Origin of the sequence: Myxococcus sp. CA033 (genome assembly GCF_013336625.1) — a bacterium.
GTDB classification, from domain to species: Bacteria; Myxococcota; Myxococcia; order Myxococcales; family Myxococcaceae; genus Myxococcus; species Myxococcus llanfairpwllgwyngyllgogerychwyrndrobwllllantysiliogogogochensis.
The window spans coordinates 377,001-492,343 of record NZ_JABUMU010000005.1 but is presented as its reverse complement, the minus strand read 5'-3'; the positions used below and the strand labels follow the sequence as shown (position 1 = coordinate 492,343).

Here is a 115,343-nt window from a genome sequence, read left to right as displayed (position 1 = left end):
TTCACCAGCGGCACGCCGCGGTTCAGGTTGAAGAAGTAGCCCAGCCCCATCACCTGCACGAGCAGCGGGTTGAGGATGGAGTTGACGCTGTACGGAGACACGAAGGGGATGGGGAAGATGACGATGTCGCTCTGCCCCTCCACCGGCACCACGTACTGCTTCCAGCTGGTCTCCAGCGTCTTGGCGTGCGCGGGCTCGGTGGCCCCGGCGTACACGCCCGTGACGTCGTAGGGCGCGGGGACGGCGTTGAGAATCTTGCGCGCCGCCGCGCGCGGCAGCTTGGACAACGCGTAGCGCATGGCCTGGAACTTCAGCCGGTCGCCCTCGGTGTAGTCCTCCTCGCGCTTGGCGAGGAAGTCCGTGGGCGCGCCGAACATGCGGTTGTTCAGCGTGGTCTCGATGTGGAAGACCTTCAGGTGCTTGTCGATGTTGCGGCCGATGCGCTCGTTGCTGCGGTACAGCGCGCTCGCCTTCGGCTCCATGTAGCTGTCCGACTCGCGGATGGTCTTCGGATTGTGGTGGTGGCGCAGCGACGCGTAGTTGGACACGCCGGTGCCCATGGACTTGTGCCCGCCATTCATGGGCACGAAGTTCACATTCACATAGACGATGAGGTCGCTCTCCGCGACGCGGCGGTTGACGGAGACTTCCTCGCCGTGGGACGTGCGCTCCAGCGCGACGATGCCGTCCGGGTCTTCCGCGTCGTGGTTGTAGTAGCGGTCCGGGTAGTAGGCGTCGTAGATCTTCTCGCCCACCATCCGCTTCATCTCCGCTTCCGTCATGCGACGGTGCAGCGCGTTGGCGATGACCAGGTGCACGTCATCCACGCCGCTGTCGGCGGCCAGCTCCAGCACCACCTCCAGGATGGACTGGCGCACGTCCGGCGTCACCATGGGCGGCAGGGGCACGCTGATGTCGTCGATGACGCACGTCAGTCGCATGCCCGGCTTGAGCAGCGCGTGCAGCGGGTCCATCCCGTCCGGGTGGTTGATGGCCCAGCGGATGGCGGCCTTGACGTTGGGCACGCCGGCCATGGGGGGGCGGGGGAAGATGACCCGGGTACCCACGGGCAGGTCTTCCTGGAGGAAGCCCTCACCGTAGAAGAGGGCGCGCGGAGGGCTGCCCTTCTCGGTGATGACGACCTGGCTTTCCTCGTCGTACAGCTTCTGGAGCGTCTTGAACGGGCGCATGGCGGGCAAGGGGACTACTTGAGGTCGAGGATGGGCCAGTTGTAGGCGCGCGCGATGGAGCGCAGCCGCAGGTCCGGGTTCACCGCGGTGGGACGACCCACCACCGCGAGCATGGCGTAGTCGGAGGCGCTGTCGGAGTAGCCGTGGCACTTGTCCAGCGTCAGGCCCTCCTTGGCGCAATAGGCACGGATGGAGTTGGCCTTGTTCGCGCCTTCGATGATGGGCGGAATCACCTTGCCGGTGGCCTTGCCGCCCACGAACTGCATCTTGTTGGCGATCAGGTCATCGGCGCCCAGGTGCCGGGCGAGCGGACGCATGGTGAAGTCCAGCGCCCCCGTCACCAGCACGACCTTGCACCCGCTGCGGCGGGCCTGGTCGATGAGGTCCTGGGACTGCTCGAAGAGCGCGGGCTGCAGCACGTCCTCGAACATGTCCTCGGCGATGGTGACGAGGCGGTCCTCGGTCAACCCCGCGTAATAACGGTAGAAGAACTCGTTGAACGTCTTGCGGTCCAGCGTGTCCATGGCACCGAAGAGGGGCACGCTGAGGGCGGTGCTCAAGGTCCGTCCCGCGATGCCCAGCACGGAGCCCCGGTTCATCGCGTAGTACGCGTAGACGTGGACGACGTTCGTCTTCACGAGCGTCCCGTCGACATCGAAAAAGGCGGCTTTCGAGGGCATGTGGCAGCGGGCTTCCTGACACTCCAAGGGGGGTGAGGTCAACGACGCTGGGACGGGGGAAGGCTCCCCCACCCCTGCTAGCATGGCTAGAGCCAGCCTTGCTCGCGGTACCACTCGGCGCTGCGGCGGATGGAGTCCTCCAAATCCCTCCGAGGGTGAAACCCCAGGAGGCGCTCGGCCTTCGCGCTGGAGCAGGTCCAGGCGGGCGCGAGCAGCTGTCGGGCCAGCTTCCGATTCAGGGGGAGCATCTTGCCCGTCACCCGCGACACGCCGTCCGCCGCCGAGGCGAGGGCGCTCAGCGCCCAGGGACTCACGCGCACCGTGCGGGGTTGAAGCCCCAGCGCCTTCGCTCCCAGGTCCTGCACGGCTTCCAGGGAAAGAGGAGCGCCCGGGCCCGCGCAGAAGAAGGCCTGGCCCACGGCGTTGGGGTGCTCGGCCTGGAGAATCAGCGCGTCCACCACGTCCTCCACGTCCACCATGGTGAGGGGACGGGGGCCGCCCACCAGCTCCAGGCGGATGCCCTTCTTCACCAGCTTGAAGAAGGTGAGGTTCTCGTGGTCGCCGGGGCCGAGGATGCGCGGCGGGCGGGACACCGTCACCGGCAGCCGGTCTCCATAGGAGAAGGCGATGCGCTCCGCCTCCGCCTTGCTCTCGCCGTACCACTCGTGCGGCTGGAAGGCGTCCTCCTCGACGTGCGGGCGGGTGGGGGAGGAGGGCCCCATGGCCGCCAGCGAGCCGACCAGGACCATTCGCGGACGGTGCCCCGCGGCCACCATGGCGTCGCACAACAGGCGCGTGCCCTCCGCGTTGACGCGCATGAAGTCCTCGCGTGTCGCGCCGCGGCGAACTCCGGCGAGGTGGAAGACGACGTCCTGTCCCTCCACGGCGGGGCGCAGCGAGGCCGCGTCCGTCACGTCTCCCTCCACGCGCTTATAGGAGATGGCGGCCAGTCCCGAGGCGTCTCCCCGAGGGCGCAAGAGGCACGTCACGGTGTCGCCGCGTGCCGCCAGGGCACGGGCCAACCAGATTCCAAGGAAGCCACCGGCTCCGGTGATGAGGGCTCGCATGGGTCGTTTCATCCGAAAAAGTACACCTCGTCCGCAAGAGGAATCCCACGTCCCCTGTCGCGAACCCGCGAGGGAGGACCCCGCGCGAGGCCGGATGGTCGGCCTCCGGAGTCGTCCCGCGAGGCTCTTCCCGAGGGAAAAGTGGCGCTGGGGCCGGATTCTCGGGGCGGGACGCGCCGCGAGAGGGGGGCGTCCGAGCGAGAACCGTGTTGCGGAGCCGGTTTCTCGGGCATGAAACGCGTTGCGTAGGGCGTTTCTAGAGGGAAAAACGCAGGAGAGGGCTGTTTTTCGGGCTTGGGCGTGCTACCTACGCCCCACCGGCACTGGCTTAAAATCAAGCGAGGCCGCACAACGTCCCCTTCGGAGGGGAGGAGACTCAAGACGAATGGCCGCCAAGAAAGCTGCTGCGAAGAAGGCTCCCGCCGCCAAGAAGGCCCCTGCTGCCAAGAAGCGTGCGCCCAATGCGTCGTTCATGAAGGAGATGACTCCTTCCGCCGCCCTGGCTGAGATTGTCGGCGCCAAGCCGCTGCCGCGCACCGAGGTCGTCAAGAAGCTCTGGGCCTACATCAAGAAGAACAACCTCCAGGATGCGAAGAACAAGCGGCAGATCAACGCCGACGACAAGCTCAAGCCGATCTTCGGCGGCAAGAAGAACGTCACCATGTTCGAGATGACCTCGCTGGTGAACAAGCAGCTGAGCTGACACCGTCGCCGGGGCCACCCGGCAGTTGCATCCCCGAGGGCTCTCCGGAAGTTTCGGCGAGCCCTCTGCTTTTTGGTGCGCGCGCGTGTGCCGTGCGCACGTCAATCCAGGCTCTTGGAGCGTTGGATAGAGGGCGGAAGTCACACCCCACGCTGGCGTCAGGCGCGCGGGAGCCCTACCTCTGGTCCCCATGTTGCTCGACGGACTGGAAGAAGAGGGAACCGCTCCCACGGGGGCGTCGGGTGCCACCCTGAGCGCGGAGTCCCTGGCGGAGGGACTGTTCGCTCGCGTGAAGCAGGAGCTGGGGCCGCGTCCCCGCACGCCGCTGTCCACCTATCGGGTCCAACTGCACCGAGGGTTCACCTTCCAGCAGGCGCGCGAGGTGGTGCCGTTCCTCGCCCGTCTGGGCGTGAGCGACTTCTACGCCTCGCCCTACCTCAAGGCGACGCCGGGCAGCACCCACGGCTACGACTGCGTGGACCATACGCGGCTCAATCCGGAGGTCGGCTCGCCGGAGGACCACGCGGCCCTGTGCGCCACCTTGCGTGAGCACGGTCTGGGGCAGGTGCTGGACGTGGTGCCCAACCACATGGGCATCGAGCGCGACAACCGCCTGTGGTTCGACGTGCTGGAAAACGGCCCCTCGTCCGTCTACGCCAAGTACTTCGACATCGACTGGTCGCCGGTGAAGGACGAGCTGCACGACAAGGTGCTGCTGCCGATTCTGGGAGACCAGTACGGCATCGTCCTGGAGCGCGGGGAGCTGAAGCTGTCCTTCCGCGAGGGCGCCTTCTTCATCCACTACTACGACCACCTGCTGCCGGTGGCGCCCCGGCAGTACGGCCGCATCCTCCGCCACGGCCTGGAGCGACTGGAGGCCCGGCTGGGCACCGAGGCCGCGCCCATGGTGGAGCTGCTCTCCATCCTCACCGCGATAGACCACCTGCCGCTGCGCACGGAGGTCGAACGCGCCCGCGTCGTGGAGAGGCACCGCGAGAAGGAGGTCATCAAGCGGCGCCTGGCCGCGGTGGCGGCGTCCAGCGAAGAGGCGCTCTTGTACATCGAGGACAACGTCCGCGTGTTCAACGGGGAGCCGGGCAACCCGCGCTCGTTCGACCTGCTGGACGCGGTGCTGTCCTCGTGCAGTTTCCGGCTGGCGCACTGGCGGGTGGCGGGCGAGGAGATCAACTACCGGCGCTTCTTCGACATCAACGGGCTGGCCGCCATCCGCGTGGAGGACCCGGAGGTCTTCCAGGAGGCGCACGCGCTCATCTTCCGCTGGCTGCGCGAGGGCTGCGTCACGGGGCTGCGCATCGACCATCCGGACGGCCTGTTCGACCCCACCGCGTACTTCCTGGACTTGCAGGAGCGCTACTTCGTGGAGCGCGCGCACGCGCTGTTCCTCCAGGAGCAGGCGGGGGACGACACGCGCTGGCCCGGCGTGGAGGCCGCGCTGCGCGAGCGCTGGCGGGCGGAGGTGACGGAGAACCCGTCCAGTCCCCTGCGCAAGGCGCTGTACGTGGTGGTGGAGAAGATACAAGGCGGTCGCGAGCGGATTCCCGAGGCGTGGGCGGTGCACGGCACCACCGGCTACCGCTTCGCCAACGCGGTGAGCGGCCTCTTCGTGCACCCGGCGGCGGAGACACACCTGACGGAGACGTACGAGCGGCTCACCGGGGAGAAGGGCGACTTCGCGGAGCTCGTCTACCAGAAGAAGCTCCTCATCATGCGCGTGTCCATGGCCAGTGAAATCAACGTGCTGGCCCACGAGCTCAACCGCATCTCCGAGATGAGCCGGCGCACGCGCGACTTCACGCTCAACTCGCTGCGGCGCGCGCTGGTGGAGTTCGTCGCGCTGTTTCCCGTGTACCGGACCTACGTGGATGGCTGGCGGCCGGGGCTGGACGCGCGCGACGTGCAGTACGTGGAGTGGACGATTCAGCGCGCCAAGGAGCGCAACGCCACCACCAACGCCTCCATCTTCGACTTCCTGCGCGACATCATCCTGGGTCGCTACCCGGAGCAGTCCGACGAGCGCGAGCGCGCCGTCATGCTCCGCTTCGCGATGAAGCTCCAGCAGGTGACGGGGCCCGTCATGGCCAAGGGCCTGGAGGACACCGTCTTCTACATCTACAACCGGCTGGTCAGCCTCAACGAGGTGGGCGGCGAGCCGGAGCGCTTCGGGGTGCGCGCCAACACCTTCCACCTGCGCAACCAGGAGCGCGCGGAGCACTGGCCCGCGAGCCAGCTCACGTCCAGCACCCACGACACCAAGCGCAGCGAGGACGTGCGCGCCCGCATCAACGTCGTGACGGAGGTGCCCGAGGACTGGCGCAAGCTGGCGCGGCGGTGGATGCGCCTCACCGAGAAGTTCGTGACGCCGCTGCCCTCCGGACCCGCGCCCAGCCCCAATGACGTCTACCTCTTCCTCCAGACGGTGGTGGGCGCATGGCCCATGGGCGAGTCCCAGTCACCGGAGGCGATGGCGGACTTCCACCGCCGGGTGCGCGAGTACATGGCCAAGGCCATCAAGGAGGCCAAGGTCCGCACCTCGTGGACCAACCCGGACAGCGCCTATGACGACGCGGTGGCCGGCTTCGTGGACGCCTGCTTCGACGGGGACAAGGGCGCCACCTTCCTGGAGGAAGTGCGCCGCTTCAAGCGCCGCATCGAGCGCGCGGGACAGCACAACGCCCTGGGCCAGCTGCTCTTGAAGCTGGCCTCGCCCGGCGTGGTGGACACCTACCAGGGCTGCGAGCTGTGGGACTTGTCGCTGGTGGACCCGGACAACCGCCGGCCGGTGGACTTCGCCGTGCGCGCTCAGTTGCTGGATGCGCTGGACGCGCGGGCGAAGGAGGACCGGGTGGGGCTGTGCGCGCGACTGGTGGAGACCCTGGACGACGGCCAGGCGAAGCTCTTCTTGTTGTCGCGCGTGCTGCGGCTGCGGCAGCGTCACGCGGAGTTGTTCCGCAACGGGGGCTACAAGGCCCTGGAGCTGTCCGGGCCCCGGGCCCAGGCGGCGGTGGCCTTCGTGCGCGAGCTGGAGGACTCCGTCATCCTGGTGTGCTCGCCGCGCTACACCCTGTCCGCGCTGGAGTCTTCCGAGGGGCTGGCCGGTGCGTATGAGAACACGTTCCTCGACCTTCCGGAGGCATATGCGGGCATGATGTTCCGCGATGTCTTCACCGGGCGACAGGTACGGCCCGAGCGTGGGTCGGGTGGCGTGGTGCTGCCTCTCGCGCCGCTCCTGTCGGGGTTCCCGGTGGTGCTGCTGGAGAGGAGCACTGGATGAGGAGGGCCGAGGTGCTTCCAGGGAAGCCGTTCCCCCTGGGCGCCACGTACGACGGGCATGGGGTCAACTTCGCGGTCTTCAGTGAGCATGCGAAGAAGGTGGAGATCTGCCTCTACGACGCGGATGAGCCGTCGAAGGAGACGCGCCGCTTCCCGCTCCTGGAGAACACGCACCAGGTGTGGCACGGCTATGTGCCGGACCTGACGCCGGGGACGCTCTACGGCCTCAGGGTCCACGGGCCCTTCGAGCCCAAGAAGGGCCTGCGCTTCAACCCGCACAAGCTGCTGGTGGACCCGTACGCCCGCGCCATCCACGGCGGCGTGGACTACCGCGGCGCCATCTACGGGTACGTGGCCGGCGGCAAGGAAGAGGACCTGGTCCAGGACAAGCAGGACGACGCCGCGGCCGTGCCCAAGGGCGTGGTGCTGGCGGACTCGTTCGACTGGGGGGGCGACACCCATCCCCGCGTGCCCTGGCACCAGACGGTCATCTACGAACTGCACGTCAAGGGCTTCACCAAGCTGCACCCGCGCGTGCCGGAGGACCTCCGGGGCACCTACGCGGGGCTGGGCCACCCGGCCGTCATCGAACACCTGAAGAAGGTGGGCGTCACCGCGGTGGAGCTCCTGCCCATCCACCACATCGTCGACGAGCCCTTCCTCGCCGAGCGGAAGCTGACGAACTACTGGGGCTACAGCACGCTGGGCTACTTCGCGCCGGACTCGCGCTACAGCGCCGCGGGCTCCCGGGGCGGCCAGGTGGACGAGTTCAAGGCCATGGTGAAGGCGCTTCACCGCGCCGGCATCGAGGTCATCCTCGACGTCGTCTACAACCACACCTGCGAGGGCAACCACCTGGGCCCCACGCTGTCCTTCAAGGGCGTGGACAACGGCGCGTACTACCGCCTCACGGAGAAGGACCCGCGCTACTACCTGGACGTCACGGGCACGGGCAACTCGTGGAACGCCACGCACCCGTACGCGCTGAAGCTCGTCGCCGACTCGCTCCGCTATTGGGTGGAGGAGATGCACGTGGACGGCTTCCGCTTCGACCTGGCCACCACGCTGGGCCGCGACAGGCACGGCTACGACACGCGCGCGGCCTTCTTCCAGATTCTCCACCAGGACCCGGTGCTCAGTCAGGTGAAGCTCATCTCCGAGCCCTGGGACGTGGGCGACTTCGGCTACCAGGTGGGCAACTTCCCGGTGCTGTGGAGCGAGTGGAACGGCAAGTACCGCGACACCATCCGCCGCTACTGGAAGGGTGACGACCGGCAGGCGGCGGAGATTGGCTACCGGCTCACCGGCAGCTCGGACCTGTATGCGCTGTCCGGCCGCAAGCCCACCGCGAGCGTCAACTTCGTCACCGCGCACGACGGCTTCACGCTGCACGACCTTGTCACGTACAACGACAAGCACAACGAGGCCAACGGCGAGGAGAACCGCGACGGCGCCAACGACAACCACTCCTGGAACTGCGGGGTGGAGGGCGAGACGACCGACGCGAAGGTCAACGCCCTGCGCGAGCAGCAGAAGCGCAACTTCCTGGCCACGCTCTTCGTGTCCCAGGGCGTGCCCATGCTGGTGGCCGGCGATGAGATGGGCCGCACCCAGAAGGGCAACAACAACGCCTACTGCCAGGACAACGCCCTGTCGTGGGTGGACTGGGAGCTGACCGACACGCAGCGCTCCCTGCTGGAGTTCACCAGCCGCCTCACCCGCCTGCGCCGCGAGCAGCCCGTGTTGCGCAAGCGCCGCTTCTTCCGCGGCGCGCACATGTGGGACAGCGAGCTGAAGGACCTGGCGTGGTTCCGCCCCGACGGCAAGGAGATGAAGAAGGACGACTGGGAGAAGCCCTACGTCCGCTCCCTCGCCTTCCTTCTGGGCGGCGACGCCATCGCCACGCCGGATGACGAGGGCAACCGGATTGTCGGCGACACCGTGCTCGTCCTGATGAACGCGCACCACGAGCCCATCTCCTTCCTCCTGCCCGCCCTGGAGTGGGGCGCCGACTGGGAGCAGGTGGTGGACACCTCGACGGCGGCGGAGTCCCAGCACACACACACACCCGCTGGCGGCAAGGTGCAGGTGGCGGGGCGCTCGCTGATGGTGCTGCGCCGACCCGCGACGGAGTGATGGGGTGGTCGGGCCCCTGAAGGTGGGAGGGGCCCTGGTTGTACGGAAGTGTCGACGCCCGGACGCGCCACCGCTAGGGTGCGCCGGCTGTTTCTGAAACAGGATTCATACGTGAATACGCAAGTCGCGCTTTGGGTGGGCTTCAACCTCTTCGTCCTGGCGATGCTCGCCGTGGACCTTGGTCTGTTCCACCGCAAGGACCACGCGGTGACGCCCAAGGAAGCGGGCATCTGGACGCTGGTGTGGATTTCCATCAGCCTCGCGTTCTGCGGGGGCATCTGGCACTTCTCGGGGAGCACCCCGGCGCTCCAGTGGCTGACGGCGTATGTCGTGGAGTACTCGCTCTCCGTCGACAACCTGTTCGTCTTCCTGATGGTGTTCAGCTACTTCCGGGTGGCGGCGGAGCACCAGCACCGGGTGCTGTTCTGGGGCATCATCGGCGCGTTCATCATGCGCGCGGTGCTCATCATCGCCGGCGCCGCGCTGGTGCAGCGCTTCCACTGGCTCATCTACCTGTTCGGCGCCTTCCTCGTCTTCACCGCGGTGAAGATGCTCGTCTCCAAGGACGAGGAGATGGACCCGGAGCAGAAGGGCATCGTCAAGCTGGCGCGCCGGGTGCTGCCGGTGGCCCGGCTGGGCGAGGGCAGCCGCTTCTTCCTCACCGAGGATGGCCGCCGCAAGGTGACGCCGCTGTTCATCGTCCTCCTGGTGGTGGAGGCGACGGACCTGCTGTTCGCCCTGGACTCCATCCCCGCGGTGCTGGGCATCAGCCAGGACGCGTTCATCATCTACACGTCCAACGTGTGCGCGATTCTGGGCCTGCGCTCGCTGTTCTTCGTGGTGGCCAGCCTGATGGACAAGTTCCACTTCCTGAAGCTGGGGCTGAGCGGCATCCTGGCCTTCGTGGGCGTGAAGATGTTGATTACGTACTTTGACATCCACCTCCCCATCGCCCTGTCGCTGGGTGTGATTGGCGGCATCCTCCTGGCCGCCATCGTCGCGTCGCTCATCTGGCCCAAGAGCCCGGAGCCCGGTCATGACCGGGAGAGCGCGAAAACCTGAACCCAGACGGACGGCCTCCGGGGTTTTCCTTGCAACCCGGGGGCCTTGCCTTCAAATGTGGAGGCATGTCTTCCAGCGCCACCACTGATGGCCTCCGCATCACCGTGAAGCCGGCCTACTGGCCGGAGCGAAGCTCGCCCGAGTCGGGGCAGTACGCCTTCATGTACACGGTGGAAATCGTCAACGAGAGCGAGGCGCCCGCGCAGCTGAAGTCGCGGCACTGGGTCATCACCGATGCCACCGGGAAGGTGGAAGAGGTGAAGGGGGAGGGCGTGGTCGGCCGTCAGCCCCGCGTGGCCCCGGGCGAGCGCTTCGAGTACACGAGCTGGGCCATGCTGCGCACGCCGTTCGGCACCATGCGCGGCAGCTATGAGATGGAGCGGCCGGACGGCACGCACTTCGAGGCGCGCATCGCGGAGTTCGCCCTCACCCTGCCCAACGCCCTGCACTGATGATGACTCCGGACCCGAAGCGGGGGCTGCTCCTCATCAACCTGGGCACGCCGGACGCGCCCGAGTCCGGGCCGGTGCGGCGCTACCTGCGCGAGTTCCTGAGTGACGCGCGCGTGGTGGACATCCACCCGGTGGGGCGCTGGCTGCTGCTCAACCTCTTCATCCTCCCGACGCGGCCCGCGAAGAGCGCGGAGGCGTACCGCAAGGTGTGGATGAAGGAGGGCTCGCCCCTGCTGGTGTACAGCCGGGAGCTGGAGGCGGCGGTGCGCGAGAAGCTGGCGGGGGAGTACGACGTGGAACTCGCCATGCGCTACGGCAGCCCGTCCATCCCCGACACGGTGGCTCGGATGCGCGCGCGCGGCGTGACGGACTTCACCGTGCTGCCGCTGTACCCGCAGGAGGCCACGTCGTCCTCGGCCTCGTCGCTGGCCCGGGTGTACGAGGTGATGACGGAGGGCTGGGACGTGCCCAACGTGCGCGCGGTGCCCGCGTTTCATGGGCACCCGTCCTTCCTGGACGCGTTCTCCGTGGTGGCCCGGCCGGTGATTGCCGAGGCGCGCGCGGACCATGTCCTGTTCAGCTTCCACGGCGTGCCGGAGCGGCACGTGCGCAAGACGGACACGTCGGGCCAGCACTGCTTTGCTTCCGCGGGCTGCTGTGACGCGCTCACGGACGCCAACCGGCACTGCTACCGGGCCCAGTGCTTCGCCACCGCGCGAGGGCTGGCCGAGCGCCTGGGGTTGCCCGCGAGCGGGTGGACGGTGTCCTTCCAGTCGCGGCTTGGGCGCACGCCGTGGGTGAAGCCCTACACGGACCTGGTGCTGCCGGAGCTGGCGAAGCAGGGCGTGAAGCGACTGGCGGTGATGTGCCCGTCGTTCGTCGCGGACTGCCTGGAGACGCTGGAGGAAGTGGGCCTGCGGGCCCGCGAGCAGTTCGTCGAGGCGGGGGGCGAGTCGTTGACGCTCGTCCCCTCGCTCAACGCCCACCCGGCCTGGGTGGACGCCGTGGTGCGGCTGGTGCGCGAGTCCGACGGCGCGCCTACTGCTGCGGCTTCGCCGTCGGCTGGGGCGCGGCCGGAGCGGGAGCCGACTCCAGCGCGGTGAGCTTCAGCTTCACCGTGCCGGGCGGCACCTGGAGCGCGGTGGGGGAGACGGTGCCTCGCGTCGACGAGGTGATGCTGCCCTCCCACGAGCGCCACTTGCCGGCCTTCACCAGGAACTCGCCACGGCCGACGATGCGCACCTCCGCGCTGGCGTCCGTCGCGGTGGGCGGGGCGCCCTCCGGTTCGTCTCCGCCTTCTTCCGGGATGGCGGCGCGCGCGGGCACGGCGGGCATCGCGCGACGGGTGGCGACCTTGCCCGCGAGCTGGTCCAGCAGGTCGTACTCCAGCGTGGCCACCTGCTCGCCGCCGTCCGCGGGGGTGAGGGCGGTGAGCTTCACGCGGTTGCGGCGCTCCGTCTTGACGATGGTGAACGTGGGGCCCAGGGCGTCGTGCGTCAGCAGCTCCGTGCCCAGCGCCCAGGTGTCGTTGGGGCCCACCGCCGACAGGGGCAGCTCCAGCACCAGCGAGGCCGTGTTGCGGGTGATGCCCTGGAGGCCGTCGAGCACGAAGCCGCGCTCGCTGACGGTGCCGGTGTCCTCGGCGGCGTTGGTGCCCTCCGGGATGACGCGCAGCCGGAAGTCACCCGAGTCGCCGTGCTCCAGTACATAGGTGAAGGCGCTGGGGAACGCGGGGGAGGGGGCGGCGGCGCGCTCGGGCTTCGGCGCTTCCTTGTCGCGGCCCTTCTTGCCCTTGGCGGGCTTGGCTTCCTCCACCTCCTCGACGGCGGCGGGCGCGGAGCCCGCTCGGTCCAGGGTGAGGCGGTAGGCCACGGGCGCACCGGCGGCGGGCTTCCAGCGCAACACCACCTTGGACGGGTCCGCCGCGGGCGCGGCCGAGGGCTGGGCGGCGCCCGCCTCCTTGGGAGTGTCCTTCAGGCCCGGAGGCCGGGGAATGGGCTCGAGCTGCCCTCGGGGCTCTTCCTTGCAGGCGAACAAAGACAGGGCAACGACCAGGCCGAACAGGCTTCGCATCACGCGGGGACGCTCCTCTGCGAGGACATGCGGGATACCGGAGCCCAGGAGGGCATTTCAAGTCCGTCACCCGGCCGCGTCTGTCGAATGCTTGCGTGAGTTTCCTCCACGGGCTCGCTTGACGCGCCCGATGAAGTCGGGGTTGCGGTGCCCGGCCTCAACCCTTGCAGCCCCAACTCCTTGCATCGCGTGCTGTGGCCGGGTGCGTCATGCGAGGTGGCTGGCGCCCCGGGGCTCCTTGGGGTCGCGGAGTCGAGGGGCGCGCCGGCGCACTCAGGTCCGTCGCGCCCGGGTGCTCACTGGGGCGCGTGCGCCACGTAGAAGTCGACCTGCTCCTTCACGCGTCCGGCGAACTCCGGGTTGAGGCGCTCGAGGATGTTCCACTCCAGCTCCAGGAGCCTGCGGATGTTGGGGCGGGCGGAGCGCGTCTGCATCTCCGGCTCCGTCCCCACCAGGGCGGCGGGAGTGGCGTTGGGGGTGTTGTGCACGGTGTCGTAGCCCGTGTGGACGAGGCCGGGGAGGGCCTGGGTCCGGCCGAAGGTCGTGGCGGCCATCTCATAGGCGCGCACGGAGAAGCGGCCATCGGCGCGGATGTGCCCCTCGACGTACAGGCGGGACCAGCGCGTGCCGATGTCGAAGCTGCCCGTCACCTTCCAGGGAGTCTGCAGGAAGTAGGGGTCGGTGCTGGGCAGCAGGTCATAGCCACGGTCCGCGATGACCTTCTCCGCAGCCTTCATGACCTCCATGGCCGGCAGGTCATACACGACGAGGCTGCTGGTCCGCTCCAACAGCACCTTCTGGGGGGCGGCGCATCCCGCGAAGCACAACGCCGCCACGATGCTCGTCATTGCCGCGAGCCATTGCTTCCGCACCATCATCGTCGCCTCGTCCGCTGGAGTGGGCCGCGCGACGCAAGGGGAGTCGTGCGCGCGGTGCAGCGAAAACAACGAGGGATGTTTCGGGGCATATCGCCTTGGGCGAGCACTCGTTGCCGCGTGGTGCCTGGAGTCGCGAGGTAACTCCACTTCGGTGCATGCCAGCCGGCGACTGGCGTCGCGACACCTCCACCGCGCATGTCGCTCAAGCGTTGGGCGCGCGAGAAGGACCCAACTCGAGCCGATTGCTCGGCGGCCGTTGCTGCTCGGTGATGGGGGCGCGCGAGACTCCGTGTTCGCGTGGAGGCTCGGGAGGCGGGCCCCTCGACGCGATACCTCGCCTTCCGTTGCTGTTCAGGGCTGAGGGTCGCGAGGCGCGGCGGCGCGGGAGAGTCTGTCTCGCACCGCGATGCCCAGCCCGCTGGCGGCGGGGAGACAGACGACGAGCACGTCATGTCCCCGCTCGTCCGCTTCACGCAGCCTCGCGTAGAGCACACGCGCGGCTCCGGCCGGGTCCTCGGGCACGTCGAAGCGAGGCACGTCCGGCGGCAGCTCCAGGCTCTCCGGTCCCAGCACGCCCACGCGCAAGCCCTGCTCCCTCAATGCCCGCACGCGTGCTCCGGCCTCTCCCGGCTCGGCGAGCACCACGCCCGCGCGCGGCGCGTAGTGCGACGCGAGCGAGCCCGACACGCGGACCTTGGACGCGGCACGCACGGGCACCGGATGTCCCAGCACGCGCTCGACGTCCTCGGCGGACAGGCCTCCGGGACGCAGGATGGCGGGGGCGCCGGAGCTCAAATCGACGATGGTGGACTCCACGCCCACGGTGCTCGGTCCACCGTCCAGCACCAGGTCCACGTCCGCGCCCAGGTCCGCGCGCACGTGCTCCGCCGTGGTGGGGCTCACCCGGCCAAAGCGATTGGCGCTCGGCGCGGCCACGCCTCCGCCCAGGGCCTTCAGCACCGCGAGCGCCACCGGGTGTCCCGGCACGCGCAGCGCCACCGTGTCCTGGCCGCCTGTCACGGCGTCCGTGGCCCTGGGCGTGCGAGGCAACACGAGCGTGAGCGGTCCGGGCCAGAAGGCCTCGGCGAGACGGTGCGCGGCGTCCGGGATTTCCCGGGCCCAGGAAGACAGGTGCTCGGCGCCAGACAGATGGACGATGAGCGGGTGGGTGGCGGGGCGGCCCTTGATGGCGAAGACACGGCGCACCGCCAGCTCGTCCTCGGCGTTGGCCGCGAGGCCGTACACCGTTTCTGTCGGCAGGGCGATGACACCGCCGTGCCGCAGCAATTCCACCGCGCGCTCGACGAGCTCCGGATTTAGCATGCGTGGCCGCACTGTCGCGCCGGGAGGAAGCATGGGCAAGTCGCACGTCTTCGATGCGCGCAGTCGGATGCCGGTGTCGGCCTCCGAGCTGTTCGCCTGGCATGCCCGGGAAGGGGCGCTCGCACGGCTGACGCCCCCCTGGGAGCGGATGGAGTTGCTGGAGCGCTCGGGCGACGGCATCCACCCCGGCGCCCGCGTCACCATGCGGATGCGCCTGGGCCCCTTCCCTCGCCGCTGGGTGGCCGAGCACACGGCGTACGTGCAGGACTCGCTCTTCCAGGACACGCAGGTGTCCGGCCCGTTCTCGAAGTGGGTCCACACCCACCGGATGTGGCCCGAGCCCGCGACGAACTCCTCCGTCCTGGAGGACGAGGTGGAGTACGTCCTGCCCATGGGCCCGCTGGGCAGCCTCTTCGGTGGAGGCACCGCGCGTCGCACGCTGGAGCGGATGTTCGCCTATCGCCACCGGGTGACACTGGAAGACCTGCGGCGCCACGCCGCCTTCGCGCACGCTGGCCCCCTCACCGTGGCCATCACCGGAGCGTCGGGCTCGATTGGCTCGTCGCTCGTGCCGTTCCTCTCCACCGGTGGCCATCGCGTGAAGCGCCTGGTGCGCGGCCGCGCCGATGCTTCCCGGAACGAAGTGTCCTGGGCTCCCGACAAGGGAGAGGTGGACACCGCCGCGCTGGAAGGCGTGGACGCGGTGGTGCATCTGGCGGGCGCCAATGTCGCGGGCAAGCGCTGGTCCCCCGAATACAAGGACGCCATCCTCAAGAGCCGCACCGAGGGCACGCTCACGTTGTCGGAGGCGCTGGCGCGCATGAAGCGCAAGCCTCGGGTGCTGGTGTGCGCGGCGGGCAGTGGCATCTACGGCGACCGGGGTGACGAGCCGCTTACCGAGGAGAGCGCCCCGGGCACCGGCTTCCTCGCGGACGTGTGCCGCGCCTGGGAGGCCGCCACGGCGCCCGCGGAGGCCGCTGGCATTCGCGTGGTGCACCTGCGCATCGGCCCCGTGCTGGACGCTCGCGATGGCGCGCTGGCGAAGATGCTGCCCGCCTTCCTCGCGGGCGGCGGTGGACCCATCGGCTCCGGTCGCCAGTGGATGAGCTGGGTGTCGATGGAGGACATCCTCGGGCTCTTCCACTTCAGCCTCTTCACGGAGGCGGCGCGTGGCCCCATCAACTCCGTGGCGCCGGGAGCGGTGCGACAGGCGGACTTCGCGAAGACGCTGGGTCGGGTGCTGAGACGGCCTGCCTTCCTGCCGATGCCCGCCGCGGTCATCCGCACCCTCTTCGGGCAGATGGGGCAGGAGGCCCTGCTGGCGGGTGCCCGGGTGCTTCCCTCCACCGCCGAGCGGCTTGGCTACTCCTTCCTCCTGCCGGACCTGGAAGGGGCGCTGCGCTTCACGCTCGGCCGCACCACGGCGGGGCCGGAGTTCCGCCACGACTGAGCGGTTCGGCGCTTGACAATGCCCCCTGGGGGGACTGATGGAATGGCCCCCTATGATTCAGGTCGAAGGGCTGACCAAGTACTACGGTGAGCATGCGGCCATCCGGGACCTGGCTTTCACCATCGGCCAGGGTGAAGTCATCGGCTTCCTCGGCCTCAATGGCGCGGGCAAGTCGACGACGTTGAAGGTCCTCGGCTGCGTGCTCTTGCCGACCGCCGGCCGTGTCGTCATCGACGGCCATGACGTGGTGAGCAACGCCCACGAGGTGCGGCAGCGCATTGGCTACCTCCCGGACGTGCCGCCGCTCTACGAGGAGATGACGGTGGGCGAGTACCTGGCCTACGTCGCGCGCTTGCGCGGCGTGACGGCCCGGGACACCACCGCGCGCGTGGGCGAGGCGGAGGAGAAGACGGGCCTTCGCGAGGTGGACGGCGAGCTCATCTCCACGCTCAGCCACGGCTACCGTCAGCGCGTGGGCGTGGCGCAGGCGCTGGTGCACAAGCCCGCGCTGCTCATCCTCGACGAGCCCACCAGCGGCCTGGACCCTCGGCAGATTGTCGAGATGCGCGACGTCATCCGCGGGCTCAAGGGCACGCACACGGTGCTCGTCTCCAGCCACATCCTTCCGGAAATCTCCCAGACGTGTGACCGGCTCCTCATCATCCACAAGGGGACGCTGGTGGCGCAGGGGACGGAGGAGGAGCTGGGACGGAAGATGGGCGGCGGCGGCTCCATCGAGGTGGAGGTGCGGGGAGACCGGGCGCGTGCGCTCGAGGTGCTCAAGCCGTTTGGCGCGGTGGACGTGGACCGGGCGGCGGACGGCGTGGTGTCGCTGACGCTGCGGGCCTCTCCGGACGAGCGTCCGCGCGTGGCACAGGCGGTGGTGGGCGCGGGGCTGGAGTTGTTGCGGTTGGACCAGGGCGCGGGCCAGTTGGAGTCCATCTTCCTGCGGCTGACGCACGGTCAGGAGGTGCGCGCGTGAAGGCCCTTCTCATCGCCCGTCGCGAGCTGTCCGGCTACCTGCGCACGCTCAGCGGCTACGTCGTCATCGCGGTCATCCTCGCGTTGAACGGCCTGTTCTTCAACGCATACGCCCTGGGCGGCGCGAGCAAGCGCTCCGCCGAGGTGCTGTCGCAGTTCTTCTATTACTCGAGCGGCTTCACCATCGTCGCCTCGGTGTTCATCTCCATGCGGCTGTTGGCGGAGGAGCGGCAGACGGGCACGCTGCCCCTCTTGTACTCGTCGCCACTGCGAGACCGCGACATCGTGCTGGGCAAGTTCCTGGCGGGGCTCGCCTTCCTGTCGCTGTACGTGTTGTGCACGCTGTACATGCCGGTGCTGGTGCTGGTGAACGGCAAGGTGTCCTTCGGCCACGTGGCGGCGGGCTACCTGGGACTGCTGCTGCTGGGCAGTGCTTCTCTCGCCGTCGGCACGTTCGGCTCGGCGCTGGCGCGCAACCAGTTGCTCGCGGCGATTACCTCCGCGGTGATGCTGGTGGCGCTCATCCTCTGCTGGCTGCTGGCGCGAATCACCGAGCAGCCGCTGTCGGATGTCTTCAGCGCGATGTCCCTGTGGAACCAGCACTTCCCGCCGTTCCAATCGGGGCTCATCCACGTGCGTGACGTCGTCTATTACCTGGTCGTCACCTACGTGGCGCTGTTCGCGGCCACCCGGGTGCTCGAAGCGCGGAGGTGGCGATGAGCACCCGTCCGGTGGGCAATGGGCTGGCGGCGACGCTGGTCTTCGTGGCGGGGCTGGTGGCGGTCTTCATCGGCGAGCGCATCCTGGGCGTGGGGACGGGCCGGGCGGCCTTCTCCGGGCTGGGCGCGGTGGCGGCGGTGGGCGCGGTCATCTGGCGCTTCGCGCGCTCCCGTGGCACGGGCGCGGACCGGCGCACGGTGGATGTTTGGGTGCTGGGCCTCTACGGCCTGGGCCTGCTCGCGCTGGCGCTCTACTTCCTCCAGTCCGACGTGGGCACGGCCCTCTTCGGTGGGCCGCTGTCGCAGAAGGCGCCCAAGCTGGCGGTGATGCTGACGGCGCTGTTCCCCGCGCTCTTGACGTGCTGCCTGGTGCCGCTGGCGCTGGTGGAGACGGCGGCGCAGGCGATGACGCGGGCGCCGGTGCTTGAGACGGGCCGCGCTCGCAGCGCGCTGTTCTCCGGCCTGGGCCTGTCCTTCGTGCTCATCTTCGCCTTCGCGACCATGTACGTCGTCACGCAGGCGAACACGACGTGGGACCTGTCGTACTTCCGCACCGCGAAGCCCGGCGACTCCACGCGCAAGGTGGTGCGAGGACTCAACGAGCCGCTGCAGGTGACGCTCTTCTTCCCGCCCGCGAACGAGGTGGGAGAGGCGGTGCGCCAGTACTTCCAGGACCTGTCCTTGGAGAGCCCGGAGCTGCTCAACGTGGAGCGGCTGGACCAGGCGGTGGAGCCCGCTCGCGCGAGGACGCTGGGCGTGCACAACAACGGCACCGTCGTGGTGGCCCGGGGTGAGCGCAAGGAGCCCTTCACGGTGGGGTTGGAGCTGGACCGCGCGCGAGGGCAGCTCCAGCGGCTGGACCAGGAGGTCCAACGGCGGCTCCTGACGGTGGCGAAGCCCCGACGCGTCGTCTACTTCACCGCGGGCCATGGCGAGCGCGCGGAGACGCGTCCGGTGCCCGGTGAGATGCCGCAGCCGTCCGTGGCCCAGTTCAAGGAGCTGCTGCGCGCGCAGAACGTGGACGTGCGGTCGCTGGGGGTCGCGGAGGGATTGGGCCGTGAGGTGCCTCGCGACGCGGGGGCGCTGGTGGTGGTGGGTGCCACGCGCGACTTCCTCCCCGAGGAACTCGCGGCGGTGCGCGAGTACCTGGAGCGTGGCGGCCGGTTGTGGGTGGCGCTGGAGCCGGAGGGCCCTCGCTTCGAGAAGCTGCTGGAGCCCCTGGGCTTGAAGTACGCGGGCACGCCGCTGGCGAATGACCAGGTGTACTTCCGCACCACGCGTCAGCAGAGCGACCGGGGCAACCTGGGCACGGCGACGTTCAGCTCCCATCCGTCCGTCACGTCGCTGTCGGCGATGGGCGGCCAGTCGCCGGTGGCCTTCCTGGGCGCGGGCGCGTTGGACCAGGTGCAGCCGCTGCCCAACGGCGTCATGCACGACATCTCCGTGCGCGCGCATGGCGCGACGTTCGCCGACGCCAACGGGAACTTCACCCCGGACGCCGGAGAGACGCGGCGCACGTGGCCGCTGGTGGTGGCGGTGGAGCAGCCCGCGGCGGCCGGCAAGGAGCCGATGCGCGCCGTCGTCATGGCGGACGCGGACGTGGTGAGCGACGTGGTGTTGTCCAACATGGGCAATGCCTACCTCGCGGTGGACACGCTGCGGTGGTTGACGGGCGAGGAGTCCGTGTCCGGCGCGGTGTCCTCGGAGGAAGACGTGCCCATCCAGCACACGCGGGAGCAGGACGTGGCGTGGTTCTACGCCACCGTGTTCGTGGCCCCGGCGCTGGTGCTGGCGCTGGGCTTCGTGACGACGCGGCGGCGAGGCCGTCGTGCTCCGCGCGCCCCGGTGGCGGCGGGAGGTGAGCAATGAAGGCGCGGGACCTGGCGCTCCAGGGCGCCCTCGCGGTGGTGGCGCTGGTGTCCGCCTATCTCGTGTGGCAGCGGGCGCCCTCGGGTGCTCCCGGTGACGTGACGGTGGTGGAGCTGCCGGCACGCGCCCTGGACAAGGTGCGCTACGAGGACGAGGCGCGCTACGTGGAGCTGTATCGCGACGCGCAGTCGCGGGACACGCTGTGGGTCCGTCTGGGCTACAAGCCCTCGAAGGGCCTCCCCGCGGCGGAGGGCACGGATGCGGGCTCCGCGCCGGGCACGGATGGCGGGGCTTCCGGCACCGTGGCTCAAGGTGGACAGGACGCGGGTACGCCGCCCCTGGCCGCCACGCCGCCACAGCCGCCTCCGCGCGAGCTCCGGGCCAACGAGGTGGCGGCGAAGCTCTTCCCGCGCTTCGCCCCGCTGCGGGCCACGCGGGCGCTCGGCGTGCTCGAGGCGAAGAAGCTGGAAGAGGTGGGGCTGACCACGTCGCAGCGCAAGCTGACGCTGACGCTGGGGGGCAAGGTGGAGACCTTCACGCTCGCCTCGACGACGGGGGGTTGGGGCACGCCCTACCTGCGTCGCGAGTCGGACGGCCAGGTGTTCCTGCTGGGCCCCGCGCTGCTGCCGGATTTGGAGAACGCGACCAGCCGGCTGGTGGACCGGCGGCTGCACACGTTTGATTTGGGTGACTTCGACGCGGTGGTCATCTCCTCCGGGGGCGCGTCGCGGACCTTCACGGCGACCGGCAAGGCGCCCAACCCCGTCGCGTTGGCGCCAGAAGAGGCGCCGGACAAGCCGGACGAGTTCACCCGGAACTGGCATGACCGCGTGTGGCGCCTGATGCCGTTGGACCTGCTGGGCCGCGACGAGCAGCCGACGGGAGGCGAGCCCAAGGAGGCCTTCCGCGTGGAGTACCGGCGCGGCGGCAAGTCCGTGGGCGAGCTGACGGTGGCGCGGGGCACGGACGGCTTCTTCGCGCGCACCGAGCACACCCCCGGCTGGGTCCGCCTCCACGCGGGCGTGGACCCGTTGGCCGCGGAGGCCGCGCGCGTGACGACGCCGGTGTCGTCAGCGGGCGCGCCGTGAATCGGGCGTCTCGGGGCTGTCGTCCAGCCCCAGTCGCACGTCGACGAAGCTGTACGGCGCCCAGGGGCCGGTGAAGCGGAAGGCGTAGAGGTCCGAGCGCGCGGCGAGCATCCGGACCCTCGCCTCGAAGTCGGGCACCGCGTCCCTGGTGACGAGGAAGGCCGCGTTGAGCAGCATCCGCTCGCCCACGGGCGCGTCCGTGCGCGTCGCGTTGGCCAGCGGGTGCAGGCCCTCCAGCATCGCGGCCATGTCCAGCGACGCGCGCAGCTCCACGGCTTGCCCCAGCCGTCGCTCGTGCTCGGTCTCCAGCTCGTTCTCCCGGCGACGCAGGCCCGCGTCCTCGAACTCCATGCGTCGGGCCAGGTGCTCGCGGTGGTAGAGCACCTTGAGCCCCAGCTCCACCTTGCCCTCCAGCGCCACCAGGGTCCGGGTGAGCGCGTCCTGGGCGGAGCGCAGCAACCGCCGCACCTCGGCCTCCGAACCCAGCACCGTCCCGAAGGCCACGGGCAGCAGCGTGTGCTCACGCAGCACCACCTCGGCGGCGCGCTGGTGGGCCAACAGGTTGGCTCGCGTCGGGTCCACCACGCGCGCGGGGGCTGACGACACCAGCGCGACGAGCGCTCCTTCGCGCACCGCGTGGACGTGGGCCGGCGGCATTCCCAGGCCGATGGGGCCGAAGTCCAGCGGGCCCTCGGTGCGCACCACGCCATAGAGGTAGTGCGGACCCGCGAGCTCCTCCTGCGTCCGCGTGACGCGCGCCCGGGGCTTGCCCTTCGGAGTGTTCTTCACCGTGTTGCGCTTGCCGCGTCCCTCCCGGGGCGGGGGCGGGGCGGGGGGACGGGTTTCCTCGGCGGAGGTCGTGCGTCGGGGCGCCTTGCGCGCGGGAGTACTCTTGCGTGCCGGGGCGCCGCGCCGACCGGAGGCCTTGGACTTGTTGGGAGGGCGAGAGGTCCGTGGCATGGGCACGTCTCAGTGGGACACGGCGGCTCCGCGCTGAGCGAGGATGTGCCGGACCTCCGCCACCAGCTCGTCGGGGAGGCACGGCTTGGTGACGAAGGAGTCGCACCCCGCGCCCTTCGCCTCGTCCGACTGGCCCGTCATCGCATGGCCGGTGAGCGCGACGACGGGGATGGTGCGCGTGCGGTCATCGTTCTTCAGCCGCCGCGTCGCCTCCCACCCGTCGATGATGGGCAACGACAGGTCCATCAGGATGATGTCCGGTGTGAGCGCGAAGGCCTGGTCCAGTGCCTCCTGGCCGTTCCTCGCCTGCGCCACGCGGAACCCGGAGAACTCCAGGTACTCGGCGTACATCTCCCGCGCGTCGTCGTAGTCGTCCACGACGAGTACGAGCGGCTTGAGGTTCGGGGAGGGATTCGTCATGTCCGCCTCGGGCGTCGTGGAAAGTGCAACGTGAAGGTCGACCCCTGCCCAGGGGTACTCTGGAGGGAGACGCGTCCCCCCAGCATGTCGGCCAGACGGCGACAGATGGACAATCCCAGCCCGGTGCCGCCATAGGCCCGGGTGGGCGAGCTATCCACCTGCTGGAAGTCCTCGAAAATCTTCTCCTGGTAGGCCGGGTCGATGCCAATCCCGGAGTCCTCCACGGAGATGGTGAGCATGGAGGTCGACGGAACGTACTCCGCCAGGACCTTCACACAGCCCTCGTGCGTGAACTTCAGGGCATTGGACAGCAGGTTGAGGACGACCTGCTTCACCTTCTGTCGGTCGCTGTGCACCGGCGGCAGCTTCGCGCCCAGGTGCGTCGTCACCGTCAGCTTGCTGCGCGCGATGATGGGGTCCATCTCCGCCATGACTTCCTGGAGCAGCTCGGCGATTCCGAAGTCCGACAGATGCAACGGCATCCGCCCCGCCTCGATGCGGGTGATGTCCAGGATTTCGTTGATGACCTCCAGCAGGTGCCGCCCATTGGAGTCGATGCGCGCCAGGTTGCGCTTCTGCGGCGGCGTCAGCTCACCGGACACGCCCTGCAGCAGCATGTTGGTGTAGCCGAGGATGGCGTTGAGCGGCGTGCGGAACTCGTGGGACATGTTGGCCAGGAACTGCGACTTGGCCGCGCTCGCCTGTTCCAACTGGATGGCCTGCCGACGCAGCTTCTCGTTCTGCTCCGCCAGCTCCGCGGTGGCCACCTGCACGCGCGCCTCCAGCAGCGTGGAGACCTCCTTGAGCCGCTCCAACAGCCGCGCCTTCGCCAGGGCCTCGCCCCTGTCGCGGAAGAGGGTGACGATGCCCGTCAATTCGCCGCTCTCACCCAACACCTTGCTGGCCACCGCCTCCACCGGGAGGGTGTCGCCGCTGGCCGGGTCCATCAGGCTGAGCTGCCCGCGCCAGCGCAGGCTGCCCCCGGCGTCCAGCAGGTGCGCGAGGAACGAGGCGAACGTCGCGTGGTTGGAGCGCACGCGGCGCTGCGCGGCGCGGCCTCCATCCAAAGGCGGCGTGAAGAGCTTCTCCGCGGGCTCGTTCATCATCACCGTGCCGCCGGAAGGGTCCGACAGGATGATGGGGTCCGCCACGGAGTCCAGCACCCGGTCCAACCGGTGCCGCTCGCTGCGCGCCTCGCGCTCGGTGGCGCGCAGGCGGCGGTAGCTCTCTCCCAGCGCCTGGGTCGCCCGTCCCAGGTCCGTCACGTTGCGCAGCACGCTCACCATGGCCTCGCGGCCGTCGGGCTCGTACACGCGGGTGCTGACGAGCTCGAAGAGCAGGTCCATCCCCTCCATGGGGTCCACCAGCGGTATCTCGCGCCAGCTGACACCCGGCGAGCCACCGCTGGCGGTGCTGGCCACCGCGGTGGCGAACACGCGCTGGTTGAGGTGGACGGCGCGCCGGTGGCCGTGGCTCGTGTCGGGATGGGCGACCAATAGGGCCTCCGCGCGCGCGTTGGCCAGTCGCGGACGTCCCCTCAGGTCCGTCAGCAGCACCGGGTCCGTCACCGCGTCGATGATGCGGCGAAGCAGCGCGCTGCCCGTCGTGCCCAGCGGCCCTGACGTGGCCTGCCGCGCGAGGAAGGGCCCCGCGTGTCCCGCGACCCACGTCACCTCCGGGGGAAGGGTGGGTCCGCTCGCCCAGACGAGCAACAGCCCCACCGGAGGCGCGTCGGCGCGTCCGAGCGGCACCGCGAACAGGCCTCCCGTGCCTTGCGCGGGCAGGGGCGCGCGCGCACTCGGAAAGAAGCGCGGCGCGGCCTGGGCCAGCGCGTCCGTCAGCGGGTGGGCCTTGTCGTCATCGGACCACGCCTGCAGCGCGGCGTGCTGCGCCTCGGACAGCCCCTTCGCGGCGAGGCAGCTCATCCTCCCACCGGGCTCCTCGCGCGCCAGACAGGCCGCGGCGGCGGCCTGGGCATGCCGGGGCAGCCACTCCACCATGGCCTCGGCGCAGGCGCGTGCCGTGTCGCAGGCGAGCAGCTGCTCGGCCAGGGCCAGGCGTGCATCGGCGGAGGAGGTGGGGTCCAGGGCGAGAGGGACGGGAGAGGCCAATGCGTCAGGCTCCAGGAGTGGGACGAGGTGTTTCGCCAGGGCGCGGGGTGTCGTCGGTCCGAACCTCCAGGTAGGTCACCACGACACGGGCGGCATGCTCGGGAGAGAGGCGGTCCGCGTGGACGACATCGTCCCAGCGAAGGCCGCGGTCCAGGACCCGGTCCATGACATCGACGAGGCTGGTGCTCCCAGCCATTCTTTCCACGGGCATCCTTTGTGGCTCCCTGGTCTTTCGGCAGGGTTCGGGGGGGCCGACCCAGCCCTTTTCTAGCGCGGCGGGTCTGCCCACCCCAGAACCGCTTCCTCGTCGACGTGACTTGCCAACACCCGGCCCCCGGCTCTGTCCGCTCGTGCACATCCCGAGTGACTCCCAAGCCGGGCAGCCGGGCAGGCCCGTGCTTCGACTCGGCGGGTTATCGCACCTCCGGCGCATTCCTAGGTTGAGGACATGGATGAGACGCGGACGAACCGGTCGCTCTGGACCTTGACTGCCCCGCCGCGTGACTTCCCGGCGCTTGCGGGCGACCTGGTGGTGGATGTCGTCGTCATCGGTGCGGGCATCACCGGACTCACCACGGCATGGCTGCTGAAGCGCGCGGGAAAGCGGGTGGCGGTGCTGGAGATGAACCGCATCCTGTCGGGCCAGACGGGGCAGACCACCGCCCACCTCACGGAGCTGCTCGACACGCCCTACGCCACGCTGCGGCGAGACTTCGGGGAGAAGGGTGCCCGACTGGCGGCGTCCTCCAGCCGCGCGGCGATGGAGCAGGTGGCCTCGCTCGTCCAGGAACTCTCCCTGGACTGTGACTTCCAGCGCGTCCCCTCGTTCCGCTACGCGGAGACCGCGCGTCAGTGGGCGGCGCTGGAGCAGGAACTCCCCGCCGCGCGTGACGCGGGCCTTCATGCCTCGCTCACCCACGCGGTGCCGCTGCCCTTCCCGGTGAAGGGCGCGCTGCGCGTGGAGGACCAGGCGTTGTTCCATCCGCGCAAGTATCTGCTCGGGCTGGTGGACTCGCTGATAGGCGAGGGCTGCTTCCTCTTCGAGAACACGCGGGTGACGGAGGTCCACGACGGCGCGCCCTGTCGCGTCGTCACGGACCGGGGCACCGTCACCGCCGCGGCCGTGGTGGAGGCCACCCACTCGCCGCTCAACCGGGTGCTGCTGCAGACGAAGCTGTCCGCGTATCGCAGCTACACGGTGGCGGGTCCGCTCGAAGGTCCGCTGGAGCCCGGGCAGTACTACGACTCGCAGGAGCCCTATCACTACATCCGCACGCAGTCCGTCGAGGGCCGCGCGTACGTCATCGTCGGTGGCGAGGACCACAAGGTCGGCGCGGAGGAGGACACCGGGCGGCGCTACGCGGCGCTGGAGGACTACGCGCGCAAGCACTTCCCGGTGAAGCAGCTCACGTATCGCTGGTCCGGTCAGGTCATCGAGTCCACGGACGGGCTGCCGTACATCGGCCGCAACAGCGCCAGCCGCCATGTCTACGTGGCGACGGGTTTCTCCGGGACGGGCATGACGTTCGGCACGCTGGCGGGGATGCTCATCAGCGACCTCATCCTGGGTCGGCAGAGTCCCTACGCCGCGCTGTATGACGCCACGCGCGTCAAACCGCTGGCGGGCGCGAAGGACTTCATCCAGGAGAACGCGGAGACGGCCTTCCGCTTCGTCGCGGACCGGCTGGCGAAGCCCGAGGGCAAGCACCTGTCCGAGGTGGCGCCCGGCGAGGCGAAGATTCTGGAAGTCGAAGGGCAGAAGGTGGCCGTCTACCGCGAGGCGGACGGAACCTCTCACGCGGTGTCTCCGGTGTGCACGCATCTGGGCTGCCACGTGCACTGGAACGGCGCGGAGCGCTCGTGGGACTGCCCCTGTCACGGCGCGCGCTACAGCCCCACGGGCAAGGTGCTCAACGGGCCCGCGGTGAAGGACCTGCCCTCCCGCAAGCTGCCCCGCTGAGCCCCGGCTTCTTCGTTTGATGACAAGAACCCCGTCGGACACGGAGATACACCCATGAACGCGTTGGACCTCCTGAAGCAGCAACACGCCGAGGTGAAGAAGCTCTTCACGCAGTACGGCAAGCTCCCGGACCATGCCGATGCGAAACGCCGGGAGTTGTTCGAGATGATTGCCGACCGGCTCAGTGCGCACACCACCATCGAGGAGCAGTACTTCTATCCGGCGTCCAAGGCCAACGACACCGAGGACCTGCTGCGCGAGGCCGTGGAGGAGCACCTGTCCGCCAAGCGCATCATCGCCGACCTGATGGAGATGGAGCCGCACGACGAGGATTTCGACGCGAAGATGAAGGTGCTCCAGGAGCAGATAGAGCACCACGTGGAAGAGGAAGAGGGCGACCTCTTCAAGAAGGTCCGCAAGCTCGTCTCCAAGGAGCAGCTCGAGGACCTGGGCCTCCAGATGGAGGAGGAGTTCGACGAGCTGATGGAGGGCGAGCCCCGGCGCCAGGTGCCCTCCGAGACGGACAAGGCCGCGCTACTCTGAGTCTCGGCTCTTCGTGACAAGAATCGGGTTGCGCGGGGCGCTGGGAGCGGCAGCATGTCACCCCTCCCATGCCGCGTCCTGCTCCCACCGCCCCGCGCCTGCCCGAAGCCTTCACTCCCGAGGTCCGCCGTGCCCTGGCGCGCGAGGACCCGAAGCTGGGCGCGCTGATGAAGCGCGTGGGCTCCTTCCGCCTCCAGTTGAGCCCCCTGCACAGTCCCTTCGCCGCGCTGGCGGAGTCCATCGTCTATCAGCAGCTCCACGGCCGTGCCGCCGCCGCCATCTTCGAGCGCGTCAGCGAGCGCGTGGGCAAGGGCCGCCGCTTCACGCCCCAGGCCCTGCTGTCCGTGTCGGAGCCGGTGCTGCGCGAGGCGGGCCTGTCCGCCAACAAGCTGGCCGCGCTGCAGGACCTGGCGCGCAAGTCACTGGACGGCACCGTTCCGCCCCTGTCCCGCGTGCGGCGCATGGACGACGCCTCGCTCATCGAGCATTTCACGCAGGTGAGAGGCATCGGTCAGTGGACGGTGGAGATGCTGCTCATCTCCCGGCTTGGTCGGCCGGACGTGCTGCCGGTGGACGACTTCGGCGTGCGCAAGGGCTTCATGCTCGCGTATGGGCTTCCGGAGATGCCGCGCCCCAAGGCGCTGCTGGAATACGGTGAGCGCTGGCGGCCCTGGCGCACCGTGGTGAGCTGGTATCTCTGGCGCGCGACGGAGCTTCCCGTGGAGCCCGTGGTCGGCTGAGCGGCGGTGCCCGCGCCACAAGGCGGCAGGGCAGCCAGGGGCTCGCTGTCGAGCGTCTTGCCGCGAGGCGTCGGAGTCCTCACCCGTATGTGCAACGGGAGAGGACTCACATGCGTGCACTGACGTACCAGGGGCCGTTCAAGGTCCGGGTGGAGAACAAGCCAGACCCTCGGTTGGAGCACCCGCAGGACGTCATCCTCAAGGTGACCCGCACGGCCATCTGTGGCTCGGACCTGCACCTGTTGCACGGCCTGGTGCCGGATACCCGCGTGGGCCACACGTTCGGTCATGAGTTCACCGGTGTGGTGGAGGAGCTGGGCTCCGAGGTGAGCCAGTTGCACAAGGGCGACCGGGTGGTGGTGCCCTTCAACATCTCCTGTGGCACCTGCTTCTACTGTCAGCGAGGGCTGACGGCCTCGTGTGAGAACAGCAACCCGTCGAGCGACGTGGCGTGCGGCGTGTATGGCTATTCGCACACGACGGGCGGCTACGACGGCGGGCAGGCCGAGTACGTGCGCGTGCCCTTCGCGGACGTGGGGCCACTGAAGATTCCCGACGGCATGGAGGACGAGGAGGCGCTCTTCCTCGGAGACATCCTGCCCACCGGCTACATGGGCGCGGAGATGGGTGAAATCAAGGGCGGCGAGACGGTGGTGGTGTTCGGCGCGGGCCCGGTGGGCCTGTTCGCCATGCGGTCCGCGTGGCTGATGGGCGCGGGCCGGGTCATCGCGGTGGACTGCGTGCAGTACCGGCTCGACTTCGCGGAGCGGTACGCGAAGGTGGAGACGGTGAACTTCCGGGAGGTGGACGACATCGTCCTCTACCTGAAGGAGCTGTTCGAGGGGCGCGGGCCGGACGTGTGCATCGACGCGGTTGGCATGGAGGCCGAGGGCTCGCTGGGGCAGCGCGTGCTGGGGCTGGGATTGAAGCTGGAGGCGGGCGCGCCCACGGTGCTCACCTGGTGCATCGACGTCGTGCGCAAGGGTGGCAACGTCTCCATCGTCGGGGTGTACGGCCCGCCGTGGAACCTGATGCCCATTGGCACCGCGATGAACAAGGGACTCACGCTGCGGATGAACCAGTGCAACGTGCGTCGCTACATGCCGCATCTGCTCCAGCACATCCGTGAGGGCCGCATCGACGCGAAGGGCATCATCACCCACCGCTTCCCGCTGGAGGAGGCACCCAAGGCGTACCACCTGTTCGCCCAGAAGCAGGACGGCTGCGTCAAGTGCGTCCTCACCCCTGGGTACGCGTGACGAGCAAGGAGCCGAACCATGCCGGATAGACCCATTCCTGACGCCGCGGTGGACCTGGAACCCTCCAGTCGTCCGGGTGTGCCGATGGAGAGAACGCCTCAACCCATGCCGGGGGCGCGCGTGCCCATCCGTGTGCAGCACTCGGATGTGCGCGTGTTCAAGCACAAGGGCCGTGCCGGGTTCCCCCCGGTGTTCGGCACCGCGCAGCCGCCTCACGGGGTAAGCGGACTGTTGCGCAAGGTGGCCTATGGCTACCCGGACCACCTGGCGCGCCACTGGATGATCTTGCTCCTGGCGGACCGGGTGGATGTCTGGGAGCACCGGCTCGCGAGGGTGGGGCCGTGGGCCGTGCCCACCGTCGGGGTGTTCGCCTTGACGGGCCTTGCCTGGAGGAAGTGGTCGCGGGCGTGAGAGGATCTCTCCATGCCGCCCCCGAAGCCGCCGCCCAGACGTTCGTCCTCGAAACCCGCCCCTCCGACGACCCGTGGGGCGTCCGCCGGGGGAAAGCCCTCGGCGGGGCAAGGGGCGGAGTCCGCGAAGAAGCCCGCACGAAAGCCGGAGCCCGCCGTGGCTCCGAAGGCGCAGGGGAAGTCGCCTGGAGCCGCTCAGGCCCCGAGGGCACAGGCGAAGCAGGCGGGAGGGGCACAAGCCACGAGGGCGCAGGCGAAGCCCACTGGAGACGCTCAGGCCCCGAGGGCACAGGCCAAGGCCGCTGGAGATGCTCAGGCCCCGAAGGCGCAGGGGAAGTCAGCGGGAGATACGCAGGCCTCGAAGGCACAGGCCAAGGCCGCTGGAGATGTTCAGGCCCCAAGGGCACAGGCGAAGTCGGCTGGAGATGCGCAGGCGACGAAGTCACAGGGGAGCTCGGCGGCGGGAGATACGCAGGCCTCGAAGGCACAGGTGAAGTCGGCGGGAGATGCGCAGGTCCTGAAGGGTCAGTCGAAGGCCACCGGGACTTCTGAATCCGCGAAGCCTCAGGCGAAGCCAGTGGGCAAAGGACAGGCGAAGTCCGCCGACGTCACGCCGCAAGAGATTTCCCTCAAGAGTGTCGAGGGTGTGAAGTCGCAAGCAACGCCCATTGAGACAGCGCACGAGGCGAAGCCGCGAGCAACGCCCATCGAGACCGCGCAAGAGACGAAGGCGCAAGCAACGCCCATCGAGACAGCTCACGAGGCGAAGCCGCAAGCAACGCCCATCGAGACAGCCCACGAGGCGAAGCCGCACGTGAAGGTCGTCGAGGCGCCTCACGCGTCGAAGCCACGGGCGAACTCCGTCGCGAGTCCCCCGTCCGAAGCTCCCGCGAAGCCTCCTTCGCGGCGTGGGCTCACGCTGGTTTCATCTCGGGGGGCCAGCGTGGAGTCGGAGGAGCCCTCCTCGGACGATGTGATCATCGCGGAGGTGCCGCCCATCGAGGACGAAGCCCCGCCTCCTCGCTACGAAGCGCGAACGCACACGCGACCGCCGCTGTCCGTGGGTGACCTCGACTCGGAGGTGCTCCCCATCTCCGCCCTCGCTCCCATCGAGGGCGCCTTCACGGGCGCGCCACTCCTCGTCCACTCCAACCCCGAGACGATTCGGACCTGGGGTGTCCTCGGCTCCACGATGAGTCGGCTCGTGCCGGGAAAGAGCGAGGGCGGCTACACCTTCTCCGGTCAGGCCCGGCTGTACGTGCGCGCCATCAACCGCGTGGAAGCAGCCTCCGAGGGAACCGGGCGTTGCTCCGTCGTGCTGCGAAACACGTCGGGGCGTCCCATTCAGCTCCAGGTCAAGGGTGGCCTCTTCTCCAAGTACCTCACGCCCCAGTTCCCACCGAGCACCACGGGCGCGCCCTTCAACCCGTTGAGCCAGGAGCCCATCGACGAGGACCTCACGGGACTGGTCGACGCGCAGGCAGAGCAAGGCAAGGAACCAGACCCAGAGGGCCTGTTCTTCCGAGGACCGCATGCGGTCCTCGCCTCGGGCCTCCTCGACGCCGTCCTCGATGCCCGTGACGAATCAGAGCGCCAGTCCCGTCCGCTCGTCCGTGACGACCTCGACCTGTCCCACCTGGACGACGTGCGCCTGGGAACCCGGGGCGCCTTCGAGGGCTCTCTCACCGTGCCGCCTGGCGCGACGGTGGTCGTCCTGGATGCGCGTCACGAAAAGTCGGGCACGCTCTGCGCCCTCCTGGACTTCACGGCCTTGGACTCGAAGGGGCAGGTAGACCCCGGCGCGCGGTTCCGTCTGGCCACCGTGTCCAGCCCCCTGCCACTCACTCCCGACGAGCTCGCCGCCATCTCCCGGAGCGAGCATCCGCTGGCCACCGCCGGGGATGCGGGCACGACGGCCTTCCCTTCACTTCAGGGGGTGAGCGAAGCAGGCAGCCTCTTCGTGGGTGAGCGCACGCTGCGCCTGTCTCCAGGAACGCTCGCGGGCGACCTCGTCATGTCCATGCCCCGCAGGCGCGCGGGCACGGGGCCTGACGCGCCGACGTTGACGCCGACCTCGGGGACCTCCGCCTCGCGCGCTGCATCCGCTCGGGACGACAGGACGCACGACGGTGCCCGGGGCGTCTCGTACCAGCTGACGTACACGCTGGAGAACGAGGACAGCGAGCCGCGCGAGGTGGAATTGCTGCTCACCTCGCCGCGACTCCATCCCTCAGAACGCTTCTTCCCACAGGCCGGAGTGCTGAACCTGGCGATGAAGGTCGACGGCCAGCGCGTGGACGTCCGCGTCAACCAGCGCGGAGAGGGCAGGGTGTTGGCGGTCCTCGAGCTTCCGCCCGAGGGCCGCCGTCAGGTCCGGCTCGAGTGGACCCACGTGGGAGGAACCTTCCCTCCCGCGGGGCTCGAGCTGCGCGCACGGCGCTGAGGAACGATTAGTCCGACCAGGTCGTCACGCGCACCATGCGCACGAACTGGCGGTCCGTGCTCACCGCGGCGATGAAGTAGCCACCCATGTCCCCAGGGCCGCCACCGCCGCAGTACGTCTGGCACGACCAGCCCGTGGTGTAGAGCCGGTTGCTGTTGCGCGAAATCTGCGTGATGAGCGCCAGCGCGCCATCCACCTCATCCGAGTTCGGGGTGCCGCTGATGACCTGTGCGGAGAGCTTCGCGAGCAGCTCCTGGACGGTGATGGGGGTGAACGCCCCCACGCCCCGCAGCCCGAAGGCCGCGGCGGCCTTGTAGGACAGCGTCTCCTGGTTCGCCACGCCCTGCCCATTAGGGATGTAGCCCTCCTTGATGGAGGAGGACGTGGTGAGCGGCCCGGTCGCGCCGAACAGCTGCTCGGGCGTCTGCGCCATGTCGTCGAGCCACAGCGGCGCATAGGTGGTGGCGCCGTCGTTCAGCTCGTGGACATCAATCATGTACTTCTTGGCGGTGGCGGTGACGCCGATGTTGAAGACCAGGTCGTTGATGCGCGCGCCCAGGAAGGTGCGCTCGGCGGCGTCCACGCGGCCGTCGTCGTAGAGGAACAGGTTGACCGCGTTCTTCATCTCCGCGCGGCGCACGGTGGTGCCACCGGGGCTGTTCGACGTCCGGGCCGTGGCAATCGCCGCGTTGAAGGCGGGAATCGTGGTGGTGCTGTCCGCGAGGGCCTGGGGCGCGGCCAACAGCGCGACGCCGCCCAGGAACGACTTCAGGGATGTAGAGAACAAAGGGTGGACCTCTCGCGGGCAACTTCTCCCGCGCGTGAGAAGGGGGGAACTGCGGCTCCGCACTTAACACGCGCGTCTGACACATCTGTCTTGATAACAAATGAGTACAGCCAATCGAGGAAATGCGGCTGTCACGGAATCGTGACGTGCGCCCGCGCGCGTCAGCCGGTGGAGGCGACGGAGGTGGGACTCGTGCGTTGGTGGCGGATGGGAATCAGCAGCGCGAGGAATGCCACGGACAGTGCGGCACCGAGCAGGAAGACCGGCGCATAGCCCAGTCCCAGTCCGTGCGCCGGGTCCGCGAGCCACCCCGCGAGTGGCGCGGCGGGGGCCTTGCCCCAGACCTCGAGGCTGGCCAGCAGCGTGTAGTGCGTGGCGCCGATACGCCGGTCCACGCGAGACATCATGAACGCGAACATCACCGTGGTGAGCGCGCCGCCCACCAGCTCCTCCGCGAGCGTGACGCCGATGACGCCCGCGTCGCTGACGCCGTGGGTCGCCAGCCACCAGCGGCCCATGAGCGGCAGCACGCGAAGCGAGGCGGTGAGCGTCAGCGCTCCGACGATGGGCAGGCGCGTGGCGAGCAGTCCTCCCGCGAGGGAGCCGAGGATGGAAGCCACGTTCCCCCACGTCCCCACCCACTGGCCTATCTTCCAGGCGGGGATGCCCGCGTCGAGGAGGAAGGGCTTGTAGAGCACGTCCGCCATCGTCTCGCCGAACTTGTACGTGCCAATGAAGAGCAGCAGCCAGAGCGTGCCCGGCTTCATCATCACCGAGGCGAAGCGCTCGCGCAGTTGCCGCCAGCTCAGGCGTGTCTCCGGGGGCGCCGCGGTGTCGCGTCCGCTCGCATCCTCACGCGGAGGTGGCTCACGGGTGAGCAGCGTCACCACGAGCGCGCCCGCGCACAGCGCGGCCATGGACAGGAACAGGCCCGACCAGCCAATGGACTTGCTGGCCCAGACCAGGAGCCCGCCGCCCGTGAGCATCCCCAGCTTGTAGCCCACCACCTGCACGGAGTTGCCCAGGCCCAGCTCCTCCGGCCTCAGCGTGTCCACCGCGAGCCCATCCACCGCGATGTCCTGCGTGGCGGCGAAGAGGTTCATCACCAGGATGAGCCCCAGGAGGACCTTCAGCGAACCCCCTTCGGAGACCATGAACCCCGCCGCCGCGCAGGTGAGCGTCAGGCCTGCTTGCATCGGCAGAATCCAGGACCTGCGCCGTCCGAGCCGCGCGGAGTGATATCGGTCCACCAGCGGCGCCCAGAGCGCCTTGAGCCCCCAGGGCAGCGCGAGCACCCCGGCGAAGCCCAGCGCGGTGAGCGACACCCCTTGCTCCCGCAGGTACACGGGCAGCGCGGTGGCCTGGAAGCCGAAGGGCAGGCCCTGCACGAAGTAGAGGACGCCGAGCAGCGCGAGCCGGGAGGAGGGGAGTTTCATGGGCGCCGGGAAGCATACGGCCTCCAGGCGCGCGTCACGCAGGGCCCCGGGTCGTTCCGGAACCTGTCGTCCCGCCCGAAGTGGCAGCGGAAGTTCAACGAGTTGGTCGGCGCGCCCGTCGAGTTCGAGGTGGAGTGGAACACCCTGGGCGCGGAGCGGAGGGGCTGGCGGAGATTTTCGAGAAGGGCTTCGACGCCATCTCCTTCGAGCCGGTGGTGCTGGCCCTCCAGCAGATCGCCGTGGATGACTTCTCCAAGCAGGCGGTGAAGGACGGCTTCAAGAAGTACTTCATCAGCGGCACCGAGCCCGAGGACCGTGTCTTCTACCGCTTCCAGGACAAGACGCTGTTCTACCGGCACAACTTCAGCAACATCGAGAACTACACGAGCGAGCGCGTTCAGCGCCTGGTGCAGTTGCTGGAGAAGAATCTCTAGCGGATGGGTGTCATTGCCTTCCGGAGCCGCCAGGGACGCGTCGGCTCCGGAAGGGGGTTGCGCGCGGTCAGGTGCGGCTGTGCTGCAGCACCATGGCTTCCAGTCGCGTCAGCGCCTTCTCCAGCACTTCCATGGACGGCCCGAAAGACAGCCGCACATAGCCGCGGAAGCGGGATGGACGCGCGCGGCGCTTGCCTGGATTCACGTCGAAGAACTCACCCGGCACGGTGATGATCTTCTGCTCCAGCGCGGCGCGGAAGAAGCCCATGCCGTCGTTGAGCGGCGCGGGCAGTCCGGACACGTTGCCCCAGACATAGAACGTCCCATCCGGCGCGCGGTCCGTGCGGATGCCCAGCCGCTCCAGGCGCGAGTGGAACTTGTCCCGCTTCTCGCGGAAGGCCGTGTGGATGGCCAGCGTCTCCGCGATGACGGGCTCCTCCTGGAGCAGGGGAATGGCGGCGCGCTGCAAGGGCCGGCTGCCTCCTCCGTCCAGGAAGCTGCCCGCGCTGGAGACGGCTTCAATCACCTGCTTGGGCCCCACCGTCCACGTCATGCGCCAGCCCGGATAACGCCAGTTCTTGGTGAAGCCGTCGAAGAGGACGACGGGGTCGCGGTTCACGTCCTCCACGTAGCGCGCGGCGCTCTCCACCGGCAGGTGCCCGGGGCGGCCCGTCCAGATGTAGTGCGAATAGAACTCGTCGATGAGCAGCACGCACTCCTGCTCACGCGCCACGCCCACCCACCGCGCCAGCTCGTCCCCCTGCACCAGCTTGCCGGTGGGGTTGCACGGGTTGGAGAAGAGCAGCGCGGACAGCCCGCGGCCCTGCACCTCGCGGCGCAGGTCCTCGTGGGTGAAGGCGTAGCCGCGCTCACCCTCCAGGAGGATGGGGATGGCGGTGAACGCCTTGAAGACGTCCAGCAGCTCCTCGTAGGCCGTGTAGTCCGGCAGGAAGTGGCCCAGGTTGATGGAGCCCAGGCTCGCCGCGGCGCGGGTGAGGGCCGCTCGCCCGCCACCGGAGAGACACACGTTCTCCGCGCTGTACTGGCTGGGCAGCCCCTTGCGGTAGAGGCGGTTGTAGAGACTGGCGATGGCTTCTCGCACGTCCCACAGCCCCGCCACCGGCGCGTACTCCATGTCCGCCACGTCGATGTTCACCGTGTTCAGGCGGGCCGGTGCGCCGGGCAAATCTCCCGTCTCCGGCTGCCCCTGGCCCAGGTTGCACCAGTCGGGGTCGCTGGAACGGTAGCCTCGGCGCGTGGCCTCGGCGGTGACGTAGATGACGCCCGTGCGGGGCACGGAGCGGAATGCGGGAATCGTGACGTCGTCGCTCACGGCCGGGAACCCTAGCGGAAAGCGACGACGCGCGCGCAATCCCTTGCTACCGGATGATGGGCACCGTCACGGAGGCGTGGTCATCCACAGTCACCTCCACCTTGCCCAGCCGCCACAGGCCCGGTTGGAAGTTCGCCTCCACGCGGTGTCCGTCCGACGTCTCCAGGATGGCCGTGCCCTCCTTGGGCAGGTACTCGCCCACCTCGTACTGGAGGGTGTCGAGCGTCATCGTGTCCACGCCGTCGGGGCCCGTGAGCTCCCCTTCACCGTCGAGCACCAGCGAGGAGCCGCCCAACAGCGGCAGGCCCGCGCGCTTGCCCACCCGCGCATCCACGCGCAGCGTGTGGCCCGGGCGTCCCGGGACGTCGCCGGCCGCCTTCGCCCAGACGCTCGTCTGGTCTCCGCAGGTGCCATAGCCGACCTCCGCGGGCAGCACCGCGCCGTCCACGCGCAGCTGGCGCAGGTCCACGGAGACGTCCATCCGGTCCACACCGCCGCTGTACTTGAAGAAGGCACGGCCTTCGAGCCGCAGGCCGTGGACCTCGCAGTCCGGCCCGTTGAAGCTCAGCACCACGCCGTCCGTCACCGCGTCGAGCTGCTCCACCGTGGCCGTGGCGCAGGACAGGCGCGCGCTCACGTCGGGCGCCGCGATATCCAGGAACGCCCGGCGCGGCTCGCCACAGGTGTACACGGGCATGAACCCGAGCACCTCCAGCGCGCCCCGCGTCAGGTGCCCCGCCGCGACGACGCGCTCCACGCGCGCCTTGGCGGCTTCAATCACTTCATCCGGGGGCACGTCGCGGCCACACGCGACGAGGAGGGCGGAGAGAGACAGGCCAATGAGGGTTCGCACGGGGACTTCTCCAGGGATGCCCGGACCGCATCGTCGCGGGCGGGGTGCTCCCTGGTAGAGCAACCCTCGTGCCCTTCGCAACGTGGCGAAAACAGGCACAAGGGCTCCGTCAAACGTGCTGGGAGCGTATAGCGCCATGCACACTCACGGCGCCTTCGCCCCGGGTGTCGCCGGCCTCAGGTCTCCAGTGAGGCGCGCAGGAACCAGACGTGCTTCTCGAACTCCACGATGATGCCGGTGGCCAGGTCCTCGGAATCCGCGTCATCCACCTCGACGAAGAGCTTGCGGCTGTCTCGCAGGCCTTCCAGGTAGACCTCGATGCGTTCGGCGAGCAGCTTCACGTGCTCCAAGTCACGCGTCGTCTCCTGCGGATACTCAGGCAGGCGGCTGGACTTGCTGACATGGCGGGTGGTGCCAAACGCCTTGCCCCCCAGCGTCACCGCGCGCTCGGCGATGGAGTCGTTGTGGTTGGCGAGGCTGACGGCGAAGGTCTCGAACAGCGGGTGCAGCGCCGCGAACTGCGGGCCCTTGATGTTCCAGTGGGCCACCTTGATTTGCGAGTGCAGGTCCAGGCCATCCGCCAGGCGGGCGTTGAGCGATTCGGCGATGGAGGCGCGGGTCTTCTCGGGGAGGGGGCTGGGGCTCTTGTACATGAGGGACTTCCTTTCGTTCTTAAGGGGTGCGGACGTTCATTCAGATGCGCGTCGCCCACAAATGGAGCGCCCCCCGGTGTTTCCACCGGAGGGCGCGGGTGAAGCACAGCGAATGACTCGCGGGTGCGAGGCTTAAGACTCCAGGCCCACCGCCGCGGCGTGGATGACCGCCGCGACTCGCACCGCGTCGTGCACCTGGTCCTCGGAGAGGCCGCCCTCGAGGACGACCTTCTCGTGGGACTGCATGCACATCTCGCAGCCGTTGATGGCGCTGACCGCGAGGCAGACCAGCTCGAAGTCCACCTTGTTGGTCAGCACCTGCGCGAGCCTGTTCATCCGCAGTCCGGCGCGCTTGGTCGAGTACGACTCTTTCCCGATCATGTGCCGGAAGCGGTAGTACACGTTGTTCATCGCCATCAGCGACGCCGCAGCACGCGCGTCCTCGATGATGGGCTCGGGGTTCGCGAGTGCCTTCCGCGCCTCGTTGAGCATCGCTTCCTTCAGCCGGTCATTCCGAACGGCGTAGGCCGACGCGACAGCCACGCCCCAGCGCTGCTCGGGGGTGAGGCTGCCACCTTCCAGGACTGCCTGGAGGTTGAGGCGGGTGTCCTTGTGGGCGTCCGCGAGTTCAGAGCGGACGACTTCGAGCGAGGCCATGACGCGTTACCCCGCCTTCGCCAGCTTCTGGGTCAGGGTCTCCTCACCCTTGCTCCAGTTGCACGGGCACAGCTCGTCCGTCTGGAGCGCGTCCAGGGTGCGGACCGTCTCGGAGACGTTGCGGCCCACGGACAGGTCGTTGACCGTCACGTGGCGGATGATGCCCTCGGGGTCCGCGATGAACGTCGCGCGCAACGCCACGCCCTCCTCCTTGTGGAGGATGCCCAGCGCGTTGCACAGCTCGTGCTTCAGGTCCGCCAGCATCGGGAACGGCAGGCCCTTGAGGTCCGGGTGGTGCGTGCGCCACGCGTGGTGCACGAACTCGCTGTCCGTGCTCAGGCCCAGCACCTGCGCGTCACGGTCATTGAAGTCCTTGTTCTTCTTGCCGAACTCCGCGATCTCCGTGGGGCAGATGAACGTGAAGTCCTTGGGCCACGCAAACAGCACCAGCCACTTGCCCTTGTAGGTCTCGTTCGTGATCTCCTGGAACTCCTTGCCCTTCTCCAGGCTCACGGTGGCCTTGACCTTGAAGCTCGGAATCTTGTCGCCAACGGTCAGCATGTACTGCTCCTTGGGTTGAGGGACCCGCGGGGGGCCCCTGGGAAGGTGTCTTCTGCTAACGGCTACAGCAGACCTCGTGCCAGTCAATCGACTTCAATGATTCCAGGGACTTGACTTCAGCCCCCCACTGGCCGGTGTTGCTGGGACGGTGAATAACGAAATATCGGTGATGACCGCCACTGCAATTTCGGTGGAGCGCTATTATTCATGCCTCATGTCGGATGAACTGTCAGCGCCAACCGAGGGCGCGAAGGATGCTCGGGACCTGGTCGAGCTGGCAACCACCGAAGATTCGGTGGATGAGCTGCTTCGTCGAGGACTGGACTGGTTGACGCGCGTGGTGCGCTTCGACCTGGCGACGCTGTTCCTGTTGAGGGACGGCAAGCTGGTGTCGGTGGCGGCGCGTGGTCCGCTGGCGAACGCGAAGGTGCGCCACCACGCGTTGACCTTGTCGGAGTTCCCCTCGCTGCGTCACGCGCTGGAGACACGGCGCGCGCGAGCCTTCACGGAAGAGGACCACTCGCACGGTGACGGAGACCCGTTCGACGGCGTGCTGGATTTGCCGCCGGGGCACGCGTGCATGGTGGTGCCGCTGTGCGCGGGCGAGCGCACCTATGGCGTGCTCACGTTGGACCGCGCCGAGTGCGAGACGTACCCGCAGCCGGTGGTGGACCTGGTGGAGGTGTACGGCCAGATGCTGGCGACGGCGCTCCAGGCGGCCGAGCAGCGCGCGACGTTCGAGCGGCTGCACCGTCAGGACCACGAGCACGCGAAGCTCCTGGAGGCGCAGCTCAGCGGAGAGTCGGAGGGCATCCTCGAGGCGTCGCTGAGCCCCGTCATGAGGGACCTCGCGCGGCGGGCGCGGCAGGTGGCGGAGACGGACACGCCGGTGCTGATTACCGGTGAGACGGGCACGGGCAAGGAGCGGCTGGCGCGGGCCATCCACAAGTGGAGCTCGCGCGCGGACCAGCCCTTCGTCACGCTCAACTGCGCGGCGATTCCGGCGGGCCTGCTGGAGAGTGAGCTGTTCGGCCACGTGAAGGGCGCCTTCACGGGCGCGACGAAGGACCGCGCGGGCCGCTTCCAGATGGCGAGCGGAGGCACGCTGCTCTTGGACGAGGTGGGCGAGCTGCCCGTCGAACTTCAGGCGAAGCTCTTGCGCGCGCTCCAGGAGAAGGCCTTCGAACCGGTGGGCAGCGACAAGACGGTGCGCTCGGACGTGCGCATCCTCGCGGCCACGCACGTGGACCTGCACCGCGCCATCGCCGAGAAGCGCTTCCGCGAGGACCTCTACTACCGGCTGAGTGTCTTCCCGTTGCGGCTGCCGCCCCTGCGCGAGCGGCGCGAGGACCTGGCGCAGTTGTGTACGTTCCTCCTGGAGGAGCAGGCGCGGCGCACCGGTCGGCGCGGCATGCGCGTGTCGCCGGCGGGGCTGGCCAGGCTGGAGTCGTATGACTGGCCGGGCAACCTGCGCGAGCTGGGCAACGCGCTGGAGCGCGCCACCATCCTGACGAAGGGCACGGAGCTGGGTCCTTCCTCGTTCGACGTGGTGGCGCACGGTGGAAGCGCTCACCCGGCGGCGCAGGTGGAGCCGGCGGTGCCGAGCGTGCTGGACGCGACGATGAAGCCCGGCTCGGTGCTGACGCTGGCGGCGGTGCAGCGGGAGCACATCCTGCGGGTGCTGACGCTCACGCGGGGGCGCGTCTACGGGCCGGGTGGGGCGGCGGCGCTCCTGGGCCTCAAGCCCTCCACGCTCCAGAGCCGGATGAAGAAGCTGGGCATCGCCCGGCAGGAGCAGTTCGTGGTGGACGAGGTGTGACGGCGACGGGGCGCCGAGGTGACGGCGCCCCGAGGGACTTCAGCCCGCGCGCTGCTGGGTGGCCGGCAGCGGGTAGGTGGTGCCCGTCTTGCCGAACGGCGCGTCGAACAGGTGCGGGTCCGACTGGCGCGTGCGGAACAGGTCGATGATGTAGTTCATCCGCTGGTCCAGCTTGCTCCAGTCCTTGGCCGCGGTGCCCTTGAGGCTGTCGGAGCTGGAGTCCAGCTTGCCCAGCAGGGCGCGCAGCTCCGGGTTCTCGATGGCGCGCAGGTGCGGCGGGAAGAGCGTGCTCTCCATCCCCGGAGGCGGGGGCAGGTCGTTGCCCAGCTTCAGCGCGCCGCCCGGCACCGCGAGCTTCATCATGTGCTCGGTGGCGAGCCGGCGGAACACGGAGGCCGTCGCGTCGACCAGGGGGTTGAGCGCCGCGTCCACGAGGCCCGTCTTCAGGGCGGCCTTGCCAGCGAGGTTGGCGGGGAAGGGCAGCGCGTTGATGCCGGACTCGATGCTCTGCTTGAGGATGCTCCGGAAGGTGTCCTTCACCGGCGCGTTGAGCGCCTTCTCCACGTGCTGCTGGAGCTGCGTCTGCTCGTGCAGGCCAATCTGGTCATTGGCGAGCAGCATCAGCTCCGCCTTCTTGTTCGGGTCCTTCTCGAACATGGCCTTGGTGTAGTGGCCGAAGGCCTCCTTCAGGAGCGGCTTGTCCTTGCCGAAGCCATCCAGGTACTTCTGCGTCTTGGCGGCGTCGTAGGACGTGTCGCCCTGGAAGGTCTCGATGAAGCGGGCGAACTCCTGGCCCACCTCGTTGAAGACGAACTGGTTGCCGTCGGCAATCGACTTGCTGACGTTGTTGAGCGCCTCGCTGCCCGCCGCGGCGATGTCCGCCAGCGGCAGCGCGGGCAGGCCCACCTTGCGCAGCACGTCGTCCACCTTCTTCAGCGGACCCGCCATGTCACCGGCGCCCTTGAGCGCGTCGGTGAAGAACTTGGGCATGTCCTCGTTGCGGATGCTCACGCCCGCCTGCTTGGACGCCCACGTCGCGAAGGTGGACCAGTTGGCGTTCTCCTTGCCGAGCATCTGACCCAGGCCGTTGGACAGGTCCGCGTAGCCCTGGGTAATCGCGTAGTTGCGCGCCACCGGGTCCTGGATGGAGGCAATGGCCTTCACGTCCGCGACGCTGGGGTAGGTGCCCGGGGCGACGTTCGTCCCCTGGGGGGCGACGGGCGTGGTCAGCGCCACCGTCGGCTTGCGAGCGGCTCCCGTGTCGAACAGGGACACATCGCGAGCGTCACCGCGCACCACGGGGGCCTGGGGCTTCACCTCGTTGCGGACGGGCGCCGGGGTGGCGGGGGTCTCGAGCGGACGGGGCTGGACGCGGGGGCCGGAGATGGGGGTCTTCATGGTGTGGAAGAGTATCGGCCCGGAGAGGGCGGAAGTTGCGTGGCTGTCACGGGTTGTCCGGTCCCGGTGGAAACCCTTGATGCCTCAGGGATAGTTGGGCATGGGAGCTGTTCGTTCCATGTCGCGCCGCCGCCTTTCGTGTCGCCAGGCCCACACTCCCGGGCTGGCCTTGCTGTGCCTCGTGTGGGGGGTGCTGGTGCTGCTCGGCTGTGGCCGGGGTGAGGCGCCGGGCTCCCGGGGGGACTGGAAGGGGCGGACGCTGCGCATCGGGACGGATGCCACCTACCCGCCGTTCGAGTCCGTGAAGGACGGCGAGCTGGTGGGGTTCGACATCGAGCTGGGAGCGCTCATCGCGGAAGAGCTGGGCGCGAAGGTGGCGTGGACGAACACGTCCTTCGACGGGGTGTTTCCCGCGCTGATGGCGGGGAAGTTCGACCTGGTGATTTCGGCCGTGACGATAACGCCCGAGCGCCAGCAGCGGCTGGGCTTCTCCGCGCCGTACTACACGGCGGGACAGCTCGTGGTGGCGCGGGAGGCGGACACGGCCGTCACCGGAATCGAGAGCCTGCGCGGGAAGACGGCGGGCATTCAAATCAACACCAGTGCCTCGCTGGTGCTGGAGAAGTTCCCGGACATCGAGGTGCGGCAGTACCCGAGCATCGACCTGGCGCTCCAGGACCTGCGCAACGGCAACCTGGCGGGCGTGGTGGGGGATGGGCCGACGCTTCGCTACTTCCTGGCCCATGGCTTCCAGGGGCTGCGCGCCGCGGGCGGGCTGCTGACGGAGGAGCACTACGGCATCGCGATGCGGCCGGATGACCCCGCGCTGCGCGAGGCCGTCAACGCCGCGCTCCAGCGCCTGCGCGACAGCGGGAAGTTCGCCGCGCTGGAGGAGCGCTACTTCGGCGAGGCGGCCCAGAAGGCCCAGGCGACGCCGCAGGCCGTGCCCTGGGGCAAGGTGACCTGGCGGCTCGTTCAGGGCCTGGGCCTGACGCTGGGGCTCACCGTGCTGGCGCTGATCTCCGGGCTGCCCCTGGGACTGGCGGTGGCGCTGGGGCGGCGGGTGCGCTTCCGGCCGCTGGCGTGGCTGTGCGCCGCGTACGTCGAGGGGCTTCGCGGAACGCCGTTGCTGGTGCAAATCATATTCATCTACTACGCGCTGCCGCAGCTCTTGGGCGTGGACCTGGCGCCGATGCTGGCGGCGGTGCTGGCGCTGACGCTCAACAGCGCCGCGTACGTGGCGGAAATCTTCCGGGCGGGCATCGCCTCCGTGGACGCGGGGCAGGAGGAGGCCGCGCGGGCGCTGGGGATGGGCCGCGCGCAGGTCATGCGCTACGTCATCCTCCCGCAGGCGGTGCGCAACGTGCTGCCGCCCTTGACGAACGAGGGCATCGCGCTGCTGAAGGACTCCTCGCTGGTGTCCATCATCGGCATGGCGGAGCTGACGCGGGCGGGGCAGGAGCTGGCGAGCCAGCTCGCCGCGCCGCTGGCTGTCTGGCCGCTCGTCGCGTTGTTCTATCTGTTGGCCACGCTGCCGCTGACACGGCTGGCCTCGGCGCTGGAGAAGCGCCTCCACCGTCAGGGGTGAGGAAAGCCATGGCGCTCGTCGAGGTTCGCAATCTGCACAAGCGTTTCGGGGCGCTGGAGGTCCTCAAGGGCGTGGACCTCACGGTGCAGCCCGGAGAGGTGGTGGTCTTCGTGGGCCCGTCCGGCTGTGGCAAGTCCACGCTCTTGCGGTGCCTGTGCGGCCTGGAAGTCCCATCCGAGGGCGAAGTCGTCGTCGGGGGCACGCAGGTGAGTGATGAGCCCAAGGCGCTCCAGGCGCTGCACCGACGCGTGGGCATGGTGTTCCAGCGCTTCCACCTGTTCCCCCACCTGAGCGCGCTGGAGAACGTGACGCTGGCGCCGCGCAAGGTGTTGGGGCTGTCGGACGCGGAGGCGGAGGCCCTGGGGCGGCGCATGCTGGCCATGGTCCATCTGGACTCGCGCGCGGACGCGTACCCGGGACAGCTCTCCGGTGGTCAGCAGCAGCGGGTGGCGATTGCCCGGGCGCTGGCGATGAAGCCGGAGCTGATGCTCTTCGACGAGCCGACCAGCGCGTTGGACCCGGAGCTGGTGGGCGAGGTGCTGGAGGTCATGCGCGAGCTGGCGCGCGAGGGCATGACGATGTGCGTGGTGACGCACGAGATGGGCTTCGCGGCGGACGTGGCGCACCGCGTGGTGTTCATGGACGCGGGGAAGGTGGTGGAGGAGGGCCCGCCTCAGCAGGTGTTGCGCGAGCCCCAGCACCCGCGCACCCGTGAGTTCCTCGCGCGGCTGCTCAATCGGTGAGGGGATTCCCCCGCGGGGGACGTTGGGTGGAGGCACTGGCGCGATTGGCTGGCTCGCCATGATGGCGACCGGGCGCCCGTGGTGGAGCCTCGATGTCCCCTCGCTTCGTGTCTCGTCGCCCCCTGTCCTGGGGCGTGCGTCTGTCTCCCCTGTGTCTGCTGTGGTCTCTTTCCGTCGGCTGTGATTCCCCGACCTCGAGCGTGGAGGAGTCACCGCCCGCGCTGGACAGTGCCAGTGCGTCGTCCGTCACGAACCCGCCCGAGCCGGAATACCCGGATGATGGTCTGCCGCCGCTGACGCTCGCCGTCGTGCAGAGCCCCGCGGGCGACGCCGTCACCGCGCCGGTGCTGACCACGCTCCGGGCCCCCGATGACGTCACCGTCGAGTTCATCCGGGTGGACGAAGAGTCCATCGCCGTCGCCGTGGGCGGGCCCGAGACGTCCACCACGTCCATCGACCGGGTGATGACGCAGATGTCCGCCGCCACGAGCCCCGCGGCCCTCTACCTCGCGCTGTCTCCCACGGGCACGGTGGTGCCTCGCACGCTCCAGGCCCACAGCGACGTGGTCGTCGCCGCTGGCAACTGGAAGCAGGGCAGCACGTCGCCGTCCGTCTCCGAGCCGGCCCTCGGCTCGGGTGCACCGCGCTCCCTGGGTACGTGCGGCGGCTTGAAGGCCGGTGGGCAGGGCACCATGCACGACAATGCGGGCCGCTGCGAGGACTGGCACCGGGACATCGACGAGGTCACCGAGTGGATTTCGACGGACATGATTGGGTATGGCGCCTACGTGCGCGCCATCAACGGCGGCGTCTTCTGGGACATCCAGAAGCGCAACTGCCTGAAGAGCTGGTGCGACTGGGGCGTTCTCTTCAAGAAGACCATTCCCCAGGGGCACGTCTGGTATTTCCCCTACGTGAACGTGAACAACGACTTCAAGGCCCACAGCCGCGCCACCACGCTCAACAACAACGGTGTCCACCAGCACCACGTGTCCACGTGCAGCGACTGGAAGACGCGCACCAACTGGCTGTCGAGCCTGGCTGGCGGCTGCTTCATCAACTTCCAGCAGACGAACCTGTACTGCAACTCGCAGTCGTATGAGGGGCTGGACCCGAACTACATCTGGACGCCCTTCAGCGCGGGCGGCAACGGGACGCCGTTCGGCTGCTGAGCCTGTCAGGGGCGGGGCCCGCCGCGAGTTCGATGGCGGGCCCCGAGCGCGAGGCCGATGAGGAGCGCCGCCGCGATGACGAGCACCGCCTTGCTTCCCACTCCGACTGGGAAGCGGGCCGGGTCCTCGCGCGGCGAGGTGACCACGAGCGACGCATCTCCCAGCACCACCAGTCCTGCCCACGCGGCCGGGGGCAGCCCGTCATCGATGGCCTCCAACTGCGCGGCCCTCAGCGCCGCCGACGTGCTCGCCCCCGTGGCCAGGTGCCGGTAGAAGCGCTCCACCAGGTCCGCGGCTTCCGCGTCCTGCAGGGGCCACAAGCTGGCCACCACCGCGCGCGAGCCGGCCTCGAAGAAGGCGCGCGCCAGGCTCAGCACCCCTTCTCCGGCCAGCACCGCTCCAGAGGCGCTCCGACAGGCGGAGAGCACCACCAGCGCGCCCTTCAGGGGCAGGTCGACGATGTCACGAGGCTGGAGGATGCCGTCCTCCTCGTCGGAGCCCGGCGCGAGCACCAGCGCGGAGCGCTCGGGAGCCTCCGCGTCGACGACGGCATGGGCCGCCAGATGCAACACCTTCACGCGTGCGAGGTCGGTGTTCTTGAGGGCGCGCTCGGAGGCCTCGGTGCCCACCAGGAGGTGGGGTGTCACCTGGGTGGAGCGCAGCGCCTTCATCACCGCATGCCCCTCGCGCCGGGCCTCGGGAAGTGCTCCGAGCCGCGCCGCCTCCGCGAAGACGCCGCCGCGCTCTGTCGCCGCGATGGCTCCCTCCAGGGGAGACCGGGTGCGGTCGGGGTCCGCCAGCACCAGGGCTTCTCCCCCGGGGTCGTGCGGGGACTCCAGACGCCAGTGCCGCCACAGGCTGGCGGAGGGCACCAGGGCCAGCTCGTAACGCGCCACCAGGGGCTCGTCGCCCGGACGCTCCCGCAACGCGGCGAAGGGCAGGTCATGCAGCGGTCCATCCGGGACCAGCAACAGCTTGCGCACGCCCGGAGGCAGCGCCGCGAGCGCCGGGCCGAGCAGTTGCGCGTGGAGGGCCGCCGCCGCGCCGACCTCTGAGCCGTCGCGCCGCTCGAGCAGGCCGGAGAACAGCGTGACGGCCTGCGCGAGCCGCGCGCGCTCGGGGATGCGGTGCGCGCGCGCCCCGCCCCGTGTCACCACCAGCACCCACGCGCCGCCCCCCGAGACGTCGGACAGGTTCTTGTCGTCGCCCACGAGGAAGGCCAGCAGGGCCTCGTCCTCGGCCAGTTCCTGCTCGACGGCCTCCAGTGAGGCGAACTCCGTCGCGCCGTGTCGCGGCGCGGGCCGCAGGTCGCGCTCGCTGTGCTCCAGCGCCTGCAGCTCACGCAGGGTCTTCTCGCGCTCCAGGGCGGAGAGGTTCGGCTCCAGGAGTCGTCGCTGCACGGCCGTCAGTCGTCGTTGCACCTCCTGGCGCTCGGGTGTGGGCTTGGACGGAGACAACGCACGGGAAGCCATGAGGGCGTCGAGCAGCGTCCGCGCCCGCAGGCGCTCGCTCACCCCGAAGGCCCTGCGCAGCGCCTCCCGCTCGGGCAACACAGCGGCATTTCCCGTCGCGCCGCCCGCCTCCAGCGTCCAGCCCGCGAGGCGGTGGTAGTCGCGTGCCCAGTTCGAGAACAGCTCCGCCTGACTGGAGGCATCGGTCTGTGATTGGCGGAGGGCCTCCACCGCGTCCAGGGCCCGCTCGACATGCACCAGTGCCTCCAGCAGGGGCTGTGTCCGGTAGGCCACCGTGCCTCGGCCGCGCAGGGCCAGGGCCAGGTACTGCGGCTCGCCATGCGCGTAGGCCAGTCGCAGCGAAGTGTCGGAGTCCCGGAGCGCGGCGGCGGGGTCCTGGCCGGCCCGCCGCTCCGCGCGCGTCCAGAGACAGGCGATTCGCCGCTGGTTGGAGTCCAACTCCTCCGCCAGCTCCATGCAACGCTCCAGCAGCGCCTCGGCCTCGAGCTGCTCCTCCGGGGATGGGCCGAGCACGTCCACGACCAGGCGCAGCGCGCGACTCACCAGCTCCTTGCTCCCCGTGTTCTCCGCGGCGACCAGCGCCTCGCGGGCGAGGGCCAGCACCCGCGCCCCGCCGCCCGGCTCGCGGTCCCTATCCAGCCGCCGCAGCGCGAGGTTGGCGAGCGTGAACCGCGCCTGCCCCTCCAGGGCGAGGCCTCGCGTGTCGTGGGCGTGCTCCGCCAGGCGGCGGTTGGCCTCCGTGGCTTCCTCCAGCCTGCCCAGCCGCTCGCTGACGCCGGTCATGACGGTCAGGTACTGGGCCTTCAGCCCTGGGCTGCCGTCCGGAAAGGTGAGCGGCTCGGCGCGCTTGAGGACGCGAAAGGCCCGGCCCAGGTCCTGATCCACCTCGTAGAGTTGACTGGCCTCGACGAGGAGCGCGCGCGCGTGGAGATCCGCCCGCCCGGAAGACTGGGCCACCTCGACCACGCGTTGTGTCCACTCCCGGGCCTCGCTGCCGCGCCCCATCGTCAGGAGGATGGAGCGCAGGTTGATGCCGGCCAGCACCTCTCCCTCCGCGTTCTTGAGTCGACGGAAGGTCAAGGCGGCACGGTGGTAGGGCGCCTCCGCGGCCTTCCTGTCGGCCAGGTACTCCACGTGTCCGGACACCAGGGCCAGCCAGCCGTTGTCGGGATGACGCTCCATCAGGGCCTTCAGCTCGCGCCTGACGGTGTCGCGCGCGGGCGCGGCCTGCGCGCACTGGTAGAAGCACATCGCGGAGGACTGCTCCTCCGGATGGGCCTCGAATCGCTCCCGGCACTCCACGAGCGTGGGGGGCGGGGGACGGTCCGCGCCCTTCGCGAAAGCAGCGCCCGGACACACGACGAGGAGCATCCCCGCCGCGAGGGCGAGGATGCTCCAGTGACAGCCCTCGGGTCGTCGCTTCCGGAACGTCACAACAGGGGATGTCAGTGTGCTGAGTGGACTACGGGGATGCATTTGAGCACCTGCATCGTTGTCGGAACCGTCGGCCGCTCCGGCTCGGGCATCTCATCCTTCTCCATCTGCTCCAGCTCCCAGTAGCAGACGGACGGCTCGGACCACGGGGATGGCGCCACCGGAGACCAGCGCTCCACGGTGAGGATGGCCACCAGGCGCGGCGTGCTGCTCTGATAGGCGATGGCCCGCGCGTACAATGTGTCGGCGACCAGCGCGCGGTAGCTCAGTCTCAGGGGCGTGGTCTCGGTCAGCACGCCATGGGTCTGCGCCACCACGACGCCGGTGACACTGTTGACGAGCTGGAGGGTCACCAGTTGATTGACGCTGGTGCGCACGCCGTTCTCCACCACCGAGGCCACCACCTGGTCGCGCGCCTCGCCCGCGATGGGCGTGGACCGCACCACCGATGTGGTCACCGGAGGAACCTGCGCCCCGGCTTGTCCAGACAGTCCACCCACCAGTACCGCGAGCGCCAGCAGCCCCCCCTGCATCCATCGTTGCGTCTTCATTTGAATGCCTGCCTTCATGACGTTCCTCCCCTGACTTCGCTCCCCATGCATCACTCCAACCGATTGACGAAGGTGATGCCGCGAAGCACCTGTCCGTCCGGCAACCGCGCTTCCACCTGCCACAGCAGCTTCGTTCCCGACTCCAACGGCGCGAGGACGGAGGCGGGCACCCGGTACTCGCTCTGCTCCAGCGAGTCCGCGCGGTGCACCCAGCTCAGGTCCTCCGTGGACAACCGCACCGACCAGCGCGTGCCGGCGGGGCCTCCGCTCCAACGCAAGACACAGTCCTCCCGCTTCAGCGGCGCGTCCTCTGGCACCTGGGACACCAGCCCCGACGGGTCCGCTCCGCGCAGCCTGGGAGACAAGGTGTCCTCCCTCATCGCGACCCCCACCACGACCAGCGCCAGCGCCGCCGTCGCCGCCGCGCCCAGCAGGGGACGGCTCCAGGCGAAGCGGAACCGCCGCCGTTCCCGCGCCTCATCGGCCGGCCTCCGCGCGTGAGGGCCCGCCGCCTCGGGACGCTCGGGTGCCTCGGCCTCCCTGGCCGCGCGCGTCAGCTCCAGGGCCAGTCGCCACGCGGCGGCCCATGCGGGGTCGTCCGCCACGCGAGCGACGACGGCCTTCCGCTCCTCCATGGGCAGCTCCCCGCTCACCGCTCGCCACACGAGGTCGGCGTCCACCGGCTCGTCTCCCGCAACCAGCTCCTCGTCGCGCACCGCGGCGCGCAGGCGCTCGACGGTGGCCTCGTCGGGCTTCGTTTCGTCGTCGCGTCGATGCTCGCTCACGGCTCGAATCCCTTCGTGGAGAGGCAGACGCGCAGCGCGCTCAGCCCGCGGTAGACGAGGTTCTCGGTCCGCTTGCCGTCCCAGCCCATCAGCTCTCCTGCTTCCGGCACGGTGTGTCCCTGGAGGTACAGCGTCACCGCGAGCCTGCGGTCCTGTGCGAGCTGGCGCAGGCAGTCGCGCACCGCCCGGGCAATCTGCGACGCGCTCGCGGACTTCTCCGGGTCTCCCGACGCCACCGGCTGCTGAGGCAGCGACTCCACCTCCTCGATGGGGACCTCGCGGCGGCGATCCACGTTGCGCAGTTCGTCCACCAGCGCCGTGTACGCGACGCGGTACAGGTAGGAGGGGGAGAGCCGGGAGCGGTCGGGCTCGCGGCGCTGGAGCTCCATGACGCGCATCATCGCCGTCTGCACCAGGTCATCACGGCGGTTGGCCAGGCGCGGGGGACACACGCGGGCGACGGCCTGGGTCAGCTCCCTGCGAAGCTTCTCCAACTCGTGACCTGACAGAGGACTCGCGGCCAGGGTCGGCCTTGGTTGCGACTCCACGCGGAAGGTCCTCCAGGAAGCGCTCATGGTCATCGAAAGGTCCCTCCTCCGGCAAGTGTGACGCTCTGTTCGATGGGTATCTCGCTGGCAACGAAGGCTCGTTGCCTTCCTGGGATGGCGGACGACTCCGGCAAGGACACGCCTCGTGAGCTGTCGTGCGCCACGGGAAGCGACTTCTTCCCGTGCGGGTTGACCGGGCGGCCTCGCCACGAACTCAGCCCCGTGTTGTCCTCGGTCTTTCGCAAGGCGTCTCTCGGAGGTGGCGCGAGTCCGTCGACATGACGGTTCCTGGTGCGCGCCTGTCTTCCGGGACGGCCCCCGCGCTTTTTTCCCCTCACCCCCGTGCGCTGATTTTTCGGGAGGGGCGCGCACCCACACCGGCGCCTCCCACCTGAAGGGGCGAGCGGGTGCTATTTTCCATTCAGGTGGAAACCCCGGGTGGTGGGCGGATGTCGACGCGTGGGCAAAGCCCGTGACGTCGGGTGCTCCCTGGGCGCGCGGCGTGGCCGGGCGGGTCGCGGGTTCCTATATCTAGAAGATGTCGACAGGAGGCAGGTCGCCAGGATGCTCTCCGGGCGGACACGACGAGCGAATGAACGTCCTGTTTCCCAGGTGTGTTGGCTGAGTCCTTCTCACAAGGAGGCCGTCCCTTGCGAAGGTTTCAGGAGCGCCTGCCACTGGAGGCGCTGACATTCGACGACGCGCTGGTCTTGCTGGACGTGGTGCAGGAGCTGGCGCATCTGAGGACGCTGGAAGACGTCATGGCGCTGGTGCGCCGGGCGGCACGACAGCTCAGTGGCGCGGATGGGGTCACGTTCGTCCTGCGCGAAGGCAACCTCGTGCACTACGCGGATGAGGAGGCCATTGCCCCCTTATGGAAGGGGCATCGGTTCCCCATCGAGTCGTGCATCTCCGGGTGGGCCATCTTGAACCGGGAGCCCGTGGTCATCGAGGACATCTACGCGGATGACCGCATCCCTCACGACGTCTACCGCGCGACGTTCGTGAAGAGCCTCGTCATGGTGCCGGTGCGTCGCGCGGACCCCGTGGGGGCCATTGGCGCGTACTGGGCGGAGCGCCGGGTGCCGGGGATTCGGGAGGTGTCCCTCCTCCAGTCGCTCGCGGACTCCGCGGCCGTCGCGGTGGAGAACGGGCGGCTGTACGAGGCAGAGCGCGCGGCGCGGCGGGCCGCCGAGTCGGAGACGCGCCTGCGCCGGGAGCTGCTGGCGATGGTGTCCCATGACTTGCGCAATCCGCTGGGCGTCATCGCCATGACGTCATCGCTGCTGGCGCCGCTGCTGTCTCCGCTCAACGGGCGCGCGCGGCATCATCTGGACACGCTCAACCGCTCGGCGCTGCGGATGGAGCGGCTCATCCATGACCTGCTCGACTTCGCGGCCATCGAGGGCGGGGGCTTCCGGGTGAGCCGCGTGCCGTTGGCGCTCTCGCGGCTGTTGGAGCAGGCGTCGGAGCTGGGGCCGCTGGCACAGGAGCGGGGCATCGGGCTGGAGCTGCGCGTGCCCGAGCGGGATGTCGACGTGCGATGTGACCCGGACCGCATCCATCAGGTGTTCTCCAACCTGGTGGGCAATGCCGTCCGCTTCACGCCCGCGGGTGGGCGCATCACCGTCATGGCGGAGGTCCATGCGGATTGGGTCGAGCTGAGCGTGGAGGACACGGGGGCGGGGATTGCGCCGGAGGTCTTGCCCGTCTTGTTCGACAGGCTCCAGCGGCCGACGCGAGTGCCTGGGAGTGGCGTGGGGCTGGGGCTCTCCATCACCCGAGGCATCGTCGAGGCGCACGGTGGCGCGGTGCGCGTGCGCAGCGAGCTCGGGCAGGGGACGACCTTCACCTTCACGCTGCCGATGGAGGGCTGAGCGTCAGGGGTGGAGGCGCTCGTAGCGGCCTTCGGTGACGCGGTGGAAGCCGAGTGACTCCGCGAGCCGGATGGCGCCGAGGTTGCCGGGCTGGGTGAGGGCGAACAGCCTCTTCAGGCCGAGCGATTGGAAGCCGAACTCGAGCAGGGCCCGCGACGCCTCGCGTGCGTAGCCGTGACCCCAGAAGGCCGGGTCGAGCTCGCAGCCGTATTCCGCGGAGGTGTCCTCGGGCGCTTGCTTGCGCACGCCGCAGGTGCCGATGACGCGGCTGTCCAGGGTGATGGCGAGCTGGTACTTCGCCCGGGGGACTTCTTGCGCCCAGCCACACAGCATGGCGACGAAGGCGCGTACGTCCTCCTGGGTCGGTGGCGGCTGGCGGTAGTGCTCCAGGTACGCGGGCTTGGAGTGGTAGGCGAAGACGCTCGGGGTGTCTTCGCGCTGGAAGTCCCGGAGGACGAGCCGTTCGGTGCGCAGCTCCATGCGGTTCACCCTGCTCGGGCTCCGCCACGAAAGCGCCGCAGGTGCTGTCGCCAGGCCTCGCGTGCTTCGTCTGGATTGACGGCGTGGAACTCGACGGTGGCTCCGGGGCGCCGTGCTCCGAGCCGACCCCAGTCCGCGCGGATGACGGTGGCGATGAGCGGATAGCCGCCCGTGGTGGGGTGGTCCGGCCCGAGGATGATGGGCTCACCCGACAGCGTCACCTGGATGGCGCCGCGCACCATGGGCCGCGACGTGCTCGCGCCCTCATCGCCATGCGCCAGCGCGGGACCCTGCAGGCGCATCCCCACGCGGTCGCTCGCGCTCGACACGGTGAAGCTGCTTCCCAGGAGCGAGGCCGCCATCAGCGCGTCGAAGCTCTCCGTGTCCGGTCCGAGCATCAGCCGGATGGGTGCCGTGTCATCCCAGATGCCTTCCGCGTCCACCTGCTCCGAGGGCCCTCGCGGCGCTCCCACGGGAAGCGAATCCCCGGGGCGCAGCACGCGCCCTTCGTGTCCACCCAGTCGCGCCACCAGCAGCGTGCCGCGCCCACCCAGCACCTCCGGCACGTCCAGTCCACCGTCCACCGCGACGTAGCGGATGCTGGCGTGCTCCGGGGCGGGCACGCGGAGGCTCTCCCCGTCGGACACCACCTGTGCGCTTCTCCCATCCACCGAGACGCGCAAGGGCCTGCCTCGCGCGCGCAGCTCCAGGGACCCCAGGCACTCCAGCGCCGCCGCGTCCCAGGTGTTGCCCACGGCGCGGTTGGCCAGCGCCAGCAGCTCCGGCACCAGCGCGCCACCGGGTGGGACGCCATGGTGCATCTGCCCCGGCCGCCCGCCGTCCTGCACCGTGGCGGGCCCTCCCATCCCCACGATTTCCAGCCAGCCCGCCATCATCCCACCCGCTCGAAGCGCACCCGGTCACCGAGTTGCAACACCGCGCCCCGGTCCGGGTGGAAGGCCGTGAAGTCCAGCGCCGTGCCAATCAGGTTCCAGCCCCCCGGTGACGCGAAGGGATACACGCCCGTGCGTCCTCCCGCGATGCCCACCGCGAGCGCCGGCACCCGCATGCGCGGCGTGGGAAGGCGCGGCACGACGATGCGGGGGTCCAACTCGCCCAGATACGCGAAGCCCGGGAGGAAGCCCACGCAGCGCACCGAGTACTCGCGCGCCGCATGGAGCCGGGCCACCTCGTCCACGGACAGGCCCGCGCGCGTGGCGACCTTCTCCAAATCGGGACCGTCGTAGCGCACGCGCAACGTGATGAGCGCCTGCTCCGGCGGGGCCACCGTCTCGCGCAGCAGTCGCGCCAGCGCCAGGCGGGGTTCATCGGGAGGCGCGGAGGGGTCGAAATACACGCAGGCGTGTTCCTCGGTGACGACGGCGTCCACCACGCCGGGCAGGGCCCGAAGCACCTCGCGCGCCGCCCGCCGCTCCAGGCTGTCGGGCAGCGTCAGCCGCAGCGCGCCGTCTCCCAGCGGCTCCACGTGGAGTGACAGCGCGTCCAGCGTGGCGCGCACCTCGCGGGCCAGCTCCACCGCCCCGGGCGTGTCGCCATGCACGCACACCGTATCGACGGTGCCCTGGGTCGCCAGCCGCACGGTGTTCTCCCGCACCTTCGCCGCCTCCGTGAGCACCGCGCCCGGTTGCCCCCGGGGAATCAGCGAGCCATCCGGAAGCGTGCCCCGGTCCGCGAAGCCCTCGCGTGCATGGGCCAGCCCCGCATTCCTCGCCGCGTCTCGCAGCGAGCCCTCGGCGGGCGCGATGAGGGTGACGCCCGTGCCCAGCGCCTCGACGATTCCCTCCACCACCGCGCGCGCCAGCACGGGCGAGGTGTTGGCCGCGTGGTACAGCGCGCCGTGGAGCTTGGCGTAGACGACCGGCACCCGCTGCTCCTGCGCCAGCCTGGAGAGGCGCGCGCACTGGCTCGCCACCTGTCCGCGCAGGACGTCCGGTGTCACGTCGAGCGCTCTTCGTCCGAAGCCCTCGCGGTCCTCATAGGACGGATGCGCGCACACCCGGGTGCCATGGCGCGCGCACAGCTCCAGCGCTCGGCGCATGGAGGCGTCGTCTCCGGCGTGTCCGCCACAGGCGATGTTGGCCACCTGGGCGAGCGCATAGAGCCGCGCATCCTCGTCGGGCAGCTCACCCAGGTCGATGTTGAGGAGGCACTCCGTCATGCGTCCACGCTATGCGAGCCGCGTCCCGGACGCAGCCTTCTCCCCACGGGGCGGAAGGCTTGGAAGATTACACGCACCACCCCGGGGCAGGGGCCGGTTGGCACCGGGGTGGCACGTGCCCCGGCGTGTCGAAGGACACCCCGAGGAACTTCCACCCCAGATACGTGGGGGCTCCCTTTCTCCGGTCATTTCCCGCGAATTTCAGCGGGTCAGTGGGAGACGGGAGGCAGGGTCGCGGGGCCTCCGGATTTCACCCAGCGGACGAGGGCCAGCGCGGTGGGTACGTCGAGCAACTCCGCGTAGGTGGGCATCGTCGTCCCCGGCTGGAACTGCTCCGGGTTGCGCACCCAGCGCACCAGCTCCGCGTCGCCCCGGCGGGAGGCGCGAGCGAGCCGGTCATGGTAGCGGGCCCCGGGCGCATGACAGCCCGCGCAACCCAGTTGCGTGAAGAGCTTGGGCGCATCCACCCGGGCCGGCACGACTCGAGGCTTGCGCGGCGCGGGCGGTGCGACCTTCGGTGGCGCCGATGCGGAGGCACTGCTGCTCGGCGCCGCCGTGGCTCCAGTGGTCGCGACGCTCGCTGGCGCCGAAGTGGCCTCGGCCGGAGTCGCGACGCTTTGACCGCTCGTTGGAGCGGGCGCGTGGGCGACCTCGCCCGTCGGTGCGGCCTCCGCGGGGGCTTCCACTTCACGGACGTCTTCGGTCAACGAGACTGGCGTTACCCATTCCGGGCGGGGCGTCGTGGCGGTGAGTCGGGGCCGTGCTCCGTCCACGGCGTTCTTCCGAGGTGGCATCGAGCGCAGATAGTCATAGAGGGCCTGGGCCTCCTCCTCATCCATACCGCGAAAGCGGGGCATGGGCGAGCGCAGCGCGGAGCCATCCGGCGCAATCCCATCCCGCACCGCGCGCATGAAGTCCGCCCGCGTCCAGTGGGCGAGCCCCGTCTCATGGAAGGTGATGTTGCTGGAGTGGACCTCCTGGCCCTCCGGGTCCTTGAAGGACATTCCTCCCGAGAAGACGTCATCGCCCTGCGTCTTGTCCGGACTGAAGCCCGGCGTGTGACAGGAGGCGCAGTCGTAGACGTCCTGGGCCATGTACCGGCCGTACTCCAGCGTGGGGCCCTTGGGCGGCACGGGGATGCCGACGACGGGCCGCTGCACCGGCTCGTTGCCGGTGATGACTCGGAAGCCCAGTCCGCCAATGAAGCTGAAGTCGGAGCGCGGCGCGGGAGTCGCGTCCGGCGTGAAGAGGGGATGCCCCGAGCGCATGAAGCCCAGCACCGCCGCCAGGTCCTTGTCCCCCATGCCATAGCTGGGCATCACCATCAGCCGTCCGTCTCGACTCACCGCGTAGCGGATGACGCGCGCCAGCTCCTCGTCCGTCGCCGCGCCGATGCCCGCCGTGGGGTGCGAGGTGAGGTTGGACGAGTGGAAGTCGCCCATGTACGACGGCAGCTCGTGCAGCGGCGCGCCGGAGGCCGTCTCCGCGTCACCGCTCCGGTGACACGCCTCGCAGCTCGCATGGAAGATGACCGCCCCGCGCGCGAGCGCCGCTGGAGAGGTGTCCGCGCGAATGGGCGGATAGGGGGCCTTGACGGTGCCGGCACAGCCCGCCAACAGGAGGCCCAGCAGCAACGTGCTCCTCACGGAACCGCGAACCTCGCGACGCATGCACTGCGCTCCCCGCTGATGAGGGCCGGAGGTATAGCCCATCCGCTCACCGTCAGGGGAGGGGGCCCCTGATGGCGGGTGAACGCGGGCACGCCTCCCCGCGCACGTCGTCCGCCTGACTGGGAGGCGGGTGGCTAGACTCGGACGCATGACGCGCTCCCTCGAGTCCTACCGCGCCCTCTTCCCGGTGCTGCAAGAGCAGCTCTACTTCAACCATGCCGGAGTCGCGCCCACCAGCCTGCGCGCCGCCGAAGCCGTGCGCGAGTGGATGGACGACCTCGTCTACCATGGCATCCGCCACGAGCGAGGCTGGGAGGCCCACTGCGAGCGCATCCGCGCGTTGGCGGCGCGCCTGCTCCATGCCGAGCCCGGCGAAGTGGCCTTCGTGCGCAACACCAGCCACGGCCTGGGTCTGGTGGCGGAGGGCCTGGACTGGAAGCCGGGGGACGAGGTGGCCGTGGCCACGTCGCTGGAGTACCCCTCCAACGTCTACCCGTGGCTGCACCTGAAGGACCGCGGCGTCGCGGTGCGCGAAATCCAGGTGCCGTCCGGAGGTGTCACCCCCGAAGCGGTGGAGCAGGCCCTGACGCCGCGCACGCGGCTGGTGGCGGTGTCCTCCGTGCAGTTCGCCACAGGGCACCGAACGGACCTGGAGGCGGTGGGCCGGGTGTGCGAGCGCGCGGGCGTCCTCTTCTGTGTGGACGGCATCCAAAGCGTCGGCTGTGTGCCGGTGGACGTGAAGAAGTGTCGCATCCACTTCCTGAGCGCAGACAGTCACAAGTGGATGCTCGGTATCTCCGGCATTGGCCTGTTGTACGTGGCGAAGGAGGTGCTGCCCCGGCTGCGTCCGGTGCTGGTGGGCTGGCGCAGCACCACTGACGCGTGGAACTTCAACCGCACCCACTTCGAGCTGCGCGCCGACGCGGGCAAGTTCGAGGAGGGCAGCGCCGCGTACCCGGGCCTCTACGCGCTGGGCGCCGCGCTGGAGCTGTTGCAGGAGGTGGGCGTGGAGAACATCGAGGCGCGCATCCGGGAGCTGCTCGCATCCCTGGAGAAGGGCCTGCTCGCGCTGGGCTGCGAGGTGGGGCCCGCGCCGGAGCATCGCGCGGGCATCCTCACCTTCCTGCCGCCCGGGGCGCAGGCGCGGGCGCTCGGGGCATATCTGTCCGAGCACCACGTCGCCCACTCCGTGCGCCGGGGGCGCATCCGCCTGTCCCCGCACTTCTACAACCTGCCGGAGGAGATGGACCGGCTGGTGGAATTGGTGCGGGGATACGGCGGCTGACGGCGCTCAGCCCTGGGGCGAGAAGAGCGTGTCGATGGACAGGTAGCGCTCGCCGGTGTCGTAGCAGAAGCACAGCACGCGGCTGCCGTCCGACATCTCACCCAGCTTCTGGTTCACCGCGGACAGCGCGGCGCCGGAGGAGACGCCCACGAAGATGCCCTCCTCGCGCGCGGAGCGGCGGGTGAACTCGAAGGCGTCTTCCTCGGTGACCTGTACGGTGCCGTCCAGCACCTCGGTGTGGAGGTTCTTCGGGATGAAGCCCGCGCCGATGCCCTGGATGGGGTGGGGGCCGGGCTGGCCGCCGCTGATGACGGGCGACTTGGTGGGCTCCACCGCGAGGACCTTCAGCTTGGGCCAGTGCTGCTTGAGCACTTCGGCGCAGCCGGTGATGTGGCCGCCGGTGCCCACGCCGGTAATCAGGTAGTCCAACCCGTCCGGGAAGTCCTTGAGGATTTCCTGGGCGGTGGTGCGCTTGTGCACCTCGATGTTGGCCTCGTTCTCGAACTGCTGGGGCATCCACGAGTCGGGAACCTGGGAGAGCAGCTCGTTGGCGCGGGCGATGGCGCCCTTCATTCCCTGGGCGCGCGGGGTGAGTTCGAACGTCGCGCCATAGGCGGCCATCAGGCGGCGGCGCTCGACGCTCATCGACTCCGGCATGACGAGCACCAGCTTGTAGCCCTTCACCGCGGCGACCATGGCCAGACCGATGCCGGTGTTGCCGCTGGTGGGCTCGATGATGACGCTGTTCTTCTTGAGGATGCCGCGCTTCTCCGCGTCCTCAATCATGGAGAGGGCGATGCGGTCCTTGATGCTGCCGCCCGGATTGGCGCGCTCCAGCTTCATGTGGACCGTGACGCGCGACGGGAACAGCCGGTTGATGCGTACGTGCGGCGTGTTGCCGATGGTCTCGAGGATGTTGTTGACCTTCATGTCGGGCCTCGTCGGGGGCTGCGCGGGGTAGGTGCTTCGCAAAGGCGTCATCAAATGTGGAACTCGATGGCGTCCAGGACGCCGTCGGCTCCACGGGGACGAATCTCGCTGCGTCGGGTGACGACGGAACCCGGAGGGATGCTCTGCGTGAGCCACGCGTTGCCGGCGATGATGCTGCCGTGACCCACCACCGTCTCCCCTCCGAGGATGGTGGCGTTGGCGTACACCACCACGTCGTCCTCAATCGTGGGGTGGCGCTTCTTGTCGGCCAGGGCCTTCTCCACCATGAGCGCGCCCAGCGTGACGCCCTGGTAGAGCTTCACGTTGTCGCCGATGAGCGTCGTCTCACCGATGACGACGCCGGTGCCGTGGTCGATGACGAACCGCCGGCCAATGGTGGCGCCGGGGTGGATGTCCACGCCGGTGCGCTGGTGGGCGAACTCGGTGAGCAGCCGTGGCAGGAGCGGGAAGCCGAGCATGTGCAGCGCATTGGCCACGCGGAAGATGGCGATGGCCTGGAAGCCCGGGTACGTGAGGATGACCTCGTCCACGGAGCGGGCGGCGGGGTCCGCGTCGAAGATGGCCTGCGAGTCCTGACGGAGCCAGTCGTAGAGCTCCGGCAGCCGCTCCATGAAGCGCGCGGGGATGCTGGCGTTGATGTCCGGGTAGAGGGGCGCGAGCGTTTCGCGCAGGCGGTGGAGGCTGGCCTCCACGGTGGTGACGTCCCGGCGGACAGCGGCGGCGGTACACTCCAGGCGCTCCGCGAAGTGAGGGAACAGCAGCCCGAGGACCTGTGCGACGAACTCGGGGGCCGCCCGGCGCACGTCCGGGGGGAAGCAGTGGCGCTGTCGGGCTTCCAGCAGTGCCGCGACCAGCCTGGCGTTGGAATCATCCATGAACCCCTCCATTTAATGCGGTGCGTGGTGGGGCCGCACCACCTGAATCCCTGGATGGCTCGGAAGTTCGGGTGAGTGTGGGACAAGTGGACAGCGGGGGATGCCGGGGGGCTGCCCTGGCGGGCGTCCGACCGGGGGGGGAGGGGGCCCGAGGGCGCGGGGAGTGGCCTCCGGTGACCCCAGGGGGTGCCTGAAGGGAACAGCATCCACCGGGTCGCCCGGGTTTAGGACCGCTTGTCGGGCGGGCGCTTCACAGCGGACTCGCCCCAGGGGCGCTTGCTCGACCTTCTTGACGGCGTGACGATGGGTGCATGAGCCAGGCTCCCTCGTATGTCCATGGCACCAGTGCCACGCCGCTCCTCGGTGAGACCCTCGGGCAGAACCTGCGAACAACGGTGGAGCGCCATGGGGACCGCGAGGCGCTGGTCGTCGTCTCGCAGGGGTATCGGGCCACGTACCGGGAGATGTGGGAAACCACCACGCAGGTGGCGAAGGGCCTGCTGGCGATGGGCGTGGAGAAGGGGGACCGCGTGGGCCTCTGGTCTCCCAATCGTTTCGAGTGGGTGGTGACGCAGTACGCGGCGGCGCGCATTGGCGCCATCCTGGTGAACCTCAACCCGGCCTATCGCACGGCGGAGCTGGAGTACTCGCTCAACCAGTCGGGCACCAGTGTGCTGCTGTTGGCGCGGGGTTTCCGCCAGACGGACTACCGGGCCATGCTGGAGGAGGTCCGCCCCCGCTGCCCTCAGCTCCGCGTGGCGCTGGTGCTGGACGACGACTGGCAGCTGTTGCTCTCCAACGCGAAGCACGTGAGCGAGCACACGCTGGAGGACCGCGAGGCGTCGCTCCAGTTCGACGACCCCATCAACATCCAGTACACGTCCGGGACGACGGGCTTCCCCAAGGGCGCCACGCTGTCGCACCACAACGTGCTGAACAACGGGTACTTCATCGGCGAGGCGCTGCGCTACGGGCCGGAGGACAGGGTGTGCATCCCCGTGCCCTTCTACCACTGCTTCGGAATGGTGATTGGGAACCTGGCCTGCACGTCGCATGGCTCGACGATGGTGATTCCGGGCGAGGCGTTCGACCCGCTGGCGGTGCTCCAGGCGGTGCAACTGGAGCGCTGCACGTCGCTGTACGGCGTGCCGACGATGTTCATCGCGGAGCTGGACCACCCGCGCTTCGGTGAGTTCGATTTGACGACGCTGCGCACCGGCGTCATGGCGGGTTCACCGTGTCCGGTGGAGGTGATGAAGCAGGTGCAATCGCGGATGAACATGCGCGAGGTGACCATCTGCTACGGGATGACGGAGACGTCTCCGGTGTCCACGCAGAGTTCGCTGGATGACCCGTTCGACAAGCGGGTGTCCACGGTGGGGCGCGTGCATCCGCACCTGGAGGTGAAGGTCATCAACGCGGAGACGGGGGCGGTGGTGCCTCGCGGGGCGGCGGGAGAGCTTTGCACGCGGGGCTACAGCGTCATGCTGGGGTACTGGGCGAACGAGGAGGCCACGGCGAAGGCGGTGGACGCGGCGGGGTGGATGCACACCGGCGACCTGGCGACGATGGACGTGGACGGCTACGTGCGGATTGTCGGTCGCATCAAGGACCTCATCATCCGGGGCGGGGAGAACATCTCTCCGCGCGAGGTGGAGGAGTTCCTGCACACGCACCCGGGCGTCAGCGAGGCGCAGGTCATCGGTGTGCCGAGCGCGAAGTACGGCGAGGAGGTGATGGCCTGGGTGAAGCCGAAACCGGGCGTGACGCTCACGCCCGAGGAACTGAGGAAGCACTGCACGGGCCGCATCGCCACGTTCAAGGTGCCGCGCTTCTGGAAGCTGGTGGACGCGTTCCCGATGACGGTGACGGGCAAGGTGCAGAAGTTCCGGATGCGAGAGGTCTCCGTGGCCGAGCTGGGCCTGGAGGCGGCCTCGTCCATCAAGACCGCTTGAGGCGGGGGCTCTTGCGCGCGGTCTTCTTGGCGACGGCGCGCTTTTTCGGGGGCGTCGACCTTGTCGACAGGGACTTCGGCTTCGGCTTGCTCGGGGCCGGGGTCTTCTTCGCGGCGGCCTGCTTCTTCGGCGCTTTCTTCTCGACCGGGGCCTTCTTCGCTGCTGCCGCGGGCTTCTTCTTCGGAGCCTTCTTCAGCGCGGCCCTCGCCGCCGCGTCGACGGCACGGCGAGCCCAGGGCAGCAGCTCATACGCGTCATCGCTCGCGTCGGCGGGCGGCGTCCAGTAGCCCAGCGCCACCGTCTTCCCGCCGCCCTCGAAGATGAAGGGTCGGCAGCCGGCGGCCTGGAAGTCGGGCCTGGTGACGTCGTCAACCTTCAGGAAGAGCTGTCCGTCTCCAATGAGGCCGAACATCCGTCCTCCGAAGTACAGGCCCCACCCGCCGAACATCCGCCGAGCCTGGACCGGCCCGAGCTTCTCCAGCAACTCCACCACGTACTCCACGAAGCTGTCCGTCCGAGCCACGCTGCTCCTCCTTCACACCACGTCCCGATGAAACGCTGGAGGGATAACATCCCCGCGCGTCTTGTCGTAGGGCATCGAAAGGGGGAGCGTAGCGGAGGTGACGCGCGCTCAGCCGCGCCCGCGTGCAAGCGCCGAGGGCGTGCACCCGAACTCCTGCCGGAACGCGCTGGTGAAGTGACTGTGCGAGGAGAAGCCCACTCCGAGCGCGACGTCCGTGAGGCGGCCTGATGCCTCCTCCAACTCGAACAGCGCGGCGCGCAGCCTCACGCGGGTGAGGTGTCGATGCAGTGTCTCCCCTGTCACCGCGTGAAAGACGCGACTGGCGTGGAAGGGGGATGCGTGGACCTCCGAAGCGAGCGCCTCCAGCGTCAGCCGCTCCGCGAAGCGCGTGGCCACCTGGTGTTGCAACTCCTCCGTGAGTTGACGCCACGCGGGCGTGACGGAGGCTGCTCGCGTCCGCTCGGGCGCGGCGTCCCGCACGAAGCGATGGACCAGGGCCAGCGCGACTTCCTCTCGCGCCAGCGGGTCCGTGTCTCGCAAGAGCTTGAAGTGCAGGCGTGCCACCTCCGCGGAGACCTGGAGGACCTGGGCTCGAACGTGCGGGCCCAGCTCCTCCGCCAGCGCGCCACGCAGGAGCAGCAGCGTGCTGCGCTGTGGCTGCTCCCCGGTCGAGGCCATCCAGTACTCGTCACCCGGAACCTGCAGCGCGGCGGTCGTCGGGTCCACCACGCTCCGTTGCCGACCGAGGGTCCGCACATGCATCCCCGCGCGCAGCAGGTCCAGCTCGACGTAGTGCGCCTGCTCCAGCGTCCGAGCCTGGCGCGCTCCGGGACACGTCCACTCGCCCACGAAGAGTTCGTTTCCCTCGACGAGCGGGCGCATCGGACTGGGGAGGTCCCAGCTCATTCTCTCGCCCGCGCGGTCATGCTCAATGACTCGAGGCGGGAAGCAATTCCGGTGGAATGGGATGCGCCGCGTCTTCCGACTGCCACACCACGCTCGTCACCCACCAGCGCGCGCCGTCGAAGTAGAGCTGGATGTAATTGACGCCCCGCGAGAGCGAGCCTTCTCCGGGGCCTGTCCGCGTCTCGTAGGTCGAAGCCACATGCGCGATGTTGCCGTACCGGCGCGTGACGCGATTGATTTCCCATTCGCGAAACCCGGCGCGGACGAGCGGCTCCGTGGCCTCCACGAAGCCCTGGTGGTCCCAGATGGAGACCTTCTGGCCAATCGACACGAAGTGAATCCATGGGCTGTAGAGCGTCCTGTCGCGTGCCCACTGCCGGGGTGCGTCGGGGGCGAGGTTCACCACTTCGTAGAAGGCCTTCATCACCCCATCGATGGAGGCCACGTCCCCGGGGCGGGCGGGAATCGTCTCCACGGGGACGGAAGGTGGCGCATGGGCGCATGCGGTCAGGGCGAGCAGCAGGCTGAGGAGGGTGGTTCGCATGGACATACCATCGGAGTCCTCCCGGGGCTGGCGCTATCAGGATCTTGCGCGGACGACCGCGTGTCAGCGGAACGTGGCCACCAGCGGGTTGTGGTCGGACGTGTCGCCCACGTCGATGACCTCCGAGGACACCAGTCGCTCCACCATGCGCGGTGACGCGAAGACGTAGTCGGTGCGGTAGTCGATGGTGACGCCACCCCGGTTGCGCCGCGCCGTCACCCACTTCGTGGACCCGGCCCGCGTCGGCAGCGTGTCCACCCAGCCGAAGTCCTCCACGTCGTCGATGACGTCGAAGCGCGGCGGGTGTCCGTACTTGTCCGTCCCCGCGCGACGCAGCCTGTCCTCCAGGTCCACCGGGTACGGGTCCCTGCGCGACAGCGAGTTGAGGTCTCCGGCGAGCAGGTACTGCCCGTCCCGGAACTTCGCCGGGTCGATGAGCGAGCGCAGGTAGCGCGCCTCCACGTAGCGGAGCCTCTCGTGGTGCGCGTCGAAGTGCGTGCCGAACAGCGTCACCGGTCCGTTGGCCTCCAGCTCGCACTCGACGATGCAGTGGCCCAGGAAGTGGCGGTCATTGTGGATGCGCAGCGAGCGCAGGGGAGGGCGGCTCACCACCGCGACGTGGTAGCTGCGCCCACTGGGGCGCGAGCGGGACTGACCCAGCACCACGTGCGCGTCGTCCTGCGGCACGTCCAGCGCCTCGGCCACCCGACGCAGGCGCCCGCCGTCTTCCCAGCCCAGGCACTCCTGGAGCACCAGCACGTCCGGTGAGGCCCGGGAGAGGAAGGTGGCGATGTCGTCGAACCGCTCCTCGCCTCCCTGCAACACGTTGAACGTCATCACCTTCAGCGACATGCGACAGCCCTCTCGCCCGTGGGCTCCCGTCACCCGCCCACGCGCGACAGGCTATCGCACCCGCTGCCCCGAGGGCGCTCCTCCACGCCTGCCTGCTCCCCAGGGCTCCGGCATCGCGCGCACGCTCTCCACGATGAACGACTTGAGCTCGCGCGCCGCCGCCGTGAGGTAGCCCTCGCCCCGGTGGACCAGCGCCACCTGTCGCTTCAGGCCGCTCTTCGCCAGCGGCACCACGTCGAAGCCGCGCGCCGCGTGGTCCCTGGCCATCAGCTCCGGCACCAGCGCGATGCCCAGTCCGCGCTCCACCATGCGCCGCATCGCCTCCGCGTTGTCCGTCTCCATCGCGACCTTCGGTGTCACTCCGCGCGCCTCGCACTCCGCCTCCAGCGCGCGCGTGCCGCTCATGCTGGGGATGACCACCCACGTCTCTTCCACCACGTCCCCGAGCGTCACCGGCCGGCTGCTCTTCGTGAGCCGGTGTCCGCGCGGCACCGCCAGCATCAGCACTTCCTCCCAGAGCTTCTGCGACACCAGGTCCGCCCGTCGCACGGGCAGCGACAGGATGGCCAGGTCCAGCGCGCCACGGGCCACGCCTTCCTCCAGCGTCGACGCCATGGCCTCGCTGAGCCGGGGGCGCACCTCCGGAAACCGCTGCGCGAAGGCCGGGATGATGTCCGGTAGCAGGTACGCTCCCACGGTGTGCAGCGTGCCGAGCGACACCGGCCCGCGAGGGGTGTTCGACAGCCGCTCCAGCTCGGAGGTACCCGCCGCCAGGGCATCGAGCGCGCGCCGTGCGTGGGGCAGGAACCGCTCCCCCGCGTCCGTCAGCACGGCGCCCCCGGGCGTGCGAACGAGCAGGCGAGTGCCCAGCGCCGCCTCCAGCGACTGGAGCTGGCGGGACAGCCCGGACTGGGACAGCCCCAACCGTTTGGCGGCCCTGGAGAGGCGGCCTTCCTGGGCCACGCGGAGGAATGCCTGGAGCTGTTCGTGGGTCATGCGGATTCCGCATGGAGTCTATGCGGAAGTTGCGATTTCCGCATGGGGAGCCCCCGGTTACACGTGTGCCATGGATGGAAGCGGCTTGACGGTGGAGCCGGTGTCTTCCGCACGGCCTGGAGCGGCGCGGCGGATGGCCACTGGCGCGGTGCTGCTGGCCCTGGTGGTCAGTGCCTTCGAGGGCACGGTGGTGACCAGCGCCATGCCCACCATCACCCGGGAGCTGGGCGGACAGCACCTCTACTCGTGGGTCTTCTCCGCGTTCCTCTTCGCGTCCACCGTGGGCGTGCTCATCTCCGGGAAGCTGGCGGACCGGCTGGGACGCAAGCCCGTCTTCTTCGCCGGCATGGGGTTGTTTCTCGTGGGCTCCGCGCTGTGCGGGCTCGCCCATTCGGTGGAGGGGCTCATCGCCTTCCGTGTGTTGCAGGGGCTGGGCGCGGGCGCGCTTCAGCCCACCACGCTCACCATCAGCGCGGACCTCTACACGCTGCGCGAGCGCGCCGCCGTTCAGGGGCTCTTCACCGGCGCCTGGGGCGCGGGAAACGCGGTGGGGCCGCTCATCGGTGGATGGCTGGTGATGCACGCCTCGTGGCGCTGGGTGTTCCTGGTCAACGTGCCCGTGGGCCTGTTCGCCGCGCTGCTGCTGTACCTCTCCTATCGAGACCCGCCGCGTCGCACGGACGTGAAGTTGGACCGCTGGGGGCCGGTGCTCGCGGGTTCGTCGGCGGCGATGCTCCTGTTCTCGCTGGAGCCTGGGCATGCGGAGCTGCGCTGGTTGTGTCTGCTGGGCGCGGTGGTGGGGGCCGCGGCGCTGGTGTTCCAGCAGCGTCGGTCGGAGGCGCCGCTCTTGCCGATGGAGTTGGTGAAGGACCGCACCGTGCTCAGTGGCGTGGCGGGAGGCATCGCGGGCGGGGCGTTGCTCTACAGCATGGCCGCGTGGGTGCCGCTGTGGATGACGGAGCAGGGCGGCCAGACGCCCATCGTCGCGGGGCTGACGCTCCTGCCGATGTTGCTGGGCTGGTCGGTGGGCTCCACGTTTGGCGTGAAGCTGCTGGTGCGCGGAGGCATGCGCTTGAGCGCGGGCGTGGGCTTCGCGGTGGCCGCGACGGGGGCGGGGCTCCTGGCGCTCACCGCCGCGTATGATTGGGGCACGCTCCCGGCGCTCGTCTCGCTCGCGGTGCTGGGCATGGGGCTGGGGCCGGCGGCGAGCACGTCGCTCATCGGACCGCAGTCGCGCGCGCCCTGGCATCACCGGGGCATCGTCACCAGCAGCCTCTATGCGACGCGACTGCTGGGTGGCTCGCTGACGGTGGCAGCGCTGGCGCTCGCCCGAGGCCACTTCGCGCTCCAGTTCGCGATTGCTGGTGCGATGGCGGGCACGGTGGCGCTGCTGCTGGCCGTGGTCGCCCCCGGCAAGATGGCCAGCGAGCCCTGAGTTCACCTGATAGGGCGGTAGAAAATCCTGAGCAGGACGCGCTGGTTCCGCTCAGGCTTCGTCGTCCGGCAGCAGCGCCCGGAGAAGCTCGTCGTCAGGGCCGAGCGGGCGCCAGCTCGCGGGGGGCGGATTCGCGCGGAGCGCGACAATCACCCGTCGAGTGCGCTCCGAATAGGCTTCTGGAGTGGAGCCCGACCAGAGGCCAAGCGCCTTGGCGACCTGGAAGCGGGTCACATCATCAAGTTCGGCTGGCCACCCGTTGGGAAGGCCTGCTGCCAACTCCCGCGCGAGCAAGTCTCGAACGAGTCGTGTGACCTGCTTCCGTCGTTCCGCTTCAGTGCGCAACCCGGTCAACACCTGCACCCCTGCGACGTCATCCTTGCCAAGCTCTTCGGCCAGGGCGTACAGCGGGACAGCAGGACGTGCATCCGCGAAGGCGGTCAGCGAGTCGAAGCCACGCTCGCGGACCCGTTCATAGAGGCGGGCCTTCCAATCCCCCTGCCATGAACGTCCGTCGGTCATCGGCTGCGCCCCTTGGTGAACTTCATCGGAATGTCGTAGAGCCTCATGTTCTCCGCGACGATGCTCAGCACCTCATTGCGCGTCAACTTCTGCCCTGCCGACAACTCCGCATCATTCAGGGTGCGCATGATCCTCCTGTTCCATTCGTCGGGCCATATGCGCCCCAGCTTCCAGTTCCCCCCGCCGTGAATCGCCTCGTGGTGGGCCCGTTCCAGTCGAACACAGAACTGGTCGATGTCCAGGTCACCCTTGAAGCCGCGCTGCTCGAACCACTCGCGATGCTCCTTGGGCATGACGTGGTGCTTCGGAGCCTCGGACATGCCCGCTCCCGCTCTGCCCGTCACCTGCATGCCGCGCACCTCGGGACTGTCCCCCAGCGCGTCGCGCACACCCTTGGGTAGGCCTTGGTGGGCCTGCGCCATCATGACCTGACCGCCGTGGATGCGGACGGCCGCGCTCACTGCCGGAACGGAGATGACGCCCGCCTGCACGAGCCTTCGCATCATCTCCACCCACTCAGCGGAGACGACGATTCGCGAGCCCGCCATGACTCCCCCCGAACTCATCGTGAGGCCCACGCCGAGCGTCGCAGGTGTGGCCGGGGGCAGCCGTGGCAGCGACATCTTCAGCGAGGAGATCAGGGTGACCATCTCCAACACCTGCATGGCCACCAGGACCTTGCCTCCATCCTCTATGGCCGACAGTCCATCCGAACGAAGCGTGTTGAACTCCCGGGTCAATGTCCCCATCAGTTCGGGCATCCCGAGTGCCGCCGCCTCGACACGGTCAGGGTCCTGGGAGGCGAGGTCCGCCAGCGCGGTCTCCATCAAGCCCCGAACGCGGTTGAGGTCCACGAACTGCTTCTCGATGCCGCACATGAAACACTCTCGGAGCAAGGCGTCGGAGAGCTGAAGGAAGTCGCCCCAGGTTGCCAGCAGCAGCGTCCCGAACATCGCGGCCTGGAGCTTGGGCCCCGTCATGCGAAGAATCCCCAGCTCCATGGCCGGATCCCCACCTCCGAGGCCACTTCCGTCAGTCCGGTCGTACTCTCGAGCGCGCCGCGAATCCACGTCGCCTGCTTGTCGCCATGATGGAGAAAGCGCGTGAACACCTCGCCGTTGACGCTCCGGCCATCGAAGCCAGGCCGACGCGTCGCCATCTTGGACAACGCGGACTCGACTCCTTTCAGCGAGCCCTTCGCCTCGTTGATGGAGTCGAGGAGGGCTTGATGCGTTCGTTCAGCGCTTTGCCTTTCGCCCCCGACGGCGCCCGTGGTTGTGCCAGGTCCCGCGCGCGTCGCGTCAGCTCGTGGAGTCGCGTGTCGCCTCTGTCGGGGTGTGTAGCTCAGCGTTTCGCCACGCCCGGGAACCTGCGTCACCGAGGAGCATCCCGCGGTCAGCAACGCCACGACCCAGAGCAGAGCGTCAACGCGCATCGTCCACCCGCAGGCCCATCGAGGCGAAGGCCCCCGGTCGCAACGGGACCTTCAGCGCGGGCAACAGCAGCGTGTCCCTCCCCAAGTCTTGGAAGAATTCGCAGGAGGTCTCGCCATTCGTGAATAGGACAACGCTCCCAGAGGGATGGGGCATGGGCAGGAATCTCCGAGCGCCGCGCGAGAGGGGTTCGCGCAAAGGCAGACTCAAGGTACTGCCAGCCCGTCTGGACTTGAACGACGTGGTGGGTCCAACAACCATGAAACCGAAGCGCAAGAGGGCCACCGAACTGGGGCAGACTCAGTTCAGGGAAAAGAGCCGTGAGCCGGTAGCGCTCGTGCGCGCTGTGCAGCGGCCTCCCCACGGTGTGCCGCGCGCTGCACACCGTGAGCCCGCCCCGCCGCGCAAACGTGCGTGATGCCGTGCGTCAGCGGTTGGCAGGTCCGATGCAATCGGAGCCTCCCCACACGCCACGGGTTGGCGGTGGAGGATTGGCGATGACGGAGATGATGGCGAAGTGGGACGTGAAGGTATTGGGTGGGCTCGGCGGCGCATTGCTGGCCCTGGCCGCTGTGTTCCTCTGGCGGGACCTCCACATGCCCGTGGAGGCGCTCCTCATTCTGGCGGCGGTCGCGACGCTGGCCCTGGGCTTCCTGGCGGTTCCTCGCGGAGGACTGCTGATCTTCCCCATCGCCGTGCTCGCCACCTCCGTGACAGGAGGCCTGTGGTACGCGGCGACGAAGCAACCCTTGTTGCTCGTGGGACTCGCGCTGACGTTCATCGCGTCCGTCATCATGTTGCCGCGCTCGCTGCGTCGCGGTGACACGCAACTGGAGCGAATCCGTGACGTGCTCGTCTGGTTCGGCCTCACCGCCGCGACCATCGCCACGTCGTGGACCTTCTACTTCCACTTCCTCACCCTGGGCGTCGCGGAGGACCACATCGCGCGTCGGCTCGTGCTCACGCTGGGCTGGCTCGTCATCGGCGTGGTGCTGGTGTTCCTGGGCCGCAAGCGGGGCGCTCCCGTGATTCGCGACGCGGGCTTCTGCTTCGTCGCCATCTCCGTGGGCAAGACGCTCCTCTATGACACCGCCCACCTCGACGGCTCCCTGCGCGTGGCGGGGCTCGCCGCGGCCGGTGCTCTGATGCTCGGCACCGCGTGGCTCTCGGCGCGGTCGACCCCGGCCACTCCCCGGAGCTCGTGACATGGGGCCCCTGCTCTCCTGGATGGGCGCGCTGTGGCTGACGCAGGCGACGCCCGTGGCGTGCTGGTCGCATGAGGACCCGACTCCGGGCTGGAAGCGCGTGGAGCTTCCTGCGTCCGCGCCCCAACTGGCCGCGCCGGTGGACGTGGACCAGTTCCGCTCGGGTGAGCCCGTCCTCGTCCGGGAGGCCAACGTGGGGACGTACTTCGGCGGCCAGCACGTGGGCACGGGCCGCATGGCCTTCCGCTTCCAGGTTCAGCCCGGCACGACGCGCCTGGAGCTGGACTTCCTTGGCTCGTTGCGCGGCGCCAAGGTGGATGCCACCGCCTACGTGGGGCCTCGCCCCCTGCACCTGCTCGACGAGCGACGCATCCCGGGTTCAAGCCTCATGCTGGAGTGGGGCTCGGAGGAGGTGGGCGCGGTGGTGGTGGAGGTCCACTACCACCTGCGCGAGCGGCCCGTGGTGCAGTCCTGGTGGGCGACCCGCCGCGTCTGGCCCGAGCGGGATGCCGCGCTCCCCGGCGAGTTCAAGGCCGCGCGCTCGCTCTACTTCTTCCACCCTGGCGGAGGCCGCGTCCTCTCGTTGTGCCAGCAACCGGACCTCACCCCGCGCACGTCCCGCTGGCCCCAGTTGGGACTGCGACTCGTCACCGTCGCGCTCAAGCCGACTCCTTGAGCGCCCAGGGCCACAGCTTCGCCAGCGCGGAGCGCAGCTCACCCGCGCTGGCGTAGCGGTCCTCGGGCCGCTTCTCCAGGAGCTTCAACACCACGCGCTCGAACGGGCCGGGCAGGCTCGGGCGCAACGTGGTCGGCGGCACCGGAGCCTGCTGCACGTGCAGGAACATCAACGGCACGGGCTCGGTGTGACGGAAGGGGAGCTGTCCCGTGCACAGCTCGTAAGCCACCACGCCCAGCGCGTACAGGTCCGTGGTGGGCGACAGCGGAGGACTGCCCATCACCTGCTCGGGCGCCATGTACTCCGGTGTTCCGAGCACCGTGCCCTGCGCCGTCGTCCCCACCACATGGGTGCTCTTGGCGAGGCCGAAGTCCATCAGCTTCAGCACGCCCGCACGGGTGATGAAGAGGTTGGCGGGCTTCACGTCCCGGTGCAGCACCCCCCGGCCATGCGCGTGCTCCAGCGCGACGGCCGCGTGCGTGAGCCAGCGCAACGTCTCCGCGAGCGTGGGCCGTCGCTCCAGCATCCGCTGGCGCAGGTCCATGCCGTCGAGGAGCTCCACGGTGAGGAAGTGCCGGTCTCCATCCAGGCCCACGTCGAAGACGCGCAGGATGTTCACGTGCTCCAGCGCCCGCGCGTGCTCCACCTCCTGACGGAAGCGCGCCACCGTCGACGGCTCCGCATGCGGTGTCGCAAGCACCTTGAGCGCCACCCGCTGGCCCTGGCGCAGGTCCTCCGCCTCGTACACCGTGGAGCTGCCTCCGGCGCCGAGCCAGCGCTCCACCCGGTAGCGCTCGCCCACGAGCTGTCCTGGCACCAGTCCGCGCACCGTCGCGGCCGGAGCAGGCGCGGGCGTGGGAATGCCTTGCAGCCACGTCCCGTGCGGTGACATGGGCGTCACCGCGCGCAGCGTCTCCGCCAGCGACACCGGAGGCGGGGGCGTCACGGGCGCGAGAGTCGGTGTCCGCGCCACCACCGCCGCGGGTTCCAGGGACATCCCTCCGAGGTACACCACGCCTCCGGAGTCTTCTTCCGTCGAGCCCACCGCGCCTCCCTCGGTGTCCGTTGGCCCCGTGCTCTTCGCTCAGGGGTCCAACAGCGAGATGTGCGACGGCGCTCCCGCGCCTTCGATGTCCAGGTGCGGCGTGGGCAGGTTGTACTCGGCGGCGGCGCTGGTGGCCTCCACCATGATGGGCCCCGCGATTTCTGGCGGCTCGCCTTTGCACAACACGTCCACCACGTGCTCCACGGTCCACTTGCCCAACCGGTTCACGACCAGGCGATTCCCATCGAACGTCGACGTGTCCGACAGGTCCTCGCTGGCCCCGAGCTTCACGTCCACCGAGTCGCCCAGGTAGCCCCGCGCCAGCGCCAGCACGCGGTCCACCACCGAGTTCCACGCCTGGAGATGCGTGCGGTCCTGCGCCTCGTCCATGATGTCCAGACCCACCTGGAGCTTCTCCATGCGCTCCAGGAACTGCTGCACCAGCGGGCCTCGGATGACGCGCCCGTGCTGCGGCGCGATGATCTCCACCGCCGGAGTGAGCTTGCGGATGGTGGCCACCACACGGGCCAGGGCGGCGTTCACCGGCATGTAGATTTGATGGAACGCGCGGATGCCCGACCAGTCGGACTCGTCCGCCCACAGGCCCTTCGCGTTGGCGTCGGTGAGGCCGCCGAACAAGTCACCCGTGAAGAGCACCCGCGTCTGCGGGTCATAGAGCATCACCGCGCCCCGGAAGTGGCAGAAGGGCGAGGGCACCGGCAACAGCTTGTGCCCGGTGGGCACGCTCAGTCCCTGCGCGAACTTCTCCGTGGGGATGAAGCGGTTGCGCGGCAGGTTCTGGTGGACGATGAGCCTCCAGGTGTCCTCCGAGCACAAGAGGCCCGCACGAGGCGCATACCGCGCGGAGATGATGCTCGCGGACGAGCCCACGTCCGGGTCCTGGTGGTTGATGAACAGGGCCGACAGCCGCTCCATGCCACCGATGAGCGACGTCACCTTGGTGTGGATGGTGGAGAAGTCGCTGCTGGAGCCCGGGTCGATGAGGAGGTTGAACTCCGACGCCCGCTGCGTCTTCGTGTCCGTGCCTCGGAACCGTCGGAGGTAGGGGTTGGCGTAGAAGATGTTCCCGGGCTCTCGCTTGCCCACCCAGAACGTCTCGGGGGCAATCTCCACGGGAACGATGCGGAGGTCGTTGCTCAGGCCCGGGGCGGGGAGGTCGCTGCTGCTCATGACGCGGAGGTCCTTCGCGGTGGAGTGAGGTTCCCCGGCCCATAGCAAGGGGTGCGCCGCGGCCCGTGTCCCCTCGGGATGCGTGGCGTGGGCGCTCGTCGCGCGCAAGGTCTGCGCACCGCGGCATGCCCGCGCAGTTCATGCGGGGGGCCGCGAGCCGCGCGGTGCGTCGAGCGCTCGCACGCGAGGTGGGAGCAGGCGGCTTCGAGGTTTTCCCTCGGACGCTTCCAGCCGCGTGGCACACTGCTGGGGCCGCTCGCACCCACCACCATGCCCGACGCAGCCATTCTCTCCACCTGGGGGCTCCCAGGTCTCTTCCTCGTCGCGATGCTGGCGGGTTCCGTGGTGCCGGTGCCGTCCGAGGCGCTGCTCGCCGCGCTCATCTATGGCGGCACGCCGCCGATGCTGGCCACGGCCGTGGCGACCGTGGGCAACGTGCTGGGCGCGCTGTCGCTCTACGTGCTGGGTCTGTGGGTGGCGCGCGGCGGAGGCGGTCCGCTGGGTCGCTGGTATGCACGTCGGCGCGCCAGCGAGGGCCCGCGTATGCAGAAGGTCGAAGCGCGGCTTCGCACCTGGGGCGCACCCGCGCTGGTGATGTCGTGGGTCCCCATCATCGGCGACGCGTTCGTCATCGCCGGAGGCGTGGTGGGCGTGAAGCCCCTGCCTTTCGTCGTATTCGTCACGCTGGGCAAGGGCCTGCGCTACGTGTTCGTCGCCCTGTCCACCGCCGCATCCCTGTAGGGCGATGCCGCGTCATGTTTCAATCGTGTTTCACGCGCCTTCCTTGCGCGACATCCGGATAAGTTGAGGCTGTGGCCTTGGGTGTGGATTGCCTGGACCACCCGTTCAGCAGTCGTTGCCGACCTCAACAGCTCCCGTCTGGGAGCAGGACCGGACTTCGTGCGAAACAACCTCGCCGTACCAACGCGTGTGCTGTCGTCGTGGCGCCAATGGCTCGTGGCGCTCTTCCTGGGACTCGCCGCTTGCGGTGGTGAGGGCGTGGAGCCCACCACCGGGGAGCCGTCGCTCGGTGAGCGCCAGGACTCGCTGGCCAACGTGCGCATCCGGGTGATGGCCGCGAACCTCTCCAGCGGCACGGGGCAGGACTACGACCCGGGCCACGGCATCCGCATCTTCCAGGGCACGGACGCCGACATCGTGATGATTCAGGAGTTCAACTACCTGACGGACTCCGCCGCGGACCTCCGGACCTTCGTGAACACCGCGTTCGGCACGGGCTTCTCGTACTACCGCGAGGCCGGCGCGCAGATTCCCAACGGCATCATCAGCCGCTATCCCATCATCGCCTCGGGCGAGTGGGACGACCCGCAGGTCACCAACCGCGACTTCGCCTGGGCGCGCATCGACATCCCGGGGCCCAGGGACTTGTGGGCGGTGAGCGTGCACCTGCTGACGTCGAACGCCAGCACGCGCAACACGGAGGCGGCCAGCCTGGTCAGCCGCATCCAGGCCAACATCCCCACGGGGGACTACCTGGTCATCGGCGGCGACTTCAACACCAGCAGCCGCTCCGAGGCGAGCTTCAGCACCTTCTCGCAGGTGGTCTCCACGGCCAGCCCCTACCCGGCGGACCGCAATGGCAACACCAACACGAACGCGGGCCGCAACAGCCCCTATGACCACGTGCTGGTGGACAGTGATTTGCGGCAGTACCAGACGTCGGTCGTCATCGGGAGCAGCTCGTTCGCCAACGGCCTCGTCGTGGACACGCGGGTGTACTCGCCCATCGGCGACCTGTCCCCCGCGCTCGCGGGCGACAGCGGCGCGACCGGCATGCAGCACATGGGCATCATCAAGGACTTCCTCGTTCCCGGGGACTCGGTGGCGTCCAGCGTGACGGTGACGTCGCCCAACGGCGGGGAGAGCTGGACGACGAGCAGCGCGCGGACGATTGCGTGGACGTCGTCGAACGTGACGAACGTGCGGGTGGAGTACACGCTGAACGGCAGCACCTGGACGACGCTGTCGTCGAGCACGCCCGCCTCGGCGGGGAGCCTGTCGTGGATGCTGCCGGCCACCGCGAGCACCACCGCGCGGGTGCGCGTGACGGACACGTCTGACGCCAGCATCACGGACACCAGCAACGCGACGTTCTCGATTACCACGGGCGGCGGTGGCGGCACGGGCACCCTCATCATCAACGAGGTGCTGGTGAACGAGGCCGGCTCCGATGTGAATGGCGAGTTCGTGGAGCTGGTGAACACGGGCACGGCGGCGCTGAGCGTGGCGGGGTGGACGGTGTCCGACTCCGCCAGCGTGCGGCACACGTTCCCCAGCGGCACCTCGGTACCCGCGGGCGGCGTGCTGGTGGTGTTCGGCGGCGCGGCGGGAATCCCCTCGGGCACGCCGGGTGCGGTGGCCGCGACCACGGGCACGCTGGGCCTGTCGAACAGCGGTGACACCGTGACGGTGAAGAACGCGTCCGGCACGGTGGTGGACACGGCGACGTTGTCTTCCACCATGGCGGGCACCGACGGCGTCTCCGCGAACCGCAGCCCGGACGTGGGCTCGAGCGCGACGTTCGTGCTGCACACCAGCCTGTCCAGCCTGTCGACCTCGCCGGGTCGGCGCGCGAGCGGCGCGTCGTTCTGATGTAACCCTGGCACCGCGCTCCTGGCTCCTGCTTCAGGCGGGAGGCAGGAGCGCGGGTGCCTCAGTGACTTTCGCGGACCGTCGACGTGAGCGCGCCTTCCGGGCTCGAGGTCTTCGTCGACAGTGCAGCGTCTGGACCGCGCCCATCGCTGGGGCCGGGCGTCGTCGGGCTGTCGGGGCCTGGGTGGTTGCGGCCGTAGTCGCGCTCGTGGATGCGGACCAGGGCCAGGAAGAAGGCGACGATGAGCGGGCCCAACAGCAGGCCCACCGTGCCGAACGCCGCCAGGCCGCCGAGCAGCGAGAAGAAGACGATGGCCCCGTGCTGGTGCATGCCGCGCTTGGCGAGCAGCGGCTTGACGATGTTGTCCACCAGGCCCACCACCACCGTGCCCCAGATGGCCAGGAACAGCGCGGCCCAGGGGTGTCCGCTGAAGAACATCAACGCCGCGGCCACCAGCACGACGAGGGCGGCGCCCACGGCGGGGATGAGCGCCAGGAAGAAGGCGACGCCCGCGAAGAACAGGGGCGCGGGAACTCCCGCGAGCAGGAAGCCGATGAGCGCCGCGAAGGCCTGAACGCCCGCGGTGGCCAGCGAGGACAGCAGCACCGCGCCCGACACGCTGCGGAACTCGCGCATGATTTCCAGCGTCTCGCCGCGTCTGAGCGGGGACACGCTCTCTATCCACTGCACCAGCTCTCGCCCATCCGTGAGGAGGAAGAAGAGGGCGATGAGCATCATCACCGTCTGGAAGGCGATGGAGCCCGTGGCCGCCACCGCTCCCGTCACCGCGCGCGCGGCCGTTCCACCCTGGCTGCTCACCTGCTCCTGGATCTTCTCGTCCAGGTGCGCTTCCTCCATGGGCAGCCGCTCCATCAGGCTCTCCACGCCCTTGCGGACCGGCCCCGGCAGCTTCTGCACCAGACCTTCCACGCCCTCCTGTTGCACCGTCTTGGTGACGAACTGCGCACCCGACGACACCTCGGCGACCACGAAGGCCGTGAGCCCTCCCAGGGGCAGCAGCAACGCGAGGACGACCATCGTACAGATGAGCCCGGCGGAGATGTTCTTGCGCCCGCGCAGCTTGCGCGTCAGCCGGCTGTGCAGGCCGTAGAAGGCTCCGGCCAGCACCGCGGCCAGGAAGATGCCCTTGGCGAAGGGCTGGATGACCAGCGCCAACAGCACGATGGACAGCAGGATGAGACCGGTGAAGACGCGCCGGGCGGTCTGCTCGGATGCCATACCCGTGAAGTTAGGGCGGGTTCCCCAGGAGGGAAGGGGGGAGCGGCCCCCATGGCTGCCCGCCCGGTCTCCAGCGGAGAAGACTTGGGCCCGGGCCCCAGGCGGCTAGAGTGCCGCGCCATGCCGGCTTTCGAATCGACTCAGTTCACCGCGTGGCTGCTCCAGGCGCTGTGCTCCGCCTTCCTCGCCATCCTGTTCCTCCAGTCCGGGCTCGACAAGGTCATCGACTGGAAGGGCAACCTGGGTTGGCTCACCGGTCACTTCGCCAAGAGCCCCCTGCGGGGTGTCGTCCCGTTGATGCTCGGTGTCATCACCCTGATGGAGCTGGCCGCGGGCGCGCTCAGCGCCGCCGGACTGGTGGCGCTCATCGCCACGGGCAGCGCGACCCTGGCCTTCTGGGGCGCGCTGGTGTCGGCGGTGTCGCTGGTGGGCCTGTTCTTCGGTCAGCGCATGGCCAAGGACTACGCGGGCGCGGGCGGCCTGGTGCCGTACTTCCTGCTGTCGCTCGCGGCCATCTACTTCACGCGCCTGGGCTGAGGCTTCACAGCACCTTGCGCGGCGGGACGAGCGCGTTGGCGGACAAGAGGCCCGCCACCAGCGCCACGGCCACCATCAGCATGTTGAAGGCCGTGTCGACTCCCGCCACCACGTCCCGCTCCAGCAGCGAGGACAGGCTGCGGAAGCCCACGCTGCCGGGCACGAGCAACATCAGTCCCGGCACGACGATGGTGACGGAGGGCTTGTTCCTCAGTCGTGCCAGCGCGTTGCCGCCGATGCCCAGGAGCAGCGCGCCCACGAAGGCGCCGAGCTGCGGCCCCAGGAACTCCGAGCCCAGCCGCGCGCCGGTGAAGGCGAAGGTGCCCGCGGCGGCAATCCAGCCCCAGTCGCGAGGGCGCGCGCGGAACAGCACGCCAATGGCCACGCCCGCCACGGCCAGGGCCGCTGCCTGCGTCCATGCGGGCAGCGCGGCGACCGTCGGCGCGACGGGGGGCGGAAGCAGCTCGGACAGTCGGCTGCCCAGCGCGACGCCGAAGCCGAGCTGGAGGAACACCACCGCCGCGCCCGTGAGTCGCGAGGTGCCGGAGATGAGGTGGCGCGTGGCCAGCTCGTTGAGGGCCACCGTCAGCGTCAGGCCCGGCAAGAGGACGATGAGCCCCGCCAGCGTGGCGATTTGAATCGACAGCGGGCCGATGACGCTCGCGGCGAGCACGGCGAGCGCCGAGGAGAGGATGGCGGCGACTGGCTCCAGCACTCGCGCGGTGGAGGGCTGTCGCTGCGTCACCACGCTCAACAGGCCGATGAGCAGGCTGCTCACCGTCGCCACCGCCATCTCCTTCAGCCCACCGCCGAAGAGTCGAGCGCCAGCCCCGCCGGCCAGTGCCCAGCAGAGGACCTGGAGCACCGGCCCGAAGCGCTGCGGACGCGCGAGGATGGCCTCCACGCGCAGGGCGCCCTCGGCGGGCGTGAGGCGTGCCTGGATGACGTCGTCGGCGAGCACGTCCAGCAGCGTGAGCCGCTCCAGGTCCATGTCCCCGGGCTCCACGCGGATGAGGCTGGTGCGCAGCGCTTCAGGAGGCCCGAAGGACGCGAAGAGGGACGTGGGGGTGGAGAAGAAGCGGCCCTCCAGGCCCAGCCGCTCCGACACGCGCTGCATCAGCCCTTCCAGCCGGTGCGCGGGGGTGCCGTAGCGGTGCAGCGCTTCAGCCAGTCGCAGCGTGAAGGCGACGGAAGGCCCCGGGGGAGGCGGGAAGTGTTGGAGCGAAGCGGCGATTTCGGGAGGGACGGCCACGGCGGCGCAATGGCAGAGGCGCCCGGGTGGAGTCAAATGGCGGTGCCGTGACGTGCGCCTGTCCGCCGCCTCTCCCTCGGGCGAAGGTGCTCGTTGGTTCTCCAAGGTGGACATGGGATGTCGGGGTGACGAAGGGAGGAGGCGAGAGGATGGCGCGAAGGAGCAAGACGCCCCGGTGGCTGGAGGCGGCGCGGCGCAGGGGGCCAGAGGCGTCGTCGGAGGACGGCCGCTCGGACTGGCTGACGCGGGCGCTGGGGCGCGCCGGGGTGCTGTCTCGGGTCGAGGCGGAGGCGGCCATTCGCGCTGGACGGGTGGAGGTGGACGGACGCGTGGAGCTGGAGCCCTTCGCGCCGGTGCGGCCCGGTGGGGTGGTGCGCGTGGATGGACGGGCGTGCTCGCTCGCGGCGTCGACGCGGGTGTTGATGTTCCACAAGCCGTCGGGTCCGGTGGTGCATGGCTCGGACCCGGAGGGCGTGGGCACGGTGTTCGAGCGGCTGCGCGCGGTGCTGCCCGAGTCCCTGCGAGGCTTCGAGTGGTACGCGGTGGGGCGCTTGGACCGGGACACCACGGGCCTGTTGTTCTTCACGAACGACGAGCGGTTCGTGCGGCATGGCACGGCGCCCGAGACGCACCTGCCCAAGCGTTATGTCGCGCGCGTGTCGGGGCGGCCCGGGGCGGTGGCGCTCCAGCGGTTGCGAGAGGGTGTGGAGCTGGAGGATGGGCTCACGCGTCCTGCGGAGGCTCGGCTGCGCGAGCCCGACGTGGTGGAGTTGACGCTGACGGAAGGGCGGCACCACCAGGTGAAGCGGATGCTGGCGGCCGTGGGACATCCGGTGCTCGCGCTGCACCGGGAGGCCGTGGGCACCGTGGTGCTGGACGTGGCCGAGAGCACGTGGCGAGCGCTGCGGGACGAGGAAGTCTCCGAGGGGCTGGGTTTTCGTCCGGAGGCGCCCGAGGTGGCCTGAGTGACTACTGCGTGGGGCGCGTGCCGAAGTGTGACAGCAGCGCCTCCAGCACCGCGGGCTCGCGCGGGTTGTTGAAGTGACGGCCCCCCGGGACGACGAGGACCTCCGCGCCGAGGCGCTCCTCCCAGAACTGACGGTTGCGGCGCCAGTCGGAGGTGAACGGGTCTCCGTCCGAGAGGACCACGACGCAGTGGCCCAGCGCCGCGCGGACGCGAGCGAAGTCGATGGGCGTGTCGAGCCAGGGCCGCAGCGAGCCCCACGTCTTGTCCACCTCGAACCAGCCCGCGACGAGGACGGCGCCTTCCACGCGGTGTCCCTCGGGCATCGCGGCGAGGTAGCGGAGGATGGTCTGACAGCCCACGCTGTGGCCCAGGAACACCGTGGAAGGTGGCGGCACCGGCCCCAGGGATTGCGTGAGCGCGGACACCCAGCCCGCGATGGTGGGCGCGGCGGGCTCGGGCATGTCGAGCGTGACGATGGAGTCGAAGGGCGCGGGGGGCTGACGCAGTCGTTCCTCGAGCCAGGGATAGAAGTCGGTGTTCGGACGTCCTGCCCAGCGATGAACGACGACGAGGGAACGGCTCATGGCCGCTCAGTCTGCCTCAACCCTCGCGCGACGCCATGGCCAGGACGTGCTCCCGGATTCGCGCCGCCAGTGACAGGCTGTCGGGGAGGGCGTGGCCCAGCAGGCGCGACACACCGGTGGCCAGCACCGCGGAGTTGGTGAAGACGCAGGCCCGAGCTTCGGAGAGTCGCGCGAGCGGGAGCGCGCGTTCCACGACGGGCAGGTCGTCGAGGTGCCCCGCGTCCAGGAGCACCTCGCGGATGATGCCGGGCAGGCATGGTGCATCCAGGGGAGGCGTGACGAGCGCGCCGTCCAGGAGCACGAAGAGGTTCGCGGTGGGCAGCTCGCACGCGTGCCCCAGATCATTGCCCAGCACGGGGAGCCGCTGCATGAGCGAGTACTGGCGGAAGTACGAGAGGCCCTTGTGGTTCGGCATGGGCTCACCGTGGCGGTAGGCACCGGCCTCCACGGTGTCCACGGCGCGACCTTCGCGCTGGAGTCGCTCGGCGTCCGGCGAGGGAGCCCGGAAGGTGAGCAGGAGCCGACCATCGCTCGCGGTCAGCTTGCCGATGCCGGTGAAGCGCGGACCGAGCGCGGAGTCTGACTCCAGGCATCGACGGAGGACTTCTCGCACGGCGTCGGGGTGGAGCAGCTCGGACGGTGGCGCACGGACGGTTTCGGGGAAGGACGCGACGCTCGCGGCGAGGCGCTTCAGATGCCGGGCGAGAAAGAGCGGGATACCGTCGTCGATGCGGAAGGTGGTGAAGAAGCCCGCGCCGAAGAAGAAGCCCTGCGCGTAGTCGTGCAGGGGCAGGTCTTCCCAGCGCCTCACCTCGCCATTCACCGCGACCGTGGAGAACATGCGTGAGGGCTCCGTCGTGCCTTAGCGTCGAGCCGCCAGGAAGTTGGCGAGCAACCGCGGGCCGTGCGTCGTGAGGAAGGACTCGGGATGGAACTGCACGCCCTCCAGCCCGGGCAGGGTGCGGTGACGCATGCCCATGATGAGCCCTTCATGCCAGGCCGTCACCTCCAGGCAGTCCGGGAGCCCCTCTTGTTCCACCACGAGCGAGTGGTAGCGCGCGGCGGTGAAGGGGCGGGGCAGCCCGTGAAAGACGCCCTGCTCTGCGTGTTCGACTTCCGCCGTCTTGCCGTGGACGGGCACGGGGGCGCGCACGACTTTCGCGCCGAACACCTGCCCGAGACACTGGTGTCCCAGACAGACGCCGAGCAACGGCACGCGCCCACCGAAGGCGCGGATGACGTCCAGGGAGATGCCCGCGTCCTCGGGAGTGCCCGGGCCCGGAGAGATGACGATGCGCTCGGGCTGGAGCGACTCGATGTCGGCCACGGTGATGGCGTCGTTGCGCACCACCTTCAATCGCGCGCCCTGGGCTCCGAGCGCCTGGACGAGGTTGAAGGTGAACGAGTCGAAGTTGTCGATGAGGAGAATCATCGCGCGCCTCGAGTCGCGGAGAGGGCGAGGAGCTGCGAGCGCGCCTTGTTGAGCGTCTCCTTGTATTCCTGGCGCGGCTGCGAGTCGTGGACGATGCCACCCCCCACCTGTGCGTAGGCTCGGCCGTCCTTCACGAGCAGCGTGCGGATGACGATGTTCAGGTCCAGGTCGCCGGTGAAGGACACGTAGCCGAGCGAGCCGGTGTAGAGGCCGCGCGCGTGAGGCTCCAGCTCGGTGATGAGCTGCATGGTGCGAATCTTCGGCACGCCGGTAATCGTCCCACCGGGGAACAGCGCGCCCACCACGTCGAGCGGCTCGATGCCCGGGGCGAGCTGGCCCGTCACCTCGGACTCGATGTGGAGGACGTGGGCGTACTCGACGATCTCCATCAGCTTCGTCACTTCGACGGAGCCGTAGGCGCAGACGCGGCCCAGGTCATTGCGCTCCAGGTCCACGAGCATGGCGTGCTCGGCGAGTTCCTTCTCGCTGGTGCGCAGCTCCTGGACGAAGCGAGCGTCCTCCTCGGGTGTGCCTCTGCGCCGGGTGCCGGCGATGGGGCGGGTGATGGCTCGGCCCTGCTCCACGCGGACCAGTCGCTCGGGTGACGTGCTCACGACGTGGAAGCCGTCGCCTTCGAGGTAGCTGGCGAAGTGGACGGGGTTCGTGGCGGACAGCGTCTCGTAGAGCGCGAGCGGGTCGCCGGGGAAGTCGACCTCCAGGCGCTGCGAGAGGTTGACCTGATACGTGTCCCCGGCGCGGATGTACTCGCGCACGCGCTCCACCGCGTCCAGGTAGCCCTGCTGCGTGAAGTTGGAGCGAGGCTCCACGGTGGAGGTGCTCGGTGGTGACGGGGGCTCGGTGGGGACGGCTCGATGCACGTGGGCTTCGAGTGCATCCAGTCGTCGTGCGCAGTCCGTCCAGTCGGAGCCCGTGGCGATGGCGAGCAGGTGGCCTTCGAGGTGGTCCACCGCGAGGAAGGTGTCCACGAAGGACAAGGCGATGTCCGGCACCTTCAGGTCATCGTGGGGATGTCGCGGGAGCTTCTCGAAGTAGTGACTGGCCTCGTAGGCGAAGAAGCCCACCGCGCCGCCGAGGAAGAGGGGCAGGCCGGGAAGGCTCACCCCCCGCCACTGCTTGAACAGCGCGCGAAGGGTGTCCAGCGGAGCGCCCACTTGGGGCTCGTCGTTGACGAAGCACTGGTTGCCCTTGGCGGAGAAGCGGAGGAACGGCTGCGAGCCCAGGAAGGAATAGCGCCCCTCCTCGCTGACCCGGGTGCTCTCCAGCAGGAACCGATGTCCGGAGGGAAGGGCGCGCAGCAGGTCCACGGGACGCAGGGCGCCGGGCTCCAACCGTCGGACCACGGGGACTTGATTGAAGCCCTGGGCCACGAGCGCGTCGAAGCGTGCTCTGTCCAGCGGAGGTGGAAGCGGCCGGGTGCTCATTCCGGGGCGCTTCCTAGCAGGAAGTCGAGGGTCCTTCGCGGGACTTCAGTCCGTCCCGGTGGGCCTGGATGGACCTGGCGCGGCCTGCTGCTCGCGTGACTGGCGAGCGAACCGGAGAATCTCGTCCTCGGAGAGCTGGTCGGTGCGCATGACGGAGCGGTCGGCCTTGAGCTGCTGCACCTTGCCTTCGCGCAGCACATGGAACTGTCCCGGCTTCTGCCCGGGGAGCCTGGCTTCGGCATCCACGCGGGCCTCGGTGAACATGGGTTTGACCTTCCGGATGGCGTTGTCTTCCTTCACCCGCCCCACGCACCAGGTGCGCACGTTCTCCCGGCACTTGTAGTCGAGGTCTCCGGGGCTCTGCGTGGCGAGCATGATGCCCACGCCCGCCGAGCGCGCCCGCTTGAGCAGGCTCTCCATGGGCTCCTTGGTCGCGGGCTTGCTCGTCGCGGGCAGGTACAGGTCCGCCTCGTCGAAGAGGAGCACGGCCTGAAGCTGGGGCGAGGGGTGCTGACTGGCCCAGCGGTGGGTCTCCAGCAGGAGTTGGGAGACCCAGAAGAGGACGCGCGGATTGTCCCCCAGGAACTTCGTGCTGATGATGCTCAGTCGCGTGCGCCCGGGAATGCCGTGGACGCCGCGTCCGAGCAGCTCATCCAGGTCGAGCCGCTCGCCACCGGATGTCAGCAGCGAGCGCAGGTTGATGCGCAGCACGCTGAGGTCCTGGGCGAGCTTCGCGAAGGTCTTCTGGGGAATCCCATCCGTGGCCTCCAGGAGCGCGGGGTCCTGAGAGGTGACGAACTGCTGGATGAGTTCGAGGGTGACCTCCTTGCCGAACGACTGGCCCAGCAGCAGGCGGAGGGCCTGGGCGAGCAGGGCCTTCGCGGCTTTGTCATTGGGGCTGGTTCGATAGTCGAGCATCCCGGCGATGGCATCCGCCGCTTGCTGAACGCCCTGCTCGCGTTCCTCGGCGGGCAGTGTCTCCATGCCGTGAGGGACGATGGGAATGGCCAGGGGTCTGCCATCCGAGCGCCCCGGCGTGTACAGCGCCACGTCCACGCGCTCGCGCAGCAGCCGGCGCCGCTCCTGGAGCACGGCATCTTCCAGTGGCTCGTTCCAGGACTCGGGGCGGGCATAGGTGGCGAGGTCGCCCTTCCTGTCCACGAGGATGACGGGGATGCCGCGCAGCAGGAGTTGCTCCAAGATGTTGAGCGCGAGCGTCGTCTTTCCGCTGCCCGAGCCACCGAGGAAGGCGCTGTGCCGCGTCAGCTCGGACGGGTCGATGGAGATGGGCTGCGTGAGGAGCCCTTCCGAGGCACCTATTCCCAGGGGGCCGGTGAGCACCTCGCGAGGCACTGGAGGGATTGATGCGGGAGTAACGCGAGGTACTGGGGGGAGGGAGGCGTGAGTGACGCGAGGCACCGAGGTGCCGGAGTCAGGAGTGACATGAGGCACCTGGGTGCCGGCTGCGGGAGTGACGCGAGCCCCGGGGGTAGCGGACAGGGGCGTGACCCGAGCCACCGGAGTGCCGGATGGGGGAGTGACGCGAGCCCCGGGGGTAGCGGACAGGGGCGCGACCCGAGCCACCGGAGTGCCGGATGGGGGCGTGACGCGAGGCTTCCGCGTGAGCCCTGGAACGGTGGCGGGGGGAGCCCGCGCGGCCGGCCGGCTCTCGTGCCCGGTCAAAAGCTCACTCACCGCCTCCATGTGCTGGGTGGCGTTTTCGACGTCATCGCCCACGGAGACCGGTGGCTGGCTCGGGGGGCGTGGTGCGGTGGGCGCACTTGCTGGACTCGAAGAGGCCTTGTCCAGGGGGCTCGGTGCGCCAGGCGCACTTGCTGGACTCGATGATGTCTTGTCCAGGGTGCGCGCCTCCGTGGTGCCACGCGTGGCTTCCGAACGAGAGGTCGACGCGGTGTCCTCGGTTGCGGCGTCGCGAAGCGGTTTCCCGAAGGGAGACGTCACCGAGCCATCGAAGAACCCGGCCTGCCTGGGAATGAAGCCGTTCTCCGTCCTGGCGCGCGATGGAGCGGGCGGGGCTGGGACTTCGGCGCTCTTCATGGCGCGGCTCGTGGGCTCGCCATCAGTCTTGGGACGCGCGGGCCCCGTGGGCGGAGGCGGAAGCCCGAGTCGCTCCAGCCCGAGAATGTCACCCATCGACTTCAGTCGCGTGACGGGCCGCGCGGTGCGGCTCCACTCCGCGAGGGCCGCCTGCGCCACGTGCTGGGCGCGGAAGTCTCGCAGGGCGGACAGGTCTCTCAGGTCGCTGTCTCCCAGGACCACGCGACGCCCACCCTGACGGAAGAGATGTCCCAGTTGATCCTCCACCACGGTCCCCTTCGTGGCCGGGAACTCGGAGGTCCGGACCAGGACAGGTGTTTTGCCGGCCGCGGCCTTGAGGGCCTCCGCCATCTGTCGACCCAGATGACCACCTCGGGAGCTGTGCTCACACAGCGCGAGGATGAGCTTGTTGCCCGACGGGTGGACGCCGACGTCCAGCAGGTCGTCACCGTTGCGCGTCTTCACCATGAAGCGAGGCGAGCCGTTCAGTTCCTCGCTGCCCATCTCGATGGCCCAGGCGAGCAGGGCCGTCACGTCGGACGGGTCCTCGGGCAGCTTCTCCTTGTAGGCGGCGCGGAAATCGGTCCACGCCTGGTCCATGTCAATGCCTGGTCCAACCGGGGGCTTCACGAGGTCCCCACCCAGGCCCTTGTTCGGAGACGGGAGCGGGAAGGAATCCGGGAGCCGCTGCAGGTCGATGGCCCGCTCTCGATACCGGCGGCACTCGTTCAAGACATCTCGTGCCCGCTGGCCGCCGAGTGCCTCGAAGCCCTCGGGAGGAATGGGATAGGTGGGCGTGCTGGGGTCGAAGGCCACGCCGCGCTGCTCATACAGGGAGCGGAGCCTGCGTGCCGCGATGTCCCGCGCGGTGCTCGCGGTGACGGTGCGCTCCAGCGTCCCGGGCTCCGGGTCGGTCTCGATGCGGTCGACCATGGAGCGCGTCAGCAGGGGCCGCATCTTCTCCCAGTAGTCGGAGAGGCAGCAGACGACGACCACGGCCCTGGGCACCTTGCCCGCGATGGCGGCCAGCGTGTTCATCGCCCGGCGGAACGAGTTCTCCATCTGCGGACGCTGATCGAAGTCGCTGATGTCCTCGACCTGGTCGACGCAGAGCACCAGCGCATGGCCCAGCGCGCCCATGAGTCGGCCCAGGTGCTCCACCATCCGCGCGGGGCCGTCATCTGACGTGCGGGGAATGAGTTCTCCGATGACCTTCCGGTCCTCGGTCGAAATCTCCTCGCAGCGCAGCCAGTTGAAGATGCGGCGGTTGATGCGGGGGTCCCTGCGCTGGAAGTAGATGAGCGCGCGAAGCAGGTCCACCTCCACGTTCCGGAAGCGCGCGTCCGCGAGCAACTCGTCCGCGACGGCTCGGACGGTGCCGTGCAGTTCATCGTCTTCGAGGATCTTCTGTTCGTGCTCGATAAGTGGCGCGAAGAGACTGGTGCACTGGGTCATCAGGGTGTTGGACAGGTGCATCAGGCCGCTGTCGTCGCCCTGGGCCACGTCGTAGGGGTGGTCCAGTGAGTCGATGAGGCTGGAGAGGATGTAGCGGTCGTAGTGCGAGGCATCGACGGTCATCGGCATGTAGCCGGTGAAGCCTCGCTTCTGTTCGTGTGCTTGGTTGCGGAAGGCGCGAACGAGGTGCGTCTTGCCGCTGCCGGACTCTCCGAGCAGGAGCAGGATTTTGCCGGTGTCGGGAGGAGGCGTGGTCGTCGCGCGGTCCAGCAGGCGCTTGAAGGCGCGGCGCGCGGGCGCGTTGAGCGTCTCCACGTCGAACGGGTCGGGCTGCCAGAGGTACTGGCCCTGTTGGACGCCGCTGAAGACCTCTCCGCTGTCGGAGAGGAAGACCTTGAGTCGAGGGTCGCTGGACATGCGCGCTCCTGGAAGGGCGAATCAGACGACGACGAAGTGGAAGCTGGCGCCGTAGGAGCGCACCTCGGACTCGGCGACGTCCGTGGGGTTCATGGCGGAGACGAGGTCGGCGCGAGTCAGGGACAGGCGTTGGGTGCGGTTGGCTTCCAGCAGCGCGGCCTCGAAGGCCTCCCGGTGGGGCCACTCGGGCTGGAGGGCCTTCCACACGTGGGAGATGAACACCTTGTCGCGGCCGAAGCGGCCAGTGGGCAGGGCTCGGGCCACCGAGAGGACGTGGTCGGCGAAGTCCTCCGTGCGTGGGGCCGGTGGCTTCGCGTCCCGGGTCGTCGGTGCGGTGGACACCACTGTGGGAACAGCGGGCTGCTCGGGGAGGAACCACTTGCGCAGGAGGGTCAGACGCACGGCTTCCGCGTCGGCACGTGTGGCTCCCGCGACGCGGGCGGTGAGCTGCTCCACGGCCTTGCGAGGGTCCTTCACCTCCGTGCCGAGCAGCTTGCCGAGGAGGTGTGCCTGTACGGCGGCGAGGGAGAAGGGGCGCTCGGTGTCGACGCCGAGCTGTCGCCAGAGGAGCCGGTCGCGGAGCTGGGGGAGGGAAGGGTCTCCCGCGCTCACTGCGGGATACTGCTGGCCGAGCACCGCGGCGCGCACGCCATCGGCGTCGGCGAGTCGGGTCAGCACGGCCTTGGACGGAGTGAGCTCCAGGCTGTTGGCGAGCAGGTACGTGGCCTTGAGCTTCTTCCAGGTCAGGCCCTTGGGGAGCTGTTCGAGGCGCAGGAACTGGAGGACGCGGGTGAGGCCGGTGCTGGTCAGCTCCAGGCCGGCTTTGTTCTTCCGGGTGACGAGCTGTTCTTGGAGCAGGTGCTCCAGCACGGAGTCGAGGTGAGTCTTCCACTCGGCGCGGCTGAGTCGGTGTTCCACGAAGGGGCGCAGGGCCTTGTCGAGTTCCGCTCGGGTGCCGGTGCGGTGGGGGCGGGGAGCGAGCCAGGTGAGAGTGAGTCCCGCCAACCGGTTGTCAGCGCTGTCCATGCGTTGTCCTCTGCGAGGCGGCTTCTTGCCGCCGGGCGGCCATCAGCGTTTCGATTGTCTTGAGAATCTCTTCGTAGCGAGGCACCACGTCCTCCTCGAGGAAGCGGACGACCCAGTACCCGGCGCGCTGGAGCGCGAGGTCCTTGCGTCTGTCGCGGCGGAAGCGCTCGGTGTCGAGGAAGTGGTGGTAGCCGTCGATCTCCACGGCGAGCCGGAGCTCACGGCAGAGGAAGTCCACTTCGAGGGGGCGACTGCCGTCGCCGAGGTCCAGGGTGGCATTGAGGGCGAAGAGGCCCCGGGTGGCGGGGTGGACCTGGAGGATCTTGTTGTAGAGGAAGCGCTCGGCCTTGCTGCGGGCGCGGGCTTCGTCCTTCTGTCGGGCGACGTGGACGGCCTGCGCGCTTTCACGGAAGCGTTCGAGGAGGACGGGCTCGGCTTCGTCGTCCTTCGCGCGCGGAGTCTTGCGCGGGGTGCGGGGTGGTGGCGCGGGAGGGGGCGGCACCGCGTTGGACGTCACTACGACTGGCGCGGACACGCTGCCGGGGTCTGGGAGTTCGAGGAGGCCCTCACGCAGCATGGCGAGGGCATGAGACTCCTTGCGGCCACGCGGTTCGCCGAGGGCGTCGGGGGGCAGCACGCAGGCGACATGGAGCATGGGAGCCGCGGAGCAGAGGGCGGTCGCCGTGCGCAGGCTGCGCGGGTCGGAAGGGGAGACGCGGAGTTGGAGCGCGGGAGCGCGGCCCTCGGGGATGAGGCAGAGGAGGGCGTGGAGGATGCGGAGGGGATCGCGAGCGATGGCCTCGCGAACCTCGGCCGAGAGTTCGCCGGGCGTGGCAGGCGAAGGGGCTACGAGGAGCTGTCGGCACAGGGCCCAGGTGACGGGCTCTGAGTGGGGAGGCTCCAGTCGCTCGAAGAGGACGTGGCGCTCGTGAGGCGTCTTGCCCTCGAAGTGCAGCTCGCGAGGGGAGAAGGCGCGTTGGGAGAGGACGACGTAGCTCTCCGCGTCACGAGAGAGATTGCGCTCGGAGGCGAGGGCGGAGGCCCAGGTGGAGACGGTGGTGCGAAGGTCCTCGCTGCCCGAGGAGGTGGCTTTCAATCCGCTGCGGTGAAGCCATTCATCCCAGAGGAGGAGGGCGCGGTCTTGAGGGCCGACGAGGACGCTCAGCGTGGGGATACCCTCCGCGCGCCGCCGGGCATGCCGGTCCAGCGAGTCCAGGAGCGCGGTGTCCGCCGGTGACAGCAAGGCCATTCCCCCACGGGTCTCCTGAGATGGACCCGTCACGCTGGGATGGAAGCCTGCTCCCGCACAGACACCTCTGGCAAGCCAGGGGACCGGGCTCCATCCAATGGCGCACAACCCGCGTGGCCGGGTCTGTAACCACCCCCGTGTGCTCGATTCACGCATGAGGCAGAAGACTGGGCGATGCCACGGGTCATCTCTGCACGAGCCTATTCCACGCATCCTTCAATACGTTGCATCAAGACATTCCACTGTCGGGATGGATTCAGGGCGTACGTGGCTGGTGCTTTCGTATGGAGAAGAACGTGGTTACGCAGGTAACGAGGGGTATGCCGACGAGTTGGCGTCGGTCTATCGCTATGACAGCAAAGTCCAGAACCACCTTCGGATTGCCAAAGGGGATCTGCTGATTATCTGCGACAAAAGGCAGGTATTGGGAGTTGCCAATATCGAGAGAATCGACGCTGTTGCAGGGACAAAGCTCCAGAACAAGTGCCCGGAGTGTGGTGCAACCGTCAGCGTTGAGCGGAAGAAGCTTCGCCCTCGCTTCAAGTGTGATGCCGGGCATTACATCGATGACGTGAGCTCCATAAACGTGCCCTGTACCAAGTTCTCTGCTTGGTTTGGTGACACATTCAGAGGTGTTCCCTCGGGCACGTCGATCCCAATCGCACAGGCACGAGCTGCTTGTCGTCAGTTCAACCGCCAGATGGCCATGCAGGAGGTGGTACTTTCTCGCCTGAGTGACTCCGCTCCCGGATTGCTCCCCCTGATTCATCAGCTGGCTTCATCTGGGCCTGCTTATGGACTCAGCCTCATTGCTGCGGACGCCTCGGAGGAGCCCTATGTCCCCAATCATGAGGATGAACGAGAGCGTGTATCGCGGGCGATTCGTGCACGACGGGGGCAAAAGGCCTTCCGGCAGAGTTTGCTCAACCAGTTCGACAGCAAATGTCTCGTCACGAAATGCCATCTCCTGGATTTACTGGAAGCGGCGCACATCGTTCCCTATCGCGGAGACAAAGATAATCACGCCTCGAATGGTCTCTTGCTGCGCGCGGACATCCATACTCTCTTCGACCTGGACCTTCTCGGTATCGAACCCATGGCTTTGAAGATCCATCTCCACCGCCGGGCAAAGGGCATGGGCTACGAAGCCTGGGACGGCGCTGTGCTCGCGTGTGATGCGCGATTGCTGAGCAAGGAAGCACTGCAGGCGCGCTGGAATCAGTTCCAACTGCGCGCCTGACACATCGGCCCGGGGCCGCAGCTACCGCGGGTCCGGGTCCCCCTGAGGCAGCTCCAGCACATCCGGCATCTCCGCGAGCATGTTGGCGTTCGGGTAGAGCGTGAGCTGTCCCGCCTGTCGCTCCAGGAGTCCCTCAATCCCGCCCGGCGTCACCTCGAACGGCGTCCCATGCGTCTGGAAGGCGAACGCCTCCCACAACCTGGCGACATGCTCCCGCCAGGAGCGAGGCAGTGCCTGGAACGTCTTGCGCGCCTGCTCCGCCAGCGGTGACGTGTCTCCACCCTCCTCGTTCCCGAACACCCGGCGCCGGAAGATGTCCCGCTCCCGGCTCCGCTCCTCCGGTGTGGCCCTCGCCAGCGCCCGCACTCCCGCCGACAGGTCCTTCCACAGCTCCAACGTCGCCGAGGACGGAATCGTCGTGATGAAGCTGTTCACCATCACGTGCATCGCCCCGAAAGACTCCACGTGGTGCCACCAGAAGGGCGGAATCAACAGCGCCTCCCCGGGCTCGACGACCGCGACACACGCATGCTCCATCGCCGTGCGGAACCTCGGATGCCGCTCCAAATCCATGTTCAACAACTGCACGCTCGTCGTGGGCGCGCCTCCCGCCAGCACGTCGAACGGCGCGTGGTACAGGTTCGCCAACTGCTCCGGCGGGAACATCGTCACCCGCTTGGTTCCCTCGAACATGCAGATGAAGTTGATGCAGTCGTCGTAATGCAGGTTCACCACCTGCCCATCCGACCCAATCCAGAACTTGCTCTCCACCCCACGCGGCTCGGTGAACCGCAGGAAGTCGAAGCGCAGTTTCTCCCGGACGTGCGACTGCTCCAGCATCCCGTTCTGCATGTAGACGTACTCGCCCGTCTCCACCGCCGCCTTCAGGCGCCCCGCGAAGTCCGCGAACGTGCCCTCCTCCGGCACCGCCGCCGCCCCCCCATCCGCATGGTTCTCGACGAGCTTCGGCCGATACTGCCCCCGCGACTCCGGCGGCAACACGCAGAAGTAGTGCGGGCGCTCCCCAAGCTGCGCCTCCAGCGCCGCCAGCTTGCCGTCCAACGTCGACCGAGAGCGCAGCTCCCCGAGCAGCCCCGAGTCCTCCAGCAACCCCCGCACGATGACGGGCTCCCGGTAATGCCACTCCCGGAGTTCCTCCAGTGAAGGTCGCTCCAACCTGCGAACCGATGGGGCGGAAAAGGGCAGGGGCTTCAGGGGCATGGGCTCCGACTCGGGGCACGAGGGGGCCTCCACGCTAGCATGTCTCCCGAAGCCCTCCGGAGCACCCCTTAGAGCAGTCCCCCCGACACGGGCACCGGCGCCGCCTCGCGGTAGAGGCGCAGCGTGTCCGCCACGCTGTGCTGGAACTCGAAGCCCGTCGCCTCCAGGAAGCGCCGGTTGTCCACGACGATGGGATAACGCAGGTGGTCCAGCGCCCCCACCGACAGTCGAGGGAAGCCCGCCCGCCCCAGGAGGAACGACAACACCCTCGAAGGCAACGGCACCCCCATGCGCCCGGTCTCCCGGACGATGACGGAGAGCGGAATCGGCGCGGGCCCGGCGATGTTGAAGATGCCCCGCACCTTCTTCTCCAGCGCGAGCTGCAACGCCGTCACCACGTCCTCTTCCTGCATCACATGGAACAGCGGGTCATACCCCAGCACCAACGGCACCCGCCGGCCCTTCAGGAACGACGCCAGCGTCCCCGTGCCCGGCGCGCCCAGGGTGTACGGCAGCCGCAGCACCCCCGTCGTCACCTCCGGCAGCCGCCACAGCGCCGTGGCCGCGTACAGGTCGGCGGCCACCAGGTCCGCCAGTTCAGGGATGGCCTCCAGCGCGCGCGGTGGCTCGTCCTCGGAGTGGTACAGCGGCGAGTCCGGCGCGGCCCCGTAGAACGTGTGCCGTCCCACGAAGAGCAGCTGCTTCACCCCGTGCGTCGCGCAGTGGTCGAACACCGCCTTGGTGCCATCCAGGTTGATGCGCCCCCGCTCCGCCCCCGGCACCGTGAAGGCCGTGACGGTGGCCATGTGCACCACCGCCTCCGGGCGCCAGCGGCGGAAGACGTCCTCGGCCACGCGCTTGCGCACGTCACCCCGGAACACCTCGATGCCCGCCTCCCGCGCGTTCTCCCATGGGCGGATGTCCACCCCCGCCACGTCGTGGCCAGCGAGCTTCAGCCGCAGCGCCAGCTTGCGCGCGATACCTCCGGCGATACCCGGGATGAGCACCCTCATGGCAGCAGCTTCCTCGCCAGCCCGCGGTGCTGTCGCCCCGCCCGGCCAAGCTCGATGAGACCCGCGATGCGCTCCTTCACCTTCGCCACATACCCCTCGATGACGTGGTCGTCCTCGTCCCCGGTGCCGTGGAAGACGAGCGGCTCGCCATAGTGAATCTCCAACTGCACCGGCAACGGCAACGGGAGCAGGTATGGCGTCAGCGGGATGTACGGCACCCCCAGCAGCTTGCCCAACGTGTATGCGTTGAACACCGTGGGGATGGCCGAGCCGCCCCCCAGGAACGCGAAGGGGATGATGGGCGAGCGCGTCTGCAACGCCAGCCGCACGAAGCCCGTGCCGAAGTCCACCAGCGAGTACCGGTCCGGATACAGCTTGGCCGTCCCGCGCGCGCCCTCCGGGAAGATCATCAACAGCCGGTCATCCTCCAAGAGCCGCTTCGCATGCTCGGGCAGCCCGGTGAACTGGCCGGTGCGGCTGGCCCAGAGGGAGGAGACGGGGAACTTGTGGAGGAAGCGCTCCACCATGCCCTGCGACAGGCGGGGCGGGTCCATCTCCAGCATGGTGGACGTCAGCACCATGGCGCCGTCCACCGCCACGCCGCCGGAGTGGTTGCCCACCAGCATCCCGCGGCCTCGGGCGGGGATGTGGTGGATGCCATGGCAGCGCACCCGGAAGTAATACCGGTAGATGAGCGTGAAGAGGCGCAGCGCGTCCCTCACGTGCTTCTTGGAGATTCCGTACGGGTCCACGCCGTACTCGTTGAACGGCAACTCCAGCCGGTCAACCCGCGCTTCCAATCCGTCGCTCAGGGCCACGGCGCGGGACCGTAGCACCCCCGGATGAGTCCCGCTGCATTCCGCGCCGAGTGCATTGGGCCCCGACCCCCGCCTGGGCCATACTGCCGCCACCCCCCTATGACATCCCCAGACGAACTCGCCATCGAGGTGAAGGGACTGGTCAAGCGCTTCGGTGACGTCGTCGCCGTGGACGGCATCGACCTCGACATCCGCCGGGGCGAGTGCGTGGGTCTGCTCGGCCCCAACGGCGCCGGCAAGACGACCACCGTCGAAATCCTCGAGGGACTCCAGGAGCCCACCTCCGGTCACGTGCGCCTGCTCGGCCTGGACTGGAAGCGCTCCGCCACGCAGTTGCGCCAGCGCATCGGCCTGACGCTCCAGGAGACGCGGCTGGTGGAACACCTCACGGTGGAGGAGACGGTGAAGATGTTCGCCTCCTTCTATCCACGCCCGCTCCCCGTCGAGGAGCTCATTGGCATGGTGCAGCTCGGCGAGAAGCGCGGGGCGCGGGTGGGCAAGCTCTCAGGCGGTCAGCGGCAGCGGCTGGCCCTGGCGCTGGGCCTGGCGGGAGACCCGGACCTGTTCTTCCTGGACGAGCCGACGACGGGGTTGGACCCACAGTCGCGCCGGGCGCTGTGGGACGTGGTGGTGGCGCTCAAGGCGCGAGGCCGCACGGTGGTGCTGACCACGCACTACATGGACGAGGCCGAGGTCCTCTGTGACAGGCTGGTCATCATCGACAAGGGCCGGGTCATGACGCGCGGGACGCCCGGGGAAATCATCGCCTCGCTGGGGGCCGATCAGGTCATCGAGCTGGAGGCGGACCCCGCGTTGGACCTGGAGCGGCTGCGCCCGCTGCCGGCGGTCGTCTCGGCGCAGCGCCACGCGGACCGGCTCTCCCTGCGGGTGAAGGAGCTGCATGTGGCGCTGCCCTCGGTGCTGCGCGAGGTGGAGCTGTCGGGCGCCCGGCTGCGGCACCTGTCCACGCGCAGGTCCACGCTGGATGACGTGTTCATCGGATTGACGGGGCGCTCGCTTCGCGAGGGCACCGAGGAGAAGGCGGCGTGATGGGCTCGCTGGGACAACTGGTGCTGATGCGGCTGCGGGTGCTGTGGCGCCAGCCGGAGGTGTTCTTCTGGACGTTCATCTTCCCCATCGTCACCACGCTGGTGCTGGGGCTGGCCTTCCGCAACGAGTCGCTGTCGCCCGTGCGCGTGGCTGTCACCGACGGGCCGGGGGCCCCGGCGCTGCTCGCCCGGTTGGAGGGGACGCCGGAGCTGGAGGCCCAGGTGCTGGACGCCGCCGAGGCACGGCGCATGCTCGCCCGAGGGCGGGTGTCGCTGGTGCTCGTGCCCGGTGACTTGAGTCCCGAGGCGCTGGTGGACCCCAGCCAGCCCGAGGGACGCACCGCGCGGCTGCTGGTGTCCCAGGCCCTGGCGCGGGCTCCGGACGCACCTCGACTGGAGGCGGTGAAGACGACGCCGGTGTCGGAGCCGGGCAATCGCTACATCGACTTCCTCATCCCCGGGCTGCTCGGCATGTCGTTGATGTCCTCCAGCCTGTGGGCGCTGGCGGTGCCGCTGGTGTCGATGCGCGGCGGCAAGCTGCTCAAGCGCCTGGCGGGCACACCCATGTCCCGCTCGCACTTCTTCCTCGCCTTCCTCTTGGGGCGCACGGTCTTCGCGGTGCTGGAGGTCGCCTTCTTCTGCGCCTTCGCCCGCTGGCTCTTCGGCGTGCCCATGTTCGGCAGCTACTTCGCGCTCCTGGGCGTGGGGCTGCTGGGGGCCATGTGCTTCGCCTCGCTGGCGCTGCTGGTGTCCATCCGGGCGCGCAACGAGGAGTCGGTGGGCGGCCTCGTCAACCTCGTCTCCATGCCGATGATGTTCCTGTCCGGCGTCTTCTTCGCGTCGGAGAACTTCCCCGGCTGGATGCAGCCGCTCATCCGCGCGCTGCCGTTGACGGCGCTCAATGACTCGCTGCGCTCCATCATGCTGGAAGGCACGTCGCTGATGACGCTGGGCATGCCCATGGCGGTGCTCGCCGCCTGGACGGTGCTTCCGATGGTGGCCGCGCTGCGCTGGTTCCGCTGGGTCTGAAGGAGAGTCCATGTCGAAGCCCGCCGTGTCGCCCGCCTTCGTCCAGCAGCTCAACTTCCTCGCCCGTGACGCGAGCAACGAGTCCGCGGCGCTCCAGGCCGCATTCTCGCTCGGGTTGCTCGACAAGCTTCCCCGGGGACCCGGCGCGGTGCCCGTGTCGCTGGACGCCCTGGCTCGACAGTTGGGAGCGAACTCGCGCGGAGTGCGCGCCGTCATCGAGCCCCTGGTGGGCCTGGGCTTCGTGCGGCTGGAGGAGGTGCGGGGCTACTCGCTCGCGGACGCGACGGCGGCCTTCCTCGCGCAGGACTCCTTCACCGCGCGGCTGCGGGACGTCCTCGATTGGTGGCATGTGGTGGCGAAGCTGCCGGAGGCGGTGCGCACGGGTGGCGCGGTGGATGGGCGCGACCTGCTCGGCTGGTACCGCGCGCTGTTCCTGGAGCCCTCGCCGCCCGCGCCCGGTCCGGAGGCGGAGGACTTTCATGACCGCTTCGCTCGCAACTTCGCGCGCACCCAGGCGCTGGTGACGGCGGCGGAGCTGGGCCTGCTGGCGCGGCTGGTGGAGTCATCCGCGCCGAAGGCCACGCTGGCGGCCGAGCTGGGCGCGCATCCGGAGGGGCTGGGCGTGCTGCTGGGCGTGCTGGCCACGCTGGACGTCACTCGCGAAGAGGACGGCCGCTGGGGCTTCACGGAGTCCGCGTCGCGGATGCTGGATGCGACGAGCCTGCCGTACTTCCAGCGCGCGCTGCCGGCGACCATGGCCTACTGGGAGGCTTTCGGGCACCTGGACGAGGCGGTGCGTGAGCATCGCTTCCGGTTGGACTTGAGGCAGCCCGAGACGGCGCGCCGCATCTACCAGGAGAACGCGTCGCGCATCTCCAGCATCTTCGCCTCGCATCTGCGGCTGAGTCGCAAGGCGGCGGAGCTGGTGGGTTCCATGCGCTCGCTCGCGGGCGCGCGAGTGCTGGACGTGGGCACGGGCTCCGGCGTGTGGGGCGCGGCCTTCGGGCTGGCGGCGCCCACGACGCACGTGACGTACCTGGACTCGCCCCATGTGCTGGACGCGGTGCGCCCGCACCTGACGAAGCTGAAGCTGGAGGCTCGCTCGCGGCTGTGGGAGGGCGACTGCCTCACGGTGGACTACGGCGAGGCGGAATACGACGTCATCCTCCTGCCGCAAATCATCCCCGCGCTGCCGCCCGAGGCCCTGCCGGGCTTCTTCGCGAAGCTCGCGCGGGCGCTGCGGCCCGGAGGGCTGCTGCTCATCTCGGGCTACCTGCTCACGGACCGGCGGGACGGGCCGCTCGACGCGCTCTACTTCTCGCTGCGGCGCTACGTGTCCAACGAGGGCGACGTGTTGTCCCTGCCGGAGTTCCGCGCGCTCCTGACGCCCGTGGGACTGTCGTCCGCGCGAGGCTTCGACATGCCCATCCAGCAAGTCGTCGTCGCCCATCGCGGTGATGTCGCCTGGCCCGTGGTCCCCAGCGCCGCCGTGACGGCCGCCTGAGTCTTCACTTCCGGAGTCGAGATGGAACCGCTGCGTTCATTCTTCATGGAGGACTACCTGGAGGGCTCGCGGTTCACCGCGCGCTACAACCTGGGAGAGTCCGGAGGCCGTCCCGTCACGGTGGGCGAGCTCTTGACGGGCTCGGGGGTGAGTGCCGCCCAGGCGTCGGAGGTCTTCCTGTCCACGCTCCTGCGCGACAGTCCGAACTGGGGGCGCGCGGACCTGCGGGATTTGGTGGCCGCCATGCACCCGGGCGCCACGCGGGACAACGTGCTCATCACCACCGGCACCAGCGAGGCGCTGCTGTTGCTGTTCCGTCAGCTCCGTCCGCGCAAGGTGGCGCTGGCGTGGCCCGCGTTCCAGCTCCTCTATGAGCTGCCCATGCAGCAGGGCGCGCAGTGGGTGAAGCTGCCCGTGCGTTGGAACGCCCAGGGCCAGCCGTCCATCGACGCGGCCGAGTGGCTGGCGTGCCTGGAGCGCGAGCGCCCGGACGCCGTCATCATCAACACCCCCCACAACCCGAGCGGCCTGGTGCTGGACGCGGACCTGCTGGGCGCGGTGACGGCGTGGGCCGAAGCCCATGGCGCCACGGTGGTGGGCGACGAGCACTATCGCTTCTTGTCCTCGGAGGACGCGGTGCTGGGGCCCACCGTCTGGCGGCCGGGCACGCGCTCGTTCGTCACGGGCTCGTTCATCAAGTGCCTGGGGTGTCCGGGGCTGCGCATCGGCTGGTGCGTGGGCGACACGAAGATGCTGGCGTTGATGCAGAACGAGAAGAACTACACGACGCACACGGTGAACCCGGTGACGGAGTGGATTTCGTACGAAGTCCTCAAGGACCTGCACAGCCCCGCGCTGCATCGCGCGCGCGAGGACTGGCTCCAGAACCGGCGCACGCTGGCCGCGTTCCTGGAGCGCTCGCGGGGCGTGTACGGCACCGCGCCGCAGGGCGGCCTCGTCACCTGCATCGGCGTGCGGGACGCCATGGAGCCGGCGGCGTTTTCTGCCCGGCTGGAGGCCCTGGCGGCCGCGGGCGTGTTCGTGCTGCCGCTGAGCGCCATGGAAGTTGGCGAGCCCCACGGCGCGCATCCCCTGGAGCGGGGGCACGGCTTCCGGCTGGGTTTGGGCGCGGCGCCGGCGCACTTCGCGGAGGCGCTCGAGGTGATTGAGCGGGCGACGGCCCGGTAGCGCTACCGCAGCAGCGCGGCGAAGGAGTGGTCGCGGGCGGAGTAGTCCGCGTCCTCCATCAGCATCTGGTGCACGCGGCCCTGGAACGCGGTGGGCACGGCGGGGAACAGATGGTGCGTCAGGTGGTACTGGTCATGCCGGGGGAACAGCACCCGGTTGAGCCAGCCCCACGCGAAGACGTGGTTGCGTGAGCGGTGGAACTCGTCCGGCGAGCCGATGACGCCCGCGTGGTCCACCGCGTCCGACCAGTAGCGGATGACCTGATACGGCACCAGGTACGGCAGCGCGTAGAAGAGGGCGAACGCCTTCCAGCCGATGCCCCACTGCGCCAGCGCCACCAGCCCCGCGAGGAAGGCCCACCGGGTGAGCGTCACCGCCCACGGGTCCGTGCGGTGGAAGAACACGGGCCGCAGGAAGGCGGGCAGGTGCATCAGCGACAGGGGCCGCAGCAGATGGTCCTTCACGAACGGCCGGTCCACCTCCGCGAAGCCGAAGCGGCGCCGGGAAGCGAAGTCCAAATCCTTCTGTGCGTCACCCAGGTGCAGGTGGTGCGTGAAGTGCTCGCGCGTGTACGGCTCCAGCGCTGTCAGGTCGATGACGGCCAGCAGGTGGCCGAAGACGCGGTTGCGGCGCTTGCCGCGCACGAACATGCCGTGACAGGCCTCATGCAGCATGTTGCCCAGCGCTCGGAAGCGCGTGCCGATGAAGAAGGCCGCCAGCGGGTAGAGCACCCAGCCCGCCAAGGGGTGGTCCGCCATCAACCGCGCCGTGCCCAGGGCCGCGGCTGCCGCCAGGCCCACGTGCAAGAGGAGATGTCCCACGCCCGCCGGCAACGAGTGCGAGTGGTAGCCCAGCGAGGCGACCCGCCGGGCGAACCGACCGCGCAGCTTCGTGGCGATGGACGCACCGCGCTCGCCCATTTCGGGCAAGGCCACGGAGCCTGGACTGTCCACCTTCGGCACGGCGCGCATCGGGACCTTTCAGGGGTCTGACTCGAACGCGAGGGAGGAGCGACGCTAGTCGGGGTGCCGCGCGACGAGCAAGCGAGCGGCCCGGATTCCCACGGGGACAGGCCCTGGGTGGAAGGCCCGTGACGCGGTGCGTGCTCAGTCCGCCAGCCGCGTGGGCAGGTTCACCCCGGGGCGCGCGGCGAAAATCATCTCCTGCGTGGGCAGGGGGATGCAGACGGAAGAGGACAGGCCCACCGCCTCCAGCAGCCGCGCGTACTCGGAGGCGGACAGCAGGTCGCCCTCGTTGGTCATGAACCGACGCAGGCCGAAGTACAGGTGGTCCAGGGGGCCGTCACGGCGCTCGTTGAGCACGTACTCGGCGATGAGCAGCACGCCGTCGGGCTTGAGGGCCCGGGCCACGCGCGCGAACAGGCCGGGCAGGCTCTCCGGCCTCAGGACGTTGAGCACCTGGGGCAGGATGATGACGTCGAAGGCGGCCTCCCCGAAGTCGTGGGTGAACAAGTCCCCGGGCCAGAAGCGCGCCCGGTCCGCCACCTGGAGCCGCTCCAGGTTTGCGCGCACCTGCTCGAGCACCACCGCCTGGTCGAAGTAGGTGACGTGGGTCGTCGGCGTCGCGCGTGCGAAGGCCGCGCCCCACACGCCGGAGCCCGTGCCGATGTCCAAGACTGACGCGCCCTCCAGCGGGTGCGCTTTCGAGAGCGTGGTGGCCGCCTTGCGACTGAGCTGGAAGTGCGACGCGAAGACCGCCGTAATCTGGTTGGAGTTGTCCGCGTAGAAGCGTCGGCTCACCTCCGGGTCCTTCAGGTCCAGGATGAAGCGCTCCTCGCGCACCGTCTCGTCCAGGCGCTCCAGCGCCTCCGTGTACTGCGCGGACACGCTCAGCGAGCGCACCATGTACGCCAGCGCCTTGCCGTCCAGCAGCCTCCGCGCCTCCGCGCTCAACCCGAAGGCCTCGCCCTCCCGCGTCGCGAGGCCCAGCTTCTCCAGCACCTCCACCACGACGCGCAGCCCGCCCGTACTCAGGTACGTGGCCGCGCCCAGCTCCGGCAACGTGCGCGGCGCCGACGCGAGCAGCTCCAGCAGGCCCAGCCGCCCGGAGGTGATGAGCACTTGCGTGCGCGCGCCGCTCCGGGCGAAGCGGTCGAAGAAGTCCTCCGCTTCCGTGCTGGAAGCGGGCGCCGCGGCCTCCAGGAACAGCGCGCGCAAGTGTCCGAGCACGTCCCAGCGCCTTCCCGCGTGCTGCACGGGCTCGCCGTGTTTCACCGCCTCGTCGAGCAGGGCCACCGGGCCCCCCCAGTCCTGCTCGGCCTCGAGCCGCTGGAGGAAGGCGCTGTCGCGCAGGAATGCCGCCGCGCCTTGCGTCAGGGCGAAGCGCCGCGCGTCATCGTCATCCCGTTGGGAGACGTAACCCAGACACACCAGCAGCTCGAGCAGGGCCCGCAGTCCTCGGGCGGAGGTCTCCGTGGCGGTGGCGAGTGCTTCGAGGGAACACGGAGTGGAGCTGCCCTGCACCGGAAGTGCGTCGAAGAGGCCCAGGCGCAGGGAGGCTCTCAGGAGCGCTGACTCGTTGGCGGCGTTGCGCGCCCAGAAATGGAGTGACTGCGCGAGGGAGGGGCTGGGGGAGGCCGTCATGCGCTGTCTCGGGAGAGGGAGGAGGCGGCGTGCAGCTTGGTCTGTCCTTCTCGCGTCGCGCAACCATCCAGGGCGTGTGGCTTGTATCGCTCCAAGGGGTTCTCTATCGTCCGGCCTCCACGTCCGGTCGAGGACGCCGCCCGCCCCGCCGGGGCGAGTGTGCAGGGTCCGCATCGCGAGGAGTCTCCAGTGACGTTGCTGTCGTTCGCGCTCCAGAGCGTCGTGGCCCGACCTCGGAGCTGGGTGGTGGCCCTGCTGGCGCTCGGCTCCGCGCTGCTGCTCACCCTGGGGTTCGCGATGGTGGCGGGCATCTCCGAGGGCACCCAGCGCAGCGTCATCGAGAGTGGAGCGGGCCACTTCCTCGTCTACAACTCCCAGTCCACCGAGTCCGCCGTGGTGGTGACGGGGCCCACGGGCGCACCCGTGCTGGTGCCGCTGCCCGACTATCCCGCCACCGAGGCCCGCGTGCGCGAGACGCCCGGGGTGAGCGACGTCGTGCCGCTGGAAGTGGGCATGGGCGCCACGTTTCGGGGCAACTACCTGGACGACAAGCTCTCCACCGCGCGTGCCGTGGCGCGTCAGCCCCCTTCGCCGGAGCGCGACGCCCGGCTGGCGAGGCTGGCGGCGGACCTGCAACGCACGCTGCTGGAAGTGGCGCGTGACGCGGACCGGCAGGCGGAGGCCTTCCTCACCGCCGACGAGGCGCGCATGGACCGCGCGGCGCTGGAGGAGGCGACGACGCCCGCCTTCTGGGAGCGCTTCGGCGCCCAGCCGCTCGCCGCGCTCGAATACCTGGAGAACCACGTCGCCCGGCAGGTGGGCGAGGGCGAATCCATCGACCTCGAGTACCTGGGCAGCGACTTGAATCAGTTCGTCCGCGCCTTCCCCCGCTTCGAGCTGGTGACGGGCACGCTGCCACCCCCGGGACACCGGGGCCTGCTCCTGGGGCACGGCCTGTACGAGCAGCGCTTCAAGCTGCCGGTCGCCGCGCGGCTGGATGAGCTGAAGCGGGAGCTGGACCGGGGCGCGTTGCTCGCGGAGGACGAGCGGCTGCGCACGCTGGTGGACCGCGCGTCGGCGGAGCTGCCGGACCTGCTGGCGCGCGTGGACGCGGAGCGCTCGGACGCCGCGCGCGCGGTGCTCACCCGCGTGCTGGGACACCCCGGAGAGGCGGAGGCCCTGTGGCGCGAGTTCCTGAAGTTGGATGACGCCAACTTCGCCACGCGTCACCAGCTCTTCTATGCGGAGCTGGCGCCGCTGTTGCCGCTGTACCGCGTGAAGCCCGGGGACACCGTGGTGCTCAAGGGCCTGGACTCACTCGTCAATGGTGTGCCGCTCAAGATTTGGGGCACGTACCGCTTCCGGGGGCTCGGCGGAGACTCCAGCCGCGTCAACACGCTCAGCCTCATGGACCTGGTGAGCGCGCGCTACCTGTCGGGCCGCCTGTCGCCGGAGCTGATGGAGGAGGCGAAGCGCGACGCCCAGTCGCTCGGCCTGGACTTCCTGCCGGAGTCGGAGGTGGAGCTGCTCAAGCCGGCCACCGTGGTGGAGGTCGAAACGCCGGAGAAGCCCTCGTCGGAGGTGCCCGACTTCCCGCGTGCCCGCGCCTGGCCGGAGACGTTCTCCGCGACGGAGCTGCGCGGAGGCAGCGTGCTCCAGGCCGCCGTGGTGGTGACGCCGGAGGCGAACCCGGAGGCGGTGGCCCTGGACGTCGTCCAGCGGGCGACGAGCGCGTCGGTGCCGCTGACGACGGTGGACTGGGAGGCGGCGGGCGGCTTCGTCAGCGAGGTGGTGGGCCTGACGCGGGTGGTGCTGCTCGGCTTCTCCGTCATGTTGTGTCTGTTCGTCGTGCTGGTCTCCGCCGGCACGCTGCTGCTCCTCGCGCAGGAGCGCGTGGGTGAGGTGGGGACGATGCGCGCGGTGGGAATGCAGCGGAGCGACGTCTTCGGCTCGCTGTTGACCGAGGGGTTGCTGCTGGGCGGGCTGGGCGCGGGCGTGGGCCTGGCCATCGCCGCGGCGCTGCTGTTCGGGACGATGGGAGACGGCATCGGCGTCACGGACGAGTCCCTCCAGTTCTTCATGGGCGGCCCGGTGCTGATGCCTCGGCTGTCCCTGGGGCAGGGCGCGGCGGTGTGGCTGGGCGTGGTGGGCGTGGTGGTGGTGGCGTCCCTGGTGCCCGCGTGGCGCGGCAGCTCGGTGCCTCCCGCCGTGGCGATGCGCAAGAGGGAGGACTGACCCATGCTCTCCCTCATCCAACTCGCCCTGCGCAACCTCTTCGCCCACCGGGAGCGGGCGCTCTTGCTGCTGGGCATCGCCGCCGCGGCCAGCGGCGTCATCGTCTCCGTGTCGTCGCTGTCAGCGGGAGTGGCCGCGGCCCAGCGCGAGGCCATCACCACGTTCATCAGTGGCGACCTGAATGTCGGCGGCTTCTTCAAGGTGCACCCGGACTCCATCGCCCCGGTGGTGGGCGACGCGGCGAAGGTGCGAGGCGTACTGGCGAAGAGCGTCCCGGAGGGCTGCTCGGTGCGCGAGCGTGGCCGCAGCTTCGCGCTGGCGGGCGCGGGCCGTCGCCGCACGGGCTCCTTCCTGGTGGGCATGGACGTCGTGGGAGAGCGCGGGGCGCTGGAGCGCTTCCGGGTGGCGTCCGGCAGCCTGGAGTCGCTGGCCCGGCCGCGCACCCTGGCCATCTCCACCACGCTGGCCGAGCGCCTCCAGGTCAAGCCAGGCGACATCGCCACCCTCTTCGCGCAGCCGGTGGGGGGAGGTCGCCGCAACGCGCTGGACGTGGAGGTGGTGGCCATCACCGAGAAGGCGGGCCTCTTGGGCGAGTCCGCGGGCCTGCTCGTCTCCAACGACACGCTGCGCGAGCTGGACGGCTACAAGCCGGGCTCCGCGGGTGTGTTGCAGTTGGTGTGCGGTGACACGCCGGTGGACGTGGACGCGCTGGGGGACACGCTGCGCGAGTCGCTGCGCGGCGCGGGCTTCGACGTGCTCCCCGCCACGAACGAGTCCTACGCGGAGAAGCAGATGCCCCTCTTGCGCGAGGGCTGGCGCGGACAGCGGCTGGACGTCAGCACCTGGGAGGACGAGTCCTCCTTCCTGTCCTTCGTCACGCTGGGCCTGGCCGCGCTGGCGGTGCTGGTGAGCGCGGTGGTGCTGGTGCTGGTGGTGATTGGCCTGTTCGTCGCGCTCAGCGTCGCGGTGCGGGAGCGCACGCGGGAGATTGGCACGCTGCGCGCCATGGGTATGCATCGCCGGAGCCTGGTGGCCCTGTTCCTCATGGAGGGGCTGCTCTTGGGGCTGGTGGGCTCGACGCTGGGCGCCGTGCTGGCCTCGGGCCTGTGCGTGGTGCTGCGCGGCGCGGTGCCGTTGCAGGGTGAGATTTCCAACCTGTTCTTCAGTGGCACGCTGCCCCTGGCGCCCAGCCTGGGCCTGGGCCTGCTGTCGGTGGTGCTCGTCACCATCGGCGCGGGGCTTGCCACCATCGTTCCCGCGGCGCGTGCCGCTTCGCTGACCCCGCGGTCCGCCATGGAGGCCCTGTGATGCCGACGTCCGTCCGCCGTCTCGCCGTCCTGCTCGCCGTCGTGCTCGCCCCCCTGGCCGGGGCCGAGGAGAAGGCTCCGAAACCGCCGGAGACGAAGGCCGCCCTGTCCGCGGAGGACGTGATTCGTCGCGTGGACGAGCGCATGGCGCTCAAGAGCGACTTCAAGAGCACGGTGCGCCTGCGCGAGAAGCGCAAGGACGGCTCGGAGGCGCTCCTGGAGATGCTGGTGTTCCGCCGCGACTCCTCGCGGGACCTGCTCATCTACATCACCAAGCCGCGCAACATGGCGGGTGGCGGCTACCTGCGCATCGGCCGCAACCTGTGGGAGTACGACCCGTCCGTGGGCCACTGGCAGCGCACCACGTCGCGCGGCAACATCGTCAACACCATCTCCTGTGAAGAGGACTTCGACCGCTCGCACCTGCTGGAGACCTACGAGGTGCAGGACGAGGGCGAGGAGGAGGCGGCGGGCACGAAGTTCCGCAAGCTGTTCCTCAAGGTGCGGCCGGGCATGGAGGCGTCCTTCCCGCAGCTGCGCATCTGGGTGGACCCCGACTTCAACATCGTCAAGCGCGTGGGCTACGCGCCCTCGGGCCGCACCCTGCGCACCGACATCATTCGCGGCTACCAGAAAATCAAGGACCCGGCCGCGGACAACCGGCCGGTGTTCCTGATGCGCGAGGTGCTCGAGGTGGAAGAGGCCGAGGGCACCCAGCTCACCGTGCGTTACGACGAGGTGGAGCTGGCGCCACTCAGCCCCAACATCTTCACGAAGACCTGGTTGGAAGGCCGCTTCCGCTGAGGAGCCCCTCCGCCAGGAGGTCCACTTCTGGCGGGTGAAGCACCGTGGCGTGTTCGCCCTCCAGCTCCACGACGTCCAGGTGCTCGGCGGGAAGGTGGCGCGTCCAACCCAGGAACGCGTCACCCACCTGCTGACGCACGGCCCGGCTGGTGAGCAGGCGCGGCCGCACCCGAGTCAGCGGGATGCTCCACGCGCGGGCCTGAGGCGTCAGCACCTCGCCCAGCACGCGCCAGATGCGAGCGAAGTCGCTGCCCCGGAAGTGCGGCGCCGCCGTGCCGCGCTCGCGGGCGCGCAAGGCCACGTGCTCCCACTGCTGGGGCCGGGGCATCGTGGACAGCTCCTGTTCCAGCGCCTCATCCCTCACGCCGAACTCGCTGGCCAGCACGAGCACCGGGTCCTCGCTGGAGGACGGAGTCACGGCCTGGATGGCCTCGGACGTGGCGGTGTCCACCATGCCAAGCAGCTCCACCGTCTCGCCCTGGGCCTCCAGCGCGGCGGCGACACCGAGGGCGGGATAGCCGCCGTAGGAGAAGCCCACCAGACGGTAGGGGCCCTGAGGCTGGAGGGCGCGGATGTCTCGGGTATAGGCCTCCACGCGTGCTTCCATCGTCGCGTGGCCGTGGCCTGACGCCAGCGTCTCCGGGGCCTGGATGCCGTAGCAGCGGAAGTGTGGCTCCAGCCGAGGCACCAGGTCCCGATAGTGGTGAACCTCGCCGTCGCCCGCGTGGAAGAGGAACAGGAGCGGCGTGCCCTCCGGCACTTGGGGACTCGCCAGCCGCACCGCGCTGGTGCGTCGGGGGCCTTCACGCATGAGCGCGAGGATGGCCTCGGCGGACTCGCCCAGGGTGGGGCTCTGGAAGAGGGTGGCCAGCGGCAGCGGCAGGCCCAGCTCCTCCTCCAGTCGTGCCAACAGGCGCATGGCCAGGATGGAGTCTCCGCCCAGCGCGAAGAAGTCGTCGCTGGCCTGCACGTCGGCGCGCCCCAGCGCCTCCTTCCACAGTCGTTGGAGCACCATCTCCAGCGTGGTGCGGAAGGGCGTCTCCAGCTTCGATTCTGAGGCGGGCTCGGACGACTCGGGAGCCACCAGCACGTCAGGGTCCGGCAGCGCCTTGCGGTCCACCTTGCCGTTGGCGTTGATGGGCAGCGCGTCCATCACCACGAAGGTGGCGGGCACCATGTAGCCGGGGAGCTGGGAGGCGACGTGCTGCCGGAACACGTCGGAGCGCGTGACGCCGGGCGCCTGGACGTAGGCGCACAGCGATGTCGTGCCCGCGGAGGACACGCGCGCGACGACGACGGCCTCCTGCACCTGGGGCTGGCGTCGCAGGCAGTTCTCAATCTCCGACAGCTCGATGCGGAAGCCGCGAATCTTCACCTGGTGGTCGGCGCGGCCGAGGAAGCGCAGGCGTCCATCCGGCAGCAGCCGGGCCAAATCTCCCGTGTGGTACATGCGCGCGCCGGGCGTGGACGAGAACGGGTCCGGCAGGAAGCGCTCGGAGGTGAGGTGCGGCGCGAGCAGGTAGCCGCGCGACAGCGCCGCTCCGCCGATGTACACGCGGCCGGGCAGGCCCGGAGGCACCGGCTCCAGGTGCTCGTCCAGCAGGTAGAAGCACACGCGCGGCATGGGCCGGCCAATGGGGAACGTGGCCGCCGTGCCCAGGCCCTCCTCACCGGGGATGTCGCAGGTGGCGGAGGTAATCGTGCACTCGGTGGGGCCGTAGACGTTCACCCACGGCGCGTGTCCACCGCCCACGCGCACCCAGGCCTCGAAGGTCTCCTTCTTGAGGACGTCACCACCCGGAGCGAGCAGCTTCAATCGCGCGGGCACGCGCTGGCCGAGCGCCTCCATCTGCCGAATCCACTCCTCGATGTACGTGGGCGGCAGGCTGATGATGGTGATGCCCGTCTCCTCCAGATACGGCGTCATCGTGTGCGCGGGGACGAGCCCGCTGCGCATCACCACCGTGCCACCCACGGCCAGGGGCGGGTACAGGTCCTCGGCGGCGGCGTCGAAGGTGAGCGGCGCGAACTGGAGCATCCGGTCGCCCTCCACCAGCCGGAAGCGTTTGGCGATGGCGACGTTGTGGTTCACCACGGAGCGGTGCTCCACCATGACGCCCTTGGGCTCGCCCGTGGAGCCGGAGGTGAAGACGATGTACGCCGTCTGCGAGTCGAGGACGCGACGCGGCCCGGGCTCCAGGTCATCCGTCACGGCCGCGGGCTGGGGCGCCACCTCCACATCCGCGACGAGCGGCACGTGGGCCTCCAGCACGTTTTCATCCACCCACAGCCGGCGCACCTCGGCGCGTTCCAGCACGTCGCGCTTGCGAGGCTCCGGCCAGTCCGCGTCCAGCGGCACGTAGGCTCCGCCCGCCTTGAGGATGCCGAGCAGCACCGCCATGGCCTGCGTGGAGGGCTCCATCACCACGCCCACGCGCTCCTCGGGTACCAGTCCCCGCGCGAGCAGGCGAGAGGCCAGCAGGTTGGCGCGAGCGTTGAGCTGGGCATAACTCCACGTAACGTCACCGTGCGCGACGGCGGGTGCGTGCGGCGTGCGGCGCACCTGGGCCTCGAAGAGGGTGTGGATGCAGGTGCCCGGCGCGATGTCCTGCGAGGGGCCCGCCAGCGCGGCGAGCACATCGGCGCGCTGGGCCGGTGACAGCATCGACAGCCGGGGCAGCGACACATCCGGCTCGCTCAGGGCGGAGGCGGCGAGCTGCTCGAAGGCGCGCGCGAAGCGCTCCCCTGTCTCCGGCGTGAAGAGGGCACCGTCCAGGGCGACGAAGCCCGCCAGCGCGCCCGAATCGCCCAGGGTGACGCTCACCACCACGTCATACGCGGGGATGACGCCGTCGACGTCCAGCTCCGCCACGGACAGTCCCTCCAGCTCGGGCAGTCCGGGACGCTCCGCCTGGAGCAGCGCCTGCGCGAGTCGGGGCGCGGCCCGGTCTCCATCCGGCTGCACCGTGTCCGCGATGCGCTTGAAGGGCACTTCCTGGTGCGTGGTGGCGTGGGCCACGACGTCGCGCACGCGGCCGAGCAGTGCCCGCAGCGACGGCGCGCCCGACACGTCCGTGCAGAGCGGAAGCACGTTGGCGAAGTAGCCCAGCAGCCTCTCCACCTGGGGCGTGGCTCGGCCGGAGAAGGGCGTGGCGACGACGACGTGGGCCTGTCCGCTGAGCCGGTGCAGCCACGCCTGCGTCAGCGCGAGCAGGACGCTGAAGGAGGAGACGCCTTCGCTCCGGGCGAGCGCGCGGATGGTGTCCGAGTGCTCCACCGACAGGGACACCGCCACGGCGCGCATGTTGTCGTTGAGCGCGGGCGCGCGGCGCGGGAAGTCCAGCGGAAGGTCCAACAGCGGCGGCGCATTCGCCAGGGCCTGCTTCCACGACGCGAGTCCTTCTTCGAGTCGCCGCAGCTGCTCGGGCTGCCGCTGCCAGACGGCGTAGTCGGTGTACTGGAGCGCCAGCGGAGCCAGCGTCACGGTGCGCCCGTGGACCGCGGCGTTCCAGGCGGTCGCAAGCTCCTCAGCAAAGGTGCCCAGGCCCACGCCGTCATTCACGGTGTGGCTGAAGGCAATCACCACGGCGTGGCGCGTGCCCGTCGCGTCCAGCTTCAGCAGCTCGAAGCGATACAGCGGGCCGTGCTCCAGGTCGAAGTGCTCGCGGTCCAGTCGCACCACGGCCTCGCGTGCGGTTTCCAGGGCGTGCGCGGCGGACAGGTGCGAGAGGTCCACGCGCGTGAGGACCGTGGCGCGCGAAGGCAGGACGCGGACGCGCAGCGCATCGCCGTGCTGGAAGAACGTGGAGCGCAGTGTCTCGTTGCGCTCCACCACGGCCGCGAGGGACTCCTCGAACCGGTCCGCGTCCAGCGCGCCCTCCAGCAGCAGGCCGAGCGTGAGGACATACGGAGGCGCCTGCGGAAGCTGGAGCGCGTACCAGAGCCGCTCCTGGACGAGCGACGGGGGCAGCACCTCCGGCCGGATGACGACGGTGGGGCCCTGCTGCATCGCGCGAGGCGCAGCGTCGATGAACGCCGCCACCGAGGCGATGGTGGGGTTCGCGAAGAACACCGACAGGGGCAGCTCGACTCCGAAGGCCTGACGCAGCCGCGCCACGAGTCGGGTCGCCGAGAGCGAGTGTCCGCCGTGCTCGAAGAAGTTCCCCTGTCGGGAGAGCTGCTCCAGTCCCAGCGCGTCCTGGAACATGCTCGCCACCTGTAGCTCCGTGGCGCCGCGGGGCGCATCGTCGCCCAGGGCGGACAGCTCCTGTCGAGGCAGCTCCCGCTGTGACAGCGCCTTGCGGTCCACCTTGCGCGACGTCGTGAGGGGCAGTGCGTCAATGGGAATGAAGGCCGAGGGCACCATGTGCTCGGGCAGGCGCTGACGCAGCCATGCGCGAAGCTCGTCGAGGGCGAGGGTGCCGGAGCTGGCGGATACGAGGAACGCCACCAGTCGCGTGCCGCCGCCCGCGTCGTCGCGAGGCACCACGGCGACCTCGCGCACGTCCGAGTGGCGCGCGAGCACGGCCTCGATTTCGCCGGGCTCCACGCGCATGCCACGTATCTTGAGCTGGGTGTCCAGTCGGCCCAGGTATTCGACCTGGCCGTCCCCGAGCCAGCGCACCCGGTCTCCCGTGCGGTAGAGCCGCTCGCCGGGCGTGGTGGCGAAGGGATTCGGGATGAAGCGCTCGGCTGTCAGGTCCGGGCGCTCCAGGTAGCCACGCGCCAGTCCGATGCTGCCGACGTACAGCTCACCCGGCACGCCAATCGGACTCGGCTCCAGGCGCGCGTCGAGCACATAGAGGCGGTTGTTGGTCAGGGGCTTGCCCACGGTGACGCGGGTGATGTCCGCCGCCGCGCCGGACGGCTGTCCGAGGCCGGGGAAGGTCGTGATGGTGGCGGCCACGGTGACTTCCGTGGGGCCGTAGGAGTTGAGCAGCGCGCGGCCCGGGGCCCAGCGCTGGGCCACCTCGACTGATAGGGGCTCGCCGCAGGAGATGATGAGCTGGAGGTGCTCCAGTCCCTCGACTTCGAGCTGGGCGAGGACCGTCGGCGTGAGCGCGCAGTCGGTGATGCGCTGCTCTCGCATCAGTGTGCGCAGCGGCAGGTCGGGCATCAGCCGCTCTCGGGGGGCCAGCACCAACGTGGCGCCGGAGAGCAGCGTGGAGAAGATCTCGCAGACCGAGCCATCGAAGGTCACGGAGGCGAACTGGAGGACCCTCCGGCCGGGCCGGAGCCCTTGCGCGTCGAGCAACGCGAGGGCGGTGTTGCACAGGCCCTGATGTGTCAGAAGCGCGCCCTTGGGGCGACCTGTCGAGCCCGAGGTGAAGATGACGTACGCGAGCTGGTCCCCCGCCGCGAGCGGTGGCAGGTCCTCCACCGGCTTGCGGGAGATCTCCGCCGCGTCGGTGTCGACGTACGCGGCCATGATGGGGACGGTGGAGAAGACGTGCCCCAGGGACTCGCGCGTCACCAGGACCCGCGCGCCCGAGTCGACGAGGAGCTGGGTGAGCCGCTCTGGCGGATGCACGGGGTCCAGCGGCACGTAGGCTCCGCCGGCCTTCAGCACGGCGAAAATGGACACGATGAGCTCGGGGCCGCGCTCCAGGCAGAGGGCGACGCGCTCCTCGGGCCCCACGCCGAGCTCCCTCAGGAAGCGGGCGAGCTGGGTGGAGCGGGCATGCAGCTCCCGGTACGAGAGCGTCTGGCCCTCGTAGCAGAGGGCCTCCGCGTCCGGCGTGCGTGAGACCTGCGCGGCGAAGCGGGAGACGACGTTGTCGTGTGCGTCCCGGGCGAGGGAGAAGTCGTTGAAGTCGACGAGCACCTTCCGGCGCTCCTCCTCCGTGAAGAGCGACAGTCGGCTCACGGGAGTCGAGGGTGCGAGCAGCGCGGCCTCGAGCAGGCTCACGTAGTTCGACACCATCCGCTCCGCGCTCTCGGCCTCGAACAGCGCGGTGGGATACTCGAGGTAGAAGCCGAAGCGGTCGCGGAACTCCTCGGCGGTGAGCATCACGTCATAGAGGCTGGCCGCCGAGCCGAGTCGAATCTGGTTCGCCTTCAGTCCCGGGAAGCCATCCGAGAGAACACGGGGACTGGGGTTCAGCTCGAACATCGCCTGCACGAGCGGCGCGTGAGAGAGGCTGCGCTCCACCTGGAGGGCATCCACGACTCGCTCGAAGGGAACCTCCTGATGGGCGAACGCCTCCAACGCCGTGGTCCGCGCGTGGTTCAGCAGCGTGAGGAAGGACGCCTCGGGGGCGATCTCCGTGCGCAGCGCCACGGTGTTGATGAACAGGCCGACCAGGGGCTCCACCGACGGATGGACCCGACCGGACACGGGCGTGCCCACGCACAAATCCAGCTGGCCGGTGTACCGGTGGAGCAGGGCGGCGAAGGCCGCGTACAGCGCGATGAAGGGGGTGACCTGCTGCTCGCGGCACAGCGTCCGCAGCGCCTCGGCGAGGTGCTCTGGCAGGGGATGGTGCCGCGTGAAGCCGCCTTCGTGACTGCGCCCGGGGTGCCGAGGCACATCCGTGGCCAGCTCCAAGACGGTGGAGGCTCCCTCCAGCTTGCGCCGCCAGTACTCCAGGTGGACGTCCTGACGTGCGACCAGGGCGGGCGAACGCTGCCAGGCCGCGACGTCCGCGAAGTCGAGCGCGAGGGGGCGGAGTGTCGGCGTGCGGTTCTCGACGAAGGCCGCGTAGGCCTCCGCCAGTTCGCGCAACACGATGTCCATGGACAGGCCGTCCACCACGATGTGGTGGAACACCAGCAGCAGGACGTGATGCTCCGGCGCGAGGTGGAACAGGTGGAAGCGGCACATCGGCCCCGTGTCCAGAGGGAAGGGGCGCTCCGACTCCTCCTTCAATCGGGACAGGAGGACCTGCCGCGTGGCCTCGTCACCGCCAGCCACCGTCGACAGGTCCTCACGGTCGAGCACTCGCGGCGGTACGGGCTGGAAGCTCACCCGCGGCCCACCCTCCGCGGCGATGAAGGTGGAGCGCAGCGCGGTGTGGCGCTCGAGCATGAAGACAAGCGCGGACTCCAGGGCCTCGGCGTCCAGCGGCCCACGCAGCTCGGTGGCCTCCGGAATGGCGAGGGACGCGGAGTCGGGCATGATCTGCTGGAGGAACCACATGCGCTCCTGCGAGAGCGACGACAGGGTGGGCGCATCCGCGCTCCGAGGCAGGGGCTCGGGGAGCGGAAGGGCCTGCCCCGGAGCCAGCTCCGAGAGCGCCCGCGCGACGCCCGCCACCGTGGGTGCCAGGAAGAGGGCCTTGAGCGGCAGCTCCTGACCCAGGGCCTGACGGATTCGCGACACCAACCGCGTGGCGCTCAGCGAATGGCCGCCCAGCGCGAAGAAGTCCGCGTCGCGAGAGACGCTCTCCAGGCCGAGCACCTGGCAGAAGAAGCTCGCGAGCAACTGCTCCAGCGGTCCCTTCGGTGGCGCTTCGCTGGCGCCTCTCGTGGACTCGGTCTCCGGGAGCGGGAGCGCGGTGAGCGCCCTCCGGTCCACCTTCCCTGACGGCGTCAGCGGCAGCGCGTCCAGCACGACGAAGGCCGAGGGGACCATGGCCTCGGGGAGCAGGGTCTTGAGCGCCGCGCGCGACGTCGCGGCTTCTTCCGCTCGCCCCTCACGCGCGACGACGTAGGCGATGAGGCGCGCGTCGTTGTGCGCCGTTGCCCGTGCCAGGACAACGGCGTCACGCACGGAAGGCAGCCGCCGCAGCGTGGCTTCAATCTCCTCCAGCTCGATGCGCTGCCCGCGCACCTTCACCTGGAAGTCGGTGCGGCCCAGGTACTCCAGCGTGCCGTCGCCGCGCCAGCGGGCCAGGTCTCCCGTGCGATAGAGGCTGGCGCCGGGCAGGTCGAACGGGTCCGGGATGAAGCGCTCGGCGGTGAGCTCCGGACGACGCCAGTACCCGCGCCCCACCTGGATGCCGCCGATGAAGAGCTCACCCTGAACACCCACGGGGACGGGCCGTCCCGAGGAGTCGAGGACGAGGAGGTGGGTATTCGCCACCGGGCGACCGATGGGCACGCTCGTGCGCGTGTCGCCTCGGCGGCAGCTCCAGTGCGTCACGTCCACCGCGGCCTCGGTGGGGCCGTAGAGGTTGTGGACTTCCGTCGCGGGAAGCCGCTCGTGGGCGCGTTGGACCAGGTCCGCGGAGAGGGCCTCGCCGCTGCACACCAGCACGCGCAGGTCCTTGAAGGACTCCTGCCAGGGCTCCTCGAGGAAGGCCCCCAGCATGGATGGAACGAAGTGCGCGATGGTGATGCGCTCGGCGGCCAGCAGTCGCGCGAGATAGGCGGGCTCGCGGTGTCCACCCGGCCGCGCCAACACCAGCCGCGCGCCCACGGTGAGCGGCCAGAACAGCTCCCAGACCGAGACGTCGAAGCTGGTCGGCGTCTTCTGGAGGACGCTGTCACCCGGGGCGAGCGCGTGGACCTGGTGCATCCACGTCAGGCGATTGACGACCGCGCGATGCGCGTTCATCGCGCCCTTGGGACGGCCCGTGCTTCCCGAGGTGAAGATGACGTAAGCGAGCGAGTCCGGGTGCGGCCGGCTCGCGACCCGTGTGTTCGGGAGGCTCGCGAGCCGCGGGGTTTCCGCGTCGAGGAGGACCGTGTGTCCTTCGTGCTGAGGCAGGTGGCTGACGAGGTCCTGACGAGTGATGACGACCGGAGCCGCGCCGTCCTGGAGCATGCCGGCCAGTCGCTCGCGAGGAAGCTCCGGGTCCAGTGGCAGGTACGCCGCGCCCGACTTGAGGATGCCCACCAGGGCGATGACGAGCTCGAGTGAGCGCTCCAGGAACACGCCGACGAGGACCTCGGGGCCCGCGCCGAGTGACTGGAGGTGCCGCGCGAGCTGATTGGCCCGTGCCTCCAATTCACCGTACGTGACGTGGTGTCCCTCGAAGGTCAGCGCGCACAGGTCGGGAGTGCGCTCCGCCTGGGCTTCGATGAGCGAGACGAGCGTCGCGTTCGCATCGTACTCCCTCCGCGTGTCGTTGAAGTCGCGGAGCACCTGTCGGCGTGCGTCGACATCGAGGAGCGAGAGGTGGGCGACCTGCTGGCTCGGAGCGCCGAGTGCGTCCTCGAGCAGGTGGACATAGTGGGACAGCAGGCGCTCGATGGTGGGCGCCTCGAAGAGGTCGGTGCTGTACTGGAAGGACAGCTCGTGGCCCTGGGGGCTCTCCGTGACGGTGAGGGCCAGCTCGGACTGGGTGTTCAGTCCGTCGACGACGATGGGGCGGGCCTGGAGCCCGGGGAAGGTGTCGGCGAGCGTGCTCTCCGCGTGCTCCCAGAAGAAGCCCACCTGGAACAGCGGGGAGTGCGCGAGGCTGCGCTCGACCTGGAGGGCCTCGACGACTCGCTCGAAGGGCGCGTCCTGGTGCGTGAAGGCTTCCAGGGCCGTGGTCCGCGTGCTCGCCAGCAGCTCCGCGAAGGTGGTCCCCGGAGCGAACCGCGTGCGCAGGACGACGGTGTTGGTGAAGAGGCCGACGAGGTCTTCGAGCGCGGGATGGGGACGGCCGGAGACCGGCGTGCCCACGGACACGTCATCCTGTCCCGAGTGCCGATGCAGCAACGCGCTGAGCGCCGCGCCGAGGACCATGAAGGGCGTGACCTGGTGCTCGCGACACACCTTCGTGAGCGCCTGCTCCAGCGCGGGGGACAGTCGGTGGAAGCGACTGAGCGCGCCTGTGTCTCCGAGGACAGAGGGCCGGGGCTTGTCGGTGGGCAGGGATAGGAAAGCGGGAGCACCGGCGAGCTGGTGCTTCCAGTACTCGAGGTGGGCGCCTTCGCGCTCCCGGACAGGGGCTGAGTGCTGCCAGGCCGCCACGTCAGCGTAGTCGAGCGGGAGCTGGGGCAGCGCGGGCATCCGCTGCTGACCGAGGGCCGCGTAGGCCTGGGACAGCTCGTGCAAGAGGATGTCGATGCTCAGGCCATCGACCACGATGTGGTGCAGCACGAGCAGGAGGACATGATGCTCGGGCGCGAGGCGGAACAGGCGGAAGCGATAGAGCGGTCCCTGCTCCAGTGACATGGCGCGAGTCGCTTCTTCGCGCAGCCGCTGGTGGAGCAAGGGGCTGTCACCGTCCAACGCCGGAAGGTCTTCGACCTGGAGCAGCTCCACGGGAATGGAGCCCCGTCGAGGAACCGGTCGTCCGTCCTCCGCGACGAGCGTGGTCCGCAGCACCGGGTGGCGCTCCAAGAGCAACCGCAGCGCGCCATCGAGTGCAGGCACATCGAGCGGACCGCGCAGCTCCACGGCCTCGGGGATGTTGTAGGCGCGAAGCTCCGGCTGGAGCTGGTGGAGGAACCAGAGGCGCTCCTGGGCGAAGGAGGCGCGAGGAGGGAGGGAGGAGGGAGAGGGGTTGGGGAGAGGGAGGGCAGGCGCGTGGTGCTGAGCGAGTGTGGCGGCCA

At 69.5% G+C, this 115,343-nt stretch carries 90 protein-coding genes and 1 pseudogene (1 of these 91 only partly in view); 40 read left to right on the top strand and 51 right to left on the bottom strand.

The features are described from left to right. The 3 genes from HUA78_RS17070 to HUA78_RS17060 form a co-directional block, all read right to left on the bottom strand. Positions 1–1,190, bottom strand: the 5' portion of a protein-coding gene (locus tag HUA78_RS17070) for a lactate racemase domain-containing protein (RefSeq protein WP_174456535.1). It extends 421 nt beyond the left edge of the window; 1,190 of the gene's 1,611 nt are visible here — the first part of the coding sequence; it begins with the start codon at positions 1,188–1,190; its stop codon lies beyond the left edge, outside the window. 14 nt (positions 1,191–1,204) lie between these two features. Further along, positions 1,205–1,870, bottom strand: a complete 666-nt coding sequence (locus tag HUA78_RS17065) for an HAD family phosphatase (protein ID WP_141642277.1) — start codon at positions 1,868–1,870, stop codon at positions 1,205–1,207. A gap of 86 nt (positions 1,871–1,956) precedes the next feature. Beyond that, positions 1,957–2,937 (bottom strand): NAD(P)-dependent oxidoreductase, encoded by a 981-nt coding sequence (locus HUA78_RS17060; RefSeq protein ID WP_174476735.1) that lies wholly within the window; start codon positions 2,935–2,937, stop codon positions 1,957–1,959. A 385-nt stretch (positions 2,938–3,322) separates the two neighbouring features. On the opposite strand from HUA78_RS17060, the gene HUA78_RS17055 reads away from it, so the two are divergent. The 6 genes from HUA78_RS17055 to hemH all read left to right on the top strand — a co-directional run bounded on the left by HUA78_RS17055 (position 3,323) and on the right by hemH (position 11,684). Further along, positions 3,323–3,640: an SWIB/MDM2 domain-containing protein gene (locus HUA78_RS17055; RefSeq protein WP_141642278.1), complete on the top strand. Its 318-nt coding sequence runs from the start codon at positions 3,323–3,325 to the stop codon at positions 3,638–3,640. Positions 3,641–3,830: 190 nt separating this feature from the next. Beyond that, positions 3,831–6,932: a malto-oligosyltrehalose synthase gene (treY, locus tag HUA78_RS17050; RefSeq protein WP_174476734.1), complete on the top strand. Its 3,102-nt coding sequence runs from the start codon at positions 3,831–3,833 to the stop codon at positions 6,930–6,932. Further along, on the top strand, positions 6,929–9,067 hold the full coding sequence (gene glgX / locus HUA78_RS17045) for a glycogen debranching protein GlgX (protein ID WP_174456532.1): 2,139 nt from the start codon (positions 6,929–6,931) through the stop codon (positions 9,065–9,067). Before treY ends, glgX begins: the two co-directional genes overlap by 4 nt. A gap of 111 nt (positions 9,068–9,178) precedes the next feature. Next, positions 9,179–10,129 carry a TerC family protein gene (locus HUA78_RS17040; protein WP_141642281.1) on the top strand — a complete coding sequence of 317 codons (951 nt, stop codon included), beginning with the start codon at positions 9,179–9,181 and terminating at the stop codon, positions 10,127–10,129. A gap of 65 nt (positions 10,130–10,194) precedes the next feature. Then, positions 10,195–10,581, top strand: a complete 387-nt coding sequence (gene apaG, locus HUA78_RS17035; RefSeq protein ID WP_141642282.1) for a Co2+/Mg2+ efflux protein ApaG — start codon at positions 10,195–10,197, stop codon at positions 10,579–10,581. After that, positions 10,581–11,684 (top strand): ferrochelatase, encoded by a 1,104-nt coding sequence (hemH, locus tag HUA78_RS17030; RefSeq protein WP_141642283.1) that lies wholly within the window; start codon positions 10,581–10,583, stop codon positions 11,682–11,684. The genes apaG and hemH overlap by 1 nt, the downstream gene beginning before the upstream one ends. Here the strand turns inward: hemH and HUA78_RS17025 are convergent. The 3 genes from HUA78_RS17025 to HUA78_RS17015 all read right to left on the bottom strand — a co-directional run bounded on the left by HUA78_RS17025 (position 11,620) and on the right by HUA78_RS17015 (position 14,855). After that, positions 11,620–12,654 (bottom strand): hypothetical protein, encoded by a 1,035-nt coding sequence (locus HUA78_RS17025; RefSeq protein WP_217440447.1) that lies wholly within the window; start codon positions 12,652–12,654, stop codon positions 11,620–11,622. The two genes, hemH and HUA78_RS17025, sit on opposite strands and share 65 nt — an antisense overlap. A 296-nt stretch (positions 12,655–12,950) precedes the next feature. Next, positions 12,951–13,532, bottom strand: a complete 582-nt coding sequence (locus HUA78_RS17020) for a hypothetical protein (protein ID WP_246137136.1) — start codon at positions 13,530–13,532, stop codon at positions 12,951–12,953. A 351-nt stretch (positions 13,533–13,883) separates the two neighbouring features. Further along, positions 13,884–14,855, bottom strand: a complete 972-nt coding sequence (locus HUA78_RS17015) for an L-threonylcarbamoyladenylate synthase (RefSeq protein WP_174476733.1) — start codon at positions 14,853–14,855, stop codon at positions 13,884–13,886. 31 nt (positions 14,856–14,886) lie between these two features. Here HUA78_RS17015 and HUA78_RS17010 point away from each other — a divergent pair, with 31 nt between their 5' ends. From HUA78_RS17010 to HUA78_RS16990, 5 genes are read left to right on the top strand one after another with little or no spacing between them, the layout of a single operon-like run. Then, positions 14,887–16,305, top strand: a complete 1,419-nt coding sequence (locus tag HUA78_RS17010) for a TIGR01777 family oxidoreductase (RefSeq protein WP_174476732.1) — start codon at positions 14,887–14,889, stop codon at positions 16,303–16,305. A 52-nt stretch (positions 16,306–16,357) separates the two neighbouring features. Continuing rightward, positions 16,358–17,287 carry an ABC transporter ATP-binding protein gene (locus tag HUA78_RS17005; RefSeq protein WP_141642287.1) on the top strand — a complete coding sequence of 310 codons (930 nt, stop codon included), beginning with the start codon at positions 16,358–16,360 and terminating at the stop codon, positions 17,285–17,287. Beyond that, positions 17,284–18,006, top strand: a complete 723-nt coding sequence (locus tag HUA78_RS17000; RefSeq protein ID WP_141642288.1) for an ABC transporter permease — start codon at positions 17,284–17,286, stop codon at positions 18,004–18,006. The genes HUA78_RS17005 and HUA78_RS17000 overlap by 4 nt, the downstream gene beginning before the upstream one ends. After that, a complete protein-coding gene (locus HUA78_RS16995) occupies positions 18,003–19,874 on the top strand; it encodes a Gldg family protein (protein ID WP_174476731.1) in 1,872 nt (623 codons plus the stop codon). Before HUA78_RS17000 ends, HUA78_RS16995 begins: the two co-directional genes overlap by 4 nt. Continuing rightward, positions 19,871–20,962: a hypothetical protein gene (locus HUA78_RS16990; RefSeq protein WP_174476730.1), complete on the top strand. Its 1,092-nt coding sequence runs from the start codon at positions 19,871–19,873 to the stop codon at positions 20,960–20,962. The genes HUA78_RS16995 and HUA78_RS16990 overlap by 4 nt, the downstream gene beginning before the upstream one ends. On the opposite strand, the gene HUA78_RS16985 is transcribed toward HUA78_RS16990, so the two are convergent. The 3 genes from HUA78_RS16985 to HUA78_RS16975 are packed head-to-tail and all read right to left on the bottom strand — an operon-like array spanning position 20,945 to position 24,453. After that, positions 20,945–21,922, bottom strand: coding sequence for a GvpL/GvpF family gas vesicle protein (locus tag HUA78_RS16985; RefSeq protein ID WP_174462827.1), 978 nt, complete (start codon positions 21,920–21,922; stop codon positions 20,945–20,947). The genes HUA78_RS16990 and HUA78_RS16985 overlap by 18 nt on opposite strands. 9 nt (positions 21,923–21,931) lie before the next feature. Continuing rightward, entirely contained in the window at positions 21,932–22,342 is a 411-nt protein-coding gene (locus HUA78_RS16980) for a response regulator (RefSeq protein WP_141641633.1), read from the bottom strand. Further along, a complete protein-coding gene (locus HUA78_RS16975; RefSeq protein WP_174476729.1) occupies positions 22,339–24,453 on the bottom strand; it encodes a PAS domain-containing hybrid sensor histidine kinase/response regulator in 2,115 nt (704 codons plus the stop codon). The genes HUA78_RS16980 and HUA78_RS16975 overlap by 4 nt, the downstream gene beginning before the upstream one ends. A gap of 448 nt (positions 24,454–24,901) precedes the next feature. Between HUA78_RS16975 and HUA78_RS16970 the strand changes: the two genes are divergently transcribed. The 6 genes from HUA78_RS16970 (at position 24,902) to HUA78_RS16945 (ending at position 31,808) form a co-directional block, all read left to right on the top strand. Continuing rightward, positions 24,902–26,413: an FAD-dependent oxidoreductase gene (locus tag HUA78_RS16970; RefSeq protein WP_174476728.1), complete on the top strand. Its 1,512-nt coding sequence runs from the start codon at positions 24,902–24,904 to the stop codon at positions 26,411–26,413. A 54-nt stretch (positions 26,414–26,467) separates the two neighbouring features. Continuing rightward, entirely contained in the window at positions 26,468–26,956 is a 489-nt protein-coding gene (locus HUA78_RS16965; RefSeq protein WP_174456522.1) for a hemerythrin domain-containing protein, read from the top strand. Between the two features lie 68 nt (positions 26,957–27,024). After that, the gene (locus tag HUA78_RS16960; protein WP_141641628.1) at positions 27,025–27,696 is read left to right on the top strand and encodes a DNA-3-methyladenine glycosylase; all 672 of its coding nucleotides are present in this window, start codon (positions 27,025–27,027) and stop codon (positions 27,694–27,696) included. A gap of 110 nt (positions 27,697–27,806) precedes the next feature. Beyond that, complete coding sequence (locus tag HUA78_RS16955; RefSeq protein ID WP_174476727.1) at positions 27,807–28,955, top strand: zinc-dependent alcohol dehydrogenase; 1,149 nt, start codon at positions 27,807–27,809, stop codon at positions 28,953–28,955. An 18-nt stretch (positions 28,956–28,973) separates the two neighbouring features. Further along, positions 28,974–29,366 (top strand): hypothetical protein, encoded by a 393-nt coding sequence (locus tag HUA78_RS16950; protein WP_174476726.1) that lies wholly within the window; start codon positions 28,974–28,976, stop codon positions 29,364–29,366. Between the two features lie 156 nt (positions 29,367–29,522). Next, on the top strand, positions 29,523–31,808 hold the full coding sequence (locus tag HUA78_RS16945) for a hypothetical protein (protein ID WP_174476725.1): 2,286 nt from the start codon (positions 29,523–29,525) through the stop codon (positions 31,806–31,808). A 7-nt stretch (positions 31,809–31,815) separates the two neighbouring features. Here HUA78_RS16945 and HUA78_RS16940 read toward each other — a convergent pair whose 3' ends face one another. Both HUA78_RS16940 and HUA78_RS16935 read right to left on the bottom strand, forming a co-directional pair. After that, a complete protein-coding gene (locus tag HUA78_RS16940; RefSeq protein WP_174476724.1) occupies positions 31,816–32,595 on the bottom strand; it encodes a hypothetical protein in 780 nt (259 codons plus the stop codon). Between the two features lie 161 nt (positions 32,596–32,756). Continuing rightward, on the bottom strand, positions 32,757–34,031 hold the full coding sequence (locus HUA78_RS16935; RefSeq protein WP_174476723.1) for an MFS transporter: 1,275 nt from the start codon (positions 34,029–34,031) through the stop codon (positions 32,757–32,759). A gap of 134 nt (positions 34,032–34,165) precedes the next feature. Between HUA78_RS16935 and HUA78_RS16930 the strand changes: the two genes are divergently transcribed. After that, positions 34,166–34,465, top strand: coding sequence for a hypothetical protein (locus HUA78_RS16930; protein WP_174476722.1), 300 nt, complete (start codon positions 34,166–34,168; stop codon positions 34,463–34,465). Positions 34,466–34,532: 67 nt separating this feature from the next. Here HUA78_RS16930 and HUA78_RS16925 read toward each other — a convergent pair whose 3' ends face one another. From HUA78_RS16925 to HUA78_RS16905, 5 genes and pseudogenes are all read right to left on the bottom strand, one after another. Beyond that, the gene (locus HUA78_RS16925; protein ID WP_141641623.1) at positions 34,533–35,798 is read right to left on the bottom strand and encodes a pyridoxal phosphate-dependent aminotransferase; all 1,266 of its coding nucleotides are present in this window, start codon (positions 35,796–35,798) and stop codon (positions 34,533–34,535) included. 46 nt (positions 35,799–35,844) lie between these two features. After that, positions 35,845–36,651, bottom strand: a complete 807-nt coding sequence (locus HUA78_RS16920) for a hypothetical protein (protein WP_141641622.1) — start codon at positions 36,649–36,651, stop codon at positions 35,845–35,847. Between the two features lie 176 nt (positions 36,652–36,827). Further along, a pseudogene (dps, locus tag HUA78_RS16915) lies at positions 36,828–37,331 on the bottom strand (DNA starvation/stationary phase protection protein Dps); the annotation flags it as partial. A 105-nt stretch (positions 37,332–37,436) separates the two neighbouring features. Continuing rightward, complete coding sequence (locus HUA78_RS16910; RefSeq protein ID WP_141641620.1) at positions 37,437–37,961, bottom strand: carboxymuconolactone decarboxylase family protein; 525 nt, start codon at positions 37,959–37,961, stop codon at positions 37,437–37,439. A 6-nt stretch (positions 37,962–37,967) separates the two neighbouring features. Continuing rightward, positions 37,968–38,522, bottom strand: coding sequence for a peroxiredoxin (locus tag HUA78_RS16905; protein ID WP_141641619.1), 555 nt, complete (start codon positions 38,520–38,522; stop codon positions 37,968–37,970). A 214-nt stretch (positions 38,523–38,736) separates the two neighbouring features. Between HUA78_RS16905 and HUA78_RS16900 the strand changes: the two genes are divergently transcribed. Then, the gene (locus HUA78_RS16900) at positions 38,737–40,341 is read left to right on the top strand and encodes a sigma 54-interacting transcriptional regulator (RefSeq protein ID WP_141641618.1); all 1,605 of its coding nucleotides are present in this window, start codon (positions 38,737–38,739) and stop codon (positions 40,339–40,341) included. A 39-nt stretch (positions 40,342–40,380) separates the two neighbouring features. On the opposite strand, the gene HUA78_RS16895 is transcribed toward HUA78_RS16900, so the two are convergent. After that, complete coding sequence (locus tag HUA78_RS16895) at positions 40,381–41,739, bottom strand: hypothetical protein (RefSeq protein ID WP_174456514.1); 1,359 nt, start codon at positions 41,737–41,739, stop codon at positions 40,381–40,383. 118 nt (positions 41,740–41,857) lie between these two features. On the opposite strand from HUA78_RS16895, the gene HUA78_RS16890 reads away from it, so the two are divergent. The 3 genes from HUA78_RS16890 to HUA78_RS46450 all read left to right on the top strand — a co-directional run bounded on the left by HUA78_RS16890 (position 41,858) and on the right by HUA78_RS46450 (position 45,242). Next, a complete protein-coding gene (locus HUA78_RS16890; protein ID WP_174465844.1) occupies positions 41,858–43,327 on the top strand; it encodes an ABC transporter permease subunit in 1,470 nt (489 codons plus the stop codon). Between the two features lie 8 nt (positions 43,328–43,335). Next, complete coding sequence (locus tag HUA78_RS16885) at positions 43,336–44,070, top strand: amino acid ABC transporter ATP-binding protein (RefSeq protein ID WP_174476721.1); 735 nt, start codon at positions 43,336–43,338, stop codon at positions 44,068–44,070. A gap of 92 nt (positions 44,071–44,162) precedes the next feature. Then, entirely contained in the window at positions 44,163–45,242 is a 1,080-nt protein-coding gene (locus HUA78_RS46450; protein WP_254623747.1) for a hypothetical protein, read from the top strand. Positions 45,243–45,247: 5 nt separating this feature from the next. On the opposite strand, the gene HUA78_RS16880 is transcribed toward HUA78_RS46450, so the two are convergent. The 4 genes from HUA78_RS16880 to HUA78_RS16865 are packed head-to-tail and all read right to left on the bottom strand — an operon-like array spanning position 45,248 to position 50,065. Further along, positions 45,248–48,148, bottom strand: coding sequence for a CHAT domain-containing protein (locus HUA78_RS16880; RefSeq protein ID WP_371745602.1), 2,901 nt, complete (start codon positions 48,146–48,148; stop codon positions 45,248–45,250). An 11-nt stretch (positions 48,149–48,159) separates the two neighbouring features. Further along, positions 48,160–48,699, bottom strand: coding sequence for a hypothetical protein (locus HUA78_RS16875; protein ID WP_174462819.1), 540 nt, complete (start codon positions 48,697–48,699; stop codon positions 48,160–48,162). 50 nt (positions 48,700–48,749) lie between these two features. Further along, positions 48,750–49,484: a hypothetical protein gene (locus HUA78_RS16870; protein WP_371745601.1), complete on the bottom strand. Its 735-nt coding sequence runs from the start codon at positions 49,482–49,484 to the stop codon at positions 48,750–48,752. After that, entirely contained in the window at positions 49,481–50,065 is a 585-nt protein-coding gene (locus HUA78_RS16865) for an RNA polymerase sigma factor (RefSeq protein ID WP_174456508.1), read from the bottom strand. Before HUA78_RS16865 ends, HUA78_RS16870 begins: the two co-directional genes overlap by 4 nt. A gap of 617 nt (positions 50,066–50,682) precedes the next feature. Between HUA78_RS16865 and HUA78_RS16860 the strand changes: the two genes are divergently transcribed. Beyond that, complete coding sequence (locus HUA78_RS16860) at positions 50,683–51,909, top strand: GAF domain-containing sensor histidine kinase (protein WP_141641609.1); 1,227 nt, start codon at positions 50,683–50,685, stop codon at positions 51,907–51,909. Between the two features lie 3 nt (positions 51,910–51,912). Here HUA78_RS16860 and HUA78_RS16855 read toward each other — a convergent pair whose 3' ends face one another. From HUA78_RS16855 to HUA78_RS16840, 4 genes are all read right to left on the bottom strand, one after another. Beyond that, positions 51,913–52,389 (bottom strand): GNAT family N-acetyltransferase, encoded by a 477-nt coding sequence (locus tag HUA78_RS16855; protein ID WP_254623775.1) that lies wholly within the window; start codon positions 52,387–52,389, stop codon positions 51,913–51,915. 5 nt (positions 52,390–52,394) lie between these two features. Continuing rightward, positions 52,395–53,285 carry a biotin-dependent carboxyltransferase family protein gene (locus HUA78_RS16850; RefSeq protein ID WP_254623746.1) on the bottom strand — a complete coding sequence of 297 codons (891 nt, stop codon included), beginning with the start codon at positions 53,283–53,285 and terminating at the stop codon, positions 52,395–52,397. Further along, positions 53,282–54,568: a LamB/YcsF family protein gene (locus tag HUA78_RS16845; RefSeq protein WP_174476719.1), complete on the bottom strand. Its 1,287-nt coding sequence runs from the start codon at positions 54,566–54,568 to the stop codon at positions 53,282–53,284. Before HUA78_RS16845 ends, HUA78_RS16850 begins: the two co-directional genes overlap by 4 nt. 209 nt (positions 54,569–54,777) lie before the next feature. Further along, entirely contained in the window at positions 54,778–56,238 is a 1,461-nt protein-coding gene (locus HUA78_RS16840) for a c-type cytochrome (protein WP_174476718.1), read from the bottom strand. A 148-nt stretch (positions 56,239–56,386) separates the two neighbouring features. On the opposite strand from HUA78_RS16840, the gene HUA78_RS16835 reads away from it, so the two are divergent. Continuing rightward, positions 56,387–57,523 (top strand): aminotransferase class V-fold PLP-dependent enzyme, encoded by a 1,137-nt coding sequence (locus tag HUA78_RS16835; protein ID WP_174465839.1) that lies wholly within the window; start codon positions 56,387–56,389, stop codon positions 57,521–57,523. 6 nt (positions 57,524–57,529) lie between these two features. Here the strand turns inward: HUA78_RS16835 and cysK are convergent, their stop codons facing one another. Further along, positions 57,530–58,453 (bottom strand): cysteine synthase A, encoded by a 924-nt coding sequence (gene cysK, locus HUA78_RS16830; protein WP_141641604.1) that lies wholly within the window; start codon positions 58,451–58,453, stop codon positions 57,530–57,532. Between the two features lie 50 nt (positions 58,454–58,503). Beyond that, on the bottom strand, positions 58,504–59,349 hold the full coding sequence (epsC, locus tag HUA78_RS16825; RefSeq protein ID WP_174456504.1) for a serine O-acetyltransferase EpsC: 846 nt from the start codon (positions 59,347–59,349) through the stop codon (positions 58,504–58,506). A gap of 311 nt (positions 59,350–59,660) precedes the next feature. Between epsC and HUA78_RS16820 the strand changes: the two genes are divergently transcribed. Then, positions 59,661–61,304, top strand: a complete 1,644-nt coding sequence (locus HUA78_RS16820; protein WP_174476717.1) for an AMP-binding protein — start codon at positions 59,661–59,663, stop codon at positions 61,302–61,304. Here HUA78_RS16820 and HUA78_RS16815 read toward each other — a convergent pair. The 5 genes from HUA78_RS16815 to HUA78_RS16795 all read right to left on the bottom strand — a co-directional run bounded on the left by HUA78_RS16815 (position 61,291) and on the right by HUA78_RS16795 (position 65,125). Continuing rightward, positions 61,291–61,827 (bottom strand): TfoX/Sxy family protein, encoded by a 537-nt coding sequence (locus tag HUA78_RS16815; RefSeq protein WP_174476716.1) that lies wholly within the window; start codon positions 61,825–61,827, stop codon positions 61,291–61,293. The two genes, HUA78_RS16820 and HUA78_RS16815, sit on opposite strands and share 14 nt — an antisense overlap. 108 nt (positions 61,828–61,935) lie before the next feature. Then, positions 61,936–62,733, bottom strand: a complete 798-nt coding sequence (locus HUA78_RS16810) for an AraC family transcriptional regulator (RefSeq protein ID WP_174462814.1) — start codon at positions 62,731–62,733, stop codon at positions 61,936–61,938. Between the two features lie 22 nt (positions 62,734–62,755). Next, a complete protein-coding gene (locus HUA78_RS16805) occupies positions 62,756–63,277 on the bottom strand; it encodes a hypothetical protein (protein WP_174476715.1) in 522 nt (173 codons plus the stop codon). A gap of 63 nt (positions 63,278–63,340) precedes the next feature. Beyond that, entirely contained in the window at positions 63,341–64,129 is a 789-nt protein-coding gene (locus tag HUA78_RS16800) for an endonuclease/exonuclease/phosphatase family protein (protein WP_174456499.1), read from the bottom strand. A 51-nt stretch (positions 64,130–64,180) separates the two neighbouring features. Continuing rightward, positions 64,181–65,125 carry a LysR family transcriptional regulator gene (locus tag HUA78_RS16795; RefSeq protein ID WP_174456498.1) on the bottom strand — a complete coding sequence of 315 codons (945 nt, stop codon included), beginning with the start codon at positions 65,123–65,125 and terminating at the stop codon, positions 64,181–64,183. 70 nt (positions 65,126–65,195) lie between these two features. On the opposite strand from HUA78_RS16795, the gene HUA78_RS16790 reads away from it, so the two are divergent. After that, positions 65,196–66,560, top strand: coding sequence for an MFS transporter (locus HUA78_RS16790; protein WP_174456497.1), 1,365 nt, complete (start codon positions 65,196–65,198; stop codon positions 66,558–66,560). 51 nt (positions 66,561–66,611) lie between these two features. Here HUA78_RS16790 and HUA78_RS16785 read toward each other — a convergent pair whose 3' ends face one another. Together HUA78_RS16785 and HUA78_RS16780 are read right to left on the bottom strand one after the other, a co-directional pair. Continuing rightward, the gene (locus HUA78_RS16785; RefSeq protein WP_174456496.1) at positions 66,612–67,082 is read right to left on the bottom strand and encodes an NUDIX hydrolase; all 471 of its coding nucleotides are present in this window, start codon (positions 67,080–67,082) and stop codon (positions 66,612–66,614) included. Then, positions 67,079–68,083, bottom strand: a complete 1,005-nt coding sequence (locus tag HUA78_RS16780) for a DUF2380 domain-containing protein (RefSeq protein ID WP_371745600.1) — start codon at positions 68,081–68,083, stop codon at positions 67,079–67,081. The genes HUA78_RS16785 and HUA78_RS16780 overlap by 4 nt, the downstream gene beginning before the upstream one ends. A 929-nt stretch (positions 68,084–69,012) precedes the next feature. On the opposite strand from HUA78_RS16780, the gene HUA78_RS16775 reads away from it, so the two are divergent. Beyond that, positions 69,013–69,720, top strand: coding sequence for a DUF2339 domain-containing protein (locus HUA78_RS16775; RefSeq protein ID WP_174462810.1), 708 nt, complete (start codon positions 69,013–69,015; stop codon positions 69,718–69,720). A gap of 1 nt (position 69,721) precedes the next feature. Next, on the top strand, positions 69,722–70,396 hold the full coding sequence (locus tag HUA78_RS16770; RefSeq protein ID WP_174476714.1) for a hypothetical protein: 675 nt from the start codon (positions 69,722–69,724) through the stop codon (positions 70,394–70,396). On the opposite strand, the gene HUA78_RS16765 is transcribed toward HUA78_RS16770, so the two are convergent. Continuing rightward, complete coding sequence (locus HUA78_RS16765; protein ID WP_217442502.1) at positions 70,380–71,393, bottom strand: serine/threonine-protein kinase; 1,014 nt, start codon at positions 71,391–71,393, stop codon at positions 70,380–70,382. The two genes, HUA78_RS16770 and HUA78_RS16765, sit on opposite strands and share 17 nt — an antisense overlap. An 87-nt stretch (positions 71,394–71,480) precedes the next feature. Next, positions 71,481–72,632, bottom strand: a complete 1,152-nt coding sequence (locus HUA78_RS16760; protein WP_141641590.1) for a hypothetical protein — start codon at positions 72,630–72,632, stop codon at positions 71,481–71,483. Positions 72,633–72,902: 270 nt separating this feature from the next. Here HUA78_RS16760 and HUA78_RS16755 point away from each other — a divergent pair, with 270 nt between their 5' ends. Further along, positions 72,903–73,373 carry a YqaA family protein gene (locus HUA78_RS16755; protein ID WP_141641589.1) on the top strand — a complete coding sequence of 157 codons (471 nt, stop codon included), beginning with the start codon at positions 72,903–72,905 and terminating at the stop codon, positions 73,371–73,373. 159 nt (positions 73,374–73,532) lie between these two features. Further along, positions 73,533–75,245, top strand: coding sequence for a lamin tail domain-containing protein (locus HUA78_RS16750; protein WP_371745599.1), 1,713 nt, complete (start codon positions 73,533–73,535; stop codon positions 75,243–75,245). A 61-nt stretch (positions 75,246–75,306) separates the two neighbouring features. On the opposite strand, the gene HUA78_RS16745 is transcribed toward HUA78_RS16750, so the two are convergent. Beyond that, on the bottom strand, positions 75,307–76,485 hold the full coding sequence (locus tag HUA78_RS16745) for an AI-2E family transporter (protein WP_174462807.1): 1,179 nt from the start codon (positions 76,483–76,485) through the stop codon (positions 75,307–75,309). 120 nt (positions 76,486–76,605) lie between these two features. On the opposite strand from HUA78_RS16745, the gene HUA78_RS16740 reads away from it, so the two are divergent. Beyond that, on the top strand, positions 76,606–77,022 hold the full coding sequence (locus HUA78_RS16740) for a DoxX family protein (protein WP_174466544.1): 417 nt from the start codon (positions 76,606–76,608) through the stop codon (positions 77,020–77,022). Between the two features lie 4 nt (positions 77,023–77,026). Here the strand turns inward: HUA78_RS16740 and HUA78_RS16735 are convergent, their stop codons facing one another. Further along, the gene (locus tag HUA78_RS16735; protein ID WP_141641586.1) at positions 77,027–78,274 is read right to left on the bottom strand and encodes a threonine/serine exporter ThrE family protein; all 1,248 of its coding nucleotides are present in this window, start codon (positions 78,272–78,274) and stop codon (positions 77,027–77,029) included. Between the two features lie 149 nt (positions 78,275–78,423). Here HUA78_RS16735 and HUA78_RS16730 point away from each other — a divergent pair, with 149 nt between their 5' ends. Then, positions 78,424–79,239 (top strand): pseudouridine synthase, encoded by an 816-nt coding sequence (locus HUA78_RS16730; RefSeq protein ID WP_174462804.1) that lies wholly within the window; start codon positions 78,424–78,426, stop codon positions 79,237–79,239. A gap of 4 nt (positions 79,240–79,243) precedes the next feature. On the opposite strand, the gene HUA78_RS16725 is transcribed toward HUA78_RS16730, so the two are convergent. From HUA78_RS16725 to HUA78_RS16695, 7 genes are read right to left on the bottom strand one after another with little or no spacing between them, the layout of a single operon-like run. Then, positions 79,244–79,825: an alpha/beta hydrolase gene (locus tag HUA78_RS16725; RefSeq protein ID WP_174476712.1), complete on the bottom strand. Its 582-nt coding sequence runs from the start codon at positions 79,823–79,825 to the stop codon at positions 79,244–79,246. A 16-nt stretch (positions 79,826–79,841) separates the two neighbouring features. Continuing rightward, a complete protein-coding gene (locus HUA78_RS16720; RefSeq protein WP_174476711.1) occupies positions 79,842–80,666 on the bottom strand; it encodes an aminotransferase class IV in 825 nt (274 codons plus the stop codon). Positions 80,667–80,687: 21 nt separating this feature from the next. After that, a complete protein-coding gene (locus HUA78_RS16715; protein ID WP_174476710.1) occupies positions 80,688–81,257 on the bottom strand; it encodes an aminodeoxychorismate/anthranilate synthase component II in 570 nt (189 codons plus the stop codon). Further along, positions 81,254–82,699 carry an anthranilate synthase component I family protein gene (locus tag HUA78_RS16710; protein ID WP_174476709.1) on the bottom strand — a complete coding sequence of 482 codons (1,446 nt, stop codon included), beginning with the start codon at positions 82,697–82,699 and terminating at the stop codon, positions 81,254–81,256. The genes HUA78_RS16715 and HUA78_RS16710 overlap by 4 nt, the downstream gene beginning before the upstream one ends. 45 nt (positions 82,700–82,744) lie before the next feature. Then, a complete protein-coding gene (locus HUA78_RS16705) occupies positions 82,745–86,629 on the bottom strand; it encodes a helicase HerA-like domain-containing protein (protein WP_174476708.1) in 3,885 nt (1,294 codons plus the stop codon). Positions 86,630–86,650: 21 nt separating this feature from the next. After that, a complete protein-coding gene (locus tag HUA78_RS16700) occupies positions 86,651–87,655 on the bottom strand; it encodes a hypothetical protein (protein WP_174476707.1) in 1,005 nt (334 codons plus the stop codon). Then, positions 87,642–88,904 carry an endonuclease domain-containing protein gene (locus HUA78_RS16695; protein WP_174456484.1) on the bottom strand — a complete coding sequence of 421 codons (1,263 nt, stop codon included), beginning with the start codon at positions 88,902–88,904 and terminating at the stop codon, positions 87,642–87,644. The genes HUA78_RS16700 and HUA78_RS16695 overlap by 14 nt, the downstream gene beginning before the upstream one ends. Before the next feature lie 250 nt (positions 88,905–89,154). On the opposite strand from HUA78_RS16695, the gene HUA78_RS16690 reads away from it, so the two are divergent. Then, positions 89,155–90,144: an HNH endonuclease gene (locus tag HUA78_RS16690; RefSeq protein WP_217442501.1), complete on the top strand. Its 990-nt coding sequence runs from the start codon at positions 89,155–89,157 to the stop codon at positions 90,142–90,144. A 21-nt stretch (positions 90,145–90,165) separates the two neighbouring features. Here HUA78_RS16690 and HUA78_RS16685 read toward each other — a convergent pair whose 3' ends face one another. The 3 genes from HUA78_RS16685 to HUA78_RS16675 form a co-directional block, all read right to left on the bottom strand. Continuing rightward, positions 90,166–91,365, bottom strand: a complete 1,200-nt coding sequence (locus HUA78_RS16685; RefSeq protein WP_174476705.1) for a cupin-like domain-containing protein — start codon at positions 91,363–91,365, stop codon at positions 90,166–90,168. Between the two features lie 68 nt (positions 91,366–91,433). Continuing rightward, on the bottom strand, positions 91,434–92,378 hold the full coding sequence (locus HUA78_RS16680; protein ID WP_174476704.1) for an NAD-dependent epimerase/dehydratase family protein: 945 nt from the start codon (positions 92,376–92,378) through the stop codon (positions 91,434–91,436). Next, the gene (locus HUA78_RS16675; RefSeq protein ID WP_141641574.1) at positions 92,375–93,196 is read right to left on the bottom strand and encodes a lysophospholipid acyltransferase family protein; all 822 of its coding nucleotides are present in this window, start codon (positions 93,194–93,196) and stop codon (positions 92,375–92,377) included. The genes HUA78_RS16680 and HUA78_RS16675 overlap by 4 nt, the downstream gene beginning before the upstream one ends. Before the next feature lie 99 nt (positions 93,197–93,295). Between HUA78_RS16675 and HUA78_RS16670 the strand changes: the two genes are divergently transcribed. The 4 genes from HUA78_RS16670 to HUA78_RS16655 are packed head-to-tail and all read left to right on the top strand — an operon-like array spanning position 93,296 to position 97,966. Beyond that, positions 93,296–94,246 (top strand): ABC transporter ATP-binding protein, encoded by a 951-nt coding sequence (locus tag HUA78_RS16670; protein ID WP_141641573.1) that lies wholly within the window; start codon positions 93,296–93,298, stop codon positions 94,244–94,246. Then, on the top strand, positions 94,246–95,274 hold the full coding sequence (locus tag HUA78_RS16665) for an ABC transporter permease (protein WP_141641634.1): 1,029 nt from the start codon (positions 94,246–94,248) through the stop codon (positions 95,272–95,274). The genes HUA78_RS16670 and HUA78_RS16665 overlap by 1 nt, the downstream gene beginning before the upstream one ends. Positions 95,275–95,284: 10 nt before the next feature. Further along, positions 95,285–96,778: a class I SAM-dependent methyltransferase gene (locus HUA78_RS16660; RefSeq protein WP_174476703.1), complete on the top strand. Its 1,494-nt coding sequence runs from the start codon at positions 95,285–95,287 to the stop codon at positions 96,776–96,778. A gap of 21 nt (positions 96,779–96,799) precedes the next feature. Then, positions 96,800–97,966: a pyridoxal phosphate-dependent aminotransferase gene (locus HUA78_RS16655; RefSeq protein WP_174456478.1), complete on the top strand. Its 1,167-nt coding sequence runs from the start codon at positions 96,800–96,802 to the stop codon at positions 97,964–97,966. Between the two features lie 2 nt (positions 97,967–97,968). Here HUA78_RS16655 and HUA78_RS16650 read toward each other — a convergent pair whose 3' ends face one another. Beyond that, positions 97,969–98,901 (bottom strand): fatty acid desaturase, encoded by a 933-nt coding sequence (locus HUA78_RS16650; RefSeq protein ID WP_371745598.1) that lies wholly within the window; start codon positions 98,899–98,901, stop codon positions 97,969–97,971. A gap of 171 nt (positions 98,902–99,072) precedes the next feature. Beyond that, entirely contained in the window at positions 99,073–100,569 is a 1,497-nt protein-coding gene (locus tag HUA78_RS16645; RefSeq protein ID WP_174476701.1) for a class I SAM-dependent methyltransferase, read from the bottom strand. A 189-nt stretch (positions 100,570–100,758) separates the two neighbouring features. Here HUA78_RS16645 and HUA78_RS16640 point away from each other — a divergent pair, with 189 nt between their 5' ends. The 3 genes from HUA78_RS16640 to HUA78_RS16630 are packed head-to-tail and all read left to right on the top strand — an operon-like array spanning position 100,759 to position 104,915. Beyond that, on the top strand, positions 100,759–102,804 hold the full coding sequence (locus HUA78_RS16640; RefSeq protein WP_174476700.1) for an FtsX-like permease family protein: 2,046 nt from the start codon (positions 100,759–100,761) through the stop codon (positions 102,802–102,804). 3 nt (positions 102,805–102,807) lie between these two features. Beyond that, entirely contained in the window at positions 102,808–104,112 is a 1,305-nt protein-coding gene (locus tag HUA78_RS16635) for an ABC transporter permease (RefSeq protein ID WP_174476699.1), read from the top strand. Continuing rightward, positions 104,112–104,915, top strand: a complete 804-nt coding sequence (locus HUA78_RS16630) for an outer membrane lipoprotein-sorting protein (protein ID WP_174462789.1) — start codon at positions 104,112–104,114, stop codon at positions 104,913–104,915. The genes HUA78_RS16635 and HUA78_RS16630 overlap by 1 nt, the downstream gene beginning before the upstream one ends. Here HUA78_RS16630 and HUA78_RS16625 read toward each other — a convergent pair. Next, positions 104,881–115,343, bottom strand: a 10,463-nt coding sequence (locus HUA78_RS16625) for a non-ribosomal peptide synthetase (protein WP_174476698.1), incomplete at its 5' end; no start/stop codon positions are given. The genes HUA78_RS16630 and HUA78_RS16625 overlap by 35 nt on opposite strands.

Coding starts and splice junctions, on each gene's coding strand:
- HUA78_RS17065 (WP_141642277.1), bottom strand. CDS start 1,870: ATGCCCTCGAAAGCCGCCTTTTTCGATGTCGACGGGACGCTCGTGAAG.
- HUA78_RS17060 (WP_174476735.1), bottom strand. CDS start 2,937: ATGCGAGCCCTCATCACCGGAGCCGGTGGCTTCCTTGGAATCTGGTTG.
- HUA78_RS17055 (WP_141642278.1), top strand. CDS start 3,323: ATGGCCGCCAAGAAAGCTGCTGCGAAGAAGGCTCCCGCCGCCAAGAAG.
- treY (WP_174476734.1), top strand. CDS start 3,831: ATGTTGCTCGACGGACTGGAAGAAGAGGGAACCGCTCCCACGGGGGCG.
- glgX (WP_174456532.1), top strand. CDS start 6,929: ATGAGGAGGGCCGAGGTGCTTCCAGGGAAGCCGTTCCCCCTGGGCGCC.
- apaG (WP_141642282.1), top strand. CDS start 10,195: ATGTCTTCCAGCGCCACCACTGATGGCCTCCGCATCACCGTGAAGCCG.
- hemH (WP_141642283.1), top strand. CDS start 10,581: ATGATGACTCCGGACCCGAAGCGGGGGCTGCTCCTCATCAACCTGGGC.
- HUA78_RS17025 (WP_217440447.1), bottom strand. CDS start 12,654: ATGCGAAGCCTGTTCGGCCTGGTCGTTGCCCTGTCTTTGTTCGCCTGC.
- HUA78_RS17020 (WP_246137136.1), bottom strand. CDS start 13,532: ATGATGGTGCGGAAGCAATGGCTCGCGGCAATGACGAGCATCGTGGCG.
- HUA78_RS17015 (WP_174476733.1), bottom strand. CDS start 14,855: ATGCTAAATCCGGAGCTCGTCGAGCGCGCGGTGGAATTGCTGCGGCAC.
- HUA78_RS17010 (WP_174476732.1), top strand. CDS start 14,887: ATGGGCAAGTCGCACGTCTTCGATGCGCGCAGTCGGATGCCGGTGTCG.
- HUA78_RS17005 (WP_141642287.1), top strand. CDS start 16,358: ATGATTCAGGTCGAAGGGCTGACCAAGTACTACGGTGAGCATGCGGCC.
- HUA78_RS16995 (WP_174476731.1), top strand. CDS start 18,003: ATGAGCACCCGTCCGGTGGGCAATGGGCTGGCGGCGACGCTGGTCTTC.
- HUA78_RS16990 (WP_174476730.1), top strand. CDS start 19,871: ATGAAGGCGCGGGACCTGGCGCTCCAGGGCGCCCTCGCGGTGGTGGCG.
- HUA78_RS16985 (WP_174462827.1), bottom strand. CDS start 21,922: ATGCCACGGACCTCTCGCCCTCCCAACAAGTCCAAGGCCTCCGGTCGG.
- HUA78_RS16980 (WP_141641633.1), bottom strand. CDS start 22,342: ATGACGAATCCCTCCCCGAACCTCAAGCCGCTCGTACTCGTCGTGGAC.
- HUA78_RS16970 (WP_174476728.1), top strand. CDS start 24,902: ATGGATGAGACGCGGACGAACCGGTCGCTCTGGACCTTGACTGCCCCG.
- HUA78_RS16965 (WP_174456522.1), top strand. CDS start 26,468: ATGAACGCGTTGGACCTCCTGAAGCAGCAACACGCCGAGGTGAAGAAG.
- HUA78_RS16960 (WP_141641628.1), top strand. CDS start 27,025: ATGCCGCGTCCTGCTCCCACCGCCCCGCGCCTGCCCGAAGCCTTCACT.
- HUA78_RS16955 (WP_174476727.1), top strand. CDS start 27,807: ATGCGTGCACTGACGTACCAGGGGCCGTTCAAGGTCCGGGTGGAGAAC.
- HUA78_RS16950 (WP_174476726.1), top strand. CDS start 28,974: ATGCCGGATAGACCCATTCCTGACGCCGCGGTGGACCTGGAACCCTCC.
- HUA78_RS16935 (WP_174476723.1), bottom strand. CDS start 34,031: ATGAAACTCCCCTCCTCCCGGCTCGCGCTGCTCGGCGTCCTCTACTTC.
- HUA78_RS16910 (WP_141641620.1), bottom strand. CDS start 37,961: ATGGCCTCGCTCGAAGTCGTCCGCTCTGAACTCGCGGACGCCCACAAG.
- HUA78_RS16905 (WP_141641619.1), bottom strand. CDS start 38,522: ATGCTGACCGTTGGCGACAAGATTCCGAGCTTCAAGGTCAAGGCCACC.
- HUA78_RS16900 (WP_141641618.1), top strand. CDS start 38,737: ATGTCGGATGAACTGTCAGCGCCAACCGAGGGCGCGAAGGATGCTCGG.
- HUA78_RS16895 (WP_174456514.1), bottom strand. CDS start 41,739: ATGAAGACCCCCATCTCCGGCCCCCGCGTCCAGCCCCGTCCGCTCGAG.
- HUA78_RS16890 (WP_174465844.1), top strand. CDS start 41,858: ATGTCGCGCCGCCGCCTTTCGTGTCGCCAGGCCCACACTCCCGGGCTG.
- HUA78_RS16885 (WP_174476721.1), top strand. CDS start 43,336: ATGGCGCTCGTCGAGGTTCGCAATCTGCACAAGCGTTTCGGGGCGCTG.
- HUA78_RS46450 (WP_254623747.1), top strand. CDS start 44,163: ATGTCCCCTCGCTTCGTGTCTCGTCGCCCCCTGTCCTGGGGCGTGCGT.
- HUA78_RS16875 (WP_174462819.1), bottom strand. CDS start 48,699: ATGAAGACGCAACGATGGATGCAGGGGGGGCTGCTGGCGCTCGCGGTA.
- HUA78_RS16865 (WP_174456508.1), bottom strand. CDS start 50,065: ATGACCATGAGCGCTTCCTGGAGGACCTTCCGCGTGGAGTCGCAACCA.
- HUA78_RS16855 (WP_254623775.1), bottom strand. CDS start 52,389: ATGGAGCTGCGCACCGAACGGCTCGTCCTCCGGGACTTCCAGCGCGAA.
- HUA78_RS16850 (WP_254623746.1), bottom strand. CDS start 53,285: ATGATGGCGGGCTGGCTGGAAATCGTGGGGATGGGAGGGCCCGCCACG.
- HUA78_RS16845 (WP_174476719.1), bottom strand. CDS start 54,568: ATGACGGAGTGCCTCCTCAACATCGACCTGGGTGAGCTGCCCGACGAG.
- HUA78_RS16840 (WP_174476718.1), bottom strand. CDS start 56,238: ATGCGTCGCGAGGTTCGCGGTTCCGTGAGGAGCACGTTGCTGCTGGGC.
- HUA78_RS16835 (WP_174465839.1), top strand. CDS start 56,387: ATGACGCGCTCCCTCGAGTCCTACCGCGCCCTCTTCCCGGTGCTGCAA.
- cysK (WP_141641604.1), bottom strand. CDS start 58,453: ATGAAGGTCAACAACATCCTCGAGACCATCGGCAACACGCCGCACGTA.
- epsC (WP_174456504.1), bottom strand. CDS start 59,349: ATGGATGATTCCAACGCCAGGCTGGTCGCGGCACTGCTGGAAGCCCGA.
- HUA78_RS16820 (WP_174476717.1), top strand. CDS start 59,661: ATGAGCCAGGCTCCCTCGTATGTCCATGGCACCAGTGCCACGCCGCTC.
- HUA78_RS16810 (WP_174462814.1), bottom strand. CDS start 62,733: ATGAGCTGGGACCTCCCCAGTCCGATGCGCCCGCTCGTCGAGGGAAAC.
- HUA78_RS16805 (WP_174476715.1), bottom strand. CDS start 63,277: ATGCGAACCACCCTCCTCAGCCTGCTGCTCGCCCTGACCGCATGCGCC.
- HUA78_RS16800 (WP_174456499.1), bottom strand. CDS start 64,129: ATGTCGCTGAAGGTGATGACGTTCAACGTGTTGCAGGGAGGCGAGGAG.
- HUA78_RS16795 (WP_174456498.1), bottom strand. CDS start 65,125: ATGACCCACGAACAGCTCCAGGCATTCCTCCGCGTGGCCCAGGAAGGC.
- HUA78_RS16790 (WP_174456497.1), top strand. CDS start 65,196: ATGGATGGAAGCGGCTTGACGGTGGAGCCGGTGTCTTCCGCACGGCCT.
- HUA78_RS16785 (WP_174456496.1), bottom strand. CDS start 67,082: ATGACCGACGGACGTTCATGGCAGGGGGATTGGAAGGCCCGCCTCTAT.
- HUA78_RS16780 (WP_371745600.1), bottom strand. CDS start 68,083: ATGGAGCTGGGGATTCTTCGCATGACGGGGCCCAAGCTCCAGGCCGCG.
- HUA78_RS16775 (WP_174462810.1), top strand. CDS start 69,013: ATGACGGAGATGATGGCGAAGTGGGACGTGAAGGTATTGGGTGGGCTC.
- HUA78_RS16770 (WP_174476714.1), top strand. CDS start 69,722: ATGGGGCCCCTGCTCTCCTGGATGGGCGCGCTGTGGCTGACGCAGGCG.
- HUA78_RS16765 (WP_217442502.1), bottom strand. CDS start 71,393: ATGTCCCTGGAACCCGCGGCGGTGGTGGCGCGGACACCGACTCTCGCG.
- HUA78_RS16760 (WP_141641590.1), bottom strand. CDS start 72,632: ATGAGCAGCAGCGACCTCCCCGCCCCGGGCCTGAGCAACGACCTCCGC.
- HUA78_RS16755 (WP_141641589.1), top strand. CDS start 72,903: ATGCCCGACGCAGCCATTCTCTCCACCTGGGGGCTCCCAGGTCTCTTC.
- HUA78_RS16745 (WP_174462807.1), bottom strand. CDS start 76,485: ATGGCATCCGAGCAGACCGCCCGGCGCGTCTTCACCGGTCTCATCCTG.
- HUA78_RS16740 (WP_174466544.1), top strand. CDS start 76,606: ATGCCGGCTTTCGAATCGACTCAGTTCACCGCGTGGCTGCTCCAGGCG.
- HUA78_RS16730 (WP_174462804.1), top strand. CDS start 78,424: ATGGCGCGAAGGAGCAAGACGCCCCGGTGGCTGGAGGCGGCGCGGCGC.
- HUA78_RS16725 (WP_174476712.1), bottom strand. CDS start 79,825: ATGAGCCGTTCCCTCGTCGTCGTTCATCGCTGGGCAGGACGTCCGAAC.
- HUA78_RS16720 (WP_174476711.1), bottom strand. CDS start 80,666: ATGTTCTCCACGGTCGCGGTGAATGGCGAGGTGAGGCGCTGGGAAGAC.
- HUA78_RS16715 (WP_174476710.1), bottom strand. CDS start 81,257: ATGATTCTCCTCATCGACAACTTCGACTCGTTCACCTTCAACCTCGTC.
- HUA78_RS16710 (WP_174476709.1), bottom strand. CDS start 82,699: ATGAGCACCCGGCCGCTTCCACCTCCGCTGGACAGAGCACGCTTCGAC.
- HUA78_RS16705 (WP_174476708.1), bottom strand. CDS start 86,629: ATGTCCAGCGACCCTCGACTCAAGGTCTTCCTCTCCGACAGCGGAGAG.
- HUA78_RS16700 (WP_174476707.1), bottom strand. CDS start 87,655: ATGGACAGCGCTGACAACCGGTTGGCGGGACTCACTCTCACCTGGCTC.
- HUA78_RS16695 (WP_174456484.1), bottom strand. CDS start 88,904: ATGGCCTTGCTGTCACCGGCGGACACCGCGCTCCTGGACTCGCTGGAC.
- HUA78_RS16690 (WP_217442501.1), top strand. CDS start 89,155: ATGGATTCAGGGCGTACGTGGCTGGTGCTTTCGTATGGAGAAGAACGT.
- HUA78_RS16685 (WP_174476705.1), bottom strand. CDS start 91,365: ATGCCCCTGAAGCCCCTGCCCTTTTCCGCCCCATCGGTTCGCAGGTTG.
- HUA78_RS16680 (WP_174476704.1), bottom strand. CDS start 92,378: ATGAGGGTGCTCATCCCGGGTATCGCCGGAGGTATCGCGCGCAAGCTG.
- HUA78_RS16670 (WP_141641573.1), top strand. CDS start 93,296: ATGACATCCCCAGACGAACTCGCCATCGAGGTGAAGGGACTGGTCAAG.
- HUA78_RS16665 (WP_141641634.1), top strand. CDS start 94,246: ATGGGCTCGCTGGGACAACTGGTGCTGATGCGGCTGCGGGTGCTGTGG.
- HUA78_RS16660 (WP_174476703.1), top strand. CDS start 95,285: ATGTCGAAGCCCGCCGTGTCGCCCGCCTTCGTCCAGCAGCTCAACTTC.
- HUA78_RS16655 (WP_174456478.1), top strand. CDS start 96,800: ATGGAACCGCTGCGTTCATTCTTCATGGAGGACTACCTGGAGGGCTCG.
- HUA78_RS16645 (WP_174476701.1), bottom strand. CDS start 100,569: ATGACGGCCTCCCCCAGCCCCTCCCTCGCGCAGTCACTCCATTTCTGG.
- HUA78_RS16635 (WP_174476699.1), top strand. CDS start 102,808: ATGCTCTCCCTCATCCAACTCGCCCTGCGCAACCTCTTCGCCCACCGG.
- HUA78_RS16630 (WP_174462789.1), top strand. CDS start 104,112: ATGCCGACGTCCGTCCGCCGTCTCGCCGTCCTGCTCGCCGTCGTGCTC.